At 66.8% G+C, this 114398-nt stretch carries 101 protein-coding genes (2 of these 101 cut by a window edge); 49 read left to right on the top strand and 52 right to left on the bottom strand.

What is annotated here, in order from left to right:
• The 9 genes in view from N440_RS11405 to ccmA are tightly spaced (at most 43 nt apart) and all read right to left on the bottom strand, a layout consistent with a single transcriptional unit that may run on beyond the window.
• On the bottom strand, positions 1-639 hold the 5' portion of the coding sequence (locus tag N440_RS11405) for a cytochrome C biogenesis protein (protein ID WP_133935140.1). Its footprint begins 351 nt before the window's first position; only the first 639 of its 990 coding nucleotides appear in the window; its start codon is at positions 637-639; its stop codon lies off the left edge, out of view.
• Positions 633-1082 carry a cytochrome c-type biogenesis protein gene (locus tag N440_RS11400; protein ID WP_133935139.1) on the bottom strand — a complete coding sequence of 150 codons (450 nt, stop codon included), beginning with the start codon at positions 1080-1082 and terminating at the stop codon, positions 633-635. Before N440_RS11400 ends, N440_RS11405 begins: the two co-directional genes overlap by 7 nt.
• A gap of 4 nt (positions 1083-1086) precedes the next feature.
• Positions 1087-1704: a DsbE family thiol:disulfide interchange protein gene (locus N440_RS11395; RefSeq protein ID WP_133935138.1), complete on the bottom strand. Its 618-nt coding sequence runs from the start codon at positions 1702-1704 to the stop codon at positions 1087-1089.
• Positions 1705-1712: 8 nt separating this feature from the next.
• Positions 1713-3632 (bottom strand): heme lyase CcmF/NrfE family subunit, encoded by a 1920-nt coding sequence (locus tag N440_RS11390; protein ID WP_133935137.1) that lies wholly within the window; start codon positions 3630-3632, stop codon positions 1713-1715.
• Complete coding sequence (gene ccmE, locus N440_RS11385) at positions 3633-4094, bottom strand: cytochrome c maturation protein CcmE (protein ID WP_006456687.1); 462 nt, start codon at positions 4092-4094, stop codon at positions 3633-3635.
• The gene (ccmD, locus tag N440_RS11380; protein ID WP_005410342.1) at positions 4091-4279 is read right to left on the bottom strand and encodes a heme exporter protein CcmD; all 189 of its coding nucleotides are present in this window, start codon (positions 4277-4279) and stop codon (positions 4091-4093) included. The genes ccmE and ccmD overlap by 4 nt, the downstream gene beginning before the upstream one ends.
• Positions 4276-5046: a heme ABC transporter permease CcmC gene (gene ccmC / locus N440_RS11375; protein WP_133935136.1), complete on the bottom strand. Its 771-nt coding sequence runs from the start codon at positions 5044-5046 to the stop codon at positions 4276-4278. The genes ccmD and ccmC overlap by 4 nt, the downstream gene beginning before the upstream one ends.
• Before the next feature lie 43 nt (positions 5047-5089).
• A complete protein-coding gene (ccmB, locus tag N440_RS11370) occupies positions 5090-5785 on the bottom strand; it encodes a heme exporter protein CcmB (protein WP_008268019.1) in 696 nt (231 codons plus the stop codon).
• Positions 5782-6411 (bottom strand): heme ABC exporter ATP-binding protein CcmA, encoded by a 630-nt coding sequence (ccmA, locus tag N440_RS11365; RefSeq protein ID WP_049456031.1) that lies wholly within the window; start codon positions 6409-6411, stop codon positions 5782-5784. Before ccmA ends, ccmB begins: the two co-directional genes overlap by 4 nt.
• Before the next feature lie 186 nt (positions 6412-6597).
• On the opposite strand from ccmA, the gene N440_RS11360 reads away from it, so the two are divergent.
• The 3 genes from N440_RS11360 to N440_RS11350 are packed head-to-tail and all read left to right on the top strand — an operon-like array spanning position 6598 to position 9033.
• Entirely contained in the window at positions 6598-7746 is a 1149-nt protein-coding gene (locus N440_RS11360; RefSeq protein WP_133935135.1) for a pyridoxal phosphate-dependent aminotransferase, read from the top strand.
• A 14-nt stretch (positions 7747-7760) separates the two neighbouring features.
• On the top strand, positions 7761-8567 hold the full coding sequence (locus tag N440_RS11355; protein WP_133935134.1) for an amidohydrolase: 807 nt from the start codon (positions 7761-7763) through the stop codon (positions 8565-8567).
• Between the two features lie 28 nt (positions 8568-8595).
• Positions 8596-9033: a hypothetical protein gene (locus N440_RS11350; protein ID WP_049456034.1), complete on the top strand. Its 438-nt coding sequence runs from the start codon at positions 8596-8598 to the stop codon at positions 9031-9033.
• 151 nt (positions 9034-9184) lie between these two features.
• Here N440_RS11350 and N440_RS11345 read toward each other — a convergent pair whose 3' ends face one another.
• The 3 genes from N440_RS11345 to N440_RS11335 are packed head-to-tail and all read right to left on the bottom strand — an operon-like array spanning position 9185 to position 12624.
• The gene (locus tag N440_RS11345; RefSeq protein WP_133935133.1) at positions 9185-10837 is read right to left on the bottom strand and encodes a pseudouridine synthase; all 1653 of its coding nucleotides are present in this window, start codon (positions 10835-10837) and stop codon (positions 9185-9187) included.
• Positions 10830-11705 (bottom strand): SMC-Scp complex subunit ScpB, encoded by an 876-nt coding sequence (scpB, locus tag N440_RS11340; protein ID WP_133935132.1) that lies wholly within the window; start codon positions 11703-11705, stop codon positions 10830-10832. Before scpB ends, N440_RS11345 begins: the two co-directional genes overlap by 8 nt.
• Before the next feature lie 13 nt (positions 11706-11718).
• Entirely contained in the window at positions 11719-12624 is a 906-nt protein-coding gene (locus N440_RS11335; RefSeq protein ID WP_006456456.1) for a ScpA family protein, read from the bottom strand.
• 375 nt (positions 12625-12999) lie between these two features.
• On the opposite strand from N440_RS11335, the gene N440_RS11330 reads away from it, so the two are divergent.
• The 10 genes from N440_RS11330 (at position 13000) to N440_RS11285 (ending at position 26857) form a co-directional block, all read left to right on the top strand.
• Positions 13000-13299, top strand: coding sequence for a YciI family protein (locus tag N440_RS11330; RefSeq protein WP_049456038.1), 300 nt, complete (start codon positions 13000-13002; stop codon positions 13297-13299).
• A 20-nt stretch (positions 13300-13319) separates the two neighbouring features.
• Positions 13320-13571: a BolA family protein gene (locus N440_RS11325; protein WP_040007399.1), complete on the top strand. Its 252-nt coding sequence runs from the start codon at positions 13320-13322 to the stop codon at positions 13569-13571.
• A gap of 149 nt (positions 13572-13720) precedes the next feature.
• On the top strand, positions 13721-14758 hold the full coding sequence (locus N440_RS11320; protein WP_006456453.1) for a LacI family DNA-binding transcriptional regulator: 1038 nt from the start codon (positions 13721-13723) through the stop codon (positions 14756-14758).
• Positions 14759-14834: 76 nt separating this feature from the next.
• Positions 14835-17891, top strand: coding sequence for a TonB-dependent receptor (locus N440_RS11315; RefSeq protein ID WP_133935131.1), 3057 nt, complete (start codon positions 14835-14837; stop codon positions 17889-17891).
• A gap of 251 nt (positions 17892-18142) precedes the next feature.
• Complete coding sequence (locus N440_RS11310; protein WP_133935130.1) at positions 18143-19747, top strand: glucoamylase family protein; 1605 nt, start codon at positions 18143-18145, stop codon at positions 19745-19747.
• A gap of 4 nt (positions 19748-19751) precedes the next feature.
• Positions 19752-21092, top strand: a complete 1341-nt coding sequence (locus N440_RS11305) for a sugar ABC transporter substrate-binding protein (RefSeq protein WP_133936025.1) — start codon at positions 19752-19754, stop codon at positions 21090-21092.
• A complete protein-coding gene (locus N440_RS11300; protein WP_005410323.1) occupies positions 21089-21970 on the top strand; it encodes a sugar ABC transporter permease in 882 nt (293 codons plus the stop codon). The genes N440_RS11305 and N440_RS11300 overlap by 4 nt, the downstream gene beginning before the upstream one ends.
• Positions 21967-22803 (top strand): carbohydrate ABC transporter permease, encoded by an 837-nt coding sequence (locus tag N440_RS11295; RefSeq protein ID WP_133935129.1) that lies wholly within the window; start codon positions 21967-21969, stop codon positions 22801-22803. Before N440_RS11300 ends, N440_RS11295 begins: the two co-directional genes overlap by 4 nt.
• Positions 22800-25967: a discoidin domain-containing protein gene (locus tag N440_RS11290; RefSeq protein WP_133935128.1), complete on the top strand. Its 3168-nt coding sequence runs from the start codon at positions 22800-22802 to the stop codon at positions 25965-25967. The genes N440_RS11295 and N440_RS11290 overlap by 4 nt, the downstream gene beginning before the upstream one ends.
• A gap of 2 nt (positions 25968-25969) precedes the next feature.
• Positions 25970-26857, top strand: coding sequence for an endonuclease/exonuclease/phosphatase family protein (locus N440_RS11285; protein WP_133935127.1), 888 nt, complete (start codon positions 25970-25972; stop codon positions 26855-26857).
• Between the two features lie 392 nt (positions 26858-27249).
• On the opposite strand, the gene N440_RS11280 is transcribed toward N440_RS11285, so the two are convergent.
• Positions 27250-30477 carry an Rne/Rng family ribonuclease gene (locus N440_RS11280; RefSeq protein WP_133935126.1) on the bottom strand — a complete coding sequence of 1076 codons (3228 nt, stop codon included), beginning with the start codon at positions 30475-30477 and terminating at the stop codon, positions 27250-27252.
• Positions 30478-30885: 408 nt separating this feature from the next.
• Here N440_RS11280 and N440_RS11275 point away from each other — a divergent pair, with 408 nt between their 5' ends.
• Positions 30886-31860 carry an RluA family pseudouridine synthase gene (locus tag N440_RS11275; protein ID WP_040007401.1) on the top strand — a complete coding sequence of 325 codons (975 nt, stop codon included), beginning with the start codon at positions 30886-30888 and terminating at the stop codon, positions 31858-31860.
• A gap of 113 nt (positions 31861-31973) precedes the next feature.
• Here the strand turns inward: N440_RS11275 and zupT are convergent, their stop codons facing one another.
• The 3 genes from zupT to N440_RS11260 form a co-directional block, all read right to left on the bottom strand.
• Entirely contained in the window at positions 31974-32783 is an 810-nt protein-coding gene (gene zupT / locus N440_RS11270; RefSeq protein ID WP_006456115.1) for a zinc transporter ZupT, read from the bottom strand.
• A gap of 98 nt (positions 32784-32881) precedes the next feature.
• Positions 32882-33298: an energy transducer TonB gene (locus N440_RS11265; RefSeq protein WP_049458519.1), complete on the bottom strand. Its 417-nt coding sequence runs from the start codon at positions 33296-33298 to the stop codon at positions 32882-32884.
• Positions 33295-33645 (bottom strand): 4a-hydroxytetrahydrobiopterin dehydratase, encoded by a 351-nt coding sequence (locus N440_RS11260; RefSeq protein ID WP_006456031.1) that lies wholly within the window; start codon positions 33643-33645, stop codon positions 33295-33297. The genes N440_RS11265 and N440_RS11260 overlap by 4 nt, the downstream gene beginning before the upstream one ends.
• Before the next feature lie 90 nt (positions 33646-33735).
• On the opposite strand from N440_RS11260, the gene N440_RS11255 reads away from it, so the two are divergent.
• Positions 33736-34335, top strand: coding sequence for an NfuA family Fe-S biogenesis protein (locus tag N440_RS11255; RefSeq protein WP_006456023.1), 600 nt, complete (start codon positions 33736-33738; stop codon positions 34333-34335).
• A gap of 10 nt (positions 34336-34345) precedes the next feature.
• On the top strand, positions 34346-36112 hold the full coding sequence (locus tag N440_RS11250; RefSeq protein ID WP_133935125.1) for a hypothetical protein: 1767 nt from the start codon (positions 34346-34348) through the stop codon (positions 36110-36112).
• Between the two features lie 140 nt (positions 36113-36252).
• Here N440_RS11250 and N440_RS11245 read toward each other — a convergent pair whose 3' ends face one another.
• Positions 36253-36666 carry a barstar family protein gene (locus N440_RS11245; RefSeq protein WP_133935124.1) on the bottom strand — a complete coding sequence of 138 codons (414 nt, stop codon included), beginning with the start codon at positions 36664-36666 and terminating at the stop codon, positions 36253-36255.
• Positions 36666-37118: a ribonuclease domain-containing protein gene (locus N440_RS11240; protein ID WP_133935123.1), complete on the bottom strand. Its 453-nt coding sequence runs from the start codon at positions 37116-37118 to the stop codon at positions 36666-36668. Before N440_RS11240 ends, N440_RS11245 begins: the two co-directional genes overlap by 1 nt.
• A gap of 219 nt (positions 37119-37337) precedes the next feature.
• Between N440_RS11240 and N440_RS11235 the strand changes: the two genes are divergently transcribed.
• Positions 37338-37949 (top strand): superoxide dismutase, encoded by a 612-nt coding sequence (locus N440_RS11235; RefSeq protein ID WP_005410310.1) that lies wholly within the window; start codon positions 37338-37340, stop codon positions 37947-37949.
• Positions 37950-38150: 201 nt separating this feature from the next.
• Here N440_RS11235 and N440_RS11230 read toward each other — a convergent pair whose 3' ends face one another.
• Positions 38151-38999: an endonuclease/exonuclease/phosphatase family protein gene (locus N440_RS11230; protein WP_133935122.1), complete on the bottom strand. Its 849-nt coding sequence runs from the start codon at positions 38997-38999 to the stop codon at positions 38151-38153.
• A gap of 162 nt (positions 39000-39161) precedes the next feature.
• On the opposite strand from N440_RS11230, the gene N440_RS11225 reads away from it, so the two are divergent.
• On the top strand, positions 39162-40727 hold the full coding sequence (locus N440_RS11225) for an oligopeptide:H+ symporter (RefSeq protein ID WP_008267858.1): 1566 nt from the start codon (positions 39162-39164) through the stop codon (positions 40725-40727).
• A 7-nt stretch (positions 40728-40734) separates the two neighbouring features.
• The gene (locus tag N440_RS11220; RefSeq protein ID WP_133935121.1) at positions 40735-41361 is read left to right on the top strand and encodes a rhomboid family intramembrane serine protease; all 627 of its coding nucleotides are present in this window, start codon (positions 40735-40737) and stop codon (positions 41359-41361) included.
• A 44-nt stretch (positions 41362-41405) separates the two neighbouring features.
• Here the strand turns inward: N440_RS11220 and N440_RS20360 are convergent, their stop codons facing one another.
• The gene (locus N440_RS20360) at positions 41406-41567 is read right to left on the bottom strand and encodes a hypothetical protein (RefSeq protein ID WP_166671555.1); all 162 of its coding nucleotides are present in this window, start codon (positions 41565-41567) and stop codon (positions 41406-41408) included.
• Positions 41568-41776: 209 nt separating this feature from the next.
• Between N440_RS20360 and N440_RS11215 the strand changes: the two genes are divergently transcribed.
• Genes N440_RS11215 through cfa form a run of 3 tightly spaced genes read left to right on the top strand, consistent with a single transcriptional unit; the run spans position 41777 to position 44132 of the window.
• Entirely contained in the window at positions 41777-42079 is a 303-nt protein-coding gene (locus N440_RS11215; protein ID WP_006377679.1) for a GNAT family N-acetyltransferase, read from the top strand.
• A 36-nt stretch (positions 42080-42115) separates the two neighbouring features.
• Positions 42116-42997 carry a DUF3298 and DUF4163 domain-containing protein gene (locus tag N440_RS11210; protein WP_133935120.1) on the top strand — a complete coding sequence of 294 codons (882 nt, stop codon included), beginning with the start codon at positions 42116-42118 and terminating at the stop codon, positions 42995-42997.
• Positions 42998-43016: 19 nt separating this feature from the next.
• Positions 43017-44132, top strand: a complete 1116-nt coding sequence (gene cfa / locus N440_RS11205) for a cyclopropane fatty acyl phospholipid synthase (RefSeq protein ID WP_133935119.1) — start codon at positions 43017-43019, stop codon at positions 44130-44132.
• An 82-nt stretch (positions 44133-44214) separates the two neighbouring features.
• On the opposite strand, the gene N440_RS11200 is transcribed toward cfa, so the two are convergent.
• The gene (locus N440_RS11200) at positions 44215-46383 is read right to left on the bottom strand and encodes a M3 family metallopeptidase (protein WP_133935118.1); all 2169 of its coding nucleotides are present in this window, start codon (positions 46381-46383) and stop codon (positions 44215-44217) included.
• Between the two features lie 130 nt (positions 46384-46513).
• Here N440_RS11200 and N440_RS11195 point away from each other — a divergent pair, with 130 nt between their 5' ends.
• Positions 46514-46993, top strand: coding sequence for a glutathione peroxidase (locus N440_RS11195; RefSeq protein ID WP_133935117.1), 480 nt, complete (start codon positions 46514-46516; stop codon positions 46991-46993).
• Between the two features lie 81 nt (positions 46994-47074).
• On the opposite strand, the gene N440_RS11190 is transcribed toward N440_RS11195, so the two are convergent.
• The 4 genes from N440_RS11190 to N440_RS11175 all read right to left on the bottom strand — a co-directional run bounded on the left by N440_RS11190 (position 47075) and on the right by N440_RS11175 (position 51381).
• Complete coding sequence (locus N440_RS11190) at positions 47075-47854, bottom strand: ferredoxin--NADP reductase (RefSeq protein ID WP_006455701.1); 780 nt, start codon at positions 47852-47854, stop codon at positions 47075-47077.
• A gap of 79 nt (positions 47855-47933) precedes the next feature.
• On the bottom strand, positions 47934-49805 hold the full coding sequence (locus N440_RS11185) for an ABC transporter ATP-binding protein (RefSeq protein WP_133935116.1): 1872 nt from the start codon (positions 49803-49805) through the stop codon (positions 47934-47936).
• A 193-nt stretch (positions 49806-49998) separates the two neighbouring features.
• On the bottom strand, positions 49999-50448 hold the full coding sequence (locus N440_RS11180) for a carboxymuconolactone decarboxylase family protein (protein WP_133935115.1): 450 nt from the start codon (positions 50446-50448) through the stop codon (positions 49999-50001).
• Between the two features lie 36 nt (positions 50449-50484).
• Positions 50485-51381, bottom strand: a complete 897-nt coding sequence (locus N440_RS11175; RefSeq protein WP_133935114.1) for an RNA polymerase sigma-70 factor — start codon at positions 51379-51381, stop codon at positions 50485-50487.
• 118 nt (positions 51382-51499) lie between these two features.
• On the opposite strand from N440_RS11175, the gene N440_RS11170 reads away from it, so the two are divergent.
• The 3 genes from N440_RS11170 to N440_RS11160 all read left to right on the top strand — a co-directional run bounded on the left by N440_RS11170 (position 51500) and on the right by N440_RS11160 (position 54169).
• Complete coding sequence (locus N440_RS11170; RefSeq protein ID WP_008268808.1) at positions 51500-53017, top strand: fumarate hydratase; 1518 nt, start codon at positions 51500-51502, stop codon at positions 53015-53017.
• 119 nt (positions 53018-53136) lie between these two features.
• Positions 53137-53475 (top strand): hypothetical protein, encoded by a 339-nt coding sequence (locus tag N440_RS11165; protein WP_133935113.1) that lies wholly within the window; start codon positions 53137-53139, stop codon positions 53473-53475.
• A gap of 58 nt (positions 53476-53533) precedes the next feature.
• The gene (locus N440_RS11160) at positions 53534-54169 is read left to right on the top strand and encodes a glutathione S-transferase family protein (RefSeq protein WP_133935112.1); all 636 of its coding nucleotides are present in this window, start codon (positions 53534-53536) and stop codon (positions 54167-54169) included.
• Between the two features lie 73 nt (positions 54170-54242).
• Here the strand turns inward: N440_RS11160 and arsC are convergent, their stop codons facing one another.
• From arsC to N440_RS11145, 3 genes are all read right to left on the bottom strand, one after another.
• Positions 54243-54584: an arsenate reductase (glutaredoxin) gene (gene arsC, locus N440_RS11155; protein ID WP_133935111.1), complete on the bottom strand. Its 342-nt coding sequence runs from the start codon at positions 54582-54584 to the stop codon at positions 54243-54245.
• Positions 54584-55738 carry a phospholipase A gene (locus tag N440_RS11150; protein WP_040007407.1) on the bottom strand — a complete coding sequence of 385 codons (1155 nt, stop codon included), beginning with the start codon at positions 55736-55738 and terminating at the stop codon, positions 54584-54586. Before N440_RS11150 ends, arsC begins: the two co-directional genes overlap by 1 nt.
• 119 nt (positions 55739-55857) lie before the next feature.
• Positions 55858-56343, bottom strand: coding sequence for a DUF456 domain-containing protein (locus tag N440_RS11145; RefSeq protein WP_040007409.1), 486 nt, complete (start codon positions 56341-56343; stop codon positions 55858-55860).
• A gap of 235 nt (positions 56344-56578) precedes the next feature.
• Here N440_RS11145 and N440_RS11140 point away from each other — a divergent pair, with 235 nt between their 5' ends.
• On the top strand, positions 56579-56788 hold the full coding sequence (locus N440_RS11140; RefSeq protein ID WP_049455859.1) for a cold-shock protein: 210 nt from the start codon (positions 56579-56581) through the stop codon (positions 56786-56788).
• 72 nt (positions 56789-56860) lie between these two features.
• Here the strand turns inward: N440_RS11140 and N440_RS11135 are convergent, their stop codons facing one another.
• Together N440_RS11135 and N440_RS11130 are read right to left on the bottom strand one after the other, a co-directional pair.
• Entirely contained in the window at positions 56861-57355 is a 495-nt protein-coding gene (locus N440_RS11135) for a glycine zipper 2TM domain-containing protein (protein ID WP_008264629.1), read from the bottom strand.
• A 135-nt stretch (positions 57356-57490) separates the two neighbouring features.
• Positions 57491-57925 carry a hypothetical protein gene (locus N440_RS11130; protein WP_133935110.1) on the bottom strand — a complete coding sequence of 145 codons (435 nt, stop codon included), beginning with the start codon at positions 57923-57925 and terminating at the stop codon, positions 57491-57493.
• An 80-nt stretch (positions 57926-58005) separates the two neighbouring features.
• Between N440_RS11130 and N440_RS11125 the strand changes: the two genes are divergently transcribed.
• Complete coding sequence (locus N440_RS11125) at positions 58006-58830, top strand: tRNA threonylcarbamoyladenosine dehydratase (protein ID WP_006455263.1); 825 nt, start codon at positions 58006-58008, stop codon at positions 58828-58830.
• A gap of 33 nt (positions 58831-58863) precedes the next feature.
• Here N440_RS11125 and N440_RS11120 read toward each other — a convergent pair whose 3' ends face one another.
• Entirely contained in the window at positions 58864-59637 is a 774-nt protein-coding gene (locus tag N440_RS11120) for a TatD family hydrolase (protein WP_133935109.1), read from the bottom strand.
• Entirely contained in the window at positions 59634-59849 is a 216-nt protein-coding gene (locus N440_RS11115; RefSeq protein WP_040007412.1) for a DUF6116 family protein, read from the bottom strand. Before N440_RS11115 ends, N440_RS11120 begins: the two co-directional genes overlap by 4 nt.
• Before the next feature lie 163 nt (positions 59850-60012).
• On the opposite strand from N440_RS11115, the gene N440_RS11110 reads away from it, so the two are divergent.
• From N440_RS11110 to N440_RS11060, 11 genes are all read left to right on the top strand, one after another.
• Complete coding sequence (locus tag N440_RS11110; RefSeq protein ID WP_133935108.1) at positions 60013-60858, top strand: glycine zipper 2TM domain-containing protein; 846 nt, start codon at positions 60013-60015, stop codon at positions 60856-60858.
• A gap of 130 nt (positions 60859-60988) precedes the next feature.
• Positions 60989-61531 (top strand): GNAT family N-acetyltransferase, encoded by a 543-nt coding sequence (locus N440_RS11105; protein ID WP_133935107.1) that lies wholly within the window; start codon positions 60989-60991, stop codon positions 61529-61531.
• A gap of 176 nt (positions 61532-61707) precedes the next feature.
• Positions 61708-62364: a glutathione S-transferase family protein gene (locus N440_RS11100; protein ID WP_133936024.1), complete on the top strand. Its 657-nt coding sequence runs from the start codon at positions 61708-61710 to the stop codon at positions 62362-62364.
• Between the two features lie 62 nt (positions 62365-62426).
• Positions 62427-64706, top strand: a complete 2280-nt coding sequence (locus tag N440_RS11095) for a thiamine pyrophosphate-dependent enzyme (protein ID WP_133935106.1) — start codon at positions 62427-62429, stop codon at positions 64704-64706.
• A 3-nt stretch (positions 64707-64709) separates the two neighbouring features.
• Positions 64710-66653, top strand: coding sequence for an asparagine synthase (glutamine-hydrolyzing) (gene asnB / locus N440_RS11090; protein WP_133935105.1), 1944 nt, complete (start codon positions 64710-64712; stop codon positions 66651-66653).
• 66 nt (positions 66654-66719) lie between these two features.
• The gene (locus N440_RS11085) at positions 66720-67280 is read left to right on the top strand and encodes an NAD(P)H-dependent oxidoreductase (protein ID WP_133935104.1); all 561 of its coding nucleotides are present in this window, start codon (positions 66720-66722) and stop codon (positions 67278-67280) included.
• A 213-nt stretch (positions 67281-67493) separates the two neighbouring features.
• Entirely contained in the window at positions 67494-68924 is a 1431-nt protein-coding gene (locus N440_RS11080) for a replicative DNA helicase (protein ID WP_005410278.1), read from the top strand.
• Between the two features lie 174 nt (positions 68925-69098).
• Positions 69099-71342 carry a TonB-dependent receptor gene (locus tag N440_RS11075; RefSeq protein WP_133935103.1) on the top strand — a complete coding sequence of 748 codons (2244 nt, stop codon included), beginning with the start codon at positions 69099-69101 and terminating at the stop codon, positions 71340-71342.
• Complete coding sequence (locus N440_RS11070; protein WP_133935102.1) at positions 71342-72931, top strand: alkaline phosphatase D family protein; 1590 nt, start codon at positions 71342-71344, stop codon at positions 72929-72931. The genes N440_RS11075 and N440_RS11070 overlap by 1 nt, the downstream gene beginning before the upstream one ends.
• Positions 72932-73096: 165 nt before the next feature.
• Positions 73097-73309 carry a hypothetical protein gene (locus tag N440_RS11065; RefSeq protein ID WP_005410275.1) on the top strand — a complete coding sequence of 71 codons (213 nt, stop codon included), beginning with the start codon at positions 73097-73099 and terminating at the stop codon, positions 73307-73309.
• Positions 73306-73557 carry a hypothetical protein gene (locus N440_RS11060; protein WP_133935101.1) on the top strand — a complete coding sequence of 84 codons (252 nt, stop codon included), beginning with the start codon at positions 73306-73308 and terminating at the stop codon, positions 73555-73557. The genes N440_RS11065 and N440_RS11060 overlap by 4 nt, the downstream gene beginning before the upstream one ends.
• 113 nt (positions 73558-73670) lie before the next feature.
• On the opposite strand, the gene lpdA is transcribed toward N440_RS11060, so the two are convergent.
• The 6 genes from lpdA to purB form a co-directional block, all read right to left on the bottom strand.
• Positions 73671-75107 (bottom strand): dihydrolipoyl dehydrogenase, encoded by a 1437-nt coding sequence (lpdA, locus tag N440_RS11055; protein ID WP_008264626.1) that lies wholly within the window; start codon positions 75105-75107, stop codon positions 73671-73673.
• Between the two features lie 63 nt (positions 75108-75170).
• The gene (sucB, locus tag N440_RS11050) at positions 75171-76370 is read right to left on the bottom strand and encodes a dihydrolipoyllysine-residue succinyltransferase (RefSeq protein ID WP_133935100.1); all 1200 of its coding nucleotides are present in this window, start codon (positions 76368-76370) and stop codon (positions 75171-75173) included.
• Positions 76371-76410: 40 nt separating this feature from the next.
• Positions 76411-79242, bottom strand: a complete 2832-nt coding sequence (locus tag N440_RS11045) for a 2-oxoglutarate dehydrogenase E1 component (RefSeq protein WP_006453251.1) — start codon at positions 79240-79242, stop codon at positions 76411-76413.
• 186 nt (positions 79243-79428) lie between these two features.
• On the bottom strand, positions 79429-80325 hold the full coding sequence (locus N440_RS11040) for a GNAT family N-acetyltransferase (protein ID WP_133935099.1): 897 nt from the start codon (positions 80323-80325) through the stop codon (positions 79429-79431).
• A 10-nt stretch (positions 80326-80335) separates the two neighbouring features.
• Positions 80336-81751: a cupin domain-containing protein gene (locus N440_RS11035; protein WP_133935098.1), complete on the bottom strand. Its 1416-nt coding sequence runs from the start codon at positions 81749-81751 to the stop codon at positions 80336-80338.
• Positions 81752-82405: 654 nt separating this feature from the next.
• A complete protein-coding gene (gene purB / locus N440_RS11030) occupies positions 82406-83773 on the bottom strand; it encodes an adenylosuccinate lyase (protein ID WP_008265897.1) in 1368 nt (455 codons plus the stop codon).
• Between the two features lie 293 nt (positions 83774-84066).
• Between purB and N440_RS11025 the strand changes: the two genes are divergently transcribed.
• Entirely contained in the window at positions 84067-85506 is a 1440-nt protein-coding gene (locus tag N440_RS11025) for a class II fumarate hydratase (protein WP_049458775.1), read from the top strand.
• 70 nt (positions 85507-85576) lie between these two features.
• Here the strand turns inward: N440_RS11025 and N440_RS11020 are convergent, their stop codons facing one another.
• The 6 genes from N440_RS11020 to N440_RS10995 all read right to left on the bottom strand — a co-directional run bounded on the left by N440_RS11020 (position 85577) and on the right by N440_RS10995 (position 89916).
• On the bottom strand, positions 85577-86002 hold the full coding sequence (locus N440_RS11020) for a hypothetical protein (RefSeq protein WP_133935097.1): 426 nt from the start codon (positions 86000-86002) through the stop codon (positions 85577-85579).
• 100 nt (positions 86003-86102) lie between these two features.
• Positions 86103-86714, bottom strand: coding sequence for a DUF2884 family protein (locus N440_RS11015; RefSeq protein ID WP_133935096.1), 612 nt, complete (start codon positions 86712-86714; stop codon positions 86103-86105).
• A gap of 29 nt (positions 86715-86743) precedes the next feature.
• Positions 86744-87631 carry a DUF4097 family beta strand repeat-containing protein gene (locus tag N440_RS11010; protein ID WP_049458772.1) on the bottom strand — a complete coding sequence of 296 codons (888 nt, stop codon included), beginning with the start codon at positions 87629-87631 and terminating at the stop codon, positions 86744-86746.
• 25 nt (positions 87632-87656) lie between these two features.
• Positions 87657-88685 (bottom strand): ABC-2 transporter permease, encoded by a 1029-nt coding sequence (locus N440_RS11005; RefSeq protein WP_008266780.1) that lies wholly within the window; start codon positions 88683-88685, stop codon positions 87657-87659.
• Positions 88682-89557: an ABC transporter ATP-binding protein gene (locus tag N440_RS11000; protein ID WP_006453096.1), complete on the bottom strand. Its 876-nt coding sequence runs from the start codon at positions 89555-89557 to the stop codon at positions 88682-88684. Before N440_RS11000 ends, N440_RS11005 begins: the two co-directional genes overlap by 4 nt.
• Positions 89557-89916, bottom strand: coding sequence for a GntR family transcriptional regulator (locus tag N440_RS10995; RefSeq protein WP_006453095.1), 360 nt, complete (start codon positions 89914-89916; stop codon positions 89557-89559). Before N440_RS10995 ends, N440_RS11000 begins: the two co-directional genes overlap by 1 nt.
• A 615-nt stretch (positions 89917-90531) precedes the next feature.
• Here N440_RS10995 and N440_RS10985 point away from each other — a divergent pair.
• From N440_RS10985 to N440_RS10965, 5 genes are all read left to right on the top strand, one after another.
• Positions 90532-91119, top strand: coding sequence for a glutathione peroxidase (locus N440_RS10985; protein WP_040009556.1), 588 nt, complete (start codon positions 90532-90534; stop codon positions 91117-91119).
• Between the two features lie 96 nt (positions 91120-91215).
• Entirely contained in the window at positions 91216-92193 is a 978-nt protein-coding gene (locus tag N440_RS10980; protein WP_133935094.1) for an FKBP-type peptidyl-prolyl cis-trans isomerase, read from the top strand.
• 23 nt (positions 92194-92216) lie between these two features.
• On the top strand, positions 92217-93566 hold the full coding sequence (locus N440_RS10975) for a UDP-glucose/GDP-mannose dehydrogenase family protein (protein ID WP_133935093.1): 1350 nt from the start codon (positions 92217-92219) through the stop codon (positions 93564-93566).
• A complete protein-coding gene (locus N440_RS10970) occupies positions 93559-93801 on the top strand; it encodes a SlyX family protein (protein ID WP_005410256.1) in 243 nt (80 codons plus the stop codon). The genes N440_RS10975 and N440_RS10970 overlap by 8 nt, the downstream gene beginning before the upstream one ends.
• A 10-nt stretch (positions 93802-93811) precedes the next feature.
• Positions 93812-94492, top strand: a complete 681-nt coding sequence (locus tag N440_RS10965; RefSeq protein WP_133935092.1) for a DUF2058 family protein — start codon at positions 93812-93814, stop codon at positions 94490-94492.
• A 48-nt stretch (positions 94493-94540) separates the two neighbouring features.
• On the opposite strand, the gene N440_RS10960 is transcribed toward N440_RS10965, so the two are convergent.
• The 4 genes from N440_RS10960 to N440_RS10945 form a co-directional block, all read right to left on the bottom strand.
• Positions 94541-95728, bottom strand: coding sequence for an MFS transporter (locus tag N440_RS10960; RefSeq protein ID WP_133935091.1), 1188 nt, complete (start codon positions 95726-95728; stop codon positions 94541-94543).
• An 86-nt stretch (positions 95729-95814) separates the two neighbouring features.
• The gene (gene metH / locus N440_RS10955; RefSeq protein WP_133935090.1) at positions 95815-98499 is read right to left on the bottom strand and encodes a methionine synthase; all 2685 of its coding nucleotides are present in this window, start codon (positions 98497-98499) and stop codon (positions 95815-95817) included.
• Positions 98496-99590: a homocysteine S-methyltransferase family protein gene (locus N440_RS10950; RefSeq protein ID WP_133935089.1), complete on the bottom strand. Its 1095-nt coding sequence runs from the start codon at positions 99588-99590 to the stop codon at positions 98496-98498. The genes metH and N440_RS10950 overlap by 4 nt, the downstream gene beginning before the upstream one ends.
• A gap of 12 nt (positions 99591-99602) precedes the next feature.
• On the bottom strand, positions 99603-100532 hold the full coding sequence (locus N440_RS10945) for a metalloregulator ArsR/SmtB family transcription factor (protein ID WP_053511095.1): 930 nt from the start codon (positions 100530-100532) through the stop codon (positions 99603-99605).
• A gap of 153 nt (positions 100533-100685) precedes the next feature.
• On the opposite strand from N440_RS10945, the gene N440_RS10940 reads away from it, so the two are divergent.
• Entirely contained in the window at positions 100686-101834 is a 1149-nt protein-coding gene (locus N440_RS10940; protein ID WP_133935088.1) for an acyl-CoA dehydrogenase family protein, read from the top strand.
• Between the two features lie 113 nt (positions 101835-101947).
• On the opposite strand, the gene N440_RS20475 is transcribed toward N440_RS10940, so the two are convergent.
• Positions 101948-102325 (bottom strand): hypothetical protein, encoded by a 378-nt coding sequence (locus N440_RS20475; protein WP_243831340.1) that lies wholly within the window; start codon positions 102323-102325, stop codon positions 101948-101950.
• Positions 102326-102343: 18 nt separating this feature from the next.
• On the opposite strand from N440_RS20475, the gene N440_RS20470 reads away from it, so the two are divergent.
• Positions 102344-102613, top strand: coding sequence for a hypothetical protein (locus N440_RS20470; RefSeq protein WP_243831339.1), 270 nt, complete (start codon positions 102344-102346; stop codon positions 102611-102613).
• A 516-nt stretch (positions 102614-103129) separates the two neighbouring features.
• Here the strand turns inward: N440_RS20470 and N440_RS10930 are convergent.
• Genes N440_RS10930 through N440_RS10920 form a run of 3 tightly spaced genes read right to left on the bottom strand, consistent with a single transcriptional unit; the run spans position 103130 to position 108243 of the window.
• Positions 103130-106303 carry a multidrug efflux RND transporter permease subunit gene (locus N440_RS10930; protein ID WP_053450234.1) on the bottom strand — a complete coding sequence of 1058 codons (3174 nt, stop codon included), beginning with the start codon at positions 106301-106303 and terminating at the stop codon, positions 103130-103132.
• Between the two features lie 15 nt (positions 106304-106318).
• A complete protein-coding gene (locus N440_RS10925) occupies positions 106319-107587 on the bottom strand; it encodes an efflux RND transporter periplasmic adaptor subunit (RefSeq protein ID WP_049458761.1) in 1269 nt (422 codons plus the stop codon).
• The gene (locus N440_RS10920) at positions 107587-108243 is read right to left on the bottom strand and encodes a TetR/AcrR family transcriptional regulator (RefSeq protein ID WP_008265285.1); all 657 of its coding nucleotides are present in this window, start codon (positions 108241-108243) and stop codon (positions 107587-107589) included. The genes N440_RS10925 and N440_RS10920 overlap by 1 nt, the downstream gene beginning before the upstream one ends.
• 250 nt (positions 108244-108493) lie before the next feature.
• Here N440_RS10920 and N440_RS10915 point away from each other — a divergent pair, with 250 nt between their 5' ends.
• Positions 108494-113470, top strand: a complete 4977-nt coding sequence (locus N440_RS10915) for an NAD-glutamate dehydrogenase domain-containing protein (RefSeq protein WP_133935087.1) — start codon at positions 108494-108496, stop codon at positions 113468-113470.
• Positions 113471-113853: 383 nt separating this feature from the next.
• Positions 113854-114398: the 5' portion of an NAD kinase gene (locus N440_RS10910; RefSeq protein WP_049458758.1), read on the top strand. 229 nt of this gene lie beyond the right edge of the window; 545 of the gene's 774 nt are visible here — the first part of the coding sequence; it begins with the start codon at positions 113854-113856; its stop codon lies off the right edge, out of view.

Genomic DNA, 114398 nt, shown 5'->3' with positions numbered 1-114398 from the left:
TGCATCGGGCGCCTGGCCGGCGGCGTCGCGGGCGATGGCGATCTGTGCCTGCAGCGCCTGCGCGGCGCCGGGCTCCAGCCGCGGCAGCAGGCCGCTCCAGACATCGGCGGCCTCGGCATTCCGGCCGCGCTGGCGCAGCGCGATGCCGAGCAGCCAGCTGGCGCGCTCGGCGTCCGGGGCCAGCGTGCGTGCCTGCTGCAACCAGGCGATTGCGGTGTCATCGAACTGTTTTCCGGGGTCGGCCTGGGCACGTGCCTGTGCGGCTTCCACCAGCACGCCGGGGTCGTCCGGAGCCAGTGCGGCAGCACGTCCGAAGGCCTCTGCGGCGGCGACGGCATTGCCCAGCTCTGCCTGCGAACGGCCCAGCAGCGCCCAGCCATCGGCCCGCTGCGGGTCGCGCTTGAGTGCATCCTGCAACGCCTGTACGCCATCGCGCAGCGTCGCGACCGACGGCGCCGGCTGTACCTGCGCGGCGCGCGGGTCACCCACCAGCAGGTACAGGCAGGCGCCGGCCACACCGAGTGCCAGCACGCCCACGGCGAAACCTCTGCGGCCGCGGTGGCGCAGGGGCCACAACACCAGCGCCGCCATCAATGCGGCAACCAGACCGGCCAGCACCGGCAGCCAATGACTCACCATTCCTCTCCTTGGTCGGCCTGGCTGGCCGGGGTGGCGGCAACCGTGCGGCCACGCCGCCGGACGATGCCGAACACCACCAGCGCACCGGCCACCAGCACCAGCAGCGGACCGCCCCACAGCAGCCAGGTGCCCGGCTGCAGCGGCGGCTGGTACAGCACGAACTCACCGTATCGGGCCACCAGGAACTGCTTGATCTGTGCGTCGTCGTGGCCCTGCTGCATCAGCTGCAGTACCTCGCGGCGCAGGTCCTGCGCGATCTGCGCGTTGGAATCGGCCAGCGACTGGTTCTGGCACTGCACGCAGCGCAGCTGTGCGGCCAGGTCATGGAAACGACGCTCCTCGGCGTCATCGCGGAACTGCAGGGGCTGCGGATCGTGCAGCGGCTGCTGGGCCAGCGCGGCCAGCGGCAGCACAAGTAGCAGCAGCGTCAGCAGCCAGCGCATCGGCTCAGGGCGCCGTGTGCAGCGTGCTGCTGGCACTGCCCTGGGACTTCTCGATCTTTTCCAGCGCCGGGATCAGTTTCTCGTCCACCACGCGCTGGGTCATCGCGCCGCTGTACTTCCAGCGCACGATGCCGCTGCCATCGACCAGGAAGGTTTCCGGTGCGGCGGTCACGCCCCAGTCGATCGCGGTGCGGCCTTCAACATCGCTGAGCACGACCATGAAGGGATTGCCCAGCTGTTCCAGCCAGTGCAGCGCGTCGGTCGGATCGTCCTTCCAGTTGTAGCCGATCACGCGCACGCGCTTGCTCTCGGCGAAGCGGGTCAGCACCGGGTGTTCCTCGCGGCAGGCCGCGCACCAGCTGCCCCACACGTTCAGCAGGTAGGGCGCGCCACGCAGGTCGTCGCTGTGCACGATCATTTCCGGGTCATGCAGCACCGGCAGCGCAAACGCCGGCGCCGGCTTGTCGATCAGGGCCGAGGGCAGCACGTCGCGCTGCGGATCGCCCGATTTCATCACCCCGTAGATCATCAGCCCGAGCAGGCCGAAGAAGAACAGCACGCCGATCACGATGGCTACTGGCGGCAGCGGGCGGGAGGGGCGCGGGGCGGGGGACTCGGACATGGGAACTCCTACGGACGACGGAAACGGCGGTCGGCGGCGGTGATGAATCCGCCCAGGGCCATCAGCAGCGCGCCCAGCCAGATCCAGCGCACGAACGGCTTGATGTGCACCCGTACCGCCCATGCATTGTTGCCCAGCGGCTCGCCCAATGCCACGTAGACATCACCGTCGAAGCGTGCATCGATGCCGGCCTCGGTCATCACCTGGCCGCCACTGGCGTACTGGCGCTTCTCCGGATGCAGCAGCGCCAGCTCGCGGCCGTTGCGGAACACCCGCAGGTGGCCGCGGTCGGCGATGAAATTCGGACCTTCGCGATGGTCCACACCCTCGAAGCGCACTTCATGGCGGCCGACCACCAGCTGCTGGCCCGGTGCCAGCGCCACTTCACGCTGCACGTTCAGCGCTTCCACCAGCAAGGCGCCGGCCAGGAACACCGCGATGCCGGCGTGGGCGACGATCATGCCGAGCATCTCGGCGGTGAAGCGGCCGTTGCCGCGCAGCCGCTGCCAGACGAAACGCGCGGTACCGAGCCCGACCCAGGCCGCCGCGGCCACGCCGACGCCGGCCTTCCAGCCATTCTGTGGCGCCTGCCACCAGGCCAGTGCGCCGAGCACGATGGCCAGTGCCAGCCACGGTGCCAGCAGCGCGAAGGCACGCGAGGGCTGGTCGCGCTGCCACTTCACCAGTGGGCCGAACGGCAGCAGCAGGATCATCGGCGCCATCAGCAGCAGGAACAGGCTGCCGAAGTAGGGCGGGCCGACCGAGATCTTGCCCAGCGACAGCGCATCGGCCAGCAACGGGTACAGCGTGCCCAGCAACACCATCGCGCAGGCCGTGGCCAGCAGCAGGTTGTTGGCCAGCAGCAGGGTCTCGCGCGAGGTGGCGGTGAAGCCGCGGCGCGGATCGTCGGCGTCCACGCTCAGCTGGCTGGCGCGCAGCGCGTACAGCAGCAGGCTGCCACCGACCAGCACCGACAGGAACACCAGGATGAACAGGCCGCGCGAAGGATCGGCAGCGAACGAATGCACGCTGGTCAGCACGCCGGAGCGCACCAGGAAGGTGCCGAGCAGCGACAACGCGAAGGCGGCGATTGCCAGCAGCAGGGTCCAGCTGCCGAAGGTACCGCGCTTTTCGGTGACGGCCTGCGAGTGGATCAGTGCCGCACCGACCAGCCACGGCATGAAGCTGGCGTTCTCCACCGGGTCCCAGAACCACCAGCCGCCCCAGCCCAGCTCGTAGTACGCCCACCAGCTGCCCAGTGCGATGCCCAGGGTCAGGAAACCCCAGGCGACGTTGGTCCATGGCCGCGTCCAGCGCAGCCAGCGCGCGTCGACGCGGCCTTCCAGCAGCGCCGCCACCGCGAACGCGAACGGTACCGCGAAGCCGACGTAGCCCAGGTACAGCATCGGCGGATGGATGATCAGCCCCGGGTCCTGCAGCAGTGGGTTGAGGTCGCGGCCTTCCAGTGGCGCCGGATTCAGGCGCAGGAACGGGTTGGAGGTGAAGATCAGGAAGGCGAGGAAGCCGACGCTGACCACGCCCATCACCGCCAGTACGCGTGCCTGCACCGGTGCCGGCAGGTGCCGCGAGAACAGCGCTACCGCGCCGGTCCACAGCGCCAGTACCAGCGCCCACATCAGCAGCGAGCCTTCGTGCGCGCCCCACACCGCCGAATAGCGGTAGATCATCGGCAGCAGCGAATTGGAGTTCTCGGCCACGTAGCGCACCGAGAAATCCTGCTGCACGAATGCCGCGGTGAGCACCGCGAACGCGCCGGCGACCAGCAGCAGCTGTGCGAACGCGGCCGGTCGTGCCACTGCCATCCAGGCCGGGTTGTTGCGATGCGCGCCCACCAGTGGCAGGCCAGCCTGCAGCAGCGAGGCCAGCAACGCGCACAGCAGCAGGATCTGACCCAGTTCGGGCAGCACTCAGCGCACCTCGGGTGCCGTCACCGGCACGTCGTGCTTGCGATGGGCGTCGCCCATCTTGTCGGCCACTTCCTTCGGCACGTACTTCTCATCGTGCTTGGCCAGCACTTCGTCGGCGACGAAGACGCCGTCCTGCAGGCGGCCACTGGCAACCACCGCGGTGCCTTCGGCAAACATGTCCGGCAGGATCCGCGAGGTGGTCACCGGCAGCTGTGCATCGCCGTCGGTCACTTCGAAGCGTGCTTCCAGCGAGCCGACCGGGCGATTGAAGGAGCCCTTCACCACCATGCCGCCCAGGCGGAAGCGCGACTGCGCATCGACATCGCCGCGCAGCACTTCGGCGGGCGTGTACAGGTAGGCGATGTTGCGCTCCAGCGCCATCGCCACCAGCGCGGTGGCCAGGCCGGAAGCGAGCAGGGCCAGCAGCACCCACACCAGGCGGCGACGCTGAACCGGGGTCATCGCTCCAGCTCCGTCGACAGCGGCGCGGCCGCGTCCTGGCGGCCGGCACGGGTCTGCTGGCGCTGCTGCCGGGCCAGGGCCAAGCGGCGCGCCACGCGCAGGCGCAGCCACGAGCCGATGGCATCGGCGCCAAGCACCAGCACGAACACGGCGTAGGCGCCGATCACATAGGGCAGGTGGGTCATGGTTGTGCCTCCCGGGTCGCGCGTTCGGCATCGACGCGACCGCCGACCCAGGCCTTGCCGGCCTCGCGGTCGAGGTTGTCGGCGCGCGCCTTGGCCAGTACCGAGCCGGCGAACCAGAACTTGGTGCCGATCACCATCCACCACAGCGGCGCGATCATCGCGCTGCTGATCGCCGATTCACCGAACACGTTGATCGACTGGCGCTGGTGCAGGCCGCCCCACCAGTCCACTGAATAGCGGATCACCGGCAGCAGGCTGACGCCGACGATGGCCAGCAGGCCGGCCGCGCGCGCGGCGCTGCGGCGGTCCTCGATGGCGTGGTACAGGCCGATCACGCCCAGGTACAGGAACAGCAGTACCAGCTCGCTGGTCATGCGCGGGTCCCAGTCCCACCAGGTGCCCCAGGTGCCCTTGCCCCAGATGCTGCCGGTCAACAGGGTGATCAGGGTGAAGCCGGCGCCCATCGGCGCACAGGCCATGGCCAGGATCTCGCAGACCTTGATCCGCCAGATCAGGGCAATGGCGGCATACAGCGCCATCAGCGCGAACACGAACAGGCTCATCCAGGCACTGGGCACATGGATGTAGAGGATGCGGAAGCTGTCCAGCTGCTTGGCTTCCGGCGGCACCACCAGCAGTGCCTGCCACATGCCGACCAGCAGCACCGGCACCGCAGCGAGATAGAACACCCGCGACCAGCGGGCAGCGAAACGGTCGAACGTGGGAGGCGAACCGAGTTGGTGGAACCAGCGGACAATCGGATTCATGCGTGGCGGCTATCCAGCAGGGGTGGATTGGCTCTCAGCTCGGTCAACTCAGAGAAATACGTATTGCAGCGGCGGTGGCCAGCGGCGCCAGCACCAGTGCGACCAGCAGGCCGGCGCCCAGCATCAGCAGCGCACCGACCGGATCCTGTCCGCGTCCGGCCGCCGCCAGGCTGCCTGCGCCGAACACCAGCACCGGCACGTACAGCGGCAACGACAGCAACGCCACGAGAATACCAGAGCGTCGGATGCCTACGGTCAGCGCGGCGACCACGCCACCGATCAGGCTCAGCAACGGCGTTCCCAACAGCAACGATGCCAGCAACATCGGCAGTTGGTCATGCGGCAGATGCAGCATTTCCGCCAGCAACGGGCTGACCACGATCAACGGCAGCGCGGTGGTGGCCCAATGCAGCAGCACGCGCACCAGCACCAGCCACGCCAACGGTACCGGCGCCAGCAGCCATTGCTCCAGCGAGCCGTCTTCGGCATCGGAACGGAACAGCGAATCCAGCGACAGCTGGCCGGCCAACAGCACCGCCAGCCACAGCACCGCACCGGCGGTGGCGGCCAGCAGCTGCGGCTCGCGGCCCTGGGCCAATGCGAACAACACCACCACCAGCAGGGCAAACAGCAGCGGCTGCAGTGCGTCGCCGCGACGGCGCCAGAGCAGGCGCAGGTCGCGCTTGAGCAGGGCGCCCGCGGTCTGCCACAGGCCCGGTTCGGTGCCCGGCGCGATCATGCGGCACCGCCGAGGTCGAGCTGGCGGGTGCGTACCGGCGGCGCGGCATAAGCGCCGTGGGTGGTGACCAGCGCCGCGCCCCCGGCGCGAAGATGCGCCGAGATCATCCGGTTGACCAGGGTGATGCCCTCCAGGTCGAGGTTGGCGTAGGGTTCGTCGAGCAGCCACAGCGGTGCGGGCGACAGCCAGATGCGCGCCAGCGCCAACCGCCGCTTCTGCCCGGCGGACAGGTGACGCACCAGGGTGTCTTCGTAGCCGGCCAGGCCAACGATGGCCAACGCGTTGCCGGGCATCTGGCGTGCACGGCGGCCGTGGAGGCCACACAGGAAGTGCAGGTTCTCCAGCGTATCGAGGTCCGGCTTCAAGGCCGGCAGGTGGCTGAGGTAGGCGACGTAGCGCGCGCGCTCGGCAGTGCTGGCCGGCTTGCCGTCGATGCGCACCTGGCCGGCACCGGGCCGGGCCAGGCCGGCCAGCACGCGCAGCAGGGTGGTCTTGCCGGCGCCATTGCCGCCCTGCACCAGCAGGGCTTCGCCGGCGTCCACATGGAAGTCCAGCGGGCCGAACACGGGCTCGTCATTGCGGGAGAAGCTCAGGCCGCTGGCGGCCAGCAATGCAGGGGTGTTCAAGGGGCAGGGATCTTCATGCCGGAGTGCGGCGGCAATTGTAGCGGCGAATGCATAGCGTAGTGCCGGCCGCGGGCCGGCAGGCGCGACCCAGCGTCGCAGTTTGTCCCGGGCTGCCGGCCAGCGGCCGGCGCTACCGCAGCACGGATTGCGTAAACTCGCAGGTCTGTTCCCCCACAGCCCAGGCCGATGCAACCGAACACCAAGCTGCCCAAGGTCGGTACCACGATCTTCACCGTGATGTCCCAGCTCGCCGCCGAACACGGCGCGGTCAACCTCGGCCAGGGCTTTCCGGACTTTTCCGCGCCGCAGCGCCTGATCGATGAAACCGCCAAGGCGATGGCCGCCGGGCTGAACCAGTACCCGCCGATGACCGGCGTGGCGCCGCTGCGCCAGGCCATCGCGCAGAAGGTGCTGGACTGCTACGGCGCGCAGGTGGATGCCGACAGCGAGATCACCGTCACCAGCGGCGGCACCGAGGCCATCTTCAACGCCATCCACGCCGTGGTGCGTGCCGGTGAGGAAGTGATCGTGCTCGACCCGGCCTACGACTGCTACGAGCCGGCGATCGACCTGGCCGGCGCCAAGGCCGTGCATGTGTCGCTGGACCCGCAGACCTTCGCCGTCGACTGGGACCGCGTGCGCGCGGCGATCACCCCGCGCACCCGCATGCTGATCGTCAACACCCCGCACAACCCGTCCGGCGCGATGCTGTCGGCGCAGGACATGCAGGCGCTGGCCGAGCTGCTGCGCGGCACGCAGATCTACCTGATCTCCGATGAGGTGTACGAGCACATCATCTATGACGGCCGCCGCCATGAATCGGCGCTGCGCTACCCGGAACTGCGCGAGCGTGCGTTCGTGATCTCCAGCTTCGGCAAGACCTACCATTGCACCGGCTGGAAGATCGGCTATGCGATCGCGCCGCCGGCGCTGACCGCCGAATTCCGCAAGGTCCACCAGTACAACACCTTCACCAGCTTTGGCCCGGCACAGTACGGTTTCGCCGCGATGATCCGTGACGAGCCCGAGCATCACCTGGAGCTGGGCGCGTTCTACCAGGCCAAGCGCGATCGTTTCCGCGAGCAGCTGGCCAGCACCCGGCTGAAGGCGCTGCCGGTGCCGGGCGGCTATTTCCAGTTGGTCGATTACTCGGCCATCAGCGACCTGCCGGACCATGAGTTCGTGAAGTGGCTGACCATCGAGAAGGGCGTCACCGCCATTCCGTTGTCGCCGTTCTACCAGAGCCCGCCGGCCGGCCAGCGCCTGGTACGGCTGTGCTTCGCCAAAAACGAAGCGACCATGGACGCGGCGATCGAACGCCTGCGTTTGCTGTGAGTGGAGAGCTGAACATGCAGGACCTGCGCATTTCCCTCGTCCAGGGCGATACCCGCTGGCACGACCCGGCCGGCAACCGTGCCTATTACGGTGCGTTGCTGGCGCCGCTGGCAGGCATCACCGACCTGGTGATCCTGCCGGAGACCTTCACCAGCGGCTTCTCCAACGAGGCCATCGCCCAGGCCGAAGGCATGGACGGCCCGACCGTGGCCTGGGTGCGTGAGCAGGCCAAGGCGTTGAACGCGGCGGTGATCGGCAGCGTGCAGCTGCGTGCGGGCGAGGGTGTCTACAACCGCCTGCTGTTTGCCACGCCGGACGGTGCACTGCAGTACTACGACAAGCGTCATCTGTTCCGCTATGGCGGCGAACACGAGCGCTATGCCGCCGGCCGCGAGCGCCTGAGCGTGGAGTGGAAGGGCTGGCGGATCAATCCGCAGGTCTGCTACGACCTGCGCTTCCCGGTGTTCTGCCGCAACCGCTACAACGTCGAGCGCCCCGGGCAGCTGGACTTCGACCTGCAGATCTTCGTCGCCAACTGGCCGTCGGCGCGTGCCTACGCATGGAAGACCCTGCTGCGTGCGCGGGCCATCGAGAACCTGTGCTTCGTGGCGGCGGTCAATCGCATCGGCGTGGACGGCAACCAGCTGCATTACGCCGGCGACAGCGCCGTGATCGATTTCCTCGGCCAGCCGCAGGTCGAAATCCGCGAACGCGAGCAGGTGGTGACCACCACGATCTCGGCCGAGGCGCTGGCCGCGCACCGCGCACGCTTCCCGGCGATGCTCGATGCCGATGCCTTCCACCTGGACGAGCGCGCCTGAGCGCCGCCTTTCCCCACCGGATGACACCATGAAGTTCCCCCTGCTGCTGGCCTTGGGCCTGCTCGCCACTGCGCTGACCGCTCCTGCCGCGCAGGCGGCCGGCAACATCGACTGCGAGCTGCGCTACAACCTGTCCGGCTGGTCGCTGTTCTACAAGACCGCCTCGGGCACCGGCACCATCCAGTGCACCAACGGCGCGCGCATTCCGGTGCGCATCAAGGTCACCGGCGGTGGCCTGACCGTTGGCAAATCGAAGATCGTCGACGGCAAGGGCCGCTTCACCGGGGCCTATTCGCTGGACGACCTGCTCGGCAAGTACGTGGCGCTGGGGGCGCACGCCGGCGCGATCCGCTCCGGTGGCGCCGTGGCGATGACCAAGGGCGACGTGTCGCTGGCGCTGGCCGGAAGCGGCCGTGGCTGGGACCTGGGCGTGGACGGTTCCTCGTTCGTGATCCGGCGCCGCTGAACCCGCGAAAAGGGGACGGAGGGAATTAAGTCGCTTTTGCCGTTCGGCGCGCGCTGTGGCAAAAGCGACTTAATTCCCTCCGTCCCCTTTTTCCTGCGCAACGAAAAACCCCGGCCGGAGCCGGGGTTTTTCATTTCAAGCGTATCGGCGATCAGCCGCCGCGCGGGCCGCTGCGGCGCGGGCCGCCCGGACCGCGGTTGCCGCCGGGGCCACCCGGGCCACGGTTGCCACCCGGACCACCGGGACCACGGTTACCGCCCGGGCCACGGTTGTTGCCGCCGCCCGGACCACGGCCGCCCGGACGGGCGCCGTGTGCCGGCTTCGGGCTGCCATACGGGTTGAAGCCCGGGGTCGCGTGGTCGGACGGGAAGCTGGGGGCATTGCCCGGATGGCCGTACGGATGCTTGTTGCCCTGGCCCTGCGAGCGGTTGCCCGCGCCGGCCGGACGACCCTGGCCGCCACCGGCACCACCACGGCCTTCACCACCGAAACCGCCACGGCCCTGGCCGCCACCGGCGCCTGCGCCCGGACCCTTCGGCTTGCCGTACGGACGGCCCTGGCCGCCTGCACCCGGACCACGGGCACCCGGGCCACGCGCGCCCGGACCGGCGTTGCGATGGCCGCTCGGGCCGGTGCTCACGCCATCCGGCACGTACCAGGTGCGGAATGCCGCCGGATTGCCTTCCGGCAGCGAGCGATCGTTCTTCTGCGCGCGCTGCTTGAACGGCTTCTGCGACTGCTTGGCCGCGGCTTCACCGCTGACCGTCAGGCCGCCCTTGAAACCGCCGCCCTTGCCGCCACGACCACGGCCGCGATCTTCGCGCACGTTGTCGAAGCGGCGCAGCTCGCGGCCTTCATCAGCGGTGTTGTGGCCGTTGACGTAGGCATTGCCACGGCCACCCTCGCGCACGCGCACGGTGGTCTTGGCGGCGCGGCGCTGGCCGATCACCGGTTGCAGGGTCAGCGCAGACGGCGCGCCTTCTTCCAGCTTCAGCTGCGCGCGCAGGGCTTCCACCTGGGCGGTACCCAGTTCCACCGAATGGCCGCGGGCCAGTTCGCGCGGCAGGCTGACCTTGCCGTAGCGGGTGCGCTTCAGGCGGCTGACCTGGCAGCCCTGCGATTCCCACAGGCGGCGCACTTCGCGGTTGCGGCCTTCCTTCACCACGACGCGGAACCAGTCGTGCGAATCCGTGCCGCCGATGCGCTCGATCTCGTCGAACTTGGCCGGGCCGTCTTCCAGTGCAACGCCGCGGGAGAGGCGGTCGACGATGGCGTCGGAGACCTTTTCCTCGCCTTCCGGGGCGCGCACGCGCACCACGTACTCGCGCTCGACCTCGAACGACGGGTGCATCATGGCGTTGGCCAGCTCGCCGTCGGTGGTGGCCAGCAGCAGGCCGGTGGTGTTGATGTCGAGGCGGCCGATCGCGATCCAGCGCGCGCCCTTCAGCGGCGGCAGCGATTCGAACACGGTCGGGCGGCCTTCGGGGTCTTCGCGGGTGGTCACTTCGCCTTCCGGCTTGTTGTAGACCAGCACCCGCGACGGCTCGGCCAGGGCGGTGGCGACGAAGCCGCGGCCGTCCAGCTCGATCTTGTCGCCGCTCTTGACCGACATGCCGGTCTGCGCGACTTCACCGTTGACCTTGACCAGGCCTTCGGCGATGCGCTGTTCCAACGCACGACGCGAGCCAAGGCCGGCCTGGGCCAGCACCTTGTGCAGGCGTTCTTCCAACTTGAACTGTTCGGAGGTGGCTTCGCGCTTGAGCGAGAGCTTGTTCAACGACAGCTTGCGAGGGGTGTCACTCATCAGTTTTGCTCCGGCCGACGGTTTCGAGGTCGGCCTCTGGTTCGGAATCGGCTTGGTCAACAGCCACGGTCGTCATCGCGACGGCGTTGTCTTCGCGTTCGTTCAGGGTCACCGCGCGCTCGCCCGGCGCGGAATCGGGGTGCCCATCATCGAGGGGCGAAGGTGCTTGCTCATCGGAAGCCGACGCAGACGCTGCATCGGCGGAATCGGGGGCGTCACTGCCGGCACTGCCGGCATCATCGTTCGCGGCAGCGCCATCGGCGGCGGCCGAGATGTCCGGACCGTCAGCACCGGCGGCGGCCGGTACGTCGCGGTCCAGGGCCAGCTGGGGGTCCAGCTCGCCCAGGTCCTTCAGTTCAGACAACGGCGGCAGTTCGTCCAGGCGCTTCAGGCCGAAGTAGTCCAGGAAGCCCTTGGTGGTGCCGAACAGGGCCGGCTTGCCCGGCACGTCGCGGTGCCCGACCACGCGGATCCACTCGCGCTCTTCCAGCGCCTGGATGATGTTGCTGCTGACCGCCACGCCACGCACCTGTTCGATCTCGCCGCGGGTGATCGGCTGCCGGTAGGCGATCAGCGCCAGCGTTTCCAGGGTGGCACGGGTGTAGCGGGTCTTGCGTTCGGTCCACAGCCGGCTGATCCAGCCATGCACTTCGCCGGTGACCTGGTAGCGGAAGCCGGAGGCGACCTCGACCAGTTCCACGCCGCGGCCTGCGCAGGCTTCCCGCAGGCGTTCCAGTGCACGTTCGATGCTGCCCGGCGGTGCCGGTTCCTCTTCCGGGAACAGGTCCTTCAGCTGGGCCAGGGTGAGCGGCTGGCTGGAGGCCAGCAGGGCACCCTCGACAATGCGGTCGATCAGCGATTGATCCATCGGCAGTCAGCGCTCACTCGTCCGCATTGGCGGCGTCGTTGTCGTCGAACTCGCTGCTGAACTGCAGCGGGGCATTGGTGTTGCCGGCCGCCAGCGACTTCACGTAGATCGGCGCCAGCGGTTCTTCCTGGACGATGTCCAGCAGCTGTTCCTTGGCCAGTTCCAGCACTGCCAGGAACGTGACCAGCACGCCCAGCTTGCCTTCTTCAGCAGTGAACAGCCCTTCAAAACGATAGAACTTGCCATCTTCAAGCCGGCCGAGCACTTCGCCCATGCGTTGCCGCACGCTCAGCGCCTCGCGCTTGATGGCGTGGCCGCTGAACAGCTCGGCGCGCTTGAGCACGTCGTGCAGCGCCAGCAGCATTTCCTTCAGGTCCACCGGCGGCGGCAGCTTCACCGTAGCGCGTTCGGGCATGAAGGCATGTGCCAGGCTGGTGTCGCGGTCCTGGCGGGGCAGGGCGTCGATGTCCTCGGCAGCCTGCTTGAAACGTTCGTACTCCTGCAGGCGGCGCACCAGTTCGGCGCGCGGGTCGGCTTCGTCGCCTTCCTCGCTGACCGGGCGCGGCAGCAGCATGCGCGACTTCACTTCGGCCAGGATCGCGGCCATCACCAGGTACTCGGCCGCAAGCTCGAAGCGCAGCTCGCGCATCACGGTGATGTATTCCACGTACTGCCGGGTGATCTCGGCCACGGGGATGTCCAGCACGTCCAGGTTCTGCCGGCGGATCAGGTACAGCAACAGGTCAAGCGGGCCCTCGAAGGCATCCAGGATGACTTCCAGCGCATCCGGCGGAATGTACAGGTCCTGCGGAATCTGCAGGACCGGTTGCCCATGCACTACGGCCAGCGGCATTTCCTGCTGCTGGGGGGCGGGCGGCCGGGTTGGCGGGTTCGCGTCGAGCGCGAGTTCGGAAGTCATCTAATGGACATCAGGATTGCAACGGACCAGTCGCGGCACCGGGATCGCCGGGCCTGCGCCACGGAGCCCCAGGGCACCAGACACGCCGGGATCGGCGCGATTCCACACATATCAAACAGCAGGACGCGCCGCAGGGAACGGCAGCGACAGAACTACGGGGAGGTCGTCTACGTGGCCCGGCCGGGTGGTCCGGTTTGAAGCAGCGGGACGGTCGTCGGGGGCTGCGTTGGCCGCAAAAACCGACGGGCTGCTGCATCCAGCCACGTGCAATGGAGTCTAGGGTAAGCCTTTGTCGCGCCAGTGTCCAGCCGGGCCGGGGCAGCGGCCGCATTGGCTAGAATCTGCGCACCCGACAACGCAAGCGAGGAAATGCCGGTGTGGTATGTGATCGAAGGGTATGACGGCCAGGACGTGCTGGCGCAGCGGCTGCAGGCGCGGCCGGAACACTTGGCGCGGCTGCACGCGCTGCGTGACGAGGGGCGCCTGCTGCTGGCCGGCCCGTGCCCGGCGGTGGACAGCGAAGATCCCGGCCCGGCCGGTTTCAGTGGTTCGGTGGTGATCGCGCAGTTCGAATCGCTGGTACAGGCCCAGGCCTGGGCCGATGCCGACCCGTACGTGGCCGCAGGCGTCTACACCCGCGTGCAGGTGCGTCCGTTCCGCAAGGTCCTGCCGTGAACGCGGAACGGATCGAGCGGATGCGTGATGCGCTGCAACAGGCACTGGCGCCGAGCGTGCTCGAGATCGAGGACGACAGTCATCGCCATGCCGGGCATGCCGGCGCGCGCGACGGGCGCGGCCATTTCAACGTGCACGTGGTGAGTGAACGCTTCGCCGGACTGGGTCCGCTGGCCCGGCATCGCGCGGTCTACGCCGCGCTGGGGTCGATGATGGACACCGATATCCACGCCTTGTCCATCCGCGCACAGACCCCGTCAGAACAGGGCTGAGCCCTTGTCCCGCACTGTCCTGGCCGGTCCCTGCGGGGCCCCGCCATGGACAGATTTCCATGTCCATTTCAGGACATTCGCCTAACGGACTGTTTACAAGCCCAGATGGAAACGCTTACATTCCGCGCCAATGCTGGTAGGTCCAAGCCGTGGAGGGCGGCTTCGTGAACAAGGCAGCTATCACAATCAAAGACGTCGCTCGCGAAGCCCGGGTCTCCGTGGCCACGGTTTCCCGCGCGCTCAACGGGCATGAAAATGTCGCCGAACCGGTCCGCCAGCTTGTGCTGGAGGTGGCCGCGCGGCTGCGTTACACCCCGCACGCCGCCGCCCGCAGCCTGAGCAGCCGCCGCACCAATACGGTGGGCGTGGTGCTTCCGGACCTGTACGGCGAATTCTTCTCCGAGCTGATGCGCGGCATCGACAACGTTGCCCGCAACCGCCGCCAGCACCTGCTGGTGTCCAGCTACCACGGTGACCAGGAGCAGCAGGGCGCGGCCCTGCGTGCCATGCGCGGCCGCGTCGACGGCCTGCTGGTGCTGTCGCCCTATGCCGAGAGCCCGGGCTTCCTGACCGACAACCTGCCGCAGTCGCTGCCGACGGTGTTGATCAACACCTATCTGCCCGGGCAGGACCACCCGGTGCTGAGCATCGACGATCATGCCGGCGCGATGGCGATGACCCGCCACCTGCTGGATGCCGGCCACCGCCGCATTGCGTTCATTTCTGGCCCGGACCTCAACTTCGACGCGCGCGAGCGCCTGCGCGGCTTCCGTGACGCGCTGGCCGCATTCGGCAGTGGCGCCGAGGGCATCGAGCTGCCCGGTGATTTCGACGAAGCTTCCGGCCATCGCGCCGGTCAGGAGTTGCTGGCAGCCGGAGCGCTGCCCGATGCCGTGTTCGCCGCCAACGACATGATGGCCCTGGGTTGCCTGTATGCGTTCACCCAGGCAGGGGTCCATGTGCCGTCCGATGTCGCCCTGGCGGGTTTCGATGACATTCCACTGGCGCGTTTCGTCCACCCGTCGCTGACCACCATGCAGGTCAGCATCGCCGAGCTTGGCGATCGGGCCATGACGCGCCTGATGCAGTTGATGGACGGCACCTCCACGGACGGGACAGGGGACAAGCAGACCCTGGTTCCCCGCTTGATAGTTCGCGATTCCACCACTCCGCCATCCGGCCGTTGAAGCCAGAGGCGTTCCTTCTTTTTTGATTGATCGCAGGGACCGCGCAAGCGGTCACCGCCACCCGGAGATTGAGTTGATGATGCACACCACCTTCCGCACGCCGGCCCGCCGGCTGCTGAGCACCGCACTGGTCAGCTGCCTGATGCTGGCCGCCGCTCCGAACGTCATGGCGCAGTCGGCCAATGCCAGCCTTCGTGGCCAGGTGGCCGGCGCCCAGGCGGGCACCGAAGTCACCGCCACCAACGTGGCCACCGGCACCGTCCGCCGCGGCACCATCCGTGCCGACGGCAGCTACTCGCTGATGGGCCTGGACCCGGGCACCTATGACGTGGTCGCCAATGGCCAGTCGCAGAAGGTCACCGTCACCGTGGCCTCGACCGCCACCCTGAACTTCGCCGGTGCGGCCAGCAGCACCCCGGGTTCGACCGCAGCGACCAACCTGGACACCGTCAACGTCGTCGCACCGACCCTGCTGCAGGAAGTGCGCACCTCTGAAGTCGGCAAGACCGTCAGCCTGCAGCAGATCCAGACCACCCCGCAGGTCTCGCGCAACTTCCTGGAGTTCGCCGACGCGGTCCCGGGCATGATCTTCACCCGCGATGCCAAGGGCAACACCTCGCTGCGCGGCGGTGCCACCAACTCCGACGGTACCAACGTCTACATCGACGGCGTGGGCCAGAAGAGCTACGTGAAGGGCGGCGGCGTCGCCGGCCAGTCCGGCAGCGCGGGCAACCCGTTCCCGCAGCTGGCCATCGGCGAGTACAAGGTCATCACCGGCAACTACAAGGCCGAGTATGGCCAGGTCTCCAGTGCCGCCGTCACCGCGGCGACCAAGTCGGGCACCAACGAGTTCAAGGGTGAGGCGTTCTACCGCTACACCGATGAAGACATGCGTGCGATGACCCCGGCCGAGCGTCAGCCGAACAAGTCGAAGATGGTCTCGGCCGAGAAGGAATACGGCTTCGCCCTGGGCGGCCCGATCATCCAGGACAAGGCCCACTTCTTCGTCACCTATGAAGCCAAGCGCTTCGACCTGCCGGTGACCATCGCGCCGCACGGCGCGGTGACCAGCAAGGCCGACCGCGTGCCGGCCGACGCACAGGCAGGCCTGGGCCCGGCCAGCCAGCCGTTCCAGCAGGACCTGATCTTCGGCAAGATCGACTTCGAGCCGACCGACAACGACCGCCTGGAACTGACCTTCCAGGACCGTGACGAAACCCAGCAGCAGTTCTCGGACCAGACCGCGCCGATGCACGGCAAGGAAACCAAGAACACCGACCGTCGTTACGCGCTGCGCTGGAACCACAGCGGTGAGCGTTACTACAACGAGCTGATGGTCACCCACGAGGATTCGTTCAACAATCCCAAGCCGCTGAGCCTGGGCAACGGCTTCAACTACACCGCTCCGGACGGCGCCAACGAAGAGCGCCCGATCGTCTCGATCGGCGGCTCGTCGGCGATGTCGTCGCAGGTGAAGGGCCAGAAGGGCTGGTCGATCGAAGACAACCTGACCCTGGATGGCATCCAGTGGGCCGGTGACCACACCATCAAGATGGGTGCCAAGTACAAGCAGATCGATCTGTACGCCTCCGACGCGGCGCAGATCAACCCGCAGTTCTACTACACCATCGACAACCCGACCTTCCCGGACAGCATTCCGTACAAGGCGCAGTTCGTGAAGCCGGTGACCGGCGTGTCCGGCGTGTCCGGCGAAGTGCGCTCGAAGGTCAAGCAGATCGGCCTGTTCATCCAGGACGACTGGCAGGTCAACGACCACCTGCAGCTGAACCTCGGCCTGCGCTGGGACTACGAGAAGAACCCGTCCTACCTGGACTTCGTGACCCCGCCGGAAGTGGTCAATGCGCTGTTCGCGCAGGACCCGCGTGCTGCGGCTGGCCAGAGCTACGCCGATACGCTGGCGCTGAGCGGCCTGAACATCAACGACTACATCAGCAACGGCCACAACCGCAAGGCATTCAAGGATGCCTGGCAGCCGCGCCTGGGCTTCTCGTATGACATCAATGCCGACGAGCAGCACGTGATCCACGGTGGTGCCGGCCGTTCCTACGACCGCGACCTGTTCGACTACCTGCAGCTGGAAACCACCAAGCTGGCGTTGCCGCAGCCGACCATCTACTTCCGCAACCCGGCCACGGGCCAGTGCTTCCAGGGCAACGCCGCCTGCTATGACTGGAACCCGAACCTGCTCAATGGCATCGGCAACCTGCAGAGCCTGGTCGGTTCGACCAGCAATGCCGGCCTGGAAGTGGACCTGCTGAACAACAACCTGAAGGTGCCTTACGCCGACCAGTTCAGCCTGGGCATGAGCAACCAGATCGGTGAGTGGCTGACCGACGCCACCATCTCGCGCACGCTGACCTACGATGGCTTCGCCTTCACCCTGGGCAACCGCTATCCGACCGGCAACTTCTTCGATGACCCGCGCCTGTGCGGTGGTACCCAGGCCGGCCTGGGCCAGGCCTGGAGCTGCAACGTGCCGGGCTTCGGCAGCCTGATCATCGGCCAGCAGGGCATCAAGACCCGCGCCACCCAGATCCTGCTGTCGGCGCAGAAGCCGTTCACCCAGGAAAGCGGTTGGGGCACCTCGATCGCCTACACCTGGACCACGGCCCGCCACAACCGTGACATCAACGAGCACTACGCGTTCGACCGCGGCGTGATCGGTGACTACCCGACCATCCGCTCCAACGGTGCGCCGCGCCACCGCCTGGTGGTGACCGGATCGTACGCGGGCTTCTGGGGCATCACCTTCGGTGGCAAGCTGACCCTGGCCACCCCGACCGCGATCAACGACTGGTACGGCGTGCCGCAGGCCAACGGCTTCGACCTGCCGACCCCGATGGCGGCGGTTCCGGGTGGCAATGGCCGGTTCCTGCTGGGTGGCAAGATCTTCGGCTACCGTTCGGTCGACCTGCAGGCCACCAAGACGTTCAAGATGCCGGGCGATACCGAGCTGTATGCGCGTATCGACATCATCAACGTGTTCAACTTCGACAACTTCTCGAACTACAACTACTACAAGAACGGCAAGCTGACCGCGAGCTACAACGAGACCGGCGACATCGTCGGTACGCCGCGCCAGGTGAAGGCCGAAGTGGGCTTCCGCTTCTAAGCGGTCCAGTCTGCAGCAGTACTCCGATGCCGCCGGTCCGCCGGCGGCATCGGCAGGATGAACAACGGCAATGGCCGGCGTCGTGCCGGTCCATTGCCCACGCCGGTGCCGGCCAGGGGGCAGCGGCGTGGGCAATGATCGCGGTGTCAAACCACGTTTTTCGTGGTTTTTTCAGCCTGCACCTTGTAAACGATTTCAGATCATTGGACGTTATGCTTTCCCATCGATCAGACCACCGGAGGAACCGCGCCATGCAGGCACGTCATCTGTTGTCCGCCGCGGCGTTGAGCCTGGCCGTGGCCGCCTGCCAGCCGGCCCAGCAGGAGCCTGCCAAGCCGCGCCCGCCGGTGATCCTGATCGAGGCCGACGCACCGCCGCGGCCGATGAAGCCGGAGTTGCCGCCGCTGTTTGACGACATCGAGCGCCGCACCTTCCAGTTCTTCTGGGACACCACCAACGAGATCAACGGCCTGACCCCGGACCGCTATCCGTCGCGGCCGTTCGCCAGCATCGCCTCGGTCGGCTTCGCGCTGACCGCCTATCCGATCGGCATCGAGAACGGCTGGGTCAGCCGCAACCAGGCGATCGAGCGCACCCTGACCACGCTGAAGTTCTTCCGCGACGTGCCGATGGGGCCGCAGCGCACCGGCAAGGCCGGCTACAAGGGCTTCTACTACCACTTCCTGGACATGCAGGAAGGCCGGCGCTACGACAGCTGGGTCGAGCTTTCGTCGGTGGATACCGCGTTGCTGATGATGGGCGTGCTGTTCGCGCAGTCCTACTACGATGGTGACGATCCGCGCGAGAAGGAGATCCGCCAGATCGCCGATACGCTGTACAAGAAGGTCGACTGGCCGTGGCTGCAGCAGCGTGCGCCGCTGATCTCGATGGGCTGGTTCCCCGAGAGCGGCTTCATCGACCACGACTGGATGGGCTACAACGAGGCGATGATGGTCTACATCCTCGCCCTGGGCTCGCCGACGTACCCGGTCAGCCCGGATGCGTGGACGGTGTGGACGCGCACCTACGACAACGACTGGGGTGTCTACCAGGGCCAGGAATACCTGTCCTTCGGCCCGCTGTTCGGCCATCAGTACAGCCACGTCTGGATCGACTTCCGCGACATCCAGGACGCGTACATGCGCGAGCGCGGCAGCACCTATTTCCTCAACAGCCGTTCGGCTGCGCTGGCCCAGCGCGAGTACGCCATCGCCAACCCGATGCAGTGGAAGGACTACGGCGAGAACGTGTGGGGGTTGACCGCCAGCGACGGCCCGCAGAACACCACCCAGGAATACCGGGGCGAGCAGCGCCAGTTCCGCCATTATTCCTCGCGCGGCGCCGGCCTGCGCGAGAACTTCGATGACGGCACCATTGCGCCGACCGCCGCGATTGCATCGGTGGTGTTCGCGCCCGAGCAGGTGATCCCGGCCACGCTGGAGATGCACAAGCGCTACGGCGACTACATCTATTCCAGCTACGGCTTCCTGGATTCGTTCAATCCCAGCTTCAACTACGACATTCCGATCAAGACCGGTCGCCTGGTGCCGGATCGTGGCTGGGTCGCCAGCGACTACATCGCCATCGACCAGGGCCCGATCCTGACCATGATCGCCAACTACCGGAATGATTTCGTGTGGGAAGTGATGAAGAAGAACCCGTACATCCGCAAGGGACTGGAGCGGGCCGGGTTCAGTGGTGGCTGGCTGGCGCCGGAAGGCTCGTTCCAGCCGCTTGAACTGCAGAAGGACGAAAAGGCCGCGGCGGCACGCGCGGTGGGTATCGCCGAATCACGCGCGGCCGCCGCGCAGGAACAGAAGAACAATGCCAACCGCACCACAGGCCAGGGCAAGTAACCCGATGCCGAACTGGATCGACCGCCTGCGCCGCTGGGCGCTGCCTGCCTTGGCCGCACTGGCCGTGGCCGGCTGCGCCCGCACCGAGCCGGGCACCACCACCGTGCGCTTCTGGGCGATGGGCCGCGAAGCCGAGGTGGTCAGCGAGCTGATCCACGAGTTCGAGGCCGAAAACCCCGGCATCAAGGTGGATGTGCAGAACATTCCCTGGACCGCCGCGCACGAGAAGCTGCTGACGGCGTTCGCCGCCGACGGCCTGCCCGACGTATGCCAGCTTGGCAACACCTGGGTGCCCGAGTTCGCCGAACTCGACGCGCTGACGCCGCTGCAGCCGTTCGTGCAGCGTTCGTCCGTGGTGGACCCGAAGGACTACTTCCAGGGTATCTGGGATACCAACGTGATCCATGGCGAGCTGGTCGGCGTGCCGTGGTATGTCGATACCCGCCTGATCTACTACCGCAAGGATCTGCTGGCCAAGGCCGGCTACGACCATCCGCCGCGCACCTGGCAGGAGTGGGACGAGCAGATGGCCGCGATCAAGAAGATGCAGGGGCCGAACCGCTACGCGGTGCTGATGCCGATCAACGAGTTCGAGCAGCAGCTGTCGCTGGCGCTGCAGCAGCCCGATCCGCTGCTGCGCGACGACGACACCCGCGGCAATTTCGCCAGCCCGGGATTCCGCCGCACGCTCGCCTTCTACGCCAACATGTTCGAGCAGGGCTGGGCGCCGAAGATGTCCGAGACGCAGATTTCCAACGTCTGGGACGAGTTCTTCCGGGGCTTCAACGTGTTCTACATCTCCGGCCCCTGGAACATTCGCGAGTTCAAGAAACTGCAGCCGAAGGAACTGGAAGGGCAGTGGGGCACCGCCGCATTGCCGGGGCCGGACGGCCCCGGGGCCGGCATCGCCGGTGGCACCAGCCTGGTGATCTTCCGCAAGTCGCAGCAGAAGGAAGCCTCGTGGAAGCTGATCGAGTTCCTGTCGCGGCCGGAAATCCAGGCGCGCTTCCACTCGATCATCGGCGACCTGCCGCCGCGCCGCAGTAGCTGGAATGCGCCGTCGCTGGCCAACGATCCGCTGGCGGTTGCGTTCCGTGACCAGCTGGAGCGGGTCAAGCCGACGCCGAAGGTGCTCGAGTGGGAGCGCATCGTGCAGGAAATGCGCATCGTCACCGAAAAGGTGGTGCGCGGTGGCCTGCCGCAGGACAAGGCGGTGGAAGAGCTGGACCAGCGCGTGGACAAGGTGCTGGCCAAGCGCCGCTGGATGCATGAACAACAACGCCTGCAGCAGCGTGCGCCGTCGCCGCAATCGAGCAGTGCCGTGGCCGCCGGGAGCGCGCAATGAAACGTACTTCACTTGCCGGCTGGATCTTCGCCGGCCCTTCGCTGATCGTGCTGGGGGTGTTCTTCGGCCTGCCGGTGGCCTCGGCGCTGGCGTTGAGCGTGACCGACTTCGACCTGTATGCGCTGGCTGACAGCAGCAACCTGCGTTTCGTCGGCCTGGGCAACTACATCGATCTGCTGCAGACACCGATGTTCTGGAAGTCGTTGTGGAACACCACCTACTTCGTGCTGATCGGCGTGCCGTTGTCGATCGGTGTGTCGCTGGGCGCGGCGATGCTGCTCAATGCACCGGCCGCGCGCTTCAAGGCGCTGTTCCGCACCGCGCTGTTCGCCCCGGTGGTGACCACCCTGGTGGCGGTGGCGGTGATCTGGCGCTACCTGTTCCATACCAGCTACGGGCTGGTGAACTACGGACTGGGCCATCTGGGCATCAGCCCGATCGACTGGCTGGGCGATCCCAACTGGGCGATGCCGACCATCATGCTGTTCGCGGTGTGGAAGAACTTCGGCTACAACATGGTGATCTTCCTGGCCGGCCTGCAGGCGATCCCGCATGACCTGTACGAGGCCGCGCGTATCGACGGCGCCTCGCGCTGGAAGCAGTTCCTGCACATCACCCTGCCGATGCTCGGCCCGGTGCTGCTGGTGGTCGGGGTCATTACCGTGTCCGGCTACTTCCAGCTGTTCGCAGAGCCCTACGTGATGACCCGTGGCGATCCGCTGCAGAGCACCGTCAGCGTGCTGTATTTCATGTTCGAGGAAGGCTTCAAGTGGTGGAACCTGGGACGCGCCTCCGCAGTGGCGTTCCTGCTGTTCCTGATCATCCTGGCGGTGACCACCGTGATGCTGCGTTTCGGCCGCAAGAGGCAGTTGGTATGAGTCGTGAAATCGGCCAGTCGCGTTGGTACCCGTGGATGATCAATGGTGCGTTGCTGGTGCTGGCCCTGGTCAGCCTGGCGCCGCTGCTGTGGATGGTGTCGGTCTCGTTCATGCCGCAGGGCGAGGCCAGCCATCTCCCGCCGCCGCTGCTGCCTTCGAGCATCACCACGCACAACTACCATGAGCTGTTCGCGCGCACCGGCATGGGCGGCAACTTCGCCAACAGCCTGCTGGTGTCGCTGGGCATCACCATTGGTTCGCTGCTGCTCAACACCATGGCCGGCTATGCGTTCGCCAAGCTGAACTTCGTCGGCCGCGAGCGCCTGTTCCAGGTGCTGATGGCCGCGCTGGTGATCCCGGCGCAGGTGGCGATGCTGCCGCTGTTCCTGCTGATGAAGCAGCTGGGCCTGGTCAACAGCTTCGGCGGCGTGATCGTGCCGGCGCTGGCCAGCGTGTTCGGCATTTTCCTGGTGCGGCAGTACGCGCGTTCGATCCCGGACGAGCTGCTGGAGGCGGCGCGCATCGATGGGGCAGGGGAGCTGCGCATCTTCTTCCAGATCGTGCTGCCGATGCTCAAGCCGGTGCTGGTGACCCTGGCGATCTTCACCTTCATGGGCGCATGGAACGATTTCATGTGGCCGTTGATCGTGTTGACCGACCAGGAGCACTACACTTTGCCGGTGGCACTGGCCACCCTCTCGCGCGAACACATCATGGACGTGGAAATGATGATGGCCGGCGCGGTGGTCACCGTGGTCCCGGTGCTGGCGCTGTTCCTGGTGCTGCAGCGGTATTACATCCAAGGTCTGTTGCTGGGGAGCGTCAAGGGATGAAGCGAGCGATCGCCGTTGGACTGGGCCTGTTGTGGACCTCCCTGGCGATCGCCGCGCCGCCGGCGCTGCCGGCACCGAAAGTGCTGGACGACTTCGACGATATCGGTGCCTGGAAGCTGGTGCTGTCCGACCAGGTCAGCGGTTCGCTGCGCCCGGTCAGCGGTGCCGGTGGCGGCCGCGCGCTGTGCCTGGACTACGACTTCCACAAGGTCTCCGGCTACGTCGGCATCCGTCGCGCGCTCAACATCGAGTACCCGGCCAATTATCGCTTCGGCTTCCAGCTGCGCGGTGATTCGCCGGGCAACGACCTGCAGTTCAAGCTGATCGACGCCAGCGGCGACAACGTGTGGTGGGTCAACCGTCCCGGCTACAGCTTCCCCAAGGCGTGGACGCCGGTCGAGTATCGCCGCCGGCAGATCGACAAGGCGTGGGGGCCGTCGCCCGAAAGGGAGATGGCGCGCAGTGCCGCGGTCGAGTTCACGATCTACAGCAAGGTCGGCGGCCGGGGTACGGTGTGCTTCGACAAGCTGACCCTGCAGGGCCTGCCGCCGCAGGATGATTCAGCGCTGGTGCCATCGGTGATCGCCGATACCGCCACCGCGCTGCAGGACCGCATGATCGACGGCAAGAGCGATACGTTCTGGATCAGCGGGGGCGTCAAGCAGCAGACCATCAGCCTGGACCTGCACAAGAGCCGCGAGATCGGCGGTGCGGTGATCGACTGGCTGCCGGACCTGGAAGCGCGCCGCTATACCGTGCGCACCTCGGAAGATGGCCGCGACTGGCGCACCGTACGCGAAGTGACCAGTGGTGCCGGTGGCCGCGACTGGCTGGCGTTGCCGGATACCGACGCGCGCTACGTGCGCTTCGATCTGCAGGATGGCCCGAACTGGCGCTATGGCATCCGTGACATCGCGCTGAAGCCGCTGGCCTTCGCTGCCACTCCGAATGCGTTCCTGTCGTCGGTGGCTGCCGACCTGCCGCGCGGCGCGTTGCCGCGCGCCTACGTCGGTGAACAGCCGTACTGGACCCTGCTGGGACTCGATGGTGGCCAGGAGCAGGCGCTGATCAGCGAAGACGGCGCACTGGAGCCGGCCAAGGGCAGCTTCAGCATCGAACCGTTCATCCGGCTCGATGGCAAGCTGCTGGACTGGTCGAACGTGGCCATCACCCAGTCGCTGCAGGACCACTATCTGCCGATCGCCAACGTCGACTGGGTACACGAGAAGGTCGGCCTGGCGGTGACCAGCTTCGTGCAGGGCACGCCGGAGCGCGCGCAGCTGATCGGCCGCTACCGGCTGAGCAATCCGGACAAGGTCGCACACGAGTACACCCTGGCACTGGCGATCCGCCCGTGGCAGGTCAACCCGCCGACCCAGTTCCTCAACACCATCGGCGGCTTCAGCCGCATCGATGCGCTGGATGTCGGCGAGCAGCTGGTGAGGGTCAACGGTGAGCCGCGCATCTACCCGCTGCAGGTGCCGGACGCGCGCTTTGCCAGCACGTTCGACGGCAAGCTCGATGCGATGCATCTGGCCAGTGGCAAGTACCCGGCCACCACGGCGGTGAAGGACAGCACCGGCATGGCGTCCGGCGCGCTGATGTATACGATCAAGCTGGAGCCCGGCCAGAGCCGCGAAGTGGCGGTGGTGCTGCCGCAGACCGGTGGCTGGGCGCCCAAGGCGCTGGACGTGGCCAAGGCGCAGGCACAGGTGGCTGAGCAGTGGCGACAGAAGCTGGGCGTGGTTTCGCTGCAGGTGCCGGCGGCCGGCCAGGCGCTGGTTGATACCCTGCGTACCGCGGTGGCGCACATGCTGATCTCGCGCGTCGGGCCGCGCCTGCAGCCGGGTACGCGTTCCTACGCGCGCAGCTGGATCCGCGATGGCGCGATGATTTCCGAAGGCCTGCTGCGCATGGGCCGCAGCGACGCCGTGCGTGACTACATCAACTGGTATGCGCCCTACCAGTTCGAGAACGGCAAGGTGCCGTGCTGCGTCGATGCGCGCGGCAGCGACCCGGTGCCGGAGAACGACAGCCACGGCGAGCTGATCTACAGCATTGCCGAATATGGGCGCTACACCGGCGACAGTACCTTCGTCGAACTGATGTGGCCGCACGTGCAGGGCGCCTATACCTACATGGAACAACTGCGCGCCAGCGAGCGCACCGAGGAAAACCGGGCGCGCAACCCGGCCTTCTACGGGATGATGCCGGCGTCGATCAGCCACGAAGGCTATTCGGCCAAGCCGATGCATTCGTACTGGGACAACTTCTGGGCACTGCGCGGTTACAAGGACGCTGCACTTCTGGCGACCCAGCTGGGCAAGGTCGAGGCGATGCAGATTGCCGAATCGCGCGACCAGTTCCGCGATGACCTGCAGGCCTCGCTGCTGTCGGCGATGCAGCAGCACACCATCGATTACCTGCCGGGTTCGGCCGAGCTGGGTGATTTCGATGCGACCTCGACCACCATCGCGCTGGCCCCGGGCGGTGAGCAGGGCCGCCTGCCGCAGCAGGCGCTGGAAGCGACCTTCGAACGCTACTGGAACGAATTCGTGGCCCGCCGCGATGGCAAGCGGGAATGGAAGGACTACACCCCGTATGAGTGGCGCAACGTTGCCGCGTTCGTGCGCCTGGGCTGGCGTGACCGCGCCTGGCAGGCCACCGAGTTCTTCTTCAGGGACCGTGCGCCGCAGGCCTGGAACCAGTGGGCCGAAGTGGTGTCACGCACGCCGCGCAAGCCGTTCTTCGTGGGTGACCTGCCGCATGCCTGGGTGGCCTCCGACTTCGTGCGCTCGGCGCTGGACATGTTTGCCTATCACCGCGACATGGATGACGCCCTGGTGCTGGCCGCGGGCGTTCCGGTCGCGTGGCTGCAGGGCGAAGGCATCGCCGTGCAGGGCCTGCGAACGCCGCAGGGCCAGCTCAACTACCGCCTGCAGCGCAGCGACAAGCAGCTGACGCTGGAGGTGCAGCCGGGCCTGGTACCGCCGGTGGGCGGCGTGGTGCTGCCGTGGCCGTATGCCGGTGATCCGGGCGATGCCACCGTCAACGGTGAAGCGGTCGAGTGGATCAACAAGGAACTGCACGTGCACCAGCTGCCGGCGCGGGTCGAGATCGACGTGCCGAGCGCGGTGCGCCGCGCCGAACGCAAGGGACAGTAACGATGAAGCAGCAGGGGGCGAGGGTGCGCACGTCGGTGCGCGCCCTGGGGCTGGCGATTGCAATGGCGCTGCCGGGTGTGGTGATGGCGATCGAGCCTGCGGCCACCGCCGCGTCGGCTGAGGTGGCCAATGCGCCCGGCATGAGCATGGTCACCTTCAATCTGCATCACGACCGCGAGGACTGGCCGAGTCGTCGCCGCACCATCCTGGCCGAGCTCAAGCGTCTGCAGCCGGATGCGGTTGCCCTGCAGGAGGTGATCCAGCGGCGCAATGTCCGCAACCAGGCGCAGTGGCTGGCCAGCCAGCTCGGCTACCGGTATGTGTTCGTGTCCACCGATCCGGTCGGGGCCCCGAAGCGCTACGGCAACGCATTGCTGACCCGGCGTCCGATCCTGGCCCACGGCGATCATCTGCTGCAGCCGCTGGACGATTACCGCACCGTCGCCCATCTGCGCATCGATGTCGATGGAGTGCCAGTGAATGTCTACGCCACGCATCTCAACGAGCGCAACGACGAGCGTGGCCAGGGCATCCGTCGCAGCCAGGTGGAGGACCTGCTGCGCTATATCACCACAACGTCGGCCGGTGCGCCGGTGGTGATTGCCGGTGACTTCAACGCGCTGGTGGATGCCGGCGACCTGAGCGAGTTGCGCAGCCATTACGGCGACAGCTACGGCAGCGTGCATGTCAATACGGACCTGGCAGGGGTCAGCACCCTCAACCGGCACTACTACCAGGCACCCTCGCGGATCGACCACATCTTCTTCCAGCAGGACGAGATGGTCGCGCGCGAGGCGAAGCTGCTGTTCGACCAGCCCGACGACAGCGGACGCTGGGCCTCGGACCACTACGGCGTGTGGACCCGCCTGCAGTTCGCACCGAAACCCTGACGCAGACGCGCTTTGGCAGGTGCCAACCAAGGTTGGCATCGGCGTGTCCGTGTGCATTCAATCAACGGCGCCAACCAAGGTTGGCCTCTACCAAAGCAGTGGCCGTGCGCAGGTGGTGCCCGGTGGGTGCCAACCTTGGTTGGCACCGGCGTGTCCGCGTGCATTCAATCAACGGCGCCAACCAAGGTTGGCCTCTACCAAAGCAGTGGCCGTGCGCAGGTGGTGCCCTGGTGGGTGCCAACCTTGGTTGGCACCGGCGTGTCCGTGTGCATTCAATCAACGGCGCCAACCAAGGTTGGCCCCTCTAAGGCGAAGCCGGCGCCAATCACACAAACAAAAACGGCGGGGATCATCGATCCCCGCCGTTCTGCTTTCACATGATCAAAGAGCGATCAGTTCGCCGGCGGCGTGCGCTTGGCGGCCTCTTCGTCTTCTTCGTCAGCCTTGGCTTCGGCAGCCTGGGCCGCAGCGTCGGTGTGACCATCGGCAACCGGGTCAATCGACGGTGCCACCACGGCCTCGGCGACCGGGGCAGCGGTTTCAACCGGAGCGGCCTCGACCGCCACCGGGGCGACCGGCTGTTCGGCGACCGGCGCGGTCTCGACGACCGGCTCGGCTTCAATCGCCGGAGCGGCCTCCATCACCGGGGCGGTTTCAACCACCACCGGCTTCGATTCCACCACCGGCGCAGCCTCGACCACGGCCGGCGTCGCCTCAACCACCGGAGCGGCTTCGACGGCCGGGGCAGTCGCGACCACCGCCGGCGCCGCTTCCGCCACCGGAGCCGTAACGGCCACCGGCTGCACCGGGGTCGCAGCGTCGATGGCATCGAGCATGCTGGTCTGCACCGGCGAAGGTGCCGGTTCGGCCTTGGTGGCGGCTTCAATCGGAGCCTGCACCTCGGCCACGACCGGGGCGGCGGCTTCGACCACCGCGCTGCTCACCACGGCAACCGGCGCGGCGGCAACGGCGGCGGCAGCACGAACCGGCTTTGCGGCGTCGGTAGTGGCGGGCTCGACTTCATCATCGAAGTCGAACTCCGGCTGCGAACGAGCCGGCTGCGCAGCAGCGACCGGGGCGGTGCCAGCGGTGCTGTCGGCGGTCGGCTCGGCGACATCAGTGTCATCGCCGTCGTCACCGTCGTCCTGGTCATCGCCCAGGACGTCGCTGCCGGCAGCGTTCTCGGCACCACCGCGACGACGGCGGCGGCCACCACGACGGCCACGACGACGGCGGGTCGCGCCTTCGCCCGCCTGCTCGCCATTGGCGTCGGCTGCAGCTTCTTCACCGGCGACCGCAACCCCCTCGGCCTCGCTGGCAGCATTGGCAGTGGTCTCGACCGGTGCTGCGGCGTCCACCGGAGCGGCGGACACCGGGACGACCGGCGCCACCGGTGTAGTCGCTTCCTGCGCAGTCACCACGTTGGCGGCGACCGCCGTGGCGGCCACGGCTGCAGCCGCAGTCACGGCTTCGGTCGGTGCGTCGGCGGCGTTGCGCTGCGGCTTCTCGGCCGGCTTGTCGCCATCCTGCTGCGGGCGCGGCTGCTTCGGCTGCTTCAGCTTCGGCTGCTGCGGGTTCTGGCCCTGCTGCTCGTTGCGCGGCTTGTTCTGCTGCTGCGGCTGCTGGCCATCCTTCTGCTGCGGCTCCTTCTGCCTGCCCTGCTGCGGCTGCTGCTGGGCATTGCCGTTGTTACCGTTGCGGCCGTCCTTGCGCTGCTCGCCGCGGTCCTTGCGGTTGCCGCCGTCCTTCTGCTGCTGCGCGTTGCCGTTGCCGCCGTTGCCACGGTTGTCGTCGCGACGGTCCTTGCGGTCCTTGTTGCGATCCTTGTTGCGGTCCTTGCGGCCGCCGTCCTGCTGCTGGCGTGCCGCCGGGGCTGCCGGCGCCGGCGCGGGGGCCGGTTCGCCACCGAATACACGCTTGAGCCAACCGATCACGCCACCGCTCGGAGCCTGCGCCACCGGCGCGGCCACGACCGGGGCCGGAGCGGCCGCGGCCGGCTCCACTTCCTCGCGCACCGGGGCGGGGGAGGTGTGCTTGACCTGGGTCACCGCCGGCGGCGGGATGTTCAGCTGGCCCTTGGTCAGGGCGTGCACCGGCAGCTTGCGCGGGGTACCGCGCTGGTAGCTGGGCTTGTTGCTCTCTTCGCCCAGCTCGTTCTCGCGCAGTCGGGTCACGGTGTAGTGCGGGGTGTGCAGCTGCTCGTCGGCGACGATCACGATCGGCGCCTCGTGGCGCTGCTCGATCTCGCGCAGGGCGCTGCGCTTCTCGTTCAGCAGGTAATTGGCGATCTCCACCGGGGCCTGGACCAGCACCTGCCCGGTGTTCTCCTTCATCGCATGCTCTTCGGCGACGCGGATGATCGACAGCGACAGCGACTCGACGCTGCGCATGCGGCCGTGGCCGTCGCAACGCGGGCAGACGATCTGGCTGGACTCGCCCAGGCTCGGACGCAGGCGCTGGCGGCTCATTTCCAGCAGGCCGAAGCGCGAGATGCGGCCGACCTGCACGCGCGCGCGGTCGTACTTCAGCGCGTTGGCCAGGCGGTTCTCGACCTCGCGCTGGTGCTTGTTGGAGGCCATGTCGATGAAGTCGATCACCACCAGGCCGCCGAGGTCGCGCAGGCGCAGCTGGCGGGCCACTTCCTCGGCCGCTTCCAGGTTGGTCTGGAACGCGGTGTCCTCGATGTCGCTGCCCTTGGTGGCGCGCGAGGAGTTGACGTCGACTGCGGTCAGCGCTTCGGTCTGGTCGACCACGATCGAGCCACCCGACGGCAGGCGCACGTTGCGCTCGTAGGCGCCTTCGATCTGCGATTCGATCTGGAAGCGGTTGAACAGCGGGATGTCGTCCTTGTAGTGCTTGAGCTTGCGCAGGGTCTGCGGCATCACCTGCTGCATGAACTCGCGGGCGTGCTCGTACATCTCCTCGGTGTCGACCAGGATCTCGCCGATGTCGGCGCGCAGGTAGTCACGCAGGGCGCGCACGATCAGGCGCGATTCCTGGTAGATCAGGAACGGGGCCGGCTTGCTCAGTGCCGCTTCGGCGATGGCACGCCAGACGTTGAGCAGGTAGTCCAGATCCCACTGCAGCTCTTCGGCATCGCGGCCGACGCCGGCGGTGCGGATGATCACGCCCATGTCGTCGGGGATGTTCAGCTTGTCCAGGGCGTCCTTCAGCGCGGCCCGGTCTTCGCCTTCGATGCGACGGGAGACACCGCCCGCGCTCGGCGAGTTCGGCATCAGCACCATGTAGCGGCCGGCCAGCGAGATGAACGTGGTCAGGGCGGCGCCCTTGTTGCCACGCTCTTCCTTGTCCACCTGGACGACGATTTCCTGGCCTTCCCGCAGCAGCTCGCGGATGCCGGCCTTGTTGTGGTCGACACCGGCCTGGAAGTAGTCGCGGGAGATTTCCTTCAGCGGCAGGAAGCCATGGCGGCCACCACCGTATTCGACGAAGGCCGCTTCCAGCGAGGGCTCGATGCGGAAGATCCGGCCCTTGTAGATGTTGGACTTCTTCTGTTCCTTCGACGGCTGTTCGATGTCGATGTCATACAACGACTGGCCATCCACGATGGCAACACGCAGCTCTTCAGCCTGCGTGGCGTTGATCAGCATTCGCTTCATTGTTGCGTTCCTCGCAAGCGGCTACCGCGCGGAACGCCATGGGGTTTCGCCTCTGGACACGGCTCGCCGCCCATTCGCGCAAGCGCGGGGAGGGCGGCTTGGGTTTCCAGCGCTACGACACCACGGCAGGCCGCGGGAGCGCTTCACTCTTATGGGTTTTTGGGTGTTGCAGGGCCGCAGGCAGCTGTCAGCCAGGCTGGAGCGCCACGCGGGACATGTTCAGCACGGTTGCGTGTCAGGCATCCGGCGATGGCCGGGAAGGCCGGTGAGCCGCTAACATGGCCGCCCCGCGGGCGGTGGTCGCGCACTGTGCCGGATTCGTCGGAAGCTGGGCTTCTGGCCCTGAGTAACTTCCAACGAAATCAATCCCTTATCTCGCCCCCCGAGTGTAACAGAATAAACAGCCTGATGACCGCCCAAGACCCCACCAAGCCCGCTGGCGACAAGCCTTCCGTGCGCATGATCACCGTTCCCGCCGACCGCGCCGGCCAGCGCCTGGACAACTTCCTGCTCGGCCAGCTGAAAGGCGCCCCGCGCAGCCTGGTCTACAAGCTGGTGCGCAGCGGCCAGGTGCGGGTGAACGGCGGCCGGGCCAAGGCCGAACGCAAGCTGGAGGCCGGAGACGAGGTGCGTGTGCCGCCGGTTCGTCTCACCGAAGAGGGAGACAAGGCAGGTCCGCCGGAGGCGTTCATGCGCCGGCTGGAACAGGCCATCGTCTTCGAGGACGCCCGCCTGCTGGCCCTGAACAAGCCCACCGGCGTGGCCAGCCACGGCGGCAGCGGCATCAGTTTCGGCGCCATCGAGACCCTGCGTGCGCTGCGCCCGGGGCAGACCCTGGAGCTGGTCCATCGGTTGGATCGCGACACATCGGGCCTGCTGATCGTGGCCAAGAAGCGCTCGGCGCTGAGCGAGCTGCAGGCGCTGCTGCGTGAAGACCACGGCGCCGGCATCCGCAAGCGCTACCTGACCCTGCTGACCGGGCGCATGCCCGACGGCGTGATGACGGTCGATGCGCCGCTGCACGTGGGCCTGCGCCAGGGCGGCGAGCGCCATGTGCAGGTCAACGCGATCGGCAAGGAATCGATCAGCCACTTCCGCGTGCTGGAGCGTCGCGGCGGGCATTCGTACTGCGAGGTCCGCATCGAGACCGGCCGCACCCACCAGATCCGCGTGCATGCCCAGCACCTGGGGCATCCGGTGGCCGGTGACGACAAATATGGCGATCCGGTCGTCAACAAGCGGCTTCGTGAGCAGATCGGGCTGAAGCGCCTGTTCCTGCACGCGGCGTCACTGGAGTTCGCGCTGGACGACGGCAAGAGCCCGTACGTACTGAACGCGCCGCTGGCCGACGAGCTGGTCGAGGCGCTGGATCGGCTGAAGTAGGCAGGACAGGCAGCGCGCCGTATCCCCTTGTAGAGTCGAGCTTGCTCGACTGCTGTTCGGTCGAGGAATGTCAGTCGAGCAAGCTCGACTCTACGGGGCGGGCCTGGAATTCCTCACCACTTGAACAGCACCAGGCTGATCGCCAGCGTGCCCATGCCCGCCACCAGCCCGTACACCGTCTCGTGGCCCTTCGCATAGCGCTTGGCCGCCGGCAGCAGCTCGTCCAGCGCCAGGAACACCATCACGCCGGCAATCAGCCCGAACACCCAGCCGAAGGTGGCGTGCGACAGTGATCCGGACAGCAGCCAGTAGCCCAGCGCCGCGCCCACCGGCTCGGCCAGGCCCGACAGCAGGCTGGCGCTGAACGCATAGAACTTGTTCTGGGTGGCGAAGTACACCGGCACCGCGATCGCGATGCCCTCCGGAATGTTGTGGATGGCGATGGCGAAGGCCAGCGGCATGCCTACCGACGGGCTCTCCAGGGTCGCGAAGAACGTTGCCAGCCCTTCCGGGAAGTTGTGTGCGGTGATAGCGATCGAGGTCAGCAGGGCGACCCGCTTCAGGTACTCGCGGCTGTTCTCGCGGAATGCCGGGTCCTGCTTGTCCAGGCTGTCATGCGGGTTGGGGATGAAGTGGTCGATCAGCACGATCACGATCACGCCCAGCAGGAACGCCAGGGTGCCGTAGGTGAAGCCGGTGCGCTCGCCATAGGCCAGCGCGAAGGATGCAATGGACTTGTTGAGGATCTCCGACAGCGACACGTAGACCATGGCGCCGCCGGCGAAGGCCAGACCGAAGGCCAGCAGGCGCGGATTGGGCCGGCGCGAGAACAGCACCAGCAGGCTGCCGATGGCGGTGGCGAGACCGGCCGCGAGGGTGACCGCGAGCGCGATCCAGACGTTTTCGGGGGGAATCTGCAGCATGTACCGACGCGATCCTGGTCAACAGACAACCGCCCCGGGCAAGGCCGGGGCGGCGAGGGCGAGGCGGGCGTCGGCTGGCCTCGTCGGGGCGCGCGTGATCAACCGCCGCGGCGCAGGCGTTCTTCGATGGCGAAGCACTGGTCCGGCTTCGGCTGCGGCGGGTTGAAGCTGACCGGCACCTGGATGGTGGCCGGCACCGGCTGGCCGTTGCGGGTGGCGGCATTGAACTGCCAGCCCTGCACGGCGGTCTTGGCCAGCTCGTCCAGCTGCGGGTTGCCGGCGCCGGTCAGCAGGGCGACCTCGCTCGGCTTGCCGTCGGTACCGATGGTGACCTTGAAAGTGCTGGTGCCGCCCACGCCCATGCAGGCCAGTTCCAGCGGGTACTGCGGCGGCGGCGTCTTCACCGCGGCCACTTCGGTCGGCGGCGGCGGGGGCGGTGCCGGCGGTTCGGACGCGCCGCAGCCGGCCAGGCCGGTCGCAGCGAACAGGGACAGGCTCAGCAGGCGTACGTTCATGGCAGTTGCTCCGTCAGGGCCGAAGTCTTTGCCGCGCAGATGAAGTCGTTCTCGCTCAGGCCGCCCACGTCGTGGGTGGAGAAGCGCACGACCGCGCGGTCGTAGTGCACGCCCAGGTCCGGATGGTGGTCCTCGCGGTGGGCGATCCAGGCCAGCGCGTTCACGAAGGCCATGGTGGCGTAGTAATCCTTGAAGCGGAAGGTGCGCGACAGGGCCTGGCCACCCTCGCTCAGCTCCCAGCCGGGAATCTGCGGCAGCAGTTCGGCCAGGCGGGCTTCGCCAAGCTTGTGGTCGCTGCCTTTGCGCGGCACGCAACGGGCCTGGGCCAGTGGAATCAGGTCGGCCATGGGAATCTCCACCTCGTGTTGACTGAACAATGCGCCGGACGGTGTATAAACCGAATGAGCGGCTGACGCTTACTTGGCTAGAATAGCCTGATGATCCAGATCTCCGACACTGCCCAGACCCATTTCCGCAAGTTGATCGAACGCGAGGGCGTGCCCGGCATGGGCGTGCGCCTGAGCGCGGTCGATCCCGGTACCCCGCGCGCCGATGCCCGGCTGGAATTCGCCGAACCGACCGACCTGCTCGGCGACGAGTGGGCGGTGGACTGCGATGGTTTCACTCTCTACGTCGATGCCAGCAGCGTCGGCTGGCTCGATGGCGCCGAGATCGACATCGTCGCCGGTACCGCCGGTGCCCAGCAGCTGACCATCAAGGCGCCGCGCATCAAGGGCGAAGCGCCCGGCGATGCCGCCTCGCTGGTCGAGCGCGTGCACTGGGTGGTCGAGAACGAAATCAATCCGCAGCTGGCCTCGCATGGCGGCAAGGTGGCCGTGCAGGAAGTCTCGGCCGACGGCGTGGTGCTGCTGCGCTTCGGTGGTGGCTGCCAGGGCTGCGGCATGGCCGACGTGACCCTCAAGCAGGGTATCGAGAAGACCCTGATGGGCCGCGTGCCGGGCGTGACCGCTGTACGTGATGCGACCGACCACGACAGTGGCCACGCGCCGTACATTCCTCGCGGCAACGCCGCCTGATCGCTGACGCGTGCCTCTGACCCGGGCCGAGCAGCTCATCGACCTGCTGCTGGCGCGCCAGCAGCCCGGGGCCGTCCTCGAGAAAACCACGCGCCTGCCGTATGGCTGGGCGCTGTGGCTGCGCTCGCTCGGTCCGTTGCCGCGGCCACTGCATGCGCGGGACGTCATCGACGTGCTGCTGCCGCGTCCGTTGCCCGGGCCGCCCGGGCAATCACCGCGCTTGTCCCCATGGCAGGCGCTGCGCCGGTTGTTCTGGCAGGACTGGGATGCCGCACCGCGCGATCAGCGCTGGATGCGCTGGACCTCGGCTCTGGCCAGCGCGCTGTTGCATCTGCTGTTCTTCGTGCTGCTGCTGTGGGTGGCGGTGATCCGCACCACGGCGCCGGAGGAAGAGGGCGCTGAAGGCGAGCGCGTGCAGGTGGAATTCGTCGGCCGCGCTACCCAGGAAGGCGGTGGCGACCAGCCGGGCGCCGAAGCCGCTGCCGCCGCGCCGGCCGGGCAGGTGGCGGCCGGCCGCGAGGCGGGAGCCGCCACCGCACCGCAACCGCGTCCCGCCGCAGCGTCGGCGCCTGCGCCCATGCCTACGCCGGCAGCGACCGCCAGCGTGCCTGCGCCGCCGGCTGAAGCCGAACCCGCGCCGGTCGCGGCACCGCCGCCGTCTCCAGTGCAGGCCACCGAGGTGGCCGAGGCCAGCACCGACTTCGTGGTGCCGCCGGTCAGCGTGCCGCGCACCGAAGTCAGCATCGTGCCGCGCGACACCACAGCCACGGTGCGCGAGCGCAGCGTGCAGCCGCTGCAGGCGCCCGCTGCGCCGACGCCGCTGCATGCACCGGCCGTCGCGGTGCGCACGCCGCAGTTGCGTGACATCCAGGTACAGGAGCGCGAAGTCAGTACGGTCGACGCCCCGGTGGCGCCGCAGCCGCTGCGCACCGCGGATGTGCAGGTACGCCTTCCGCAACAGGAAGTACAGGTGCGCGAACGCGAGGTGCAGGCCGTGGTCGATCCGCAGGTGCGGATGGCGACCGTGGCCGGCCGTGAGCCGACCGTACATGCGCCGGCGGGCCGTGACGTGCAGGTGCGCGAACGCGAAGTCGCCTCGGCACCAGCGGCGGCGCCATCACCTTCCAGTGGCAGTGCCCCCGCGGCCACTGCTGCGCCTGCGGCCAGCAGCAGCGCGGCGCAGGCCAGCAGCACGAAGGCGCGCACGTCGGCATCCAGTACCGCACCGGCCCAGGCCGGCGCGCGCCCGGCACCCGACCCGGGCAATTGGGCCACGCCTGCCAAGGGCGATGACTGGGGTGCATCCAGCCGCAACCGCGACGGTGCGAGCAGTGGCGCACACCAGGCCAGTACTTCCGGCAAGGGCAGCGGTCTGTTCAATGCCGATGGCAGCGTGCGGGTGCCGGGGCAGGAGGGCGACGGGCACGCCGAACGGGGCGCACCGGGAGGTGCCAACGATGGCTGGACCAAGGAGCGTATCGCCCAGTCCGGCACCTGGTTGAAGCGGCCGCCGTACGACTACACGCCGACCTCGTTCGACAAGTACTGGGTGCCGCAGGAGTCGCTGCTGGCCGAGTGGGTGCGCAAGGGCATCAAGTCGATGGAGATTCCGTTGCCGGGCACCGGCACGAAGATCTCCTGCGTGATCTCGATCCTGCAGGCCGGTGGTGGCTGTGGCCTGACCAACCCGAACATGCAGGACCAGCCAGCGGTGGCGCGTCCGCCGCCGGACATCCCGTTCAAAAAGGAACTGCAGGAAGATAACGGCAGCCACTAGGCAGGGGGCCGCGCCCCGCACGCTGGCCGGCTCGCGCTTTGGTAGGTGCCAACCTTGGTTGGCACAGAAACGCCGACCAAGGTCGGCATCTACCGGAGCACGCATGCCGACCAAGGTCGGCATCCGCCAGGGCAGTGACCTCACGCGCTCTGCGACAGGAATACCCAGAACGGTACGTCACGGCCGACCCAGTCACGGCTGGCTTCGTCCATCACCTCCAGCAGGGTGTCGAAGTCCTTCTGCGCGTCCGCACGCAGGGCGTCCACGTCGGCCAGGAACAGCGCGTAGCCGTTGGCCGGCAGCCATTGCAGATCGCGCAGGTTGTCCGACAGGGCATCCCAATTGCCGCCGAAGCCTGCCGGGAAATCCAGCTGCGCCGCCAGCCGTGCCAGCAGGGTGCGCTTGTCGGCCACCCCCTCGAGGTCGATGCGGAGCACCTTCAGGCCGGCATCGCGCATCGCCGCCGCCAGCGCGTCGATGTCGTCGCTGTCGATGGCGTAGACGCCGGCATTGTTGATGTCATGCAGGCCGAGGCCGAAATCATCGTGGCTCATCACTGCGCTCCCTGGGCCGGTACGGTGAAGCTGCGGAACGATTCATAGTGGTCGTCGGTGTAGTACCACGCCTCCGGCGGATCGCCACCGGTGACGATGCGGCGCGTGCCACGGGTGCGTGCGCCGGGAGTGTCGACAGTGTATTCGCGGTAGTAGCCGCGCGCGCGCTGCGGCAGCTGCTGCTCGCGGTTGCCGAAGGTGCTGCCGTCCTGGCGATGCGGGAACGGACCACCACGCTGTATCAGCGCGATGGTCTGGCGCGCCTCGGCGGGCAGGAACGCGGGCAACCCGCCATCGGTGCGGGCTGCCGGCGTGGCCGGGGCCTGCGCGGCAGGCGCGCCCTGCAGGTCCGGCGCGAACTGCGGCGCCGGCGCACGCTGCATGAAGTGGTTGGCGACCAGCCCGAGCAGCAGAAGGGCGATGGCGGTGATCAGCAGCCGGGGGTTGCGCATGGGCACGGGCAGGCGAGGGCAAGGCACGCACTGTAACGCCTGCGCGCTGCATGGGGCATGAGGAACGTGCAGCGTCACCGCTGCGTAACAATTGCCGGCATGCTCACCGGCAGGACGCAATTTCCTTTACATCCCCCTTGGTAATCTTGCGGTCTGTCCCCATCATTCACCGCGCACTGCCCGACACCGTCGGGTGCCCTCGCAATCAGGAGATGCATCATGGCCTATACCCTGCCCAAGCTGTCCTACGCCTACGACGCGCTGGAACCGCATATCGATGCGGCGACGATGGAAATCCATCACACCAAGCATCACCAGACCTACATCAACAACGTCAACGCGGCGCTGGAAGGCACCGAGTACGCTGACCTGCCGGTCGAAGAGCTGGTGAAGAAGCTGAAGTCGCTGCCGGAGAACCTGCAGGGCCCGGTGCGCAACAACGGGGGTGGCCATGCCAACCACTCGCTGTTCTGGACCGTGATGGCGCCGAATGCCGGCGGCAACCCGGTAGGCGACGTGGCCAAGGCCATCGACAAGGACCTGGGCGGCTTCGACAAGTTCAAGGACGCCTTCACCAAGGCCGCGCTGACCCGTTTCGGCAGCGGCTGGGCATGGCTGAGCGTGACCCCGGACAAGAAGGTCGTGGTCGAGAGCACCGGCAACCAGGACAGCCCGCTGATGGAAGGCAACACCCCCATCCTCGGCCTGGACGTGTGGGAACACGCGTACTACCTGAAGTACCAGAACCGCCGTCCGGAATACATCGGCGCGTTCTTCAACGTGATCGACTGGAACGAAGTCGAGCGCCGTTACCAGGAAGCGATTGCCTGATCGGCGTCACGGGTTGAAATGAAAAGGCCGGGGGAGACCCCGGCCTTTTTGTTGCCCGGATTCGGGAAGCGGGGCCGATGCTGGTGGGTGCCGACCTTGGTCGGCACGGAAGCATCTGCGCGCGCGGCAGGGATGTGCCGACCAAGGTCGGCACCCACCGTCGGCACCCACAACCGGCACCCACCGCAGCCGAAGGCGGGGCTATTCCGCGGTGGCCGTATCGCCCTGCAGGCGCAGGGTTGCCATCACGCCCAGGCGCAGGCCGGGCAGGTCGCCATCGGCGGGCAGCAGGATCGGCTGCTGGCGGATGCCGCCGAAATGCTTGACCTGGAACAGCACGTCCAGGCCATGACCGCTGGCTCCACCGCCACTGGCCGCTGGCGGTTCCGGGCGGCCGCCGGGATTGCGCCGGGCCGGCTGGAAGCCGGGCGTGCTGCGCACCAGTTCCACAGTGGCGGCCGAGAAGTCACCGGCGATCAGGCTGGGCATGCCCTCGGCCGTGGCGCCGATCCAGGTCATCAGGTCGTTGGTCTGGTGCTGGCGCGCGGTGGCCTCGTCCGGCTCCGGGCGCAGCCGCGCCACGTAGATGTTGACCAGCGCCTGGCCCAGCTTCAGGCGCATCATGCCGGCCGCGCTGAACGTGCCGGGTGGATGCAGCAGGGTGACCCCGTCCTCGCTGACCGGCAGCCGGGTCAGCATGGCATTGCCATGCCGCAGCGGCTGGCTGGGTGGGTCGGCGGTGACGAAGTCGCAGCTGTAGCGCAGCCGGCTGGCCAGCCAGCAGGCCGGGTTGCGGCCCTGCTGCTGCAGTACCTGCTGCACCGAGATCACGTCCGGTTGCAGGTCGGTCAACAGTTGTGCGACCTGCTCGCGGCGCTGCTTCCATTGCGCATCGTCGCGGCTGGGCAGTTCCAGTGCGGCCACGGTCAGTTGCCGGGGCTCACCCTCGCTGCTGGCCGAGGCCGGCGCCTGTGGCCGCGCCTGGGCCTGCAACGCCGGCAACAGCAGCAGGCAGCTGAGCAGGAGTCGGGCGTAGGCGAGGGGGCGCATAACGATAAGTTTACGCTTTTGTCGTGCAGGTGCCGTGACTTCCGGCACAGCCAGGAGCGCCTGCCATGGATTGGCACCGTTGTCATGCAGCCCTGCAGCGTGCTTCGCAAGCCCCGGTTCCGGTAACCTTGCGCCTTTCGCTTTGCAGGAATGCCTTACAGGATGAGCCACGACGCAGTTGCCCCCATCGCCGGCCAGGGAAGGATGCCGCGCCAGATTCCGTACATCATCGGCAATGAGGCCTGCGAACGATTCAGTTTCTACGGGATGCGCAACATCCTGGTGCAGTTCCTGATCACCTCGCTGCTGCTGCAGGAAATCACTGCGGAAGGCCGTGCCGGTGAAGCCAAGGACATCATGCACAGCTTCATGATCGGCGTGTACTTCTTCCCGCTGCTCGGCGGCTGGCTGGCCGACAGGTTCTTCGGCAAGTACCACACCATCCTCTGGTTCAGCCTGGTCTACTGCGCAGGCCACCTGTGCCTGGCCCTGTTCGAGAACAGCCGCGAGGGCTTCTTCCTTGGCCTGGGCCTGATCGCGCTCGGCGCCGGCGGCATCAAGCCGCTGGTGGCCTCGTTCATGGGTGACCAGTTCGACCAGAGCAACAAGCATCTGGCCAAGCTCGTCTTCGACGCCTTCTACTGGATCATCAACTTCGGCTCGCTGTTCGCCTCGCTGCTGATCCCGCTGGTGCTGAAGAACTGGGGCCCGCAGTGGGCGTTCGGCATCCCGGGCATCCTGATGTTCGTGGCCACCTTCGTGTTCTGGCTGGGCCGCAAGCGCTACGTGCTGGTGCCGCTGCCGCCGAAGGACCCGCATTCGTTCGCCAACGTGGTGCGTACCGCGCTGACCGCACGCGTTGCCGGGCAGGGCCGTCCGGGCCTGGTGATCGCCGCGCTCGGCCTGGTGCTGGCGGTGGCCTCGTTCGGGCTGGTCGGTTCGCTGGGCATCGTCATCTGCCTCTGCCTTGCGCTGGTCGCCATCCTGGCCGGTATCGGCGGCGGCACCTGGCTGCAGCTGGACCGTGCCCGCGGCCAGCATCCGGCCGAAGCCGTGGAAGGCGTGCGCTCGGTGCTGCGCGTGCTGGTGATCTTCGCGCTGACCACGCCGTTCTTCTCGCTGTTCGACCAGAAGGCCTCGACGTGGGTCCTGCAGGGCCAGCAGATGCAGATGCCGAGCTGGTTCACCGCCTCGCAGATGCAGGCATTGAACCCGCTGCTGGTGATGATCCTGATTCCCTTCAACAACCTGGTGCTGTACCCGGCGCTGCGCCGCTTCGGCTTCGAGCCGACCGCGCTGCGCCGCATGACCGCCGGTATCGCCTTCAGCGGCCTGGCCTGGATCGTCATCGGTGGCATCCAGGTGGTGATGGACGGCGGCAATGCCATGTCGATCTTCTGGCAGATCCTGCCGTACGCACTGCTGACCTTCGGTGAGGTGCTGGTCTCGGCCACCGGCCTGGAGTTCGCCTACAGCCAGGCGCCGCAGGCGATGAAGGGCGTGGTGATGAGCTTCTGGAACCTGACCACCACCATCGGCAACCTGTGGGTGCTGCTGTCCAACGCGGCGGTGCGCAACGACACGGTGACCCACCAGATCGCCGGCACCGGCCTGAGCGAGGCGGCGTTCCTGATGTTCTTCTTCGCCGGCTTCGCCTTCATCGCGGCGTTGGCCTTCGGTTGGTACGCGAAACGCTATCGTATGGTCGACAACTACCGTAGCGCCTGAGCCTGACATGAGCCCCGTCAATCTGCTGTTGATCGCCATCACCGCCATCCTGTCGTGGATGGCGTTCAACAACCGCAAGCTGGCCGACCGCCTGATCCTGTGGCCGCCCGCCGTGGACCGCCATCGCCAGTACGACCGCCTGGTGACCTATGGCTTCATCCACGCCGACTGGTCGCACCTGATCTTCAACATGATCACCCTGTTCTTCTTCGGGGGATTCATCGAGAGCGTGATGGTGGAGCTGACCGGCAGCTACCTGACCTATCCGGCGTTCTACATCGGCGCGTTGCTGGTCTCGATCCTGCCCAGCTACCTGAAGAACCAGAAGAACCCGAACTACCTCAGCCTCGGTGCATCCGGGGCGGTGTCGGCGGTGCTGTTCGCCTTCATCCTGATCAAGCCGTGGTCGATCATCCTGGTGTTCTTCATCCCGGCGCCGGCGATCGTCTATGCCGCGTTCTACGTCGGCTACAGCATCTGGATGGACAAGCGCGGCGGCGATCGCATCAACCACAGCGCGCACCTGGCCGGTGCGGCGTTTGGCGTGATCTTCATGCTGGCCATGCAGCCGAGCATCTTCAACCACTTCCTGCGCGAACTCTCCAACCCGACCTTCCGCCTCGGCGGCGGTTGAGGGTGGGAACGGGGGCGGATCGGCAGCGATCCGCCCCGGCCGGTTCAGGCCGTGGTCTGCTGCCCGTAGGTGTCCAGCAGGCGGGCGAACACTTCCTCGCCGATGCGCTGGAAATCCTGGTCTTCGGTCTGACCTTCCACTGCCAGCTGCAGCAGGCCCTCCAGCAGGGCACGGTCGGTATCGGAATGGGGATCGCTGGGGTGCATCGGGGCCTCCGCGGTGATGCGCATGGTCTACGGTCGCAAGGGCCGTGCCAGCCTGGCCGTACCCCTCCATAGGCGATAGCGGCCGCCCGCCCTCCAGCTTGAGGGTCGAAAACTGACGTGAATGGACCGCACTTGCCCCTGTTCAGGCTTCACGCGATCATGGCGCCTGGCTGCGCACCATCCACGCAGTCGCCGCAGGAGACAGTTCCATGGCTTCGGTCACGCCCCCCGGTCTGGCCTACGAGGTCGAACACGACCTGGCCAGCCATCGCTTCACCGCCCGTGTCCGAGGACAGCTGGCGGTGCTCGATTACCAGATCAAGCGCAGGCGCATGGTCATCACCCACACCGAAGTGCCCGAGCCGATCGCCGGCCGCGGCATTGCCGGTGAGCTGACCCGCGTCGCGCTGCGTTTCGCCCGCGAGCAGAAATACAAGGTGGTGCCGGCGTGTTCGTATGCCGAGGCCTTCCTGCAGCGGCACGAGGAATATCACGACCTGCTCGTCGGCTGATGCCGGCGGGCCACGCTTCAGCCATGGCAGGCGATGATGTACAAACATGAACAGGGGATCCCGATGAAGATTGGAAACAACCGGCCATTGCGCGGCAGCGTGCTGGCCGGCGTGGTGGGCGTGCTGTTGCTGGCCGGTTGCCAGCGTGAGAGCGAGCCGGCACCGGCGACCGACGCGGCCCCCGCCGCCGAGGCCGCCGCCGCGGGCGAGACACCCGCCGCGGAAGCGCCGCTGGATCTGCGCGACGTGATCGAGAACAACGAGCGCGAAGTGGTGGGCATCAGCTACCCGGCCGGCATCGACCGTTATCCGGGCCTGGCACGTGCGCTGCAGGACTATGCGACCAGCGCCCGCAGCGACCTGCAGCAGGCCCTGGACGGGCTCGGCAACGACAAGCCGACCATGCCCTACGAGCTGTCGCTGAGCTTCGAGAAGCTGCTGGAAACCGCGCAGCTGGTGGTGGTCAGTGCCGATGGCAGCCGCTATACCGGAGGCGCCCACGGTGAGCCACTGGTGGCCCGCTTCGTGTGGCTGCCGCAGCACCAGCAGATGCTCAGCGCCGAAAAGCTGGTGGCCGATGCCAAGGGCTGGAAGGCGATCAGCGATTTCGTCGCCGACCAGCTGCGCGAGCGCGTGGCGACCCGCCTCAGCGGCGAGGACATGGACCCGGCCCAGCTGCAGGAATCGCTGCGCAACGCATCGCGCATGATTGCCGACGGTACCGGCCCGCAGGCCGACAATTTCAGCCAGTTCCAGCCGCTGACCGACGACAAGGGGCAGATCACCGCCCTGCGCTTTGTTTTCCCGCCGTACCAGGTCGGTCCATACTCGGACGGCACGCAGACGGCCGATGTGCCGGCGGCGGTGCTGTTGCCGCACGTGGCCAAGGACTACGTGGAGCTGTTCGCACGCGGTTGACCGCAGTCGAGGAGGTGGCGTGGATACAGGGTTGCAGGAGCGGGTCGCCGGCCTGCTGCAGGAAGCCGGGGTCCGCATCGGCGGCACCCAGCCACAGGACATCCAGGTACATGACCCGCGCTTCTTCGCGCGGGTCATGGCGCACGGCTCGCTCGGCCTCGGCGAGAGCTACATGGACGGCTGGTGGGATGCCAACGTGCTGGACGACTTCCTCGTCCACCTGATGCAGGCGCACCTGGACGAACGGGTGCACGGCTGGCGCGAGGTGGCTGATGCGCTGAAGGCGCGCCTGTTCAATCTGCAGGCCGGGCAGGGCAGCTACGAGGTCGGCCGCCGCCATTACGACCTCGGAAATGATCTGTACCAGGCGATGCTTGGCCAACGTCTGGTCTACAGCTGCGGCTACTGGCGCACTGCCGGTGATCTCGACGCTGCGCAGGAGGCCAAGCTCGACTTGGTCTGCCGCAAGCTGGGGCTGCGCCCGGGCCAGCGCGTGCTGGACATCGGCTGCGGTTGGGGTGAGGCACTGAAGTTCGCCGCCGAGCGCTATGGCGTCAGCGGCGTCGGCGTGACCATCTCGAAAGAGCAGGCCGAGTTCGCCCGTGAGCGGTGCGCCGGGCTGCCGATCGAGATCCGCCTGCAGGACTACCGCGAACTGGACGAGCCGTTCGATGCGATCTTCTCGATCGGCATGTTCGAACACGTCGGTGACAAGAACTATTCCAGTTTCTTCGAAGTGGCCAGGCGCTGCCTCTCGCCACGCGGGTTGCTGCTGCTGCATACCATCGGTACCAACATCTCGCGGCATCGAACCGATCCATGGATCGCGCGCTACATCTTCCCGAACTCGATGCTGCCGTCGGCGGTGCAGATCAGCAAGGCATTCGAAGGACGCTTCGTGCTGGAGGACTGGCACAACTTCGGCACCGATTACGACCTGACCCTGCAGGCGTGGCGGCGCAACGTGGAAGCGGCCTGGCCGCGACTGGATGCGCGCTATGACGAGCACTTCCGGCGCATGTGGCGCTTCTACCTGGCCGGGTCGATGGCGACTTTCCGCTGCCGGCACGCGCAGCTGTGGCAGCTGGTGCTGTCGCCGGAAGGCGTGCCGGGCGGGTACGTCGCGCCGCGGTAGATCCACGCCATGCGTGGATGATCCAACAAAAAAACCGCCCGGTCTCCCGGGCGGTTCTCGTTTCACGCTACCGAACGGACGATCAGTTGCCGGCGCCGGTCAGGCCACGCTTTTCCAGCAGCGGTTCGATCTGCGGCTCGTGGCCGGCGAAATCGCGGAACAGCTGCATCGCGTCGACGCTGCCGCCCTTGGACAGCAGCGTGGCGCGGAAGTGGTCGCCGTTCTTGCGGCTCAGGCCGCCGTTGTCCTTGAACCACTTCTGGGTGTTGGCATCGAGCACTTCCGACCAGATGTAGGCGTAGTAGCCGGCCGAGTAGCCACCCATGATGTGGCTGAAGTACGGGGTCTTGTAGCGCGGCGGCACCGGCGCGTAGTAGATGCCGTCCTTTTCCAGCGCAGCGCGCTCGAAGGCCATCACGTCCTTGGCGGCCGGCACCTGGTCGGCGCCGATCTGGTGCCAGCGCTGGTCGAGCATCGCCGCACCCAGGTACTCGGTGGTGGCAAAGCCCTGGTTGAACTTGGCCGCAGCCAGCACCTTGTCCAGCAGTGCCTGCGGCATCGCCGAACCGTTCTGGTAGTGCTTGGCGTAGTTCTTCAGGATGGCCGGGTTGTCCGACCACATCTCGTTGACCTGCGAGGGGAACTCGACGAAGTCGCGCGGTACCGAGGTGCCCGAGAAGTACGGGTACTTCACGTTGGAGAACATGCCGTGCAGCGCGTGGCCGAACTCGTGGAAGGTGGTGTTCACCTCATCCCAGGTCAGCAGGGTCGGCTGGCCGGCCGGCGGCTTCGGGATGTTCAGGTGGTTGGCCACCACCGGCTTGAAGCCGGTCAGCTTGGACTGCGAAACGTAGGAGTTCATCCACGCACCGCCACGCTTGGAGGCGCGCGCATACGGATCGAAGATGAAGATCGCCAGCTGGCTGCCATCGGCGTCGAACACGTCGTAGACGGTGACGTCATCGTGGTAGACCGGCAGGTCGGTACGCTGCTTGAAGGTCAGGCCGAATTCCTGGCCGGCCGCATAGAACACGCCGTTTTCCAGCACGTTCTTCATTTCGAAGTACGGCTTCAGCTGCGATTCGTCGAAGTTGTACTTGGCCTGGCGCACCTTCTCGCTGTAGAAGGCCCAGTCCCAGGGTTCCAGCTGGAAGGTCTTCTTGCCGGCGGCCTTTTGTTCCTGGTCGATCATTGCCTGCAGGTCGGCCGCTTCGCGCTTGGCGTTGGCCACAGCGGCCGGGGCCAGCTTGCCCAGCATCGCGTTGACCGCTTCGGGGGTCTTGGCGGTCTGGTTGGTCAGGTTGTAGGCGGCGAAGTTCGCAAAGCCCATCAGCTTGGCCTTGTCGGCACGCAGCTGCATGATGCGCGAGACCAGTGCGGTGTTGTCGAACTCGCCACCGCGGCTGCCACGGCTGACCGAGGCTTCGTAGATCTTCTGGCGCAGGGCGCGGTTGGCCAGGTTGGTCAGCGGCGGCTGGCCGGTGGTGTTGAGCAGGGTGATCACGTACTTGCCTTCCAGGCCACGGGCCTTGGCGGCTTCGGCGGCGGCAGCGATCTGCTCCTTGGACAGGCCGGCCAGCTCCTTGACGTCGTCGACGGTGATCGCCGAAGCGTTCACTTCCGACTGCACGTTCTGGCTGAACTTGGTGCCCAGGTTGGCCAGCTCGGCGTTCATCTCCTTCAGCGTGGCCTTGTCGGCCTCGGACAGCTTGGCGCCGGCGCGCACGTAGTTGTCGTAGTACTTCTCGACCAGGCGCACGCCTTCGGCGTCCAGGCCCAGCTGGCTGCGGGTGTCATACAGCGCCTGGATGCGGGCGAACAGCTTGCCGTTCAGCGCGATCGCATCGCTGTGCGCGGCGAACTTGGCCGAGTAATCGGCCTGCAGCTTCTTGCGGGTGTCGTTGGTGTCGGCGCCGACCAGGCTGAAGAACACGGTGGTCGCACGGTCGAGGATGTCACCGCTCTTTTCCAGGGCGATGATGGTGTTGTCGAAGGTCGGCTTGGCCTTGTTGTTGGCGATCGCCTCCACTTCCTTCAGCTGCTGCGCCATGCCGGCGTCGAAGGCCGGGGCGAAGTCGCTGTCCTTGATCCTGTCGAACTGCGGGAAATGCAGCGGCAGCGGGCTTTCGGCGAAGAACGGGTTGGCCTGCTGGGCATTGGTGCTGGCAGCCGGGGTGGCGGCGCCTGCCGAGAAGGCGGGCAGGGCAAGGCCGAGGGACATGGCCACGGCAAGGGCAAGGCGAGTGGTCAAGGTAGAAACTCCGGTAAGGCAAACAAGGGCCCGAGGGTAACCCGGCCAGCGGCGCCCGCACTTGTGTCAAAAGGCATGTTGCCGGGTCCGGGCGCGGGTACCATGCAATCACCGTCCACGGCCCACTGCCATGACCACCGCCTACGATTTCAGCTTCCGCGACCTCGATGGCCAGCCGCAGGCGCTGGCCCGTTATCAGGGCCACCCGTTACTGCTGGTCAATGTCGCCAGCCGTTGCGGTTTCACCCCGCAGTACACCGGCCTGGAACAGCTGTGGCAGGACTACCGCGAGCGCGGCCTGGTGGTGATCGGCTTCCCGTGCAACCAGTTCGGCGCGCAGGAGCCCGGCGATGCCGCGCAGATCCGCCAGTTCTGTTCGCTGGACTATCCGGTCAGCTTCCCCTTGTCGGAGAAGATCGAAGTCAACGGCAGCGGCGCCGATCCCCTGTGGGCCTGGCTGTCACGCGAGAAGCGCGGCCTGCTGGGCATTGCCCGCATCAAATGGAACTTCAGCAAGTTCCTGGTCGATCGCCAGGGGCGTGTGGTCTCGCGGCATGCGCCCACCACCAGGCCGGAGCAGCTGCGCAGCGCAATCGAAGCGGTGCTGTGAGGTAATGCCAGAAAAAATGGGACGGAGGGGATTAAGTCGTTTGTGCCACAAACGACTTAATCCCCTCCGTCCCCTTTTTGCTTATTTCTCGACGAAGGCGCGTTCGAATACGTAATGGCCCGGTTGGCCGATACGCGGCGAGACCTGGAAGCCACGGGCGTCCAGCACGCTGCGCAGGTCGGCCAGCATCTGCGGGCTGCCGCAGATCATCGCGCGGTCGTTCTCCGGGCTCAGCTCCGGCAGGCCGAGCGTGCGCTGCATCTCGCCACTTTCCATCAGCGAGGTCAGGCGGCCCTGGTTGGCGAACGGCTCGCGGGTGACGGCCGGGTAGTACAGCAGCTTGTCGCCGATCATCTCGCCCAGGAACTCGTGCTCACGCAGTTCCTTCTCGAAATAATCGCGGTAGGCCAGATCCTTTTCGTAGCGCACGCCATGGCACAGGATCACCTTCTCGAAGCGCTCGTAGGTCTCCGGGTCCTTGATCACCGACAGCCATGGTGCCATGCCGGTGCCGGTGCCCAGCAGGTACAGGTTCTTGCCGGGGTGCAGGTCGCTGATCAGCAGGGTGCCGGTGGGCTTCTTGCCGACCAGCACCTTGTCGCCCGGCTTGATGTGCTGCAGGCGCGAGGTCAGCGGGCCGTCCTGCACCTTGATGCTGAAGAACTCCAGGTGCTCTTCCCAGTTGGCGCTGGCAATGGAATAGGCGCGCAGCAGCGGCCGCGCCTCGGTTTCCAGGCCGATCATCACGAACTGGCCGTTCTCGAAGCGGAAACCGCTGTCGCGGGTGAGGGTGAAGCTGAAGTAGGCATCGGTCCAGTGGCGGACCTCAAGCACCGTTTCGGCGCCGAAAGCGGAGGACATGGGCGTATCTATCGAAAGTCGTCGGGGTGATTCTATCTCAAATGAGACGGGTTCTCATTAGGCGGAACGAGAGGCGTTCTCAGCGGTAGCCGGCCGCCTGCAGCTCGAACAGCTCGGCATAGCGGCCGCCCTGTGCCATCAGCTGCCCATGGGTGCCGCTGGCCTCGATCCGGCCGTCGGCCAGCACCAGGATGCGATCGGCCATGCGTACCGAGGAGAAACGGTGGGAAATCAGCACGGCGGTGCGATTATCCGCCAGTTCCCTGAACCGCTGGAACACTTCGAACTCGCTGCGTGCGTCCAGCGCTGCCGTTGGCTCATCCAGGATCATCACCTGCGCATTGCGCATCCACGCGCGGGCAATGGCGATCTTCTGCCACTGGCCACCGGACAGGTCCACACCCTGCTTGAAGCGGCGCCCGATCAGCTGGTCGTAGCCGCCGGGCAGTTCCTCGATCACTTCCTCGGCCATGCCGCGGCGCGCGGCGTCGGCGATGCGTGCCCGGTCGTCCATGGCCTCGACCTGGCCGACGCCGATGTTCTCGCCGGCGCTGAGGTTGTAGCGCACGAAGTCCTGGAAGATCACCCCGAGGTTGGCGCGCAGGTCGTCCAGGTCGTAGTCGCGCAGGTCGCGGCCATCGAGCAGGATGCGGCCCTCGTCCGGTTCGTACAGCCGCGCCAGCAGCTTGACCAGGGTGGTCTTGCCGGCGCCGTTCTCGCCGACCAGGGCCAGCACCTCGCCGGCCTGCAGCTGGAAATCCAGGTGGCGCACGGCCCATTGCTCGGCATCCGGGTAGCGGAAGCCGACGTTCTCGAACACGAAGCCCTGGCGGATCGGCTGCGGCACGCGCACCGCGCCCTCGCGCGAGTGGATTTCCGGCTGGATCTGGAAGAACGAGAACAGGTCATCCAGGTACAGCGCCTGGCTGGCCACCTGCGAGAACCCGATCAGCAGGCCTTCCAGCAGCTGGCGCAGGCGCAGGAAGCTGCCGGCGAGGAAGGTCAGGTCGCCGATCGAGAAGTCGCCGCGCACCGTTCGCCACGCGATGTAGGCGTAGGCGGTGTAGTAGCCCAGCGTGCCCAGTGCGGCCAGCAGCGTGCCCCAGAACGCGCGGCGCCGGGCCAGCGCCCGGTTGGCCTGGAACAGCGCCACCGACAGGCGCCGGTAGCGCTCCACCAGGAAGCGGTGCAGGTTGTAGATCTTCACTTCCTTGGCCGTTTCCACGCTGGCACCGAGCTGGCGCAGGTAGTCGAGCTGGCGGCGCTCGGGCGTCCACTGGAAGTTGAGGCTGTAGCCGGCCGCGTTGAAGTGCGATTCGCCGATGAAGGCCGGCACCAGTGCCAGCGCCAGCAGCAGGATCAGCCATGGCGCATAGACCAGCAGGCCGATGGCCAGGCTGGCCACGGTGATCGCATCCTGCACCTGGCCGAACAGCTGGCTCATCAGGTTCATCCGGCCCATGGTCTGGCGCCGCGCACGGTCCAGCTTGTCCTGCAGGTCCGGGTCCTCGAAGTCCTCCAGGTCCAGGGTCGCCGCGTGTTCCATCAGCCGGATGCTGGTGACGTTGGCGAACAGTTCCGACAGCAGGGCATCGGCATAGCTGACCAGGCGGCCGAGCAGGTCCGAGGCGATGGCCAGGCCGAATTCCAGGGCCAGCAGGCCCAGCAGTGGATTGAGCACGCCACTGGACAGCGCCTCGCCCAGCGGCGGAAAGCCGGCATCGTGCTGGCTCAGGTGCAGGGCGCTGTCGATGATCAGCTTGCCGACGTACAGCATCGCCACCGGCAGCAACGCACGGATCAGGCGCAGGCCGAGGCTGGCCAGCGTGAGCGCGGGACTGGTCTGCCAGACCATGCGCAGGAACGGCGGCAGGTTGCGCATCGCCTTGAAGCGCTGGCGCAGGCTGGGTTTCTTCGCGGCGGCGGCGCCAGCGGTGGGAGTGGCAGGCATGCGCGTATTGTGCGCGCCTGGGCCGTGCAGATGGGGTCAGTGCAGCCGTGTGGCCGCGCCGGGGTCAGATCCCTTTGCAGGGCGAAGGGATCTGACCCGCCGCATCCACGCATGATGTGGATCTATCGTGTCGACCAAGGTCGACACCTACCCACAGCTGCAGGAACCTGATCCGCCCGGCCGGAACCGCCCTTTACGGCAGCGGCGGCAGCAGACCCGCGCCCAGCCGGTTCCAGGCATTGATCACCGCAATCCCCATGCTCAGGTCGCTGATGCCCTTCTCATCGAAGTGCGGCGCCAGTGCGTCGAACGCCGCCTGCGATGGTGCCCCATCGGTCAGCCGGGTCAGCGCCTCGGCCCAGCCCAGTGCGGCTCGTTCGCGGGCGTCGAAGAAACGGCTTTCGTGCCATGCCGGCAGCGTATCCAGCTTGCGCGGGTCGATGCCGCCCTTGCGCAGCGCGGTGCCATGCATGTCCATGCAGTAGCCGCAGCCGTTGAGCTGCGACACGCGCAGGAACAGCAGTTCCATCAGGGTCGGATCAATCGAGCTTTCATGCACCGCCTTGCTGGTGGCCAGAAGGCCCTTGAAGGCCTCGGCGGCCAGGCGGGTGTAGGGGACGCGGGGAGAGGCGTGGTCGGACATTTTCGGCTCCACGGCGGCCACGGTGGCCGCCTTTCACTACCAGGACGCCGCAGCGTCCCTGCGCGTGACAACCTGCGGCAGCTTTTCCGGATTCAGCACGCTGTACACCTGGGCGATGCGGCCATCGACCACCTCGATGGTGGTGACCGAATGCAGGCGGTCACCGATGAAACGCAGGATCGCCGGTTCGCCGTTGACGTAGCCCAGCCGTGCCGGATGCGCCGCGCCACGGCGGGCGATGGCCCAGAACAGGCGTCCGATGCGTTCGGCGCCCAGCAGCGGGCGGATCGCCGCGGTAACCACGCCGCCGCCGTCGGAAACCAGCAGCGCGTTGGCGTGCAGCAGGGCCTGGATCGCCTCGCTGTCGCCGCGCTGGGAGGCGTCCATGAAGCGCGCCAGCAGCTGCCGGTGCTGGCTGGCGTCGGCGTTGAAGCGCGGCCGCCCGGCCTGCAGGCGTTGCTTTGCCCGGTGCACCAGCTGGCGGCAGTTGGCCTCGCTGTGGCCGATCAGGTCGGCGATCTCGCGGTAATCGTGATCAAAGGCCTCCTTCAGCAGGAACGCAGCGCGCTCCTCGGGGCCGAGCTGCTCAAGCAGGGTCAGGAAGGCCACCGAAACATCATCGGCAAACGCATGCAGCTGGGCCGGGCCGGGCGCCGGGTCCGGCTCCAGGGTGACCGCCAGCGGTTCAGCCAGCCACGGCCCGATGTAGTGCACGCGCTCGCGCTTGGCCGCGCGCAGCCGGTCCAGGCCGAGCCGGGTGGTGGCGGTGACCAGCCAGGCCTCGGCGTCGCGGACGCTGGCCGGGTCGGCGCCCGACCAGCGCAGCCAGGCGTCCTGGACCACGTCCTCGGCGTCGGCGCGGCTGCCGAGCAGGCGGTAGGCCAGGGCCATCAGGCGCGGACGGTGGGTCTGGAAGGCGGTTTCGGCGTTCATAGGGGCAAGGACGCCGCGGCGGGCAGGGACGTGACACGAATGTACAACGGCACCCCCGGTGGCAGAGGGGGTAAAATGGGCGGATTACCCCCGCCAGCCTCCAGCAAGCGAGCAAGTCGTGACATCGATCAAGCAGGAAGACCTCATCCAGTCCATCGCCGACGCGCTGCAGTACATCTCGTACTACCACCCGGTCGACTACATCAAGAACCTTGCCGCCGCCTACGAGCGCGAGGAGTCGCCGGCCGCGAAGGAGGCGATGGCCCAGATCCTGATCAATTCGCGGATGTGCGCCGAAGGCCACCGTCCGATCTGCCAGGACACCGGCATCGTCACCGTGTTCCTGGAAATCGGCATGGACGTGCGCTGGGACGACGCCACCATGGGCGTGGAAGACATGGCCAATGAAGGCGTGCGCCGCGCCTACATGCACCCGGACAACAAGCTGCGCGCCTCGGTGCTGGCTGATCCGGCCGGCAAGCGCATCAACACCAAGGACAACACCCCGGGCGTGGTCAACGTCAAGGTGGTGCCGGGCAACACGGTCGACGTGATCGTCGCCGCCAAGGGCGGTGGTTCGGAAGCCAAGACCAAGTTCGCCATGCTCAACCCGTCCGACTCCATCGTCGACTGGGTGTTGAAGACCGTGCCGACCATGGGCGCCGGCTGGTGCCCGCCGGGCATGCTTGGCATCGGCATCGGTGGCACCGCTGAAAAGGCGATGCTGCTGGCCAAGGAAGCACTGATGGAGCCGATCGACATCACCGAGCTGCAGGCCCGTGGTGCCTCCAACCGCATTGAAGAGCTGCGCCTGGAGCTGTACGAGAAGGTCAACGCGCTGGGCATCGGTGCGCAGGGCCTGGGCGGCCTGACCACCGTGCTCGACATCAAGATCAACGATTACCCGACCCACGCGGCCAACCTGCCGGTGGCGATGATCCCGAACTGCGCGGCCACCCGCCATGCGCACTTCACCCTGGACGGCAGCGGCCCGGTGATGCTGGACCCGCCGTCGCTGGAAGACTGGCCGAAGCTGACCTATGACGCGTCCAAGGGCACCCGCGTGGACCTGGACACGATCACGCCGGAAGACGTGGCCAGCTGGAAGCCGGGCCAGACCCTGCTGCTCAACGGCAAGCTGCTGACCGGCCGCGACGCCGCGCACAAGCGCATGGTCGACATGCTCAACAAGGGCGAGCAGCTGCCGGTCGATCTGAAGGGCCGCTTCATCTACTACGTCGGCCCGGTCGATCCGGTGCGCGACGAAGTGGTGGGCCCGGCCGGCCCGACCACCGCCACCCGCATGGACAAGTTCACCCGCCAGGTGCTGGAGCAGACCGGCCTGCTGGGCATGGTCGGCAAGGCCGAGCGCGGCCCGGCCGCGATCGAAGCGATCCGTGACAACAAGTCGGCCTACCTGATGGCCGTCGGTGGTTCGGCCTACCTGGTGTCCAAGGCGATCAAGGCGGCCAAGGTGGTCGGCTTCGCCGACCTGGGCATGGAAGCGATCTACGAGTTCACCGTGCAGGACATGCCGGTGACCGTCGCCGTCGATTCCACCGGCGAGTCGGTGCACAAGACCGGCCCGCGCGAGTGGCAGGCCCGCATCGGCAAGATTCCGGTGGTGGTGGAGTAATCCGCCTGCATTCGATCCAGCAACGGCGCCCTCGTGGCGCCGTTGTTGCATGTGGAGGATCAACGACCCTGCAACCGTTTGCCTGCTAGGCTCTGCACGACCTCACACAGGACGTGTCCATGACCCTGCATCGATCCATCATGGTGGGCTTCATGTTTGCGCTGGCCGGCTGCAGCACGCCGGCCTCTTACGAAGGTACGGATTTTTCCGCGTCCTCGCAGTGCCGCGTGCAGTGCCAGGCCGGCTATCGCAGCTGCATGGCGCAGAATGACTCCCTCGGCAGCCGCCAGAGCAATTGCGAGCAGCAGGCGGTGCCCGCGCCGGACAAGCGCTGCAAGGACGTTGCCAACCCTGAACTGCGCCGTGCCTGTGAACTGAAGGCGCATGACTGCACGATGCGCGCGCCGATGATGTCCTGTGGTGAACAGCGGGATACCTGCATGAGCCGTTGCGGTTGAGCAACCACCGCTCGCGTGGGCGCATAATCGGCCGATCCACCCGCACAGGATCCACCGCATGAGCACCACGCTGTATGGTTCGACCAGTACCGCCGCGCTGGTGGTGCATTGGCTGTTGATCGAGCTGGGCATCGAGCACGAGCTGGTGCTGCTGGATTTCGACGCACGCGAGCACAAGGCGACGGAGTACCTGGCGCTGAATCCGGCCGGAGTGGTGCCGACGCTGATGATCGATGGCCTGGTACTGACCGAGGCGGCAGCGATCGCGCTGTACCTGGCCGACCGTCACCCGGACGCCGGCCTGCTGCCTGCAGTGGGTACGCCCCAGCGCGGCGACGCCTACCGCTGGATGTTCTGGTGCGCCAATACGCTGCAGCCGGCCTATCGGGCCTGGTTCTATCCGCACGAAGTAGCCGGCGAGGCCCATGTGCAGGCCAGTCGCGAGATGGCACGGCAGCGCCTGGAAGCGGCCTGGCAGCAGGTGGCCACGCATCTGCAGACGCACGGCCCGTATCTGTTGGGTGCAACGCCGTGCGTGGTCGACTACATGCTGGTGATGCTGATGCGCTGGTCGCGCAACATGCCGAAGCCCAGCGACACCTGGCCGGCGCTCAAGGCGCACGCGTCTATGATGAAGGCGCGCCCTGCATTCGCCGAGGTCTACCGCCGCGAAGGCATCACCGACTGGCTGTAACCCGAAAAGGGGACGGAGGGGATTAAGTCGCCAATGCACAAACGACATCATCCCCTCCGTCCCCTTTTTTCGGTTACAGGATCTGCAGCACCGTTTCCGGTGGACGGCACAGCCGCGTGCCCTTGGGCGTGCGCACCACCGGCCGGTTGATCAATCGCGGGTGCTCGGCCATTGCAGCCAACAACGTGGCATCGTCGGCCTGTTCCAGGCCGAGTTCGGCGAACGCTGCTTCCTTGCTGCGCACCAGGTCGCGTGCACTCAATCCCGACGCGGCCAACACCTGGCGCAGCGTGGCGACATCGGGTGGATTGCCCAGGTAGTCGACCACCACCGGCTCGAAGCCGGCATCGCGGATCAGCTTCAGTGCGCCGCGCGAATTGCTGCAGGCCGGGTTGTGCCAGATCGTCACGTCCATCAGAACCACTCCAGCAGGGACACGCCCACGCCGACATAGGTGGCCTTGTGGTTGTAGTCGATCAGGCTTTCGCCGTAGCCATCGAAGATCTGCACATGTCCGCGCAGCAGGTTACTGATCGGGAAGCCATAGTCCAGCTGCAGTGCGCCATGCGAGCGACTGCCGGTGCGCAGCGAATGGCGCGCCATCAGTGCGACCTCGTGGCCGTTGCGGTTCCAGATCAGGGTCGCGTCGCCGCGGCCCATGTAGTCCTCGATGTCCGGATTGTTGTCGTCGCTGCGGGTCTCGGGAATGCGGTACCACGGGCGCAGCACCAGTGCCCAGTTCTCGCGGTCCAGGCCGATGTTCAGCATCACCCGGTTCCAGCTGCGTGACAGCGGATCGGCACGGCCGTTGGACTGGTGGTTCAGCGCGATGCCGGTCATGCGTCCGCGCCAGCCACCGATCGAATAGCCGTTGCGGAACACCATCATCACTTCGGGTTCGTAGTTGGTTTCGCGGAACGGGCGCGAGTCCTCGCCGTTGTAGGCCTGCCAGCGCGAGCTCTGGGTATAGCCGGCCCAGATGTCGCCGTTGTCGCCGAACAGGTTCTCGGCGACCTTGGTCTTGAAGCTGATCTGGAACTTCAGTTCGGCACTGTCCAGCACCTGCGGCGTGGTGACCGTGTTGGCCGGGTTCGGCGAATGCGGCGTGGTGTTGCGGTCGCTGGTCCAGAACGCGGGCAGCAGGTACACCGGCTTGTAGGCGCGCAGCTGGAACGGCCCGAGCTTGGAGTCTTCGGCCAGTTCCCAGCGACTGTCCAGCAGGGAACCGCGGCCGGCATTGGCCAGCGCGCTGTCCGGCGTGGCCGGACGGAACAGGTCGCTGACCCGTTCGCGTAGCTTCTCCTCGCCCTGGCTCACCCGCGCGGTCTGCCGCTCTTCGCGGCGCGCCTGCGCGGCCGCTTCTGCGGCAGCATCGGCTGCCGCGGTGGCCTGCGGGGTATGCGCGAACAGGCGGTCATAGCAGGCCAGGCGGGCCGCATCGGTGGTGATGGCCGCGCAGGCAGCGGGTGAGGTGTCGGTGCTGGGCACGAACTCCTGCGCCGCCAGCGGTGCACTGGCCAGGGCCAGCGCCAGGGGCGCAAGGCGGGGAAGCAACGGGGGGAGGGTCATTCCAACAGGCCCTTCGGTGAATACGGGGATCGCACAGTGTGGCGGCTGCACCGGATCGCGGCCAGCCCCCACGGTTTATGCACGGCCCCCGCGTGCGCAGGGCGTGAAGGCCGCACCGGTTACAGGAACCAGGCGAAGGCGAACAGGCCCAGCATGGCAATCACCACCGCCAGCTTCAGTGCCAGGCCGAGCAGGATGCCGAGCCAGGTGGCCAGGCCGACCCTGGTCGAACGCCCCAGTTCGCGGGTGTGCCAGTACTCGCCAAGCAGGGCCCCGATGAGCGGCCCGGCGAACAGGCCGATCGGCATGAAGAACAGGCCGACGATGCTGCCGACGAAGGTCCCCCAGAGTGCCTTGCGGCTGGCACCCACCCGCTGCGCGCCGACCACGGTGGCCAGCACGTCCACCAGCAGCGAGAGCAGGGTGAGCACGCCGAGGGCGACCAGCGTCGGCCAACCGACATGGACGAAGCCGTCAGCCCAGGCCGCCAGCAGCAGTCCGATGAACACCAGCGGGATGCCGGGGAGGGCCGGAAGGATGATTCCGGCGATGCCGACGAGGACAAAAATGACCGCTAGCAGATATAAGATGAATGAAAGTCCCATGCTGTCCCGTATGGTGGTCGATTTGGGGTTGACAGTGAAAGATTTTGCCAGTTGATTTTTCGTTTTGGGCGAGTTAAGTTGCAGTCGCTGAGCTTGGCAAGGTCACCGTGGATCGTGGCCTGATGAAGCAAGATCTTCCCGATCCGCTGCATCGATGCACCTCGCTTCCCCCTTGCTTGTCAGCCGCCCACCAGGCGTTTCCAACAACAAGAGAGAGTCCAAGGGAGTTAGTGAGATGGCTGATCGCGAGACCGGTACCGTAAAGTGGTTCAATGATGCAAAGGGCTTCGGCTTCATCAGCCGGCAGAATGGCGAGGACGTGTTCGTGCACTTCCGCGCCATCGAGACCCAGGGCTTCAAGAGCCTCAAGGAAGGCCAGTCGGTGACCTTCGAAGTCGTGCAGGGCCAGAAGGGCCTGCAGGCTGACAAGGTGCAGCCGGCGTAATACCTGCCGCCCGTCGGCATGAAAAAGGCCCGCGCAAGCGGGCCTTTTTCTTTGCCTTTGGCCCGCTGCAGGTCAGCGCAGGATGACCCGCCCATTGACCACGCGCACGTAGGTGTTCTCGCGGATGCCGCCCAGGTCACGCTGGTTGACCACGATGGTGCGGCCGTCGTCCATGCGCACGCTGATGTCGTAGGTGTCGCTGGTGACGTTCTTCTGGATCTGGTTGCCGGCCAGCGCGCCACCCACGGCGCCTGCGGCAGCCGCGATGTTCTTGTTGCCGCGGCTGCCGCCGGTGTGGTCGGAGATTTCGTGGCCGGCCACCGCACCGACGATGCCGCCGAGGATTGCGCCGGTGGCGCTGGGCGCGGTGCGGCCGGACTGCACGGTGTTGATGCGGGTGACGATGCCGCAGTCGGCGCAGCGGCCCTGGTTGTAGCCGCCGTTGTTGCCATAGCCGCCATTGTTGTAGCCATTGTTGTATCCACCACCGCCATAGCCGGGCGAGGTGGCACAGCCGGCCAGGGCGAGGGTAGCGATGGCGCTGGCGGCGATGAGCTGGATCTTCATGGGGCGTCTCCTGGCCGTGAAGGCGGGTGCGTTGGGTGGTACTGCGTCATGCAGCAGGGTGGACGAATCGTCCCCTTTCGAACGTGAACAAGGCGCCAACCGCGCGTGCATTGCCCGGCTGCAGGATGAATGCGCTCAGCGGAAATCCTGGTGGCAGGCGCGGCAGTCGGCCTGCAGCGTATCCACCACCTTGGCCAGGGCCGTGCAGTCGCTGGGGGGCGCAGCCAGCGCAGCGTTGAGGTTGCCGCGCAGCCGGCTGGCGTGCTGCTGGAACTGCGCACTGTCCTTCAGCCCTGGAAAGGCCAGGTCCAGATCGTTGGACAGCAGCCGAATGGCCTGCAGCCGCGGCACGCTGTCGGCCAGGCTGCAGCGGTTCTGCTGCTGGGCCTGCTGCAGCAGCTGCGACTGCCGCTGCATGACCTGCATCAGGCTGTCCGGGAACGGGTCGCGGCGGGCCTGCAGCGCACGCCCGACCATCACCGTGGCGATCAGGCCGATCAGCAGGCCCAGGCACAGTACGAACAGGTAGCGATGGGCGGTGCTCGGGCGACGGGGCGGGCTGGCGTTCATGGCGGGCTCTCCGGGCGTGCAACGGTGGGTTCGATGCAGGCGCGCTGCAGGCGCCGGCACCTGCACGTTAAAATAGCCCGATGAACGAACAGGTCAAACAACGCTTCGCCGGCATCGAACGGCTGTATGGCGTGGGCGCGCTCGAGCGTCTGCAGGGCAGCCGCGTGGCGGTGGTGGGCATGGGCGGTGTCGGCTCATGGGTGGTGGAAGCGCTGGCGCGTTCGGCTGTCGGCCACCTGACCCTGATCGACGCCGATGACATCTGCGTGTCCAACACCAACCGGCAGCTGCCGGCGATGGAAGGCAACTACGGCCGCAACAAGGCCGAGGCGATGGCCGAGCGCTGCCGCGCGATCAATCCGGACATCGAAGCCGATGCGGTGCAGGCGTTCCTGACCGTGTCCAACATGGCCGAACTGCTGGATCGCGGTTTCGATCTGGTGATCGATGCCTGCGACAGTTTCCGGGTCAAGGTCGAGACCATCGCCTGGTGCCGCCGCCGCAAGCTGCCGCTGCTGACGGTGGGCGCCGCTGGCGGCCGCACCGATCCGACCCTGGTGCGCATCCGCGATGTCTCGCGTACCGAGCACGATGCCATGCTGGCGTTGATCCGCAAGAAGCTGCGCAGCGAATTCAATTTCCCGAAGAATGCCAAGCGCTACTTCGGCGTGCCGGCGGTGTACTCGCTGGAGAACGTGAAGTACCCGCAGGCCGATGGCAGCGTGTGCGGCATCCGCCCGAACCTGGGCGCCGATGCGGCACTCAAGCTGGACTGCGGCGCAGGCCTGGGCGCCGCGACGCACATCACCGGCGCGTTCGCCTTCGCCGCGGTCGGCAAGGCGCTGGAAATGCTGCTGGAGCCGAAGAAAGTGAAGGCCGAAGCGGTCGAGGTCAGCGAGGTCTGATGAACCGTGCCGGCCAGCGGCCGGCACCTGCCGTTACATTGCCGGCAGCGCGAACAGTCGCCGCGCATTTCCGGTAGTGGCCTGCGCCACCGCATCCAGCTCCATTCCACGCAACGCCGCCACGTGGCGGGCGATGACGGCCAGCCGCGCCGGTTCGTTGCGCTGGCCGCGAATGCCGGCGTCGGGTTGGTCCGGCGCGTCGGTCTCCAGCAGCAGCTGTTCCAGCGGCATCTCGCGTACCAGTCGCTGCAGGCGTTGCGCGCGATCGTAGGTCAGCGGGCCGCCCAGGCCCAGCAGGAAACCCTGCCTGTGCAGCTGCGCGGCCTGTTCCGGGCTGCCGGAAAAGCTGTGCACCACGCCACGCAGGCCACCGATGCGGCGGATCGCGGCGATCACCGTGTCCACCGCGCGCCGCGCATGCACGATCACCGGAAGATCGAACTCGCGGGCCAGCTCCAGCTGGCCAATGAAATAGGCCTGCTGCACCTCGGCATCCAGCCCTTCAACGAAGAAATCCAGGCCGCATTCGCCGATCGCGCAGGGGCGTTCGCGTTCGATCCACTCGCGCAGCAGCGGCAGGTGCCCGGGCCGGTGCTCGGCCAGGAACATCGGGTGCAGGCCGTAGGCCGGGTACAGCCCCGGCGCCTGCCGGCAGACCTCGCGCAGCTTCGGCCAGCTTTCGGCGGTGACCGCAGGAACCACCTGCGCGCGCACGCCAGCCGCGCCTGCGCGCTCGATTACCGCCGCGCGGTCAGCATCGAATTCACTGGCATCCAGATGGCAGTGGCTGTCGACCAGCAGGCTCAACGCTGTTCCAGCGGCGGGGGTGGGGTAGCGTTGCGGCTCTTCCAGTTGGCCAGCAACAGTGTGCCGAAGCCCAGCACCAGCTCGTCGACGAACGGGATCGGGTCCGGGATGAACAAGGTCAGCACGAACAGGCCGGCCGTGAGCTTGAACAGGGTGGGGTAGCGCAGCCGGCGCGCCCATTGCAGTACCGGGAGCAGCATCGCGTTGGCCATGGCGGGAATCCTCGTGGGGAACATGCAAACGCTACCACGGGCCCAGCATTTCCCGATGCTGAATGGGTTACAGCAATGAGCAGGAAATGTGGAGATTCCGTTCAGGCAGCCCATGCTGCAATCTGGCCCGAGAACGTTGCGGACGGTCCGCAAGGAGCAGGTCATGAAAAGCACAACTACAACTGTCCTGGTCGCAGCGGGCGCGCTGCTGGTCGGTGGCATCGCCACCGCCGCCTTCATGAAGAGTGGCGACAAGTCGCCCGATTCCATCAGCGCCGGAACCCCCAATGCCGAATCGCGCCTGGCCGATGGCAATGCCATTGACGATGGTGCGCGTGGTGACACGCTCGACCCGTCGGCGCCGCGCGGCCTGGAGTACGCCGACGTGCTGAAGGTCGACCCGATCACCGAGAAGCAGAAGGCCTATGCCACCGTGATCGGTACCGATCCGGTGCGCGAAACCTCCACCACCCAGACCCCGCACGAAGTCTGCCAGGACGTGACCGTGCAGGAGCGCCTGCCGGAGCGTGACGGCAACGTCGGCGGTACCGTGGTCGGCGCGGTGGTTGGTGGCCTGCTCGGCAACCAGGTCGGCGGCGGCAACGGCAAGAAGGCCGCAACCGCGGCCGGCGCGGTGGCCGGTGGCTTCATCGGCAACCAGATCGACAAGCGCCATGTGGGTGGCCGCGTGGTCAACCGCACCGAGCGCCAGTGCCACACCGAGACGGCCACCTCCGAGTCGAGCCGCGTTACCGGTTACAACGTGACCTACCGCAACGAGGACGGCACCACCGGGACCATGCGCATGGCCAGCAAGCCGGGTAACCGCATTGCCATGGGTAACACCGATGTGGTCAAGGGCTACAACGTGACCTATCGCTATGACGGCGCCGAGAAGACCGTGCGCATGGACAACAAGCCGGCCAGCGATCGCCTGCCGGTGGTCGATGGCCAGCTGGTCACGCAGACCGCTGCCGCGGGCGACACGGCTGCAGCCACGCGCCAGTAAGCCCAGGCGCAACACGCAGTAGCCAACGGGCCGGCGCATGCCGGCCCGTTTCGCTTTTCGGGCTGGAATTCATCCCGTCGGGTCAGGGATCGACCATCATGGTCGCCCCTTCCCACGACATGGAGTCGGCATGAGCATCTTCGACCTGCGCCTGGAAACCGAGCGGCTGATCCTGCGCCCCCTGCTGCGCGAGGATTACGAACCCTACCTGGCGTTCTGCGCCGACGAGGAAACGATGCGAACCCTGGGCGGCGTGCAGCCGCCTTCGGTGGCCTGGCGCGGCTTCTGCAGCCTGGCCGGTGCCTGGCAGCTGTTCGGCTTCTCGATGTTCAGCGTGATCGAGAAATCGAGCGGCGAATGGATCGGGCGGATGGGGCCCTGGCAACCGCAGGACTGGCCCGGTACCGAGGTTGGCTGGGGCATCCGTCATGCCAGCTGGGGCCGAGGCTATGCGCCGGAAGCGGCAGTCGCGGCGATCGACTGGGCTTTCGATACGCTGGGCTGGGATGAGGTGATCCACACCATTGCCGAGAACAACGACAACTCGCGGGCGGTCGCGTGCAAGCTCGGCAGCACGCTGCTGCGCATGGGGGAGCTGCCGCCGCCGTACAACGACAAGCCGATGCAGATCTGGGGCCAGTCGCGCGAGCAGTGGAGGAAGCGCGCGCACTGAGCGTTGCCTGGTAGTGCCGGCCGCTGGCCGGCAATCGCTTGGATCCAGCTGCATCGAGGATGCCGGCCAGCGGCCGGCACTACCGTGTGGGCATGCTGCACCCGCGCTTGGCATTCATCGGCGCGCTTGCCAGACTGCACGCAGCCGGCCGCCGGCCGGAACCGATGGAGCAGGCGATGGTGGAAGAGCGCGTCCCGCTGACGGTGCATGGCATGTCGGTCTCGGGCAATTGCCACAAGGTACGCCTGCTGCTGGAGCAGCTCGGCAGCCGCTACCGCTGGGTGGAAGTGGACAGTGCCCATGGCCAGACCCACACCCCGGAATTCCTTGCGCTGAACCCGAATGCCAAGGTGCCGCTGATCGTGCGTGACGACGGCCGCGTGCTGACCGAGTCCAACGCGATCCTGTTCTGGCTGGCCGAAGGCACGCCGTACCTGCCCAGTGACGGCTGGGAGCGCGCGCAGGCGTTGAGCTGGATGTTCTTCGAGCAGTACACGCATGAGCCCTGCGTGGCCGTGGCGCGCTTCATCCGTGGCTGGACGGCCGCCGATTCGCCGCGCCGCGCCGAACTGCCGAGGCTGCACGAGCGTGCCGCCACCGCGCTGGCGGTGATGGAGCAGCACCTGCGCCGGGCGCAGTGGTTCACCGGGAGCGAGTACGGCATCGCCGACATCGCGCTGTTCGCCTACACCGACGTGGCCGGCGAGGGCGGCATCGGCCTGGCGCCGTTCCCCGAGGTGCGCGCCTGGCTGCAGCGCGTGCGAGGGCAGCCGCGCTTCCTGCCAATGCCGGCCGTGACCGCCGAGGTGCGTGCACGCTTCGACGCCGCGTGAGTTCCACAGGGTAGCGCCGGGCCACGCCCGGCGGAACGCAACAACGACACGGAGGGTGTTCGATGTTTGCTGTGGTTCCAGATCCGATTCCCGCGCGCATGCGCGTGCTCAACCGCGCCGACGTGTGCGATGCCAATTTCCTCGATGCGGTACGTGGCTGGCGCGGTACACCACGCCAGCGGCCGGCGCCGGATGCACCGATCCTGCCTGGCAGCACGCTCACCGCCGCAGCGTTTGCCGACCTGTTCGACTCGCAGCTGGCCAGCCGCCAGCTGGACCTGATGGCACGCGTGCTGCGTGTGCAGAACAAGGTCTTCTACACCATCGGTTCGTCCGGCCATGAGGGCAACGCGCTGCTGGCACGCGCCACCCGGCATACCGATCCGGCGTTCCTGCACTATCGCTCGGGCGCCTTCATGGTCGAGCGTTCGCGGCAGGTGCAGGGCATCGATCCGTTGCGTGATGCCGCGCTGTCCTTCGCCGCCAGCGCCGATGATCCGGCCAGCGGCGGGCGCCACAAGGTGTGGGGCAGCAAGCCGTTGTGGGTGCTGCCGCAGACCTCGACGATCGCCTCGCACCTGCCCAAGGCGCTGGGGACCGCGCTGGCCATCGAGAGTGGCAAGCGGCTGGGGCAGCCGCTGCCGATCCCGGCCGACAGCATCGTGCTGTGCTCGTTCGGCGATGCCTCGGCCAACCATGCCACGGCGCAGACCGCGTTCAACACGGCGATGTGGTCGGCCTACCAGAAGCTGCCGGCACCGGTCCTGTTCGTCTGCGAGGACAACGGCCTGGGCATCTCGGTGAAGACGCCGGACGGCTGGATTGCCGAGCGCTTCAGCCGCCAGCCCGGGCTGGACTATTTCTTCGCCGATGGCCTGGATCTGGCGGTTGGCCACGCCCAGGTGCAGGCCGCAGTGGAGCACTGCCGGCGTACCCGGCGGCCGACCTTCCTGCACCTGCGCACCACGCGCCTGATGGGCCATGCCGGTACCGATTTTGAAGTGGAATGGCGCGCGTTGCCGGAGCTGTGCGCGGCCGAGGCACAGGACCCGTTGCTGCGCTCGGCGCAGATCGCGATGGAGTCGGGCTGGATGGATGCCGCCGCCATCGAGGTGGCATACGAGACGATGCGCGCGCGCTGCATGGCCGCCGCCGCCGAGGCCGAAAGCCGCCCGAAGCTGCAGTCGCTGCAGGACGTGATGGCGCCACTGGCGCCGTACACGCCGGCGGCGGTGCTGGCCGAAGCCCGGCGTGAGGTTGCCGACGAAGCGCGCGAGGCGCTGTACGGTGGTGCCGAGGCGCTGCCGGAGCGGCAGGCACCGCGGCATCTGGCGATCCAGATCAACCACGGCCTGCAGGAACTGCTGGCCAAGTACCCACAGAGCCTGCTGTTCGGCGAGGACGTGGCGCAGAAGGGCGGGGTGTATACGGTCAGCAAGGACCTGCTGCGCCGGTTCGGCCCCCGCCGTGTGTTCAACACCCTGCTGGACGAAACCATGATCCTGGGCATGGCCCAGGGCCTGGCCAACATGGGCATGCTGCCGATCCCGGAAATCCAGTACCTGGCCTATCTGCACAACGCCATCGACCAGGTGCGCGGCGAAGCCTGCTCGCTGCAGTTCTTCTCCAACGACCAGTTCCGCAACCCGATGCTGGTGCGGGTGGCCGGGCTGGGCTACCAGAAGGGCTTCGGCGGCCATTTCCACAACGACAACTCGATCACCGCGCTGCGCGACATCCCGGGCCTGGTGGTCGGCTGCGCGTCGCGTGGCGACGATGCGGTGATGATGCTGCGCACGCTGGCGGCGCTGGCGCGGGTGGATGGGCGGGTAGCCGTGTTCCTCGAGCCGATCGCGCTGTACATGAGCAAGGACCTGCATGAAGCGGGCGATGGCCAGTGGCTGTTCGACTACCCGCCGCAGGGCCAGGCGCTGGTGCCGGGCGAGGGCCGCGTCTACGCCGCCGACGCCGGGGACCTGGTGGTCTTCACCTATGGCAACGGCGTACCGATGGCGCTGCGTGCGGCGCGTGCGATCGAGCAGCAGCTGGGCTGGCAGGTGCGGGTGGTCGACCTGCGCTGGCTGGTGCCGCTGGATGCCGGCTTCATTGCCACACAGGCCGGCAGTGCCCGGCGGGTGCTGGTGCTGGACGAGGGGCGGCACAGTGGCGGGGTGGGCGAGGGCGTGGTCACCGCGCTGGTCGAGGCCGGCTTCGGCCACCTGCCGCTGCGCCGGGTCTGCGGTGCCGATACCTATACCCCGCTGGCGGGGGCAGCAATGTTCGGGCTTCCAGGCGACAATGCGGTGATTGGCGCCGCCCTTGAACTGGCGCAGGAACCCTGATGCATGTGTGGATTGGCGGGAATGTTGTTGCCGGCGGCCGTGGCGTCGGCCGAGGTGCTGCAGGCGCAGGTGCTGGCCATGGGCGAGGCGCTGCACCACCGCGGGCCGGATGATGGTGGCCGCTGGGTCGATGCCGGGGCCGGCATCGCGCTGGCGCACCGCCGCCTGAGCATTCTCGATCTGTCCCCGCTGGGCCACCAGCCGATGGCTTCGGCCGACGGTCGCTATGTGATGGCCTACAACGGCGAGGTCTACAACTTCGCTGCGCTGCGCGCCGAGCTGGAACCGCTGGGCCACACCTTCCGCGGCCACTCCGACACCGAAGTCCTGCTGGCAGCGATCCTGCAGTGGGGCATCGAAGACACCCTGCAGCGCTGCAACGGCATGTTCGCGATCGCCCTGTGGGACCGTCAGGAACAGTGCCTGTGGCTGGCCCGCGACCGGGTCGGCAAGAAGCCGCTGTACTACGGCTGGGCCGGCGACACGCTGGTGTTCGGTTCCGAACTGAAGGCGCTGTGGCAGCATCCGGCGTTCGACAACGACATCGACCGCGATGCGCTGACCCTGCTGCTGCGGCTGGACTACATTCCGGCGCCGCACAGCATCCACCAGCGCTGCTACAAGCTGATGCCGGGCCGCGTGCTGCGCCTGGATGCAGCGATCGTGGCGGCCGGTGCAGCCGCGCACCGCCCGGAGCAGGCGCAACGTCCTTTCTGGGATGCGCGGGCGCGCATGCAGGCGGCGTTGGCGGCGCCGTTCCAGGGCCGTATCGAAGAGGCCGAGGAACAGCTGGATGGCCTGCTTCGCGATGCGGTGGCGCTGCGCATGGTGGCCGACGTGCCGGTAGGCGTGTTCCTGTCCGGCGGTACCGATTCGTCGCTGGTGGCGGCGCTGATGCAGGCCCAGAGCGGGCAGCCGGTGCACAGCTTCAGCATCGGTTTCACCGGTTCGGGCCACGACGAGGCGCCGCTGGCCAGGGAGCTGGCGACGCACCTGGGCTGCGACCACACCGAGTTGTATGTCAGCGGTGCCGACGCGCTGGCGGTAGTGCCGCAGTTGCCGGCGATGTTCGACGAGCCCTTCGCCGATGCCTCGCAGGTGCCGACCGCGCTGGTCGCGCGCCTGGCCCGGCAGGGCGTAACGGTGGCGCTGTCCGGTGACGGCGGCGATGAACTGTTCTTTGGCTACACCCGTTATGTGCGCGCGCTGCGCAACTGGCAGATGCTGGGCCGCGTGCCGGGGCCGCTGCGGCGCTGGATGGGCGCGCGTTCGCAGCAGCAGGGCGAGGCCTCGCGTACCGGTGGCCTGGCCGCACTGCTGGCCGAGTCCGGTGCGCGCGGTATCGGCGATGTGTACCGCAACCGCATCTCGCGCTGGCGCGACCCGGCCGCAGCGGTACCGGGTGCGCAGGCGGCGGGCAGCTTCTACGACCTGGCCGACCCGCTGCACGGCGCTGGCACGCCGGCCGACGCGATGATGCTGGCCGATTACGTGACCTACCTGCCGGATGATCTGCTGTGCAAGGTTGACCGCACTTCGATGGCGGTCAGCCTGGAGGCGCGTGCGCCGTTGCTGGACTGGCGCGTGGCCGAGTTCGCCTGGTCGCTGCCGCTGGGCTTCAAGCGCAGCGAAACCACCAGCAAGGTGCTGCTCAAGCGTGTTCTTGGCCGCTACGTGCCGCAGTCGATGGTGCACCGGCCCAAGCGTGGCTTCGGTGCGCCGGTCAGCGATTGGCTGAAGGGTGACCTGCGGCCGTGGGCCGAAGACCTGCTGCAGCCGGCGCGCCTGGAGCGCGAGGGTGTGTTGTCGGCGGCGGCGGTGCAGCCGCTGTGGCAGCAGTTCCTCGGCGGGCAGCGCAAGTGGCATACCCACCTGTGGAACGTGCTGATGTTCCAGGCCTGGCAGGCGCATTGGCGGCAGGTGCGGGCGGGCGTGACCGGCCGCTGATCTTCACCGGCGCGCACGGGGCCGGCGACTAGGCTGGGCCTCCCGCACCGTGAGGAGTATGTCCCGATGTCCATCCCCACCATCGCCGTGTTCGTCGGCAGCCTGCGCAAGGACTCCTGCAACCGCAAGCTGGCCCATGCGCTGGAGAAGATCGCCGGCCAGCGTGCACGCTTCCAGTACGTGCAGATCGGCGACCTGCCGCTGTACGACCAGGACTTCGATGGAAACTACCCGCCGCAGGGCACGCGGCTGAAGGACCAGGTCCGCGCCGCCGACGCGGTGCTGTTCGTGACCCCGGAATACAACCGGTCGGTGCCGGGCGTGCTGAAGAACGCCATCGACATCGGCTCGCGACCGTATGGTGACAGTGCGTTTGCCGGCAAGCCGGCGGCGGTGATCGGCGCCTCCATCGGCCAGATCGGCACCGCCGTGGCCCAGCAGCACCTGCGCAACAGCCTGGCCTTCCTCGACATGCATGTGCTCGGCCAGCCCGAGGCGTTCATCCACTTCAAGGACGGCCTGATCGATGCCGACGGCACGATCCACAACGAGGGCACGCAGAAATTCCTGCAGGGCTACGTGGACCGGTTCCTGTCGCTGATCGCGGTGCACGTCAAGGGCGATTGACGCCAGCGGCCGACGCCCCCATCTGCGATAATGGCCTGCCCGGGTGCCGCAATGGCGCCCGTCGCAGGCAGCGCGACGCCCCCACGCCAGTCTGGCCAGGCACCGGCGGATATCCCCCGTTTCTCCACGGCTTATCCACAGGCTTGTCCATGGCCGCCGGGGTCGGCGCATGCCTACACTCGTCTGGTCCACTTTTGCAGGAAACACCGCAGCATGTCCGCCCGTTCCGGCTTCCGTTCCAACCGCAGAGAGCGCGGCGATGGTTTTGATCGTGATCGCGACGAGTCGCGCATCGATCAGCTGCGGGTACCGCCGCATTCGGTGGAGGCCGAGCAGGCGGTGCTGGGTGGCCTGATGCTGGCGCCCGAAGCGTATGACCGGGTCAATGACCAGCTGACCGAAGGCGATTTCTACCGCCGCGATCACCAGATGATCTACCGCGCGATCCGTGAGCTGTCCGAGCGCGAACGGCCGTTCGACGCGGTCACCCTGGGCGAGTGGTTCGAATCGCAGGGCAAGCTGGAGCTGGTGGGCGACGGCGCCTACCTGATCGAGCTGGCCAGCACCACGCCGTCGGCGGCCAACATCGTGGCCTACGCCGAGATCGTGCGTGACAAGGCGGTGCTGCGGCAGCTGATCCAGGTCGGTACCGACATCGTCAACGACGGTTTCCAGCCCGAGGGCCGTGACAGCAGCGAGCTGCTGGCTTCGGCGGAAAAGAGCGTGTTCGCCATCGCCGAGCAGGGCGCACGTGGCCGTACCGATTTCGTGGCGATGCCCGGCGCCCTGAAGGACGCGTTCGAGGAACTGCGCAACCGCTTCGAGAACGGCGGCAACATCACCGGCCTGCCGACCGGCTACAACGACTTCGATGCGATGACCGCCGGCCTGCAGCCGACCGACCTGATCATCCTCGCCGCGCGCCCGGCCATGGGCAAGACCACCTTCGCGCTGAACATCGCCGAGTACGCGGCGATCAAGTCGAAGAAGGGTGTGGCGGTGTTCTCGATGGAAATGTCGGCCTCGCAGCTGGCGATGCGCCTGATTTCCTCCAACGGCCGCATCAACGCGCAGCGCCTGCGTACCGGCCAGCTGGAAGACGAGGACTGGAGCCGCGTCACCAGTGCGATCAAGATGCTGAAGGAAACCAAGATCTTCATCGACGATACGCCGGGCGTGTCGCCGGAAGTGCTGCGCTCCAAGTGCCGCCGGCTCAAGCGCGAGCACGACCTGGGCCTGGTGGTGATCGACTACCTGCAGTTGATGAGCGTGCCCGGCAACAGCGAAAACCGCGCGACCGAAATCTCGGAAATCTCGCGTTCGCTGAAGGGCCTGGCCAAGGAACTGCACGTGCCGGTGATCGCGCTGTCCCAGCTCAACCGCTCGCTGGAAACGCGTACCGACAAGCGCCCGGTGATGGCCGATCTTCGCGAATCGGGCGCAATCGAGCAGGACGCGGACATGATCGTGTTCATCTACCGCGACGACTACTACAACAAGGAAAACTCGCCGGACAAGGGCCTGGCCGAGATCATCATCGGCAAGCACCGTGGTGGCCCGACCGGCTCGTGCAAGCTGAAGTTCTTCGGCGAGTACACGCGTTTCGACAACCTGGCCCACGACTCGGTCGGTTCGTTCGAATAACCGTAGTGCCGGCCGCTGGCCGGCAGTCACCCCACGGCCGGCAGACCATTCGAAACGCCAAACTTCCGTACGTGGCGTGTAAATGACATGTAACGCGCCGCTTCTACGATTCCGCCGCTGCTGCCCTTTCGACGCCGCCCTTCGGCGTCCAGCGTGCCCAAGGAATCCGCCCCCATGCCGTCCCACGCTCCGCTTCGCCGCAACCTGCTGGCCCTGCTGGTCTGTGCCTCGCTGCCGTCGCTGGCCGCTGCTGAAACCGCTCCCGCCACCGACGCGCAGTCGGCCACCACGCTCGATTCGATCTCGGTGATCGGCCGCGGCGAAGCCCGCCAGGTGCAGCGCGTGACCGCCGAGGACATGAAGGTGCTGCCGCCTGGCGCCAATCCGCTGAAGCTGCTCGCGACCAAGCCGGGCGTGCATTTCGAATCGGCCGATGCCACCGGCGCCTACGAATGGTCCACCACCATCAGCCTGCGCGGCTTCAACCAGAACCGCCTCGGCTACACCCTCGATGGCATTCCGCTGGGCAACATGGCCTATGGCAACAGCAACGGCCTGCACATCAGCCGCGCGGTGATCAGCGAGAACCTCGGCGGTGCCGAAGTCTCCACCGGTATCGGCGCGCTGGGTACGCCGTCCACCAGCAACCTCGGTGGCGTGTTCCAGTTCTATTCGATCGATCCGTCCACCGAGTTCGGCGTGGTGCTGGCGCAGGGCTTCGGCAGCGACAGTGCACGCCGCAGCTATGCGCGCCTGGAGACCGGCGAGCACCAGGGCTTCGCCGCCTACCTGTCCGGTGTGTACTCCGAGGGCGACAAGTGGAAGGGCAAGGGCTCGCAGGAGCTGAAACAGTTCAACAGCAAGGCGACCTACAACTTCGGTGCGGACAGCAAGATCACCGCGCTGTTCAATGTCTCGCGGCGCGTCGAAGCGGACTACCAGGACCTGTCGCTGGAGATGATCGATCGCCTCGGCTGGGACTGGGACAACTACGCGCCGGACTGGGATCGCGCGGTCGCCGCCGCACGTGGCAGATTCAGCGGTGGCGTCAACAGCCCCTGGGATGCGTATTACTCCGGTCATGGCCTGCGCAACGATGACCTGTCCAGCATCGCCGGCGATTTCGGCCTGAACGAATCGATGCGGTTGAAGGTCAACGTCTACAACCACAGCAACCGCGGCCAGGGCCACTGGTTCAGCCCGTCCAATCCGTCCAACCCGGGTACCAGCCGCGAGATCCCGATCTCGATCCGCACCACCGAATACGCGATCGACCGCACTGGCGTGACCTCGGCATTCACCTGGAATGTCGGCGGCCACGAACTCGAAGCCGGCCTCTGGTACGAGGACAACGGTCACAGCGTGCAGCGCAACTTCTACTACATCGATGGCCCGGTCACCGACGACTTCTTCCTGCGCAATCCGGACCAGCGCGTGTGGCACCAGCGCTACACCACCATCACCCGCCAGTTCTACGTGCAGGACCGCTTCCGCCTGTTCGATGACCGCCTGACCATCGACATCGGTGCGAAGTCGCCGCACACCCGCACCAGCGTGCGCACGCCGCTGGGCAGCTATGCCAACAACAGCAGCCTGACCGCGAAGAAGGGCTTCCTGCCGCAGGCCGGCTTCAACTTCAAGCTCAACGAAGGCAACGAGATCTTCGGTTCGTTCGCCAAGAACATCGCGGCCTATGCGCTGGGCGTGGGCAGCCCGTTCAACGTGCCGCAGGCGGCGTTCGATGCCAGCGCACAGAACCTGAAGCCGGAACAGTCGCGCACGCTGGAGCTGGGCTGGCGTGGCTACGGCCAGGGTTATGAAGCCTCGGTCGCGGTGTACGACGTCAAGTTCGACAACCGCCTGCTGGCGATCGCCCAATGCGTGGGCATCCTCGGCTGCCCGGCGCTGTTCTCGAACGTCGGTTCGGTGACCAGCCGTGGCGCCGAGGCGACCCTGCAGCTGAAGCCGATGCAGGACCTGGCCTGGTCCAACGCGCTGTCGTGGAATGACAGCACCTACGACAACGACTACGTGAACAACGGCGTGGTGCCGACCCGCGGCAAGAAGACCGTCGACACCCCGGAATGGATGTTCGCCAGCACCCTGGCGTGGACCCCGGGCCCGTGGGACATGCGCCTGTCGGCCAACCACGTCGGCAAGCGCTACGTGACCTACACCAACGATGTGTCGGTGCCGAGCTACTGGTTGGTCAATGCATCGGTGGCCTACGACTTCGGCACGCTGGGCCCGGCGCAGAACCTGACCGTGGCGCTGAACCTGACCAACCTGACCGACAAGCGCTACCTGTCGTCGATCAATACCAATGGCACCTATGCCGCCGACCCGACCCGCAGCCTGGCGACCATGCAGGTCGGTGCACCGCGCCAGGTGATGGCCACCGCAACCGTGCGCTTCTGATGCGCGGTCCTGTCGATCCGGAACGCCGTCGTCGTCTGCTGCGCATGGCGTGGCAGGGCACGGGGGCGGCGATCGCGCTGGCGGCGATGCCGGGGCTGGCCACGGCCGGTCCACGGCCGCGGCTGGGGCGTGATCCGTTCTCCCTTGGTGTCGCCGCCGGTGATCCGGATCCACAGGGCGCGGTGCTGTGGACGCGGTTGGCCCCGGACCCGCTCAATGGTGGCGGCATGCCACCGCGGGCGGTGCCGGTGCGCTGGTTCGTGGCTGAAGACCCGGGCATGCGCCGGCTGGTGCAGCGTGGCGTTGCTGCCGCGGTGCCGGAGCTGGCCCATTCGGTGCACGTGGAGGTCAACGGCCTGCGCCCGGGCCGCGACTATTACTATCGATTCGCCTGCGATGGCGATGAGGAAAGCGCGGTCGGCCACTTCCGTACCGCGCCGCTGCTGGACACGCAACTGCAGCAGCTGCGGCTGGCCCTGTGCACCTGCCAGGCCTGGAACAGTGGCTACTATCCGGTGCTGCGCGATATCGCACAGAGCGAGGTCGACCTGGTGCTGCATGCCGGTGACTACCTGTACGAATACAGCCCGCTGCAGAACGCACGCGGGCGCACGCTGGATGCCGAGCGCTTCAGCGGCGAGACGGTCAGCCTGGAGCGCTACCGTGACCAGTACGCGCTGTACAAGCTTGACCCCGACCTGCAGGCCGCGCATGCCGCACACGCGTTCGCGGTGATCTGGGACGACCATGAAGTGCAGAACGATTACTCCGGCATCCATCCGGAGAAGCCCGGCGTGTCGATCGAGGACTTCATCGTGCGTCGGGCGGCGGCCTACCGTGCGTTCTACGAGCACCTGCCGATGCGCAGCACGCCGTCGGGTAATGGTGGCCTGCGCGTGCACCGCCGCCTGCGCTATGGCGATCTGGCACAGCTGACCCTGCTCGACTGTAGGCAGTTCCGCCCGGCCAATCCCTGTGGCGTCGGTGAGTCACCACGCTGTGATGCTGCACTGGACCCGCGCATGAGCATGCTCGGTGCAGGCCAGGAGGCGTGGTTCGCGCAGGCGATGGCCGCCGCGCAGGGCACGCGCTGGAACGTGGTGGTGCAGCAGCTGCTGATGGCGCAGCTGCGGCTGGACGGCGGCACGTCGCGCGAGCGTTTCTGGAACGACGCCTGGGATGGCTATCCCGCCGCCCGCAAACGCTTGCTGCAGGCGCTGCAGGCCGGCGGGCAGGGCAACGCCATCGTGCTCGGTGGCGACTGGCATTCCACCTTCGTCAACGACCTGAAGCTGGATTTCGACACGGCCGATGCCGCGGTGGTGGCCACCGAGTTCATTGCCCCAGCGATCAGCAGTGGTGGCGACGACACGCCCTATGGCCCGTACTACGGTCCATCAATCCCGCAGAACCCGCATATCCGCTATTTCGATGGTGATCGCCGTGGCTGGTGGAAGCTGCAGCTGAACCGGCAGACCGTGGACGCCGAGCTGCGTTTCGCCGACAGCGTGCTGCGCCCGGACGCGGCGGTGCGTACAGCGGCGCGTTTCCAGGTGACCCATGGCCGCCCGGGCGCACTGCCGGTGTGAATCCAATCCTGACCGACGATGGTAGTGCCGGCCGCTGGCCGGCAACCCCATGAGCCACCGGTTTCATCGCCCCCAGCCCGGTTTCGTCGCAAACCGTTTGCGGGCAGCGAGGGCAGGGCGCCATGGTGTCCACAGGCGGCAGGGTGCCGCCCCAAGGAGACCGTGATGAAGACCCTGTTCGCGCTCGGTGTGTGGTGCCTGCTGTTCGTGCTGTGCTGGCCGCTGGCGATCCTCGCCTTGATCGCCTGGCCGTTCGTGTGGCTGCTGAGCCTGCCGTTCCGCCTGGTCGGCATCACCTTCTCGGCGCTGTTCGCGTTCCTGCGCGCGCTGTTCATGCTGCCGGCGCGCCTGCTCGGTGGCGGCCCGGTGGCCGCATGAGGGCCGTGTTGCTGGTCGTGCTGGCGCTGGTTGCGTTGCCAGCGCTTGCTACACCGGCCGTGCCGCCGTCGTCTGCCTGGCTCGAGCGCCAGCAGACCGCGGCTGCCGACGAAGCGGATGCCGCAGCGGCGGCGACACCGAAAGCCCGGGAGCGCTGCCGGGTGGTGAAGGAATGGAAGGCCGGCGATACGGTGGTGCAGCACAAGGTCTGCGACGACCCGCCGAAGAAGCCGGCTGGAAAGGCGTAGCGCCGGGCCCATGCTCGGCTCCACGTGACAAAGATCAACAAAAAACCCCGCCGAGGCGGGGTTCTTGGTTTGCAGGCGCGTGCCGACCAACGGCCGGCACTACCAGCGAACGATCAGTTCGCCTTGTGGATGGCGCGCTTGCTGACCGCCATCGCCGCGTCGTGGATCACTTCCGACAGCGACGGGTGGGCGTGGCAGATGCGGGCCAGGTCATCGGCCGAGCCGCTGAACTCCATGGTCAGCACGCCTTCGTGCACCAGCTCGGAGACGTTGGCGCCGACCAGGTGCATGCCGAGGATGCGGTCGGTCTCGGCGTGGGCCAGGATCTTCACGAAACCTGCCGGCTCGATCATCGCCACGGCACGGCCGTTGGCGGCGAACGGGAAGCTGCCGGCCTTGTACGGAATGCCTTCGGCCTTCAGCTGGGCTTCGGTCTTGCCGACCCAGGCCAGTTCCGGCTCGGTGTAGATGACCCACGGAATGGTGTCGAAGTTGACGTGGCCCGGCAGGCCGGCGATCAGCTCAGCCACCGCGATGCCTTCCTCGAAGCCCTTGTGCGCCAGCATCGGGCCGCGCACGCAGTCGCCGACCGCCCACACGCCGTTGACGCCGGTGTGGCAGTGCGCGTCGACTTCGATCTGGCCACGCTCGTTGATCTTGACGCCGGTGCCTTCGGCCAGCAGGCCCTTGGTGGCGGCGCGACGGCCAACGGCCACCAGCAGCTTGTCCACGGTCAGGGTCTTTTCGCCTTCGCTGTCGGTGTAGGTGACAACGACTTCCTTCTTCTTACCCTTGCCGGTGATCTCGGTCTTGGAGACCTTGGCACCGAGGCGGATGTCCAGGCCCTGCTTCTTGAATTCCTTGGCAGCGGTCTTGGCCACTTCGGCGTCGGCCACGGCCAGGAACTCCGGCAGTGCTTCCAGGATGGTGACTTCAGCGCCCAGGCGCTTCCACACGCTGCCCAGTTCCAGGCCGATCACGCCGGCGCCGATCACCGCCAGGCGGTTCGGCACTTCGGTGAAGTCCAGGCCGCCGACGTTGTCGACGATGGTCTCGCCGTCGAACTTGGCGAACGGCAGTTCGATCGAATCCGAACCGGCCGCGATGATCACGTTGGTGCCCTTCAGCTCGACGATGGAACCGTCATGCTGGGTGACCTTGACCACGTTGCCCGGCTGCAGTTCGCCGAAACCGTAGTAAGCGGCGACCTTGTTGGCCTTGAACAGCATGCCGATGCCACCGGTGAACTGCTTGACGATCTTGTCCTTGCGGCCAACCATCGCCTCGACGTCGATCTTGGCATCCTTGAAGCTGATGCCATGGTCGCCAAAGATGTGGCCCATGTTCCAGAACTGGCGCGAGGAATCCAGCAGCGCCTTGGACGGGATGCAGCCCACGCGCAGGCAGGTGCCGCCCAGGGCCGGCTTGCCGTCCTTGCCCAGCGCTGCGTCGATGCAGGCGGTCTTCAGGCCCAGCTGTGCCGCGCGGATGGCAGCGTGGTAACCGGCCGGGCCGGCACCGATGACGACGACGTCGAATTGTTCAGCCATTGAATTATTCCTTGATGCATTACCAGAACCCCTCCGCGCAGGCGCGGAGGGGCGGGAGGTTTCTTACAGGCCGAACAGCATGCGGCCCGGGTTTTCCAGCTGGTTCTTGATGTCCACCAGGAACTGCACCGAGTCCTTGCCATCGATGATGCGGTGGTCGTAGGACAGCGCCAGGTACATCATCGGCGCGATCACGACCTGGCCGTTCTGGGCGATCGGACGCTCCTTGATGGCGTGCATGCCCAGGATGGCGCTCTGCGGCGGGTTGATGATCGGGGTCGACAGCAGCGAACCGAAGGTGCCGCCGTTGGTCACGGTGAAGGTGCCGCCCTGCAGTTCTTCCAGGCTCAGCTTGCCGTCACGCGCCTTCTTGGCGTAGTCGGCGATGGTCTTCTCGATGTCGGCGAACGACATGCGCTCGACGTTGCGCAGGACCGGGGTGACCAGGCCCTTCTCGGTCGAGACGGCGATCGAGATGTCCGAGTAGCCGTGGTAGATGATGTCGTCGCCGTCGATCGAAGCGTTGACCAGCGGGAAGCGCTGCAGCGCGTTGGCAGCGGCCTTCACGAAGAAGCTCATGAAGCCCAGCTTGATGCCGTGGGCCTTGACGAACTCGTCCTGCAGTTCCTTGCGCGCCGCCGACACCTTGGACAGGTCGACTTCGTTGAAGGTGGTCAGCATGGCGGTCGAGTTCTTCGACTCCATCAGGCGCTCGGCGATGCGCTTGCGGATGCGGGTCATCGGCACGCGCTCTTCCGGACGTGCGCCACCGGCCTTGCCGGCGCCGCCGTTGCGGGCGAAGTTGACGATGTCTTCCTTGGTCACGGCGCCGCGGCGGCCGGTGCCGTCGACGTCGGCCGGGTTCACGCCTTCGGTGATGGCGGTGAAGCGGGCGCCCGGCGGCAGCGCGTCGGCGGCCGACTTGGCAGCCGGGGCCGGAGCGGCAGCAGCAGCCGGAGCCGCAGCGGCCGGCGCGGCCTCAGCCTTCTTCTCTTCAGCGGCCGGGGCCGGGGCAGCGGCCACGGCGCCTTCTTCGATGATCGCCACGACCTGGCTGGAGGTCACGGTGTCGCCTTCCTTGAACTTGATCTCCTTGAGCACGCCGTCGACCGGCGACGGCACTTCCAGGACGACCTTGTCGGTTTCCAGGTCAAGCAGGTTTTCGTCGCGCTTGACGGCGTCGCCCACCTTCTTGTGCCAGGTGGCGATGGTGCCGTCGGCGACGGATTCGGGCAGTACCGGGGCTTTGACTTCGGTGGCCATTGCGGGAGCTTCCTGGTTTGTCTTCTAAATAGGGGGAGGATTATTCAGCGAACGTGTCGTTGAACGGGTTGACCAGTGCGTCGGCGACCAGCTGCTGCTGTTCGCGGACGTGGTCAGCCATGTGACCGGCAGCCGGCGAAGCCGAACGTGCGCGACCGGCGTAGTGCAGGTTCTGGCCATCGGCCAGGCAGAACTGCAGGTGGTGGCGGATCTGGTACCACGCACCCTGGTTCTGCGGTTCTTCCTGCGTCCACACCACGTCGGTGGCCTTGCCGTACTTCTTCAGTTCGGCGGCCAGCAGCGCACGCGGGAACGGATACAGCTGCTCCACGCGGATGATCGCCACGTCGTCCTGGCCACGCTTGGTCTGGTCTTCCAGCAGGTCGTAGTAGACCTTGCCCGAGCACAGCACCACGCGCTTGACCTTCTTGGCATCAGCGTTGGCGTCGCCGATCAGGTGCTGGAACTCGCCGTTGGCCAGTTCGTCCAGGGTCGACACGGCCAGCTTGTGGCGCAGCAGCGACTTCGGCGACATCACCACCAGCGGCTTGCGGGTGGTCAGGTGCAGCTGGCGGCGCAGCATGTGGAAGGCCTGTGCCGGGGTCGACGGCACCACCACCAGCATGTTCTCCAGCGCGCACAGCTGCAGGAAGCGCTCCAGGCGCGCCGAGCTGTGTTCCGGGCCTTGCCCTTCGTAGCCATGCGGCAGCAGCAGGGTCAGGCCGGAAATACGGCCCCACTTGGCTTCACCGGCAGCGATGAACTGATCGATCACCACCTGGGCGCCGTTGGCGAAGTCGCCGAACTGGCCTTCCCAGATGCACAGCGTGTTCGGATCGGTGGTGGAGAAGCCGTACTCGTAGGCCATCACTGCTTCTTCGCTCAGCAGCGAATCGATGACGGTGGCCTTTTCCGGCGAATCCACCAGCTGCCGCAGCGGCATGTAGTAGTTGTCGGTCTTCTGGTCGTGCAGGATCGCGTGGCGGTGGGTGAACGTACCGCGGCCGACGTCCTGGCCGACCAGGCGCAGCGCATGGCCTTCGTCGAGCAGGGTGGCGTAGGCCAGGTTCTCGGCAAAGCCCCAGTCGCCCGGGATCTCGCCGGCGGCCATCTTGCGGCGGTCGTCGTAGACCTTGGCCACGCGCGAGTGCAGCTGCACTTCGTCCGGCACGGTGTTGATCAGCTTGGCCAGCTCGACCAGCTTGTTCTTCTCGACCTTGGTCGAGACCGGATCGGACAGCTTGCCTTCCAGCAGCTTCGGCCAATCGACGAACAGCGGGCTGCTCGGCGGGGTCTTCTCGACCTTGGCCAGCTCGGTGGTCACTTCACCGGCGTCCAGCTTCTCGCGGTAGGCATCGACCATCGCCTTGCCGGCGCCGGCGGCGATCACGCCCGCCTTTTCCAGCTGCTCGGCGTACATCTCGCGGGTGGTGGCGTGCTTGCGGATCACCTGGTACATCAGCGGCTGGGTGATCGCCGGCTCGTCGGCCTCGTTGTGGCCCCAACGGCGGTAGCACATCAGGTCGATGACCACGTCCTTGGCGAACGTCTGGCGGAACTCGAAGGCCAGCTGTGCGGCGAACACCACCGCTTCCGGATCATCGCCGTTCACGTGCAGCACCGGGGCGGCGATCATCTTCGCCACGTCGGTGGCGTAGCGCGTGGAGCGCGTATCCAGCGGGTTGGAGGTGGTGAAGCCGACCTGGTTGTTGACCACGATGTGCACGGTGCCGCCGACGGCGAAGCCGCGCGCCTGCGACATCTGGAACAGCTCCATGACCACGCCCTGGCCGGAGAAGGCCGCGTCGCCGTGGATCAGGATCGGCATCACCTGCTTGCGCGCGGTGTCCTTGCGGCGCTCCTGGCGCGAACGCACGGAGCCGGCCACGACCGGGTCGGCGATTTCCAGGTGCGACGGGTTGAACGCCAGCGCCAGGTGCACCGGGCCGCCGTCGGTGGCGACGTCGGCCGAGAAGCCCATGTGGTACTTCACGTCACCGGCCGAGGCGTGCTCGTCGTGCTCGAACTTGCCCTCGAACTCGTCGAACAGCTTGCGCGGGTTCTTGCCCAGGGTGTTGACCAGCACGTTCAGGCGGCCGCGGTGGGCCATGCCGATCACCACGTCCTTGACGCCATCCTTGCCGGCGCTGCGGATGATGGTGTCCATCATCGGGATCAGCGAGTCGCCGCCTTCCAGCGAGAAGCGCTTCTGGCCGACGTACTTGGTGTGCAGGTAGCGTTCCAGGCCCTCGGCGGCGGTCAGGCGCTCCAGGGTGCGGCGCTGGGTGTCAGCGTCCAGCTGGTAGTTGCCGCCGGCCGCTTCCAGCTTCTTGTAGATCCACTGGCGCTGCTCGACCTCGGAGATGTGCATGAACTCCGCACCGATCGAGCCGGTGTAGGTCGCCTTCAGGCGCGCCAGCAGGTCGCGCAGCTTCATGCGCGGCTGGCCACCGACGCCGCCGGTGCTGAACTCGCTGTTGAGGTCGCCATCGGACAGGCTGTGGAACGGCAGGCCCAGGTCCGGGGTGTTGACCGGCGTGGTCAGGCCCAGCGGGTCCAGGCGGGCGTCCAGATGGCCGCGCGAGCGGTAGGCGGTGATCAGACGACCGACATTGCGCTCACGCTCGTCGCCCGCACCGTTGCCGGTGCCGGCTTTCAGCGCATCCTTGGCCGCGTCCGCAATGTGGGAGATGACGGCCGAGTGCGGAATGTCACCTGCTTCGCGGCCCTTGAAGCCGTCGAAGTAGGTTTTCCATTTGGGATCGACACTATCCGGGGAGACCAGGTACTGCTCGTACAGGTCCTCGACATAGGAGGCGTTGCCGCCGGCGAGTTGCGAAGATTGCGCAAACTGCTTCAGTTGATTGTCCACGATGGAGGGTGTTGATTCGCTTTGTGGGGTATGGCTTCAGAAGGACCCGGCAGGAAGATGAATAGCCCTGCGCGGGCGCGTTCAAACAGCCAAATTGTACCCCCAACCGGACACGAAGGGGCGCCGCCCGAGGCATCGCAGGTCCACCGGTGCCGCTTCCAGACAGGTTGGGGCAGCCCGCTCCGCTCAGAGGCCGAGCGCGCGAAGTTCGCTGCAATCGCGCGAACGGTCCCAGACACGCTGCAATTGCTGCTCGAACGGCTGCGAACGTGCCGGTAGCGCGATGCCGGCCTCGCCGTCGAGGCGGTGGCCGATCAGACGAAAGTAGAAGTCGCCGGCATCGTTGAGCATGCACGCCGAAGCCAGCGCACGGTCGATCGGGTCGGAGACCTCGCGGATCTGGATCACGCTGGGCAGGCGTTGGGCCAGCGCCAGCAGGGGCGCTCCGGCCGAGGCGATCGCTGCCGCATCGTGCACGATCACCCGCAGCTGCTTGTCGTGGCGGGCGGTGACGAATCGGCGCAGGGCGGCCTGCACGGGCGGTGTGTCGAGCAGGCCCGGGTCCAGCTGGCGGCTGTGCAGCCACAGCTGGCGACGGGCGCGATGGACGATGGCGGTGGTGATGTCCACTGCTTCGGCGCGGCTGTCAATGGCGCTGGCCGCGCCCAGCCGGCGGCGCATCTGCTGGTGGCCGATGCCTGCTTCTTCAAACACATCGCCCTCGGGCAGGAAGCCCTGGCGGGCATAGAACGCCCGGGCTGGCAGCTGGGCGTGCAGGTGCAGTTCGGCCAGGCCGAGCCGGCGCCCGGCCTCGACCAGGGCCTGCAGCAGGGCCTCACCCACCCCGTGGCTGCGATGGCTGGCCAGCACCGCCATGCGACCGATTCGGCCGTCCGGTGCCAGTCGGCCGGTGCCGACCGGCCGGTCGTCAGCGTCCAGCGCCAGCACATGGGCGCTGACCGGGTCCAGCGCATCGCGTTCCAGCTCGGCGGCGATGCCCTGTTCCTGCACGAACACGCGCTGGCGCACGTCGTGGATGGCAACGTGGGCGTCGGCGTGGCTGACCTGCTGGACCCGGATCATCGCGAAGGGCTCAGGCGCGGCCGTCGTCGCTGTCGTCTTCGTCGTGATCCTCGAAGTTGACGATGACCTCGATGCCGTCGTCATGGACGGTCACGGTGTGGACATCGTCGGACACCGCGTCGTCGTCGATCGCATCCACGCGGTCACGGCCTTCGACCACCTCGCCCAGCACCGCGCTGTCCTCGCCGTCGTCCTCGTCTTCGGCGTCATACAGCTCGTTGGGGTCGATCAGCTGGAACACGCCACCGACCAGCAGCTGCTGGACCACGGCACGGCCCTTGTCGGACAGGCCGCGATAGGCGGCGGCGTCGAGCTGTTCGGCACCGGCCAGGCGCTGCGCGTCCTTCACCGGCAGCGCGAAGTCCTGGCCGCTGACGTAGAGGCTGGCACCGCGCTTGGCCCGGCGCCAGGCCAGGCGCGCCCACGGGTGGCGCTGCAGCAGCAGGCCCGAAGCCAGGGCCTGGACCACTTCCTCCGCTGCCGGTGCGGCCTGGTGGGCCATCACTTCGCCGGCGGCACGGTAGGTGGTGATGAAGCGGCCGAACCAGTCGCCCAGCTTGTCCGGGTCGTTCATGCGGATGGCGTTGAGCGCGGTGATCACCCGCGCCATCGCCACCGTGTCGATCTCGTTCGGGTCGGCCGGCACCTTCAGGTCGGCATCCTGGTAGCGGATGTTCTCGTCGGCATCGGCGATCAGCGTATCCAGGTAGTCGCTGATCAGCTCGGCCGAGGACGGCGCGCGCATGCCGAACGAGAAGGTCAGGCACGGGTCTTCAGCCACGCCGTGGTGCGGCACGTTCGGCGGCAGGTACAGCATGTCGCCCGGCGCCAGCACCCAGTCGTGGGTCGGCTTGAACACCTTCAGCAGCTTCAGTTCCACGTCCGGGCGGAAGCCCAGCGGCGGCTGCTTGCCCTTGATCGATTCGCTGGCGTCGATCTGCCAGCGGCGATGGCCATGGGCCTGCAGCAGGAACACGTCGTACTGGTCGACATGGGCGCCGACCGAGCCGCCGGTGGCGGCGAAGCTGATCATCACGTCATCCATGCGCCAGCGCGGCAGGAAGCTGAAATGCTCGATCAGCGCACGCACGTCCTTGTCCCACTTGTCCACGTCCTGCACCAGCAGGGTCCAGTCGTGGTCGGGCAGGGCGGGGAAGATGTCTTCCTGGAACGGGCCGGTGCGCACGCGCCAGCCATCCTGGGCCTTGTCATGTTCGATCAGGCGCGCCAGCACGCCTTCCTCGCAGGCCAGGCCCGCCAGGTCTTCCGGCTGCACCGGGGTCTGGAAATCCGGGAAGGCATTGCGGATCAGCAGCGGGCGCTTCTGCCAGAAGTCGCGCAGGAAGGTGGCCGGGGCCATGCCCAGCGGCTGGCCGGGGCGTGCGGTGACTTCGATGAGCGGGGCGGAGGACTTGCGGGCGGCCATGGGGGAATCCTTGCAGCGGAAAGCGGGAGGGGCGGCACGGCGGGCCGCCTGAGGTCTCCATTGTCCGCCGTTCGCCGGGATTGCGCACGTGCGCGGGTTTGTCGCGGGGGTTCCGGCCAACGGCGGAGCCCCTCGTGGCGGGGTGGTTCACAATCAAAAGCCGCGCGTGGCCGGGCGGGTGGGCCATGCAGGGGACGCTGCAAGTACGTCCCTGTAAGCTCGATGGCGCCATCCATGGCGCCAACGCCCCTGCATGGCCCACCCGCCCGGCCCCTGACAGTTTCCTGCGCGGCCCGCCACGGAATGGAAGAAGAAAAGCAAGGCAAAAGCGGGTCGCGCGCTGAGCTTGCTCATTCCAAAACAAAAGAGGGACGCGGCGAAGCCGCGTCCCTCTTTCAAATTCCGTCCCGACAACCCAATGCTCTTCGATCCGTCACCAGGAATCTGTCAGAGGTGGGGCGGGAGGGGCCAGCGGGACCGTTGGCGCCATGGATGGCGCCATCGAGCCCCCAGGGATGGGTTTACGGCGTGTCCCGCTGGCCCCTCCCGACCCGCCCAGCTGGCATCAATCCAGAGCCGCTTTTGAGGTTGCTGTTGCCGTTGCCGTTGCCTGCCGTAGGCAGCGCCCGCGGCCGCCGCCGCAAAGCAAACCCCTTAAATCTTCTTCGCCAGCGACTCAGCCAGACCGGTGTAGCTGCCCGGGGTCATCTCCAGCAGACGCTGCTTCGCATCCGCCGGCAGCTCCAGCCCCTGCACGAACGCCCGCATCGACTCGGCGGTGATGCCCTGGCCACGGGTCAGCGCCTTCAGCTGCTCGTACGGGTTCGGCAGGCCGTGGCGACGCATCACCGTCTGCACGGCCTCGGCCAGCACTTCCCAGGCCGCATCCAGATCGGCATCCAGGCGCTGCGGATTCACTTCCAGCTTGCCCAGGCCCTTGGCCAGCGAATCCAGTGCCACCTGGCTGTGGCCGAACGCGGTGCCCAGTGCACGCAGCACGGTGGAGTCGGTCAGGTCACGCTGCCAGCGGCTGATCGGCAGCTTCGCGCTGAAGTGCTCGAACAGCGCGTTGGCGATGCCGAAGTTGCCTTCGGCGTTCTCGAAATCGATCGGATTGACCTTGTGCGGCATCGTCGACGAGCCGACTTCGCCTTCCTTCAGGCGCTGCTTGAAGTAGCCCAGCGAGATGTAGCCCCAGATGTCGCGGGCCAGGTCGATCAGGATGATGTTGGCGCGGCGTGCGGCATCGCCGATCTCGGCGACGTTGTCGTGCGGCTCGATCTGCGTGGTGTACGGGTTGAACACCAGGCCCAGGCCGGTCACGAAGCGCTCGGCGAAGGCCGGCCAGTCGACGTCCGGGTAGCTGGCTACGTGCGCGTTGTAGTTGCCGACCGCGCCATTGATCTTGCCGGTCAGTTCAACCGCGGCAATCTGCCTGCGCTGGCGTTCCAGGCGGGCGACCACGTTGGCCAGCTCCTTGCCCAGGGTGGTCGGCGAGGCGGTCTGGCCATGGGTGCGCGACAGCATTGGCTGGCCGGCCTGGGCGTGGGCCAGGGTGCGCAGGGTGGCGGCGATGCCGTCCAGGGTCGGCAGCAGCACTTCGCGGCGGGCCTGTTCCAGCATCAGGCCGTAGCTGAGGTTGTTGATGTCTTCGCTGGTGCAGGCGAAATGCACGAATTCCAGCGCCGGAGCCAGCTCGGCGTCGTCCTTCAGCTGTTCCTTGATGAAGTACTCCACCGCCTTGACGTCATGGTTGGTGGTGCGCTCGATCTCCTTCACGCGCGCGGCCTGGGCCGGGCTGAAGTTGGCGGCCAGCGCGCGCAGGCGGGCGACGGCGGCGTCGGAGAACGGCGCCAGTTCGACAATGCCCGGTTCGGCGGCCAGGGCCAGCAGCCATTCCACCTCGACCACGATACGGGCCTTGATCAGGCCATATTCGGAGAAGATCGGGCGCAGGGCGTCGACCTTGCCGGCGTAACGGCCATCGAGCGGGGACAGGGCGAGCAGGGCGGAATCGGACATGTCGGCAGGGCGGGGACGAGCGGCGGGGGCCATATTCTACGACGTGCCGGTCAGGTAGTGCCGGGCGCTGGCCGGCGACCACGCCCGGCCAGCGATTCCATGCGCTGCCGGCCAGCGGCCGGCACTACCCTTGCGCGCGCGGAACGGCCGCGCAGACGGAACGATCTGGCCCGCCCTCGTCATCCCACGCTGCAGGCAAGGGAGTATCGTTGTCGCAGCCGCCAGCCCGGGAAGCGACACCCTGCCAGCCGCCGCTTCCCTTTCCCCAACTGAAGTAGTGCGGAGTTGATGCAATGAGCAAAGCTGCAAGCAAGGGTGCCACCCCGGGATTCCGGATCGAACATGACAGCATGGGCGAGCTGCAGGTGCCTGCCGATGCCCTGTGGGGTGCGCAGACCCAGCGTGCCGTACAGAACTTCCCGGTCTCGGGCCAGCGCATGCCGCGTGGTTTCATCCGCGCCCTGGGCCTGGTCAAGGGCGCTGCCGCCGGCGTCAACGCCGAGCTGGGCCACCTGCCCAAGACCGTGGCCAAGGCGATCCAGGTCGCGGCCGCCGAAGTGGCCGCCGGTGACTGGGACGCGCATTTCCCGATCGACGTCTACCAGACCGGTTCGGGCACGTCCTCGAACATGAATGCCAACGAGGTCATCGCCACCCTGGCCAACCGCGCCGGCAAGGCGGGCAAGACCACGGTGCACCCCAACGACCACGTCAACCAGGGGCAGAGCTCCAACGACGTGATCCCGACCGCGCTGCGCGTGTCGGCGGTGCTGGCGGCGCATGAACAGCTGCTGCCGGCGCTGGTGCACCTGCGCAAGACCCTGGACAAGAAGGGCCGCAGCCTGCGCAAGGTGGTCAAGACCGGCCGCACCCACCTGATGGATGCGATGCCGCTGACCTTCGAACAGGAGTTCGGCGCATGGTCGGCCCAGCTTGCCTCGGCGCAGGAACGCATCGAGGACAGCCTCAAGCGCGTGCGCCGCCTGCCGCTGGGCGGTACCGCGATCGGCACCGGCATCAATGCCGACCCACGCTTCGGCGCGCAGGTGGCCAAGGCACTGAAGCAGCAGACGTCCTTCAAGTTCGACAGCGCCGAGAACAAGTTCGAGGGCCTGGCCGCGCAGGACGATGCGGTTGAACTGTCCGGCCAGCTCAATGCGCTGGCGGTGGCGCTGATCAAGATCGCCAACGACCTGCGCTGGATGAACGCCGGTCCGCTGGCCGGGCTGGGCGAGATCGAACTGCCGGCGTTGCAGCCGGGCAGCTCGATCATGCCGGGCAAGGTCAATCCGGTGATTCCGGAAGCGACGGTGATGGCCTGCGCACAGGTGATCGGCCACCACACCGCGATCACCGTGGCCGGGCAGACCGGCAACTTCCAGCTCAATGTCACCCTGCCGTTGATCGCGGTGAACCTGCTCGATGGCATCGGCCTGCTGGCCAATGTGTCCACGCTGCTGGCCGACAGCGCCATTGCCGGCCTGAAGGTGCGCGAGGACCGCGTGGCCGAGGCGCTGGCGCGCAACCCGATCCTGGTCACCGCGTTGAACCCGATCATCGGCTACGAAAAGGCCGCGGCGATCGCCAAGCGGGCCTACAAGGAACAGCGCCCGGTGCTGGACGTGGCGCTGGAGGACAGCGGCCTGGACGAGGCCGAGCTGCGTCGCCTGCTGGACCCGACCGCGCTGACTGCCGGCGGCATCCAGGCCGGGGGCGGTGGCGCCGGCGGTTGATCGAACGGCGTGCGGACCAAGGTCTGCACCCACCACACGCAGGAACGCCGCCCTTGGGCGGCGTTTTTCTTCAGCGGCGGTCGGCGACGATGTTGCCGAAGGTGTCGGTGTAATCCTTGAATTCGGGGATGCGCTGGATCAGGTCTGCCGGAATCACCTCCATGCCCTCCGGCGGCTGGATCTTCACCGGCTGCATGTTCGGGTCGGCCGGTGCGGCGACCAGGGTGTTCTGGCGCAGCACCTGCAGCTTGCCGAACATGGTCTGCAGCATCTGCTTCTGCGCGTCGTCCAGCGGGATCTGGATCTCGTCCACCTTCATCGTGCCATCGCCGAGGATGATGATGTTCGGTGCCGGCGGGCGACGCACGGTGACCATGCCTTCGCTGACGGAAATCTTCGGCTTGCCGCGCTCGGCGCGGTGGTTGCGGTAATCCTTGTCACAGCCGACCAGGCCCAGGCAGAGCATGGCGGCCAGCATCAGGAACAACTTCTTCATGGCATTCGGTTCGGGGGCGTCCGGGGCCGCCATTGTAAGCCCGCCAGCGCAGCCCGGCCGACCGTGGAATGCCAGGGGCGGCCGGGTGCGCTGATTTGTCTCACTTCGAGAACGTGACCGAGTTGTTCTTGCCGCAGTCGTCCACGTCGCTCTGGTCCATGGTTGCGTACGGCTTGAATGCCGGCAGTTCACGCGCCAGTGCCTGTTGGCTGGCCAGCATCGCCGGCAGGCGTCCGCAGATGCGCTTGGCCTGGGCCTCGATCTTTGCGGCTTCGGCGTTGATGCGCTTCTCCACGCCTTCGCTGTCGCCGCTGAAGATGCCCTTCAGTGCTTCACCGGCCGCATTGGCTCCCAGCTTGGCGCCTGCCAGGCCGACATCCATGCCGTCCATCGCGATGGCTACAACGTGGCCACGGTATTCCTGCAGGTGGCGGCGCTGGGTGTCATTGGCGGTGACTTCCTTGCCCGCGATCAGCAGGCGGCCATCCGGGGTGATCTCAGCGCGTGGCTGCTGGTCGGCGGAGATCTTGATGTTGCCCTCGGTGATCTCTTTATGGGCATCGTCAATGGCCTGCTTGACCGTATCGCCGACGCCGCTTGTGGCTTCGGCGACGCTCTTGCCGACGGTCTTGTCCGGTGAGGAGGAGGTGCCACCGCAGGCGATCAGCGGCAGGCACAGCAGGGTGGCAGGCAACAGGCGCAACAGCTTCATGGTGGTCCCCTGGACGTGTCTGGAAGAGGTTACTTGCCGCGCGGCAGGGTGACCCTGCCACTGACGTTGCGGTGCTCGACATCGCCGCTGCCGCTGTGGTCGACGGTCAGGCTGCCGCGCACGCCGTCGACCTGGATGTCGCCCGAACCGTGGCTGCGGACATGCACATCTCCGCCGATGTCGGCCAGGTCGACGCCGCCGGAGCCGACCACGCCGACTTCAACGCTGCCCTGCACGCGCTTGAACTCGATGTCGCCCGAACCCACGGTATCCAGCCGGGCATTGCCGCGCACATCGCTGATCTTCAGGTCGCCGGAGCCCACCGTACCGGTGCTGGCGTTACCGCTGATATTGCGCACGTTGACGTCGCCGGAGCCCAGCGACAGCAGGTTCAGCGAACCGCCGCCATCGATGTTGAGGTCGCCCGAGCCCACTGCCGCATGGATGTCGCCGCGGGTGCCGCGGGCCACCGCATCACCGGAGCCGACATCCACGCTGAGCGACTGTGCGTTCTCCACGCTGGCGTCGCCGGAGCCGACCTTGAGCTGCAGCGGCAGGTTGTCCGGCACGCTGCCGCGGATATCCAGCCAGGCGTAGCTGTTGCCGAGGCTGATGCCGCTGTTGCGGCCCTCGCGGCGCAGGCTTACCACCAGCTTGTCGCCCTCCTTGCGCTGGTCCAGCACCAGCTGATCAAGCCACTCCTGGCTGGAGGCACAGGCACGACCGTCAAGCTGGCCGCCGCCCTTGCTGGCGACGATCTTCAGGTCATGCTGGTTGACTTCGAACACCACCGCCCGGGCACCGGCCACATCCAGCTTCAACGTGCGCGCAGCAGTGAACTTGCAGTTCGGGGCATCGGCAGCGAGTGCCGACAGCGGCAACAGCAACAACGCGGAACAGGCGAGCAGGGAACGCATGGGTGGTGCCTCCAGGTGGATGGAATCAGATCTCGCCGGCGCGCTTGCGCAGGCGGATGGCGAGGAAGATGAACACTGCACCGACGGCGGCACCGATCCACAGTTCCGGCATCGCCAGCGACTTCAGCTGCGAGGCCGGCGACATCAGGCCAACCACCGATTCGAGATCGCGACGCGAACCTTCACCGGCGCTGAGGCGGTACACCAGGTCCATGCCCGGAACAGCACCCAGTAGCAGGCGGCCGACGATGTTCTGCCAGAACCAGCCGGTGGTCAGCCCGATCAGCGGCATGACCTTGGTGGTGCTGATGATGACGCCGGCGAACAGTGGCAGCATCACCGCCCACAGGAACGGCTTGGTGCGCGCCCACGCCGAGCACAACAGCAGCCAGCCGGCGGTGGGCAGCGCCCACAGGGCGTAGACCGGGATCCACGCCAGGTGGCCGGCGGCCAGGGTCAGCGGGCTGGCCGGCCCCCAGATCAGCGTCATCGGGCTGCCGCCGTGGGCCAGCGCAACGAGGCTGATCACCAGCATGAAGCCGAACATGGTGATGATGCCGGCGATCACGGCAATCAACGGTGCGATGATCAGTGCACTGATCACCTTGGACAGCACGGTCTGGGTATCCGACAGTGGCAGCGACTTCCAGAACAGGATGCTGCGGTCGCGACGGTCGTCGTAGAGCGCGCCCAGGCAATAGAAGAACACCACGAAGGCCAGCACCAGGAACGGCCAGGCCGAGCTGAGCACCAGGGTCAGGTCGAGGCCGTTGCCCAGGTCGGCCAGGTCTTTGCCATTGATGTTGCGGGTGAGCAGGGCCAGGTCCAGGCCATTGACGTTGACGCTTTCGCCATCGACATGCAGCCCGCCACTGCGTGCCGCGCGGTTCAGCGCGAACAGGCCGAAGGCGATGCCGATGCTGCTCATCACCAGCGAGATGAGGCCGGCGATCAGCGGCGCGTAGAGGAAGCCGCCGCGGTTTTCCCAGTACTCGCGCTTGAGCAGCCAGCGCAGGGTACCCAGCGGACTGACGGGGTGGTTGACGGCATTCATGCGTAGGTCCCCTTCATGATGGCGACGAACAGGTCGGCCAGGCCCGGGATGCGGGTCTCGCCAAGGGTCGAAAGCTGGTCGCGTGGTACGCCATCGAACAGCATCACGGTCTTGCCGAACGCCAGGCTGCGCTCGTCGATCGGCTTCAGCGCACGGGCGGTTTCCAGCTGGTCGGCATTGACCAGCAGCTCGGTGTAACGCTGGCCGACGTCGTCCATTTCCGCATCGAGCACGATGCGGCCATCGCGGATGAACATCACGTCGCTGAGGATGTGCTCGATCTCTTCCACCTGGTGGGTGGTGACGATGATGGTCTTCTGCTCGTCGAAATAGTCTTCTAGCAGGCGCTGGTAGAACTCCTTGCGGTACAGGATGTCCAGGCCCAGGGTGGGTTCGTCCAGCACCAGGATGCGGGCATCGATGGCCATCACCAGTGCCAGGTGCAGCTGCACGATCATGCCCTTGGACAGTTCGCGCACGCGCTGCCTGGGCTGCAGCTTGGTGTTGGCCAGGAAGCGCTCGCAGCGGGCGCGGTCGAAGCGCGGGTGGACGCCGGCCACGAAATCGATGGCTTCGCGCACCTTCAGCCAGCGCGGCAGCACCGCGACGTCGGCGATGAAGCAGATGTCATTCATCAGCTCGTCGCGGTGCAGCCGCGGGTCGCGGCCGAGCACGTTGAGTTCACCTTCCACCGAGGTCAGGCCGAGGATGGCCTTCAACGCAGTGGTCTTGCCCGCGCCGTTGGGGCCGATCAGGCCGACGATGCGCCCGCTCGGAATGCTGAAGCTGGCATTGTCGAGGGCGACCGTGGTCTTGTAGGCCTTGCGCAGGCCTCGGGCGGTGATGACCGATTCGCTTGCAGTGCTATTCATCAGACTTTCCCCTGGGGCAGCAATTCGTCGAGGCTCAGGCCCAGGCGCTGGATGCGCTCCAGCACCGCCGGCCATTCTTCGTTGAGGAAGCGGTCACGCTCGCTGCTGCGCAGCTGAGTGGCCGCCTGCTCGGTCATGAACATGCCCAGGCCGCGGCGCTTCTCGACCAGGCCTTCATCGGCCAGTTCCTGGTAAGCGCGCGAAACGGTGATGGGGTTGAGTTGATAGTCGGCGGCCACCTGGCGCACCGAAGGCAGGGCATCGCCCGGCTTGAGGATTCCGTCGAGCATCATGGCGATCACACGCTCCTTCAACTGACGGTAGATGGGAGCGCCGTCGCTCCACTGGATGTCGCTCATATTCAGCTCCGTGGGGTCAGCGGCTGGGCGAACGAGAAATACGGCATGGACAGGGAGCTGTGCAGCCGACGCGGGGGAGGGGGGGAGGAGTCGGCGTTCCCTGCCGGCGAAGCGATTGTGTCCTGTGCACTGGCGGAGGGCAGTGCGGTGGCGGGGGAGGCGGGTACGGCCAGCCAGGTCAGCACGAGCAGGGTGGAAACTGCAGTGACCGCAGGCGCGGTGAGCTTGCGATGCATCCGGGTGTTCATGGCTTCCCCCTGTCTCAGGTGACTGGTGTTGTATGCAACTATAACACCGGCACGCCGCCGTGCAAGTCCTTGCCGGCCCCAACTGATGGCAGGGGTGGTCATATCGCCGAAATATCCAATCAAGTAATTGATTCTAAAGAGAAATAAATCTGTCGTGCGGCAATGGCCCGATCTCGCTCCCATTCAGTGATGTCCATGCAATGTCATCACTGCGGTGCGCCGGCAGGCTGGGCCAGGCAAACGCCATGCCGCGCAAAGCCATCCCGGGCCTGCGCCATCAGGGCGGCAGGGGCCCGGTGCTATAGTTCGGCCGATTCCCGGCCGGTAGCGGCCGGGCCCTGTGAATGGCTACCGCGGACTGTTCCTGATGCCTCTGTCGACCGTTTCCCCGCGCCGCATGCGCGGCCTGTCCCTGCTGGCGCTGATCGTGGCCGGTGTCGCTGGTTCGGCCAGTGCCCTGGCGGCCGATCTGCTCGACCTCGAGTACCGGCCGCTGGCCAGCAAGCAGCAGGTCAACCTGCAGCAGCGCTACCACGGGCAGGTGCTGCTGGTGGTCAACACCGCCAGCAAATGTGGCTACACGCCGCAGTACGAAGGCCTGGAGGCGCTGCAGAAGCGCTATGCCGGCCGCGGCTTCGCCGTGCTCGGGTTCCCGTCCAATGATTTCAAGGGCCAGGAGCCGGGTGACGAAAAGCAGATCCAGGATTTCTGCACGCTTACCTATGGCGTCAAGTTCCCGATGTTCGAGAAGGTGCACGTGGTCGGGGCCGAGGCCACGCCGCTGTACCAGCGGCTGACCGCTGCAACCGGCGTCGCGCCGGGCTGGAACTTCCACAAATACCTGGTCGGCCGCGATGGCAAGGTCATCGCCCAGTTCGCCAGCAAGGTCACGCCGGACGATCCGCAGCTGACCGCAGCCATCGACAAGGCACTGGCCGCAGCGGCCACGCATTGATATCCGGCACGCATGCCTCGACATCTCCGGCATGCGTGCGACAATGTTTCTTTTCGCGCCGACGTCGGCGCCCAGACACTTCCAGGAATGCAGCGAATGAAGATGGGAATGCGCGGCGCCGCGGCGTCGGTTCTGATTCTGGCGATGGGCACTTCGGGTGTCGCTCTGTCGCAACAACCGGCTGCCCCCGCAGCCGCCAAGGAGACCGCAACCTTGAATTCCCCCAAGCAGAAGCTCGGCTACGCCATCGGCCTGGATGTGGCCAAGTCGTTCACCCCGATTGCCGATGAGATCGACGTTGCCGCCCTGCGTACCGCGGTGGAGCGTTCGTTCGAAGGCCTGCAGCCGCAGATCACCCAGGAACAGGCCAAGGCCACCGATGCCGCCCTGCGCCAGGTCGTGATGGCCCGCAGTGGCCAGCAGGTACCGGGCGTTGCGCCGGGTTCGCAGCCGCCGAAGGTCGATCGCGTCAAGGTGTCGCAGATGATCGGTTCGTACTCGGTCGGTCCGTCGCTGGCGCAGCTGAAGGACGACATCGACGTCGCCTCGCTGTTTGACGCGATCAGCACCGGTCTGAGCAAGGGCCAGCCCAAGATGACGGAAGCTGACGCGACCGCCACCATCCAGGCCTTCATGGGCAGCAAGCAGGCTGAAATGCAGGCCAAGGCTGCCGCGGCCGCGCAGACCAACCGCGAAGAAGGCAATGCCTTCCTGGCCAAGAACAAGACCCAGCCGGGCGTGGTGACCACCGCGTCGGGCCTGCAGTACCAGATCATCCGCCCGGGTAGCGGCGAGCGTCCGCTGCCGAGCAGCAAGGTGCGCGTGAACTACGAAGGCAAGCTGCTCAACGGCACCGTGTTCGACAGCTCCTACGGCCGCCAGCCGGCCGAGTTCGGTCTGGACCAGGTGATCAAGGGCTGGACCGAAGGCGTCGCGCTGATGCCGGTGGGCTCGAAGTACCGCTTCTGGATCCCGGGCAACCTGGCCTACGGCGAGAACGGCACCCCGGGTGGCCCGATCGGCCCGAACGCGACTCTGACGTTCGACGTCGAGCTGCTGGGCGTCCTGCCGTAAGCGACCACGGAGCCTGCACGGACATGCGCGTTGCGATTTTCGGTACCGGTTATGTAGGGCTGGTGACCGGCACCTGCCTGGCCGACGTTGGTCATCAGGTGGTCTGCGTCGACATCGACCAGGCCAAGGTCGATGGCCTCAACCGGGGCATCATCCCGATCTATGAGCCGGGTCTGGAGCCGATGGTGAAGGCCAACCATGCCGCGTCGCGGCTGGCGTTCACCACCGATGCCGCGGCCGCCATCGAGCATGGCCAGGTGGTGTTCATCGCGGTGGGCACCCCGCCGGACGAGGATGGCAGCGCGGACCTGCAGTACGTGCTGGCCGTGGCCCGGACCATCGGCCGGCACATGAGTGTGCCGACCGTGGTGGTCAACAAGTCGACGGTGCCGGTCGGCACGGCCGACAAGGTGCGTGCCGCCATTGCCGAGGAACTGGCCGCACGTGGCGCGGACATCACCTTCGACGTGGTGTCCAATCCGGAATTCCTGAAGGAAGGCGACGCAGTCGCCGACTGCATGCGCCCGGATCGCATCATCATCGGTGCGACCAGCGAAGAGTCGGTGGCGGTGATGCGTCGCCTGTATGCGCCGTTCAACCGCAACCACGACCGCGTGGTGGAAATGGACGTGCGTTCGGCCGAGCTGACCAAGTACGCGGCGAACGCGATGCTGGCGACCAAGATTTCGTTCATGAACGAGATCGCCAACATCGCCGAACGCGTCGGTGCCGACGTCGAACAGGTCCGCCAGGGCATCGGTTCGGACCCGCGCATCGGCTGGCACTTCATCTACCCGGGCGCCGGTTATGGCGGCTCGTGCTTCCCGAAGGACGTGCAGGCGCTGGCCCGCACCGCCCAGCAGCATGGCCTGGAGCCGAAGCTGCTGAACGCGGTGGAGGCGGTCAACGAATCGCAGAAGGGGCATCTGTTCGCCCTCATCCAGCGTCACTACGACAGGGGCGAGGATGAAGGTGTGCGCGGCAAGACCTTTGCCGTGTGGGGCCTGGCCTTCAAGCCGAATACCGACGACATGCGCGAGGCATCCAGCCGCCGCCTGCTGGCACAGCTCTGGGAAGGGGGCGCCACGGTGCGTGCCTACGACCCCGAAGCCATGCATGAATCGCAGCGGATCTTCGGCGAGCGCGATGACCTGGTGTTCTGCAACAGTGCCGATGACGCGCTGCAGGGGGCCGACGCGCTGGTCGTGGTGACCGAGTGGAAGCAGTTCCGCAGCCCCGATTTCCAGAAGCTGCGCGAGCAGTTGAAGGATGCGGCGGTGTTCGACGGGCGCAACCTGTATGACCCGGCTGAAGTGGAAGCGGCAGGCCTGGCCTACTACGGCATCGGCCGGGGGCGCTCGCTGCATGTCTGATCTGCTGCCAACCGAACGCGAGCAGGCGCTGGAAGCGCGCCTGGTCGAGCTGGAAATGCGTGTGTCCTTCCAGGAACAGGCGCTGGCCGAACTGAGCGATGCACTGGCCGATGCCCGCATGCAGGGCATGCGCAACGCCGATGTGTTGCGCGTGCTGCTGGAAGACCTGGGCAAGGTCCGCAACGCACTGAACTCTTCCGATCCGGCGAGCGAACCGCCGCCGCCGCACTACTGATCCGAACCCTATGAGCGATACCCTCCGCGACCAGCTGATGGGTCTGGGCTTCAAGCCCGCACCCAAGCCCGAGCGCAAGAATGATGGCCCCCGCCGCGATGGCCGCCCGCAGGGCAAGGGTGGCAATGGCAATGGAAAGCCGCAGGGCGCTGGCAAGGGCGAACACAAGCCCAACGAGCGTCGTGGCCATGGTCATGGCGGCGCCGGCAAGCCCGGCCCGTCGCGTGGCCCCGGCCAGCAGGGCCCGCGCAAGCCGCGCAGCGCCGAAGAGATGGACCTGGCCAAGGCCTACGCCATCCGTGCGCAGAAGGAAAAGGAAGAGCGCATCGAGACCGAGCGCCTGAAGCAGGAAGAAGCACGCGTCCGCCGCGAGGCGAAGGCAAAGCTGGAAGAACTGCTGAAGGACAAGAGCCTCAATGCCGAAGCGGCGGACATTGCCCGCCACTTCCCGTATGGCGGCAAGATCAAGCGCATTTACGTCACCGCCGAACAGCTGACCGCACTCAATGCCGGTGAGCTGGGCGTGGTGCAGCTCAATGGCCGTTACCTGCTGGTGACCGCCGAGGTGCTGGCACAGTCCGAAGCGGTGTTCGCCGCGTCGGTTGCGCTGAAGGTCGATCCGAATGCGCCGGCCGAGGAAGATCCGTACGCGGATCCGCAGTACCAGGTGCCGGACGATCTGGTCTGGTAAGCGGAACTGCAGGATGACGAAAACGCCGGGCATTGCCCGGCGTTTTCGTTACGGACCTTGCACAGCGCTGCGGCGCGCGCGGATCAGCGGCAAGCTCAGTGCGAAGAAGCACAGCAGCGCACCGACCAGGGCGAAGCCACTGCCGGCGAGGAAGGCGGTGCGACCGTCGTCGATCTTCCACAGCTGGCCGGCGATGAGCGCGCCCAGCACGCCGCCGACACCGGACGAGAAGCCGTACAGCAGGCCCTGGCCATGGCCATTGAGGCGGCCCGGGAAGTAGGTCGCCAGCATCTGCATCGCCGCCGCGAAGAAGGCAGCAAAGCCCAGCGCGTGCGCGCTCTGCGCGACCAGCATCACCGGCAGGTTTTCCGGGAACAGCGCGGTGACGGCCCAGCGCAGGCAGGAGCTGACCAGGGCGATCAGCAGCATCCAGCTGGCGTCATAGCGACGGAAGAAGCGGCCGATGGTGAAGAACACGCCGACTTCGAACACCACGCCGACGGTCCACAACAGGCCGAGCATGGACGTGCGGTAGCCGTGATGGTCCATGTAGACCGAGAAGAACGTGTAGTACGGGCCGAATGACAGCTGCTCCATGAACGCGGCCAGGAAGAACGCCAGCACCGGCGGGCGCCGCACGATCTGCCAGAAGCCGCTGGCGTCCCCCTCGGCCTTGCCGATGCCGCGCGCGTACTGGTTGTTGAAGGCCGACGCCACCAGCAGGACGAACAGCGGCAGCATCATCCAGGGCAGCAGCCCGGCACGGCTGGCCGAGCCGTCACCTTCGATCAGCCAGCCGAACAGGGTGACGATGGCGATGAAACCGAGCGATCCCCAGACCCGGATCAGCCCGTAGCGATGGCTGTCGCTGCCGAGGTGGGTGAGGGTGATCGATTCGAACTGCGGCATCACCGCGTTGTAGAAGAAGCAGAACACCACCATCGCCGGGTACATCCACGGCTGTGGCAAGGGCAGCAGGAAGGCGGCAAAGCTGAGCAGGGTCAGTACGCAGCCAATGCGCAGCAGGCGGATCGGCCGTGGCGAAGCCGCTGCCAGCGAGGTCCAGGTGCTGGGCGCGACCACACGGGTGGCATACCACAGCCCCATCATCACGCTGATCGCGGTCACGCTCATGCCGCGCGCGGTCAGGAACAGGCTCCAGTACGGAGTGAACGCGCCGAGCGCCGCGTAGTAGAACAGGTAGAAGCTGGAGAGACGGGCAACGGGAACGGTCATCGCGGAATGATGAAGCAAAAAGGGGACGGAGGGGATTAAGTCGCTTGTGCCACAAACGACTTAATCCCCTCCGTCCCCTTTGTGTGTCATTCGGGATCGTAGTCGAGGTTGGAGGCCAGCCAGCGTTCGGCCTGGGCGCGGTCCACGCCCTTGCGCCGGGCGTAGTCGCCGACCTGTTCGCGGCTGAGCCGGCCGACCACGAAGTACTGGCTCTGCGGATGGCTGAAGTAGTAGCCGGATACAGCGGCGGTGGGCAGCATCGCGAAGCTCTCGGTCAGTTCCATGCCGGCGTTTGCCTCGGCCTGCAGCAGGTCGAACAGCCGGCGTTTCTCGCTGTGCTCGGGGCAGGCCGGATAACCGGGCGCCGGACGGATGCCGCGGTACTGCTCGTCGATCAGGGCTTCGTTGCCCAGCGCCTCGGCGTGGTCGTATCCCCAGAATCCGGTACGCACGCGCTGATGCAGGCGCTCGGCCAGGGCCTCGGCGAAGCGGTCGGCCAGCGCCTTCAGCAGGATCGCGTTGTAGTCGTCATGCTCGGCCTCGAAGCGCGCCACGTGGGCGTCGATGCCGATGCCGGCGGTGACCGCGAATGCGCCGATCCAGTCCTGCTTGCCGCTGTCGGCCGGGGCAATGAAATCGGCGAGGCAGAAGTCCGGGCGCTCGGCCGGCTTGTCCACCTGCTGACGCAGGAAGTGCAGGGTGGTTTCGCCCTGCGGGTGCTGCACGCGCACGTCGTCGCCGATGCTGTTGGCCGGCCACAGCCCGAACACCGCCTTGGCGGTCAGCCACCTTTCGTCGACGATGCGGGTGAGCATCGCGCGGGCGTCCTGGTACAGGTCGCTGGCCTGGGCTCCGACGATTTCGTCGGTGAGGATGGCCGGGAACTTGCCGGCCAGTTCCCAGGCCTGGAAGAACGGTGTCCAGTCGATGTAGTCGACCAGCTCCGCGAGCGGATAGTCGTCGAACACATGCAGCCCGGGCTGGTTGGGCGCAGGCGGCGTGTAGGTCTCCCAGCCGCCCTGGAACTTCTGCCCGCGCGCGTGTTCCAGCGAAACCAGGCGCTTGGCATCGCCACGGTTGCGGTGGCGCGCGCGGATCTCGGCGTAGTCGGCCTCATTGGCGGCGACGAATGCGTCGCGCAGGTCACGCGAGATCAGCGACTGCGCAACGCCGACCGCGCGTGAGGCGTCCTTCACCCAGATCGTGGGGGCCTGGTAGTGTGGGTCGATCTTCAGCGCAGTGTGCGCACGTGACGTAGTGGCGCCACCGATCAGCAGCGGCAGGTCGAAGCCCTGGCGCTGCATCTCGCGTGCGACGTGGCTCATCTCTTCCAGCGAGGGGGTGATCAGCCCGGACAGGCCGATGATATCGGCATGATGCTCGCGTGCGGCATCGAGGATCTTCTGCGCCGGTACCATCACGCCCAGATCGATCACCTCGAAATTGTTGCAGGCCAGGACCACGCCGACGATGTTCTTGCCGATGTCGTGCACATCGCCTTTCACCGTGGCCATGATGATGCGGCCATTGCTCTTGGCCGAATCGCCGCTGCGTGCCTTCTCGGCCTCGATGTAAGGCAGCAGGTAAGCCACCGCCTTCTTCATCACGCGTGCGGACTTCACCACCTGTGGCAGGAACATCTTGCCGGCGCCGAACAGGTCACCGACGATGTTCATGCCATCCATCAGCGGCCCTTCGATCACGTCCAGCGGCCGGCTGGAGGCTTGCCGGGCCAGCTCGGTGTCTTCTTCGACGTACGCATCGAGGCCGTGCACCAGCGCATGCGCCAGTCGCTGCGCGACCGGCTTCCCGCGCCAGGCCAGGTCTTCGGTTTTCGCCGCGCCCTTCCTGCCCTTGTAGCGCTCGGCGATCTCCAGCAGGCGCTCGGTGGCGTCGCTGCGGCGGTTGAGGATCACGTCCTCGACGCGCTCGCGCAGCTCCGGCTCCAGCTCATCGTAGATCGGCATCGCACCGGCGTTGACGATTCCCATGTCCATGCCGGCGGCGATCGCGTGGTACAGGAACACCGAATGGATCGCCTGGCGTACCGTCTCGTTGCCACGGAACGAGAAGGACACGTTGGAGACGCCGCCGGAAACATGGCAGTGCGGCAGCGTCCGCTTGATGATGCGGGTGGCCTCGATGAAGTCGACCGCATAGTTGTCATGCTCTTCGATGCCGGTGGCGACGGCGAAGATGTTCGGGTCGAAGATGATGTCCTGTGGCGGGAAGCCGATCTCGTCGACCAGCATGCGGTAGGCGCGGGTACAGATCTCGACCTTGCGTGCGCAGGTATCGGCCTGGCCGCTTTCGTCGAAGGCCATCACCACTGCGGCGGCGCCGTAGCGCAGCACCTTGCGTGCGTGTTCGCGGAATTGCGCCTCGCCTTCCTTCAGCGAGATCGAATTGACCACGCTCTTGCCCTGCAGGCACTTCAGCCCGGCCTCGATCACGCTCCACTTGGACGAGTCGACCATCACCGGAATACGCGCGATGTCCGGCTCGGACATGATCAGGTTGAGGTAGCGGGTCATCGCCGCTTCCGAATCGATCAGGCCCTCGTCCATGTTGACGTCGAGGATCTGCGCGCCGCTGGCCACCTGCTGGCGGGCCACATCCACGGCTTCCTCGTAGCGGCCTTCCTTGATGAGCTTGCGGAACTGCGCGCTGCCGGTGACGTTGGTGCGCTCACCGACGTTGATGAACAGCAGGTCCGGGGTGATGACCAGCGGTTCCAGGCCGGACAGGCGGGTATACGATGGGGTGCTCATGCGGCCTGCTGCTCCGGGTTGCCGGGCAGGGCGCGAGGCGGCAGGCCGGCGACCGCCTCGGCAATGGCGCGGATGTGGTCGGGGGTGGAGCCGCAGCAGCCGCCGACCAGGTTCAACAGGCCATCCTCGGCGAAGCCACGCAGGGTGGCCGCCATCTCTTCGGGTGTTTCGTCGTACTCGCCGAAGGCATTGGGCAGGCCGGCATTGGGGTGGGCGCTGACATGGCAGCCGGCAACCTGCGAAAGGGTTTCCACGTGTGGTCGCATCGCTGCGGCGCCCAATGCGCAGTTCAGCCCGATCGACAGCGGCCGCGCATGCGCCAGCGACGCATGGAAGGCCTCGGCGGTCTGCCCGGACAGGGTGCGTCCCGATGCATCGGTGATGGTGCCGGAAATCATCACCGGCAGGCGTGCGCCACGCGCATCGAAGGCCTCCTCCAGCGCGTACAGCGCGGCCTTGGCATTGAGCGTGTCGAAGATGGTTTCGACCATCAGGGTATCGGCGCCGCCGTCGATCAGGCCCTCGATGGCTTCGCGGTAGGTGTCGCGCAGTTCGTCGAAGCTGGTGTTGCGGAAGCCCGGGTCGTTGACGTCGGGGCTGATCGAAGCGGTACGGCTGGTCGGGCCGATCACCCCGATGACGAAGCGTGGCTTGTCCGGCGTGGTGGCTTCGACCGCATCGCAGCACGCGCGTGCCACGGCGGCCCCCGCTTTGTTCAGCTCGTACACCAGGTGTTGCAGGTGATAGTCGGCCTGGCTGACCGAAGTTGCGTTGAACGTATTGGTCTCGACCAGGTCCGCACCGGCTTCGAGGTAGGCCGTGTGGATGTCGGCGATGACCTGCGGCCGGGTCAGCAGCAGCAGGTCGTTGTTGCCCTTCAGGTCATGGCCTTCCGGCGGGCCGTGGTCGCAGCCGGGGCCATGGGCATGGTCGTAGCCACCCGCGAAACGCTCGCCACGGTAATCGTCTTCCTGCAGGCCGTGGCGCTGGATCATTGTGCCCATTGCACCGTCGATGATCAGGATCCGCTCGCGCAGCGCGTCAAGCAGGGCATTGGCACGATCAGGATGCAACCAGGGCAGGGCGGACATGCGGTCTCCAGCTCAGGGCTTGTTGGCGATCAGCGAAATCACTTCGAAGTGCGGCGGACGCTTCTCGCGGGTGACTGTTTCCAGGCTGGACACCTGCAGGCCGGCCTTGTCGACGAACCTGCGCAGCTCCTTGTCGCTGAAGCCGAGGTTGACGTGGCCGTAGGCCTCCACCGCCGCCTTGTGCTCGTGGCGGGCCAGGCTGCACAGCAGAAGGCGGCCGCCGGAGCGCAGCACGCGTGCGGCCTCGGTGACCGCTTGCGCCGGCTTGCTGGCGTAGGTCAGCGCATGCATCAGCACCACCAGGTCGAAGCTGCCATCCTTGAACGGCAGGGCATGCATGTCACCCTCGCGCACTTCCACGTTGGGCAGGCGGCGCAGGCGCTCGCTGGCCGCGGCCACCACCCGCGCGCTGGTGTCGATGCAGATGTAGCGCTTGGCGTGGGGGGCGACGAGTTCGGCCAGTACGCCGTCGCCGGACGCGATATCCAGTACGTCGCCGGTCTCCAGCAGCGGCAGCGCGGTCCGGGCCAGTGCTTCCCAGGTGCGTCCCGGGGAGTAGTGGCGTTCCATGTCGCCGGCCACGCTGTCGGCCCAGTTCTGGTCGGCAGCGCGGTGGGCCAGCACCGCAGCCACGCGTTCGGCATCCTGGCGCAGCAGCGGGTCATCGCTTCCGTTGCTCAAGGCGTGCCACAATGCGCGCTGCGCCGGGTCCAGCTGGGCCTCGTCGAAGCGGTAATAGGCCGACACGCCCGCGCGGCGGTCGCGGACCAGGCCGGCTTCCTTCAGGCGTGCCAGGTGCGTGGACACGCGCGGCTGCGCCAGGCGGGTGATCGCCGACAGCTCGGCCACGGTCAGCTCTTCCTGCTCCAGCAGCGCCAGCAGGCGCACGCGGGTCGCATCGGCGAACACCTTCAGGCGGGTCGACCAGTCTTCAAGATCCATAAATATCTACCTATCGCGATATAGAGATATATTCGCTGAGAGGGACTGTCGCGGTCAAGTCGCTGGCGTACGGATGCGACCGCGCCCCGGTACAATCGAGGGACCTGGGTGCGCCGTGCGCGGCCCATAACTTCATGTACCCGGGAGGGTGTTGTGGATTTCAGCTTTACTGAAGAACAGTTGATGCTGCAGGACGTGGCGCGGCGCATCGCGCAGGAGAAGATTGCCCCGAGCGCGGAGCATCACGACCGTACCGGCGAGTTCCCGCTGGACAACATCCGCCTGCTCGGCGAGAACGGCCTGATGGGCATCGAAGTGCCGACCGAATACGGCGGTGCGGGCATGGACCCGGTTGCGTACGTGCTGGCGATGGTGGAGGTCGCCGCCGCCGACGCCGCCCACTCGACCATCATGTCGGTCAACAATTCGCTGTTCTGCAACGGCATCCTCACCCATGGTACCGAGGCGCAGAAGCAGACCTACGTGCGTGCGATCGCCGAAGGCGAGGCCATCGGTGCGTTCGCGCTGACCGAGCCTCAGTCGGGCTCGGACGCGACCGCAATGCGTTGTCGCGCGGTGAAGCAGGCCGATGGCAGCTTCGTCATCAACGGCAAGAAGAGCTGGATCACCTCCGGCCCGGTGGCCAGGTACATCGTGCTGTTCGCGATGAGCGAGCCGGACAAGGGCGCGCGTGGCATCACCGCCTTCATCATCGATACCGACAAGGCCGGCTTCGGTCGTGGCAAGACCGAACCGAAGCTGGGCATCCGTGCCTCGGCCACCTGCGAGATCGAGTTCAACGACTACGTGGCCGCGGCAGAAGATGTGCTGGGCCAGGAGGGCGAGGGCTTCAAGATCGCCATGAGCGTGCTCGACGCCGGCCGCATCGGCATTGCCTCGCAGGCCATCGGCATCGCACGGGCCGCCTATGAAGCGACCCTGGAATACGTGAAGGAGCGCAAGGCCTTTGGCGCGGCCATCGGTACTTTCCAGATGACCCAGGCCAAAATCGCCGACATGAAGTGCAAGCTGGATGCAGCCCTGCTGCTGACGCTGCGCGCGGCATGGGTGAAGGGCCAGGGCAAGCGCTTCAGCACCGAAGCGGCGGTGGCCAAGCTGACCGCGTCGGAAGCGGCGATGTGGATCACCCACCAGGCGGTGCAGATCCATGGCGGCATGGGCTATTCGAAGGAAATGCCGCTGGAGCGTTACTTCCGCGATGCCAAGATCACCGAGATCTATGAAGGCACCTCGGAAATCCAGCGCCTGGTGATTGCCCGCAACGAGACCGGGCTGCGGTAGTTGCCGACACTGGCTGGCGTGGATTGAAGAGCGCCCACCCGGGTTGGCCTCTTCCACGTGGCAGGCAGGGCCCCGGAGCGTTCCGGGGCCTTGCCTCCGGGTGTGCTTCCCATTCAGCTGCCTTCGCAGGTCAACGTCCGCCCGTCCCAGCGGCAATCCATCTGGCCTGCGATGCCGCTGCCTTCGACAACGGTTACACCGTACAGTCGAGCGGTATCGATCCAGCGCTGCATCGCTTCCCCGTCTTCAAACTGATAGACACCCGCGAAGCCCTGTGCGGTGTCCGGATCGCTGGCAGCGCCATCGGCAATGCGGTTGCCCTGTGCATCCCTGCTTCCCCCTTGTACATACCTCGCTTCCCTGACCGAGTCGGGACGGATGAGGAGGGTGGTCTGTGAGCCATCCCGCCATGTGATGACATATATCGCTCCATCGATGCCCAGCGCCTTGCTGACGAAACTCAGGCCAATGGACGAGAGAAACGTCGCCATGCTGTTCCAGGCCGTCGAGTGGGTGGTCGCACCGGCGAACGCCTCGCCGATCTGGGCCTCAAGCCGGAAGCGGGCGGTTGCCATCTGCGCGATGTCATGCGCGTTGTGGCTTTTGAATTCTTCTGGAAAGGTGATGCCATTGGCCGCTGCCGGGTCATCGGGGTGGATTTCGAACTGTGCCCCCTCTGGCCGGCGCGGATGCCGCGCCGGTCAAGCATCCCCATGATGCGGTTGAACGACGCGATGATCGGATCCGGCACCCGTGTCTGGACTGCCCGGTATCTGTGAAGTTCGCGGTCGTACTCCACTTCGTAGCCGTGAAGCCTGCGTTGGCTGAAATCCGCGACGATGGTCAGACCCGTGCCGGATGTGAGCGCGAGCGCGCGTGGGTCCGCGCAGTTGTCGCAGATCAGCACGCCTGCAGCATGTGCCACGGGTGAGATCAACGCGCTCAGCCCCAGCAATGCGAGAAGCTGTAAGGTTCTTGGGAAAAGCGAACGACGCATGGAATCCTGCCTGATGTAGCTGTGGTAGAAGCCCTTTGTTAAGCCGCGGTTTCGCAGGAGGTTGTGACGGTTCGCCCAGTCGTGGCGTGACTGACGAAGTGCGACACGTGGGGGCGTATGTGGCTCTGCATCGCAAGGCGATTGCGATGCGCATCTTCCGCTGCGTGGATCGGTCCGGTCGCCTGGCTGCCGGAGGCGACATCCGCGGTTGGCCAACATCCGCTCCGGCACGTCGGAGCAGGCAACAGAAAAGGCCCCGGATCGCTCCGGGGCCTTTTCGTTTCAACCCAGCGCCGGATCAACGATCCGGGCGGTGGGCACTTTCGGCGTCGCGCTGGCGTTCCATGAACTCCCTGGAGGGTTCATCCAGCTTGTCGCCCAGCATGCGGCGCACGACCACGAAGAACACCGGGATCATCAGCAGGCCGAGCAGGGTGGCGAACAGCATGCCGCCGATCACGCCGGTACCGATGGCGTGGCGGGAGTTGGCGCCGGCGCCGGTGGAGATCGCCATCGGGATCACGCCCATGATGAACGCGAACGATGTCATCAGGATCGGGCGGAAACGCAGGCGGGCCGCCTCGATGGTGGCATCGCGCAGGTTCTTGCCCGCCGCACGCTGCTCCACCGCGAACTCCACGATCAGGATCGCGTTCTTCGCCGCCAGGCCGATCACGGTGATCAGGCCGATCTTGAAGAACAGATCGTTGGGCAGGCCGCGCAGCATCGACAGGCCCAGTGCACCGAGCACGCCCAGCGGCACCACCAGCAGCACCGCCACCGGAATCGACCAGCTTTCGTACAGCGCCGCAAGGCACAGGAACACCACGACGATCGACAGCACCAGCAGCAGGGTGGCGGCGTTGCCGGCCAGGATTTCCTGGTAGGACATGCCGGACCAGTCGTAGCCGAAGCCGGCCGGCAGGTCGTCGTTGACGATCGCCTCCATGGTCTGCATCGCTTCACCCGAACTGGTGCCCGGGGCCTGCGAACCGACGATGTTGATCGCCGAGTAGCCGTTGTAGCGGCTCAGCGACGGCGATGCCGACACCCATTCGGACTTGACCACCGTGTTGAGCGGGATCATCGCGTTGGTGCCATCGGCATTGGTGGTCAGGCTGGACGGGCTGTAGAAGCTCTTCAGCGACTCCTGGCCCGTGCGGTACGGGCCATCGGCCTGCATCGTCACGCGCTTGATGCGGCCCTCGTAGAAGAAGTCGTTGACGTACACCGGGGCCAGCATCAGCTGGATGGTGCTGTACACGTCCGACACCGACATGCCCATCGACTGCGCCTGCACGCGGTCCACGTGCAGCTGCAGCTGCGGGGCGTTTTCCAGCCCGTTCGGGCGCACGCCGACCAGTGCTTCGGGCTTCTGCGCGGCCTTGCCGAGCAGGATGTTGCGCGCCTGGGTCAGCTGTTCGTAGCCGGCACCACTGCGGTCCTGCAGCCACATGTCGAAGCCGCCGAACTGGCCGAGGCCCTGCACGGTGGGCAGGTTGACCACGAAGATCTGCGCTTCCTTGATGCCGTAGAACGCGCCGTTCATGTTCTGGATGAACTCCGGCGCGGTGAACTTGCGTTCCTCCCACGGCTTCAGGCGGATGAAGCCCATGCCGACGTTCTCGCCGGAACCGACGAAGCTGAAGCCGGCCACCTGCAGCATGCCTTCATAGCCATCCTGCTTTTCCAGGATGCCACGCATCTGCGCGAACACTTCGTTGGTCTGGCCCTTGGTCGAGCCCGGCGGCAGCTGCACGATCGCCAGCGCGTAGCCCTGGTCCTCTTCCGGCAGGAAGCTGCCCGGCATGCGGGTGAACAGGAAGCCGCACAGCGCGGTCAGCACCACGAACAGGATCATCCAGCGCGGCGCGTGGCGCACCGCCGAGGTGATGTGGCCCACATAGGTGTGGCTGATCTTGTCGTAGTACTTGTTGAAGGTGCGGTAGATGATGTTCGGGTTGTCGTTGTGCGTCGGCTTGAGGAAGGTCGCGCACAGCGCCGGGGTGAAGCCCAGGGCCAGGAACGCCGAGAACGCCATCGAGATGGCGATGGTCAGCGCGAACTGCTTGTAGATCTCGCCGGCCGCACCGCCCTGCAGGGCGGACGGGATGAACACCGCGGCCAGCACGACAGTGATTGCCACCACCGCGCCGGTGATCTGGGTCATCGCCTTCTGCGTGGCCGGCTTCGGCGCCAGGCCTTCCTCGGACATGATGCGCTCGACGTTCTCGATCACCACGATGGCGTCGTCGACCACGATGCCGATCGCCAGCACCATCGCGAACAGGGTCAGCTGGTTGATCGTGAAGCCGATCATCCACATGCCCAGGAACGTGCCGAGCAGGGCCACCGGGATGACCAGGGTCGGGATCAGGGTGGCGCGGAAGTTCTGCAGGAAGATCAGCATCACCAGGAACACCAGCAACACCGCTTCGAACAGGGTCTTGACCACTTCCTGGATCGAAATCTTGACGAAGGTGGTGCTGTCGTACGGCGAGAACCAGGTCACGCCGGACGGGAAGCTGGGCTGCAGCTCGTCCATCTTGCCGCGCACCGCTTCGGCCACGTTCAGGGCGTTGGCGCCCGGCAGCAGCTGGATGGCGAAGGCGCCGGTCGGCTTGCCGTTGTACTGGGTATCGAAGCCGTAGTTGTTGGCACCGAAGGCGACGCGGGCGATGTCCTTCAACAGCACGCGCGAGCCGTCAGCGTTGGCGCGCAGGATGATGTTCTCGAACTCCTGCGGCGAACTGAAGCGGCCTTCGGCCGAGACCGTGGCGGTGAAGTGCTGGCCTTCCGGCGACGGGTCCGAACCCAGCGCACCCGCGGCGAACTGCACATTCTGTGCGCGCACCGCCGCCAGCACCTGGCTGGCCGACAGGCCGTAGCCCTGCATCTTTTCCGGGTTCAGCCAGATGTTCATGGCGTACTCGGAACCGAACTGCTGGGTGCTGCCGACGCCGGGGATACGCGAGACCTGGTCGAGCACGCGCGAACCGACGATGTCGTTCAGGGCATCCCGGTTGATGGTCGGTGTATCGGACTGCAGGGCCACCACCATCAGGAAGCCGGCGTTGGCCTTGGCCACCACCACGCCCTGCTGGGTCACTTCCGAAGGCAGTCGTGGCGTGGCCAGCGATACCTTGTTCTGCACCTGCACCTGGGCGATGTCCGGATCGGTGCCGGTCTCGAAGGTCAGGGTGATCTGCGCCCGGCCGTTGGAGGACGAGGAAGAGCTGAAGTACAGCAGGTGATCGATACCGGTCAGCTGCTGCTCGATCACCTGGGTGACCGACTTCTCGGTGGTGTCCGCGCTGGCGCCCGGGTAGGTGGCCGAAACGGTCACCTGCGGCGGGGCGATGTTGGGATAGGACTCCACGCCCAGGTTGAGGATCGCGATCACGCCGCTGAGCGAGATCAGGATCGCAACCACCCAGGCGAAGACTGGATGCTCGATGAAAAATTTAGGCATGACGGAAGGTTCCCGTTACTGCTTGTTCGAATCGGTGGCGGCCGGCTTGGCCGCATCGGCCTGCTCGGGCTTGGCCGCGTCGGCCGGTGCCTTGCCGGCGGCCGGTGCCGCACCTGCCGGGGCAGCGCCGCCTGCGGCAGGCTTGCCGTTGGCGTCCTGCCCCGGGGTCCACGGCTTGGCCACCGCCGGTGCACCTTCCTTGACCTTCTGCACGCCGGCCACGATCACCTTGTCACCGGCGGCCAGGCCGTCGCTGACCAGCCAGTTGCCGTTCTGCGCGCCATCGGTCTTGACGTTCTTGCGCACCACCTTGCCGTCGGTGCCGACCACCATCACGTAACCGCCGGTGGTGTCGCGCAGCAGCGCCTGCTGCGGCACCAGGTAGGCGTTGTTGCGCTCGCCCAGGTTGGCCTGGAAGCTGACGAAGGCGCCCGGCAGCAGGATCTGCTGCGGGTTCGGCAGCAGCGCGCGCAGCGAGACCGCGCCGGTGGCCGGATCGACCGTGGTCGAGGAGAAGTCCAGCGTGCCCGGCTCGCTGTAGGTGGTGCCGTCGGCCAGCTTGACGCTGACGGTAGCCTTGCCATCGCCGGACAGGGCCAGTGCGCCCTTGGCCTGCTGCGCACGCAGCTGGGTCAGCTCATCGACGCTCAGCGAGAAGTTCACGTACAGCGGGTCGAGCTGGTCGACGGTGGTCAGCAGGGTCACATCGCCCTGGCCGACCAGCGCACCTTCGGTGACCTGCTGCTTGTTGGCCACGCCGCTGATCGGGGCGGTCACTTCGGTGTAGCCCAGGTTGATGCGCGAGGAGGTCAACGCGGCCTCGGCCTGCTTGACCGCGGCCAGGGCGGTGCGCTCGGCCGACTCGGCGTTGTCCAGGTCGGACTTGGAGACGAACTGCTGCGGGGCCAGCGAGCGCGCACGGTCGGCGGCGACCTTGGCGTTGGCATAGGTGGCGCGGGCCGAGGCCAGCTGCGCTTCGGAGGCGTTGAGCGAGGCACGCAGCGGCGCCGGGTCGATCAGGAACAGGGTCTGGCCCTGCTTGACCTGGGAGCCTTCCTGGTAGACGCGCTTGAGCAGCACGCCCGGAACACGCGCGCGCACGTCGGCGCTGCGGAACGGCGACAGGCGGCCGACCAGCTCGCGCTGCAGCGGCAGGGTCTGCGGCTTGGCGTCGATGACGCCCACCTCCGGCGGCGGGGGCGTCTGCTGTTCCGGCTTCTTGCAGGCGGCCAGAGCGACAGCAACGGCGCACGTCAAGGCAAGGGTGCGGAGTGGGGCGGTCATCAGGAGGAACTCCGGGGTTGGTTTGTAGACGGGGCCGGCGACGGCTGTGGCGCGAACGCGCGCAGGAAGCTGTCGACGGAGAACTCTGCCCAGCGCCGACGCAGCAGCGCGTCATCACGATGGGGGGTATGGAAGCGCTGTTTGTCGAAATCCTGACCGGCGATCATGCTCAGCAGCAGCTCGGCCATGAAGTGCGGGTCGTCATGCCGTAGCTGGCCCTGCATGCAAACGGTTTCAATCCATTCAGCAAGATGAAGCGTCAGCGCGCCGGCGCCATGCCGGTACAGCGTACGCGCCTCTTCGGGAAACTGGGACGCGTCGGCGGCGATCAGCCGACAGGCCTGTCCTACATGCGGTTGGCTGAAATGCTCCAGGAAGTCGGTGGCGAACTGGAGCAGGCTGGCACGCAGGTCGTCAGTGCGGAGTGCACGGACCATGGCCCCGGTGGCGTGGCCGACATGGCGCTGCATCACCCGGCGCAGCAGTTGCTGCTTGTTGCCGTAGCGCGAATAGAGGGTCTGCTTGGAACAGCCGGCCTGCTGGGCCACCGCGTCCATGCTCATCTGCATGCCCTGCTGCGCCAGCAGTTCGCGCACGGCGTCGAACACGCGCTCATCGCGTGCGTCGAGGGCAACGGGAAGGTAGGCCGGATTCACGCGGTGGACTATACCGTCCAGTTCAGGATTGTGGAATCGCATCGGCGTCGCCGCGTGTGTCTTCCGGTAACACGCTTTGCCGATCCTGTCTGCAGTGCTGAAACGGACGCCACGACCATACCGGTGCGAACTGAATAGGCGTCTAAACCGCAGCAAACCCGAATCTGCTTATTCCGTCCTGCAGCAAGGCCTTTTCGTGCGGTAGGGCTACAATTTCATTTTCCCAACTGAGCAAGCGCATCGCTCTGCCATGAAACCGCAAAAAACCGCAGCCAAGACCGTGAAAAACAAGACCAAACCAGCAGAGTCGGAGGTCGCAGTGACCGCTGGTTTCTCCCTGGAGCCGGTGTACACGGCCTTGCGCAAGCGCTACCCCGCGGCCGCACAGGCCGAAGCAGTGGCCTTCGCTACTGACTTCTACAAGCGCATGGAGTCGGACGAGTTCCCGCACCACAGCGCTGAAGAGTGGGCCGCTCTCGCGGCTGAGACGCTGGAATTCGCCCGTGCCCGCAAGGCCGGCAAGGCCAACGTCCGCGTGTTCAATCCGACCGCGAAGGCCAACGGTTGGGAATCGCCGCACACCGTGCTGCAGATCGTCAACGACGACATGCCGTTCCTTGTCGATACCGTCACCATGTCGCTGGCCGAGCAGGGCGTGGGCGTCCACGTGCTGGGCCACCCGGTACTGCGCTTCACCCGCGACAAGGCCGGCAAGCTGGTCAAGGTCGGCGAGGGTGATGCCGAATCGGTGATGCTGCTGGAGATCGACCGTCAGCCGGCCGAAGCCATGGCCGCCATCGAGCAGGCCATCAACAAGGCGCTGGATGAAGTGCGTGCGATCGTGCGCGACTGGCAGCCGATGAAGGACAAGGCGCTGGCGCTGGCCGACGACCTGGGCAAGCGCCAGCTGCCGGTCGACGATGCCTCGCGCAAGGAAGCACAGGAGTTCCTGCGCTGGGCCGCCGACAACCACTTCACCTTCTTCGGCTACCGCGAATACCGCGTCGAGAAGCAGGGCAAGGAAGAGGTGCTGGCACCGCTGAACGACACCGGCCTGGGCCTGATGCGCGGCAAGGACAAGTCCGCCGCCCGTCCGGTCAAGACCCTGGCCGCGCAGGGCCTGAACGCCACGTCCGGCTTGAAGGACGCGCTGATCCTGACCAAGACCAATGCCCGTTCGCGCGTGCACCGCGCCGGCTACATGGACTACATCGGCGTGCTGGAATTCGACGCCAAGGGCAAGATCATCGGCGAGCAGCGCTTCCTCGGCCTGTTCACCTCCAGCGCCTACAACCGTCGCCCGTGGGAAATCCCGCTGGTGCGCCAGCGCCACGAGCACGTGATGAAGCAGTCGGGCCTGGCCCCGGCCAGCCACAGCGGCAAGGCCCTGCGCCACATCCTGGAAACCCTGCCGCGCGAAGAGCTGTTCCAGTCCAGCGAGGACGAACTGTTCCGTACCGCGATGGGCGTGCTGGGCCTGCAGGAGCGCGTGCGCAGCCGCCTGTTCCTGCGCCGTGACAAGTACAGCCGTTTCATTTCCGCACTGGTCTACCTGCCGCGCGAGCGTTTCAACACCGACGTGCGCCTGCGCATCGAAGCGATGCTGAAGGACGCGCTGCACGGCGAGTACGTCGACAGCTCGGTGGTGCTGGGCGAATCGCCGCTGGCCCAGGTGCACCTGATCGTGCGCCCGAAGCCGGGTGAAATGCTCGACGTCGATACCGCCCAACTGGAGCAGAAGCTGGCCCAGGTGCTGCGCAACTGGCAGGACGACCTGCGCGAAGCGCTGGTGACCCGCCATGGCGAAACCGAAGGCCTGCGCATCGCCGCCCGCATCGGCAAGGCGCTGCCGGCCGGCTACATCGAAGACAACAGCACCGCCGTTGCCGCCAACGATGTCAGCCAGCTCGACGCCCTGACCGGCCCGGACGACCTGCGCCTGAGCCTGCAGGCGGTGCCGCGCGAAAGCGGCGATGGCCTGCGCCTGAAGCTGTACCGCCAGCTGGACGACATTCCGCTGTCGGACGCGCTGCCGATGATGGAAAACATGGGCCTGCGCGTGATTGCCGAGCGTCCGTACCGCCTGTCGGTCGACAACGCCCCGGTGTACGTGCAGGACTTCGAGGTCGAGTCGACCGCCGGCGCGATCGATGCTGCCAGCGTCGATGAAGCCTTCGGCGAGACCTTCGCCCGCGTCTGGCACGGCGATGCCGAGAACGACGGCTTCAACCGGCTGGTGCTGGCTGCCGGCCTGCATTGGCGCCAGGTCGCCATGCTGCGGGGCTACTGCAAGTACCTGCTGCAGACCGGCGTGCCGTTCTCGCAGGCGTATGTGGAAGGCACCTTCGCCCGTTACCCGCTGCTGGCCCGCCTGCTGGTGGAACTGTTCGAAGCGCGCTTCGATCCGGCCACCGGCCACGAGAGCAAGGACGACATCGCGGCTGGCCAGGCGCAGCTGAAGGCCCACCTCGATGTGCTGGCCGCCGGCGACGAGGCTACCCTGAAGGTGCTCAAGACCGTGGTCGACGCCCGCAAGGGTGACCGCGATGCACAGATGCAGGCCGCGCGCGATGCGCTGTTGAAGCTGATGGACCGTGTGTCCAGCCTGGACGAAGACCGCATCCTGCGTTCGTTCATGGGCGTGATCGACGCGACCCTGCGCACCAGCTACTACCAGACCGATGCCAACGGCCAGCACGGCCACGTGATCAGCTTCAAGTTCGATTCGGCGCTGGTGCCGGACCTGCCGAAGCCGCGCCCGTACCGCGAAATCTTCGTCTACGGCCCGCGCGTGGAAGGTACCCACCTGCGCTTCGGCGCGGTCGCCCGTGGTGGCCTGCGCTGGTCGGACCGTCGCGAAGACTTCCGTACCGAAGTGCTGGGCCTGGTCAAGGCGCAGATGGTCAAGAACACCGTCATCGTGCCGGTTGGCGCGAAGGGCGGCTTCTTCGCCAAGACCCCGCCGGTCAATGGTGATCGCGATGCGGTCTTCGCCAACGGCGTGGCCTGCTACAAGCTGTTCATCCAGGGCCTGCTGGACATCACCGACAACATCGTCAACAACAAGATCGTGCCGCCGGTGGATGTCGTGCGCCACGACATGGACGATCCGTACCTGGTGGTGGCTGCCGACAAGGGCACCGCGACCTTCTCCGACATCGCCAACGGCCTGGCCATCGCGCACGGCTTCTGGATGGGCGATGCGTTCGCCTCCGGTGGTTCGGTGGGTTACGACCACAAGGGCATGGGCATCACCGCACGCGGTGCGTGGGAGTCGGTCAAGCGCCACTTCCGTGCGCTGGGCCGTGACAGCCAGACCCAGGACTTCACCGCAGTCGGCGTCGGCGACATGTCCGGCGACGTGTTCGGCAACGGCATGCTGTTGTCGCGCCACATCCGCCTGGTTGCAGCCTTCGACCACCGCCACATCTTCCTGGACCCGAACCCGGATGCGGCCACCACGTTCGTCGAGCGTGAGCGCCTGTTCACCGTGCCGCGTTCGAGCTGGGCGGACTACGATGCCAAGCTGATCAGCAAGGGCGGCGGCATCTATCCGCGCAGCCTGAAGTCGATCGAGATCACCCCGCAGGTGCGTGAAGCGCTGGGCCTGGACGACAACGTCAAGGCGCTGTCGCCGAACGATCTGATGAGCGCGATCCTGAAGGCACCGGTCGACCTGCTGTGGAACGGCGGCATCGGTACCTACGTCAAGGCCGCCAGTGAGCAGCACAGCGATGTCGGCGACCGCGCCAACAACGCCCTGCGCGTGAACGGTGGCGAGCTGCGCTGCAAGGTGGTGGGCGAGGGCGGCAACCTGGGCATGACCCAGCTGGGCCGTATCGAAGCCGCACAGGCCGGCGTGCTGCTCAACACCGACTTCATCGACAACTCGGCCGGTGTCGACACCTCCGACCACGAAGTCAACATCAAGATCCTGCTCAACGATGTGGTGCGGGCCAAGAAGCTGACCGTCGAGCAGCGCAACAAGCTGCTGGCCTCGATGACCGATGAAGTCGCCGAGCTGGTGCTCAACGACAACTACCGCCAGAACCAGGCCCTGAGCCTGATGGAGCGGATGGCGGTCAAGCGCCTGGGTTCCAAGCAGCACTTCATCCGCACCTTGGAACAGCAGGGCCTGCTCGATCGCCAGATCGAGTTCCTGCCGTCCGATGCCGAGCTGTCGCAGCGCAAGGCGCGTGGCCAGGGCCTGACCCGTCCGGAACTGTCGGTGCTGCTGTCCTATTCCAAGCTGGTGGCATTCGCCCAGCTGCTGGATTCGGACATCCCGGAAGATCCGTACCTGTCCAAGGAGCTGCAGCGCTACTTCCCGACCCCGCTGCAGAAGAAGTACGCCGACGCGATGGAGCGTCACCGCCTGAAGCGTGAAATCATCGCCACGGCCGTGACCAACCAGACCATCAACCGCATGGGCGCCACCTTCCTGATGCGCATGCAGGAAGACACCGGCCGTTCCATCGCCGAGGTCGCCAAGGCCTACACCATCAGCCGCGAGACGCTGGATGCCCGCGCGCTGTGGGCGCAGATCGATGCCCTCGACGGCAAGGTGCCGGAGTCGGTGCAGATCGACGCGCTGGAAGTGATCTGGAAGCTGCAGCGTTCGTTCGTGCGCTGGCTGCTGTCGCGCCCGGGCGCGATGCCGGGCATCACCGAAGCGGTCAACCGCTACCAGGGTCCATTCAACGACATCCGCGTCGCTTCGGGCGTGCTGCCGGATTCGCAGCGTCCGACCTACGAAGCCCTGGTGGCCGAGTGGAAGGAAAAGGGCCTGCCGTCCGCGCTGGCCCAGCAGCTGGCCGAACTGCACTTCCTGGAGCCGGCGTTCGACATCATCGAACTGGCGCGTACCCGCAAGCTGAAGCCGGTGGACGTGTCCAAGGTCCACTTCCGCCTGGGCGACGCCCTGCAGCTGCCGTGGCTGTTCGAGCAGGTTGATGCGCTGGAGGTCAACGGCCGTTGGCACGCCGTGGCACGTGGCGTGCTGCGTGACGAGCTGGCGGCCAACCACCGCAACCTGGCCGGCCAGGTGCTGGGCACCAAGGGCAGCAGCGCGGAGGCCAAGGTCTCGGCGTGGATGGGCCGGGACGACAACAGCCTGCGCTTCACGCTGGCGATGCTGGCCGAACTGGCCGAGCAGAAGACCCTGGACTACCCGACCGTCTCGGTCGCGGTGCAGCGCCTGGGCCAGCTGGCTGCGCATGGTGCGTAAGCGCATTCGCGCTGACGCCCCACGGTTTGCTCTGCAAACCGTGGGCCCCACGCCAACCATGCTCCCAGATCTCCGCGCCGTTGGCGCGCCCCCCTGACTCAGGGGGGCTCCTGATCTGCAGCAGTTGGAGGAACGGCCCCGCGAAAGCGGGGCCGTTCTGTTTCTGCCTGTTTTCTGCGATCACTGACCCGACGCCGGTCGGCAACCTGTCAGGTGGATGACCGGCCCGTCCGCCGGGACCGTGAGCGCCATGGATGGCGCGACCGAGCCCCCATGGATGGGTTTACGGCGTGTCCCGGCGGACGGGCCGGTCATCCGCCCAGCGGGGTCCAACCCCCGGCGCTCGGTTATGCTCTCCCTCATGCCTTCCCCCGGATCCACCGATGAGCGACTCCCCCCGCATCGCTTTCCTGGCCAGCACCACCGAACCGGCGCAGATGGCCCGCGCGGCGATGGTCTCGCGCTATGGCGACTACGCGCCCGAGCAGGCCGATGTGCTGTGCCCGCTCGGCGGTGATGGCTTCATGCTGCAGACCCTGCATCGGCACGGGCACCTGGGCAAGCCGGTGTTCGGCATGAAGCTGGGCACGGTCGGCTTCCTGATGAACCAGTACCGTGGCGACGATGACGTGCATGCCCGCATTGCCCGCGCCGAGCCGGCCAACCTGCGCCCGCTGGAAATGGTGGCGTTGACCGAGTCGGGCACCAGTACCGGTTCGCTGGCCTACAACGACGTGTCGCTGCTGCGCCAGACCCGCCAGGCTGCGCATATCGGCATCGACCTGAACGGCCAGGAACGCGTGGGCGAGCTGATCGGCGACGGCGTGCTGGTGGCCACCCCGGCCGGCAGCACTGCCTACAACTATTCCGCGCACGGCCCGGTGCTGCCGCTGGGCTCACACACCATCGCGTTGACGCCGCTGGCCCC

This window comes from Stenotrophomonas sp. CC22-02 (assembly GCF_004365115.1).
Lineage (GTDB): Bacteria > Pseudomonadota > Gammaproteobacteria > Xanthomonadales > Xanthomonadaceae > Stenotrophomonas > Stenotrophomonas forensis.
This window is presented reverse-complemented; position numbering and strand designations above follow the sequence as displayed.

Bases quoted from the DNA above. Each gene is read 5' to 3' on its own strand.
- N440_RS11400 (WP_133935139.1), bottom strand. From the start codon at position 1,082: ATGCGCTGGCTGCTGACGCTGCTGCTACTTGTGCTGCCGCTGGCCGCG.
- N440_RS11395 (WP_133935138.1), bottom strand. From the start codon at position 1,704: ATGTCCGAGTCCCCCGCCCCGCGCCCCTCCCGCCCGCTGCCGCCAGTA.
- ccmE (WP_006456687.1), bottom strand. From the start codon at position 4,094: ATGACCCCGGTTCAGCGTCGCCGCCTGGTGTGGGTGCTGCTGGCCCTG.
- ccmD (WP_005410342.1), bottom strand. From the start codon at position 4,279: ATGACCCACCTGCCCTATGTGATCGGCGCCTACGCCGTGTTCGTGCTG.
- ccmC (WP_133935136.1), bottom strand. From the start codon at position 5,046: ATGAATCCGATTGTCCGCTGGTTCCACCAACTCGGTTCGCCTCCCACG.
- ccmB (WP_008268019.1), bottom strand. From the start codon at position 5,785: ATGATCGCGCCGGGCACCGAACCGGGCCTGTGGCAGACCGCGGGCGCC.
- N440_RS11360 (WP_133935135.1), top strand. From the start codon at position 6,598: ATGCAACCGAACACCAAGCTGCCCAAGGTCGGTACCACGATCTTCACC.
- N440_RS11355 (WP_133935134.1), top strand. From the start codon at position 7,761: ATGCAGGACCTGCGCATTTCCCTCGTCCAGGGCGATACCCGCTGGCAC.
- N440_RS11350 (WP_049456034.1), top strand. From the start codon at position 8,596: ATGAAGTTCCCCCTGCTGCTGGCCTTGGGCCTGCTCGCCACTGCGCTG.
- N440_RS11345 (WP_133935133.1), bottom strand. From the start codon at position 10,837: ATGAGTGACACCCCTCGCAAGCTGTCGTTGAACAAGCTCTCGCTCAAG.
- scpB (WP_133935132.1), bottom strand. From the start codon at position 11,705: ATGGATCAATCGCTGATCGACCGCATTGTCGAGGGTGCCCTGCTGGCC.
- N440_RS11335 (WP_006456456.1), bottom strand. From the start codon at position 12,624: ATGACTTCCGAACTCGCGCTCGACGCGAACCCGCCAACCCGGCCGCCC.
- N440_RS11325 (WP_040007399.1), top strand. From the start codon at position 13,320: ATGCGTGATGCGCTGCAACAGGCACTGGCGCCGAGCGTGCTCGAGATC.
- N440_RS11315 (WP_133935131.1), top strand. From the start codon at position 14,835: ATGATGCACACCACCTTCCGCACGCCGGCCCGCCGGCTGCTGAGCACC.
- N440_RS11310 (WP_133935130.1), top strand. From the start codon at position 18,143: ATGCAGGCACGTCATCTGTTGTCCGCCGCGGCGTTGAGCCTGGCCGTG.
- N440_RS11305 (WP_133936025.1), top strand. From the start codon at position 19,752: ATGCCGAACTGGATCGACCGCCTGCGCCGCTGGGCGCTGCCTGCCTTG.
- N440_RS11300 (WP_005410323.1), top strand. From the start codon at position 21,089: ATGAAACGTACTTCACTTGCCGGCTGGATCTTCGCCGGCCCTTCGCTG.
- N440_RS11295 (WP_133935129.1), top strand. From the start codon at position 21,967: ATGAGTCGTGAAATCGGCCAGTCGCGTTGGTACCCGTGGATGATCAAT.
- N440_RS11290 (WP_133935128.1), top strand. From the start codon at position 22,800: ATGAAGCGAGCGATCGCCGTTGGACTGGGCCTGTTGTGGACCTCCCTG.
- N440_RS11285 (WP_133935127.1), top strand. From the start codon at position 25,970: ATGAAGCAGCAGGGGGCGAGGGTGCGCACGTCGGTGCGCGCCCTGGGG.
- N440_RS11280 (WP_133935126.1), bottom strand. From the start codon at position 30,477: ATGAAGCGAATGCTGATCAACGCCACGCAGGCTGAAGAGCTGCGTGTT.
- N440_RS11275 (WP_040007401.1), top strand. From the start codon at position 30,886: ATGACCGCCCAAGACCCCACCAAGCCCGCTGGCGACAAGCCTTCCGTG.
- zupT (WP_006456115.1), bottom strand. From the start codon at position 32,783: ATGCTGCAGATTCCCCCCGAAAACGTCTGGATCGCGCTCGCGGTCACC.
- N440_RS11265 (WP_049458519.1), bottom strand. From the start codon at position 33,298: ATGAACGTACGCCTGCTGAGCCTGTCCCTGTTCGCTGCGACCGGCCTG.
- N440_RS11260 (WP_006456031.1), bottom strand. From the start codon at position 33,645: ATGGCCGACCTGATTCCACTGGCCCAGGCCCGTTGCGTGCCGCGCAAA.
- N440_RS11255 (WP_006456023.1), top strand. From the start codon at position 33,736: ATGATCCAGATCTCCGACACTGCCCAGACCCATTTCCGCAAGTTGATC.
- N440_RS11245 (WP_133935124.1), bottom strand. From the start codon at position 36,666: ATGAGCCACGATGATTTCGGCCTCGGCCTGCATGACATCAACAATGCC.
- N440_RS11240 (WP_133935123.1), bottom strand. From the start codon at position 37,118: ATGCGCAACCCCCGGCTGCTGATCACCGCCATCGCCCTTCTGCTGCTC.
- N440_RS11235 (WP_005410310.1), top strand. From the start codon at position 37,338: ATGGCCTATACCCTGCCCAAGCTGTCCTACGCCTACGACGCGCTGGAA.
- N440_RS11230 (WP_133935122.1), bottom strand. From the start codon at position 38,999: ATGCGCCCCCTCGCCTACGCCCGACTCCTGCTCAGCTGCCTGCTGCTG.
- N440_RS11225 (WP_008267858.1), top strand. From the start codon at position 39,162: ATGAGCCACGACGCAGTTGCCCCCATCGCCGGCCAGGGAAGGATGCCG.
- N440_RS11220 (WP_133935121.1), top strand. From the start codon at position 40,735: ATGAGCCCCGTCAATCTGCTGTTGATCGCCATCACCGCCATCCTGTCG.
- N440_RS20360 (WP_166671555.1), bottom strand. From the start codon at position 41,567: ATGCACCCCAGCGATCCCCATTCCGATACCGACCGTGCCCTGCTGGAG.
- N440_RS11215 (WP_006377679.1), top strand. From the start codon at position 41,777: ATGGCTTCGGTCACGCCCCCCGGTCTGGCCTACGAGGTCGAACACGAC.
- N440_RS11210 (WP_133935120.1), top strand. From the start codon at position 42,116: ATGTACAAACATGAACAGGGGATCCCGATGAAGATTGGAAACAACCGG.
- N440_RS11195 (WP_133935117.1), top strand. From the start codon at position 46,514: ATGACCACCGCCTACGATTTCAGCTTCCGCGACCTCGATGGCCAGCCG.
- N440_RS11190 (WP_006455701.1), bottom strand. From the start codon at position 47,854: ATGTCCTCCGCTTTCGGCGCCGAAACGGTGCTTGAGGTCCGCCACTGG.
- N440_RS11185 (WP_133935116.1), bottom strand. From the start codon at position 49,805: ATGCCTGCCACTCCCACCGCTGGCGCCGCCGCCGCGAAGAAACCCAGC.
- N440_RS11180 (WP_133935115.1), bottom strand. From the start codon at position 50,448: ATGTCCGACCACGCCTCTCCCCGCGTCCCCTACACCCGCCTGGCCGCC.
- N440_RS11175 (WP_133935114.1), bottom strand. From the start codon at position 51,381: ATGAACGCCGAAACCGCCTTCCAGACCCACCGTCCGCGCCTGATGGCC.
- N440_RS11165 (WP_133935113.1), top strand. From the start codon at position 53,137: ATGACCCTGCATCGATCCATCATGGTGGGCTTCATGTTTGCGCTGGCC.
- N440_RS11160 (WP_133935112.1), top strand. From the start codon at position 53,534: ATGAGCACCACGCTGTATGGTTCGACCAGTACCGCCGCGCTGGTGGTG.
- arsC (WP_133935111.1), bottom strand. From the start codon at position 54,584: ATGGACGTGACGATCTGGCACAACCCGGCCTGCAGCAATTCGCGCGGC.
- N440_RS11150 (WP_040007407.1), bottom strand. From the start codon at position 55,738: ATGACCCTCCCCCCGTTGCTTCCCCGCCTTGCGCCCCTGGCGCTGGCC.
- N440_RS11145 (WP_040007409.1), bottom strand. From the start codon at position 56,343: ATGGGACTTTCATTCATCTTATATCTGCTAGCGGTCATTTTTGTCCTC.
- N440_RS11140 (WP_049455859.1), top strand. From the start codon at position 56,579: ATGGCTGATCGCGAGACCGGTACCGTAAAGTGGTTCAATGATGCAAAG.
- N440_RS11135 (WP_008264629.1), bottom strand. From the start codon at position 57,355: ATGAAGATCCAGCTCATCGCCGCCAGCGCCATCGCTACCCTCGCCCTG.
- N440_RS11130 (WP_133935110.1), bottom strand. From the start codon at position 57,925: ATGAACGCCAGCCCGCCCCGTCGCCCGAGCACCGCCCATCGCTACCTG.
- N440_RS11125 (WP_006455263.1), top strand. From the start codon at position 58,006: ATGAACGAACAGGTCAAACAACGCTTCGCCGGCATCGAACGGCTGTAT.
- N440_RS11115 (WP_040007412.1), bottom strand. From the start codon at position 59,849: ATGGCCAACGCGATGCTGCTCCCGGTACTGCAATGGGCGCGCCGGCTG.
- N440_RS11110 (WP_133935108.1), top strand. From the start codon at position 60,013: ATGAAAAGCACAACTACAACTGTCCTGGTCGCAGCGGGCGCGCTGCTG.
- N440_RS11105 (WP_133935107.1), top strand. From the start codon at position 60,989: ATGAGCATCTTCGACCTGCGCCTGGAAACCGAGCGGCTGATCCTGCGC.
- N440_RS11100 (WP_133936024.1), top strand. From the start codon at position 61,708: ATGGTGGAAGAGCGCGTCCCGCTGACGGTGCATGGCATGTCGGTCTCG.
- N440_RS11095 (WP_133935106.1), top strand. From the start codon at position 62,427: ATGTTTGCTGTGGTTCCAGATCCGATTCCCGCGCGCATGCGCGTGCTC.
- asnB (WP_133935105.1), top strand. From the start codon at position 64,710: ATGTGTGGATTGGCGGGAATGTTGTTGCCGGCGGCCGTGGCGTCGGCC.
- N440_RS11085 (WP_133935104.1), top strand. From the start codon at position 66,720: ATGTCCATCCCCACCATCGCCGTGTTCGTCGGCAGCCTGCGCAAGGAC.
- N440_RS11080 (WP_005410278.1), top strand. From the start codon at position 67,494: ATGTCCGCCCGTTCCGGCTTCCGTTCCAACCGCAGAGAGCGCGGCGAT.
- N440_RS11075 (WP_133935103.1), top strand. From the start codon at position 69,099: ATGCCGTCCCACGCTCCGCTTCGCCGCAACCTGCTGGCCCTGCTGGTC.
- N440_RS11070 (WP_133935102.1), top strand. From the start codon at position 71,342: ATGCGCGGTCCTGTCGATCCGGAACGCCGTCGTCGTCTGCTGCGCATG.
- N440_RS11065 (WP_005410275.1), top strand. From the start codon at position 73,097: ATGAAGACCCTGTTCGCGCTCGGTGTGTGGTGCCTGCTGTTCGTGCTG.
- N440_RS11060 (WP_133935101.1), top strand. From the start codon at position 73,306: ATGAGGGCCGTGTTGCTGGTCGTGCTGGCGCTGGTTGCGTTGCCAGCG.
- lpdA (WP_008264626.1), bottom strand. From the start codon at position 75,107: ATGGCTGAACAATTCGACGTCGTCGTCATCGGTGCCGGCCCGGCCGGT.
- sucB (WP_133935100.1), bottom strand. From the start codon at position 76,370: ATGGCCACCGAAGTCAAAGCCCCGGTACTGCCCGAATCCGTCGCCGAC.
- N440_RS11040 (WP_133935099.1), bottom strand. From the start codon at position 80,325: ATGATCCGGGTCCAGCAGGTCAGCCACGCCGACGCCCACGTTGCCATC.
- N440_RS11035 (WP_133935098.1), bottom strand. From the start codon at position 81,751: ATGGCCGCCCGCAAGTCCTCCGCCCCGCTCATCGAAGTCACCGCACGC.
- purB (WP_008265897.1), bottom strand. From the start codon at position 83,773: ATGTCCGATTCCGCCCTGCTCGCCCTGTCCCCGCTCGATGGCCGTTAC.
- N440_RS11025 (WP_049458775.1), top strand. From the start codon at position 84,067: ATGAGCAAAGCTGCAAGCAAGGGTGCCACCCCGGGATTCCGGATCGAA.
- N440_RS11020 (WP_133935097.1), bottom strand. From the start codon at position 86,002: ATGAAGAAGTTGTTCCTGATGCTGGCCGCCATGCTCTGCCTGGGCCTG.
- N440_RS11015 (WP_133935096.1), bottom strand. From the start codon at position 86,714: ATGAAGCTGTTGCGCCTGTTGCCTGCCACCCTGCTGTGCCTGCCGCTG.
- N440_RS11010 (WP_049458772.1), bottom strand. From the start codon at position 87,631: ATGCGTTCCCTGCTCGCCTGTTCCGCGTTGTTGCTGTTGCCGCTGTCG.
- N440_RS11005 (WP_008266780.1), bottom strand. From the start codon at position 88,685: ATGAATGCCGTCAACCACCCCGTCAGTCCGCTGGGTACCCTGCGCTGG.
- N440_RS11000 (WP_006453096.1), bottom strand. From the start codon at position 89,557: ATGAATAGCACTGCAAGCGAATCGGTCATCACCGCCCGAGGCCTGCGC.
- N440_RS10995 (WP_006453095.1), bottom strand. From the start codon at position 89,916: ATGAGCGACATCCAGTGGAGCGACGGCGCTCCCATCTACCGTCAGTTG.
- N440_RS10985 (WP_040009556.1), top strand. From the start codon at position 90,532: ATGCCTCTGTCGACCGTTTCCCCGCGCCGCATGCGCGGCCTGTCCCTG.
- N440_RS10980 (WP_133935094.1), top strand. From the start codon at position 91,216: ATGAAGATGGGAATGCGCGGCGCCGCGGCGTCGGTTCTGATTCTGGCG.
- N440_RS10975 (WP_133935093.1), top strand. From the start codon at position 92,217: ATGCGCGTTGCGATTTTCGGTACCGGTTATGTAGGGCTGGTGACCGGC.
- N440_RS10970 (WP_005410256.1), top strand. From the start codon at position 93,559: ATGTCTGATCTGCTGCCAACCGAACGCGAGCAGGCGCTGGAAGCGCGC.
- N440_RS10965 (WP_133935092.1), top strand. From the start codon at position 93,812: ATGAGCGATACCCTCCGCGACCAGCTGATGGGTCTGGGCTTCAAGCCC.
- N440_RS10960 (WP_133935091.1), bottom strand. From the start codon at position 95,728: ATGACCGTTCCCGTTGCCCGTCTCTCCAGCTTCTACCTGTTCTACTAC.
- metH (WP_133935090.1), bottom strand. From the start codon at position 98,499: ATGAGCACCCCATCGTATACCCGCCTGTCCGGCCTGGAACCGCTGGTC.
- N440_RS10950 (WP_133935089.1), bottom strand. From the start codon at position 99,590: ATGTCCGCCCTGCCCTGGTTGCATCCTGATCGTGCCAATGCCCTGCTT.
- N440_RS10945 (WP_053511095.1), bottom strand. From the start codon at position 100,532: ATGGATCTTGAAGACTGGTCGACCCGCCTGAAGGTGTTCGCCGATGCG.
- N440_RS20475 (WP_243831340.1), bottom strand. From the start codon at position 102,325: ATGGCGACGTTTCTCTCGTCCATTGGCCTGAGTTTCGTCAGCAAGGCG.
- N440_RS10930 (WP_053450234.1), bottom strand. From the start codon at position 106,303: ATGCCTAAATTTTTCATCGAGCATCCAGTCTTCGCCTGGGTGGTTGCG.
- N440_RS10925 (WP_049458761.1), bottom strand. From the start codon at position 107,587: ATGACCGCCCCACTCCGCACCCTTGCCTTGACGTGCGCCGTTGCTGTC.
- N440_RS10915 (WP_133935087.1), top strand. From the start codon at position 108,494: ATGAAACCGCAAAAAACCGCAGCCAAGACCGTGAAAAACAAGACCAAA.